At 63.7% G+C, this 115,343-nt stretch carries 102 protein-coding genes and 2 pseudogenes (2 of these 104 cut by a window edge); 44 read left to right on the forward strand and 60 right to left on the reverse strand.

The window, feature by feature from the left end:
* From tssB to IG197_RS01220, 16 genes and pseudogenes are all read left to right on the forward strand, one after another.
* Nucleotides 1–338, forward strand: partial view of a type VI secretion system contractile sheath small subunit gene (tssB, locus tag IG197_RS01145; protein WP_115732040.1) — the 3' portion only. Its footprint begins 202 nt before the window's first position; 338 of the gene's 540 nt are visible here — the last part of the coding sequence; its start codon lies off the left edge, out of view; it ends in the stop codon at nt 336–338.
* 4 nt (nt 339–342) lie between these two features.
* Nucleotides 343–1,845 carry a type VI secretion system contractile sheath large subunit gene (gene tssC / locus IG197_RS01150; RefSeq protein ID WP_154386506.1) on the forward strand — a complete coding sequence of 501 codons (1,503 nt, stop codon included), beginning with the start codon at nt 343–345 and terminating at the stop codon, nt 1,843–1,845.
* Between the two features lie 24 nt (nt 1,846–1,869).
* Nucleotides 1,870–2,349 carry a type VI secretion system tube protein Hcp gene (locus tag IG197_RS01155; RefSeq protein ID WP_067962033.1) on the forward strand — a complete coding sequence of 160 codons (480 nt, stop codon included), beginning with the start codon at nt 1,870–1,872 and terminating at the stop codon, nt 2,347–2,349.
* A 1-nt stretch (nt 2,350) separates the two neighbouring features.
* Nucleotides 2,351–3,096: pseudogene (gene tssE / locus IG197_RS01160) on the forward strand (type VI secretion system baseplate subunit TssE).
* Between the two features lies 1 nt (nt 3,097).
* Nucleotides 3,098–4,972 (forward strand): type VI secretion system baseplate subunit TssF, encoded by a 1,875-nt coding sequence (gene tssF / locus IG197_RS01165; RefSeq protein WP_192316411.1) that lies wholly within the window; start codon nt 3,098–3,100, stop codon nt 4,970–4,972.
* Nucleotides 4,936–6,000 (forward strand): type VI secretion system baseplate subunit TssG, encoded by a 1,065-nt coding sequence (gene tssG / locus IG197_RS01170; RefSeq protein WP_192316413.1) that lies wholly within the window; start codon nt 4,936–4,938, stop codon nt 5,998–6,000. Before tssF ends, tssG begins: the two co-directional genes overlap by 37 nt.
* Entirely contained in the window at nt 5,997–7,550 is a 1,554-nt protein-coding gene (gene tagH, locus IG197_RS01175) for a type VI secretion system-associated FHA domain protein TagH (RefSeq protein WP_192316415.1), read from the forward strand. The genes tssG and tagH (IG197_RS01175) overlap by 4 nt, the downstream gene beginning before the upstream one ends.
* 3 nt (nt 7,551–7,553) lie before the next feature.
* Nucleotides 7,554–8,006, forward strand: coding sequence for a type VI secretion system lipoprotein TssJ (gene tssJ, locus IG197_RS01180; protein ID WP_067962042.1), 453 nt, complete (start codon nt 7,554–7,556; stop codon nt 8,004–8,006).
* 40 nt (nt 8,007–8,046) lie between these two features.
* Entirely contained in the window at nt 8,047–9,381 is a 1,335-nt protein-coding gene (tssK, locus tag IG197_RS01185) for a type VI secretion system baseplate subunit TssK (protein ID WP_192316417.1), read from the forward strand.
* A gap of 4 nt (nt 9,382–9,385) precedes the next feature.
* Complete coding sequence (icmH, locus tag IG197_RS01190) at nt 9,386–10,705, forward strand: type IVB secretion system protein IcmH/DotU (protein WP_192316419.1); 1,320 nt, start codon at nt 9,386–9,388, stop codon at nt 10,703–10,705.
* A gap of 3 nt (nt 10,706–10,708) precedes the next feature.
* Nucleotides 10,709–14,248: a type VI secretion system membrane subunit TssM gene (gene tssM / locus IG197_RS01195; RefSeq protein WP_192316421.1), complete on the forward strand. Its 3,540-nt coding sequence runs from the start codon at nt 10,709–10,711 to the stop codon at nt 14,246–14,248.
* Nucleotides 14,230–14,772, forward strand: a complete 543-nt coding sequence (gene tagF / locus IG197_RS01200) for a type VI secretion system-associated protein TagF (protein WP_192316422.1) — start codon at nt 14,230–14,232, stop codon at nt 14,770–14,772. Before tssM (IG197_RS01195) ends, tagF begins: the two co-directional genes overlap by 19 nt.
* Nucleotides 14,772–15,869 (forward strand): DUF2169 domain-containing protein, encoded by a 1,098-nt coding sequence (locus IG197_RS01205; protein WP_192316424.1) that lies wholly within the window; start codon nt 14,772–14,774, stop codon nt 15,867–15,869. The genes tagF and IG197_RS01205 overlap by 1 nt, the downstream gene beginning before the upstream one ends.
* The gene (locus tag IG197_RS01210; RefSeq protein WP_192316426.1) at nt 15,866–16,891 is read left to right on the forward strand and encodes a beta-ketoacyl synthase N-terminal-like domain-containing protein; all 1,026 of its coding nucleotides are present in this window, start codon (nt 15,866–15,868) and stop codon (nt 16,889–16,891) included. Before IG197_RS01205 ends, IG197_RS01210 begins: the two co-directional genes overlap by 4 nt.
* Nucleotides 16,888–17,970, forward strand: coding sequence for a PAAR-like domain-containing protein (locus tag IG197_RS36130; protein ID WP_083948587.1), 1,083 nt, complete (start codon nt 16,888–16,890; stop codon nt 17,968–17,970). The genes IG197_RS01210 and IG197_RS36130 overlap by 4 nt, the downstream gene beginning before the upstream one ends.
* 39 nt (nt 17,971–18,009) lie before the next feature.
* Entirely contained in the window at nt 18,010–18,930 is a 921-nt protein-coding gene (locus IG197_RS01220) for a hypothetical protein (RefSeq protein WP_192316427.1), read from the forward strand.
* A 30-nt stretch (nt 18,931–18,960) separates the two neighbouring features.
* On the opposite strand, the gene IG197_RS01225 is transcribed toward IG197_RS01220, so the two are convergent.
* The 3 genes from IG197_RS01225 to tssI are packed head-to-tail and all read right to left on the reverse strand — an operon-like array spanning nt 18,961 to nt 22,057.
* Nucleotides 18,961–19,296, reverse strand: coding sequence for a hypothetical protein (locus IG197_RS01225; protein WP_154386515.1), 336 nt, complete (start codon nt 19,294–19,296; stop codon nt 18,961–18,963).
* Complete coding sequence (locus tag IG197_RS01230; RefSeq protein WP_067962059.1) at nt 19,296–19,721, reverse strand: DUF6484 domain-containing protein; 426 nt, start codon at nt 19,719–19,721, stop codon at nt 19,296–19,298. Before IG197_RS01230 ends, IG197_RS01225 begins: the two co-directional genes overlap by 1 nt.
* 11 nt (nt 19,722–19,732) lie before the next feature.
* On the reverse strand, nt 19,733–22,057 hold the full coding sequence (gene tssI, locus IG197_RS01235; protein ID WP_192316429.1) for a type VI secretion system tip protein TssI/VgrG: 2,325 nt from the start codon (nt 22,055–22,057) through the stop codon (nt 19,733–19,735).
* Nucleotides 22,058–22,259: 202 nt separating this feature from the next.
* On the opposite strand from tssI, the gene tagH (IG197_RS01240) reads away from it, so the two are divergent.
* The 12 genes from tagH (IG197_RS01240) to IG197_RS01295 all read left to right on the forward strand — a co-directional run bounded on the left by tagH (IG197_RS01240) (nt 22,260) and on the right by IG197_RS01295 (nt 39,459).
* On the forward strand, nt 22,260–23,354 hold the full coding sequence (tagH, locus tag IG197_RS01240) for a type VI secretion system-associated FHA domain protein TagH (protein WP_192316431.1): 1,095 nt from the start codon (nt 22,260–22,262) through the stop codon (nt 23,352–23,354).
* 171 nt (nt 23,355–23,525) lie between these two features.
* Entirely contained in the window at nt 23,526–25,067 is a 1,542-nt protein-coding gene (gene tssL / locus IG197_RS01245) for a type VI secretion system protein TssL, long form (RefSeq protein ID WP_192316433.1), read from the forward strand.
* A 31-nt stretch (nt 25,068–25,098) separates the two neighbouring features.
* Nucleotides 25,099–28,611, forward strand: coding sequence for a type VI secretion system membrane subunit TssM (gene tssM, locus IG197_RS01250; RefSeq protein ID WP_192316435.1), 3,513 nt, complete (start codon nt 25,099–25,101; stop codon nt 28,609–28,611).
* A 129-nt stretch (nt 28,612–28,740) separates the two neighbouring features.
* Nucleotides 28,741–29,508: a PP2C family serine/threonine-protein phosphatase gene (locus tag IG197_RS01255; RefSeq protein ID WP_154386520.1), complete on the forward strand. Its 768-nt coding sequence runs from the start codon at nt 28,741–28,743 to the stop codon at nt 29,506–29,508.
* 64 nt (nt 29,509–29,572) lie between these two features.
* The gene (locus IG197_RS01260) at nt 29,573–29,965 is read left to right on the forward strand and encodes a DUF1036 domain-containing protein (RefSeq protein ID WP_067966559.1); all 393 of its coding nucleotides are present in this window, start codon (nt 29,573–29,575) and stop codon (nt 29,963–29,965) included.
* Nucleotides 29,962–32,337 carry a M23 family metallopeptidase gene (locus tag IG197_RS01265; RefSeq protein ID WP_192316438.1) on the forward strand — a complete coding sequence of 792 codons (2,376 nt, stop codon included), beginning with the start codon at nt 29,962–29,964 and terminating at the stop codon, nt 32,335–32,337. Before IG197_RS01260 ends, IG197_RS01265 begins: the two co-directional genes overlap by 4 nt.
* Before the next feature lie 136 nt (nt 32,338–32,473).
* On the forward strand, nt 32,474–32,812 hold the full coding sequence (locus tag IG197_RS01270) for a hypothetical protein (protein WP_192316440.1): 339 nt from the start codon (nt 32,474–32,476) through the stop codon (nt 32,810–32,812).
* Nucleotides 32,813–33,007: 195 nt separating this feature from the next.
* Nucleotides 33,008–33,703, forward strand: a complete 696-nt coding sequence (locus tag IG197_RS01275; RefSeq protein WP_067962072.1) for a TerC family protein — start codon at nt 33,008–33,010, stop codon at nt 33,701–33,703.
* A gap of 199 nt (nt 33,704–33,902) precedes the next feature.
* Nucleotides 33,903–35,219, forward strand: coding sequence for a 30S ribosomal protein S12 methylthiotransferase RimO (rimO, locus tag IG197_RS01280; protein WP_154386523.1), 1,317 nt, complete (start codon nt 33,903–33,905; stop codon nt 35,217–35,219).
* 169 nt (nt 35,220–35,388) lie between these two features.
* Complete coding sequence (locus tag IG197_RS01285; protein ID WP_192316441.1) at nt 35,389–36,639, forward strand: multidrug effflux MFS transporter; 1,251 nt, start codon at nt 35,389–35,391, stop codon at nt 36,637–36,639.
* 128 nt (nt 36,640–36,767) lie between these two features.
* A complete protein-coding gene (locus IG197_RS01290; protein ID WP_246765283.1) occupies nt 36,768–37,985 on the forward strand; it encodes an ABC transporter substrate-binding protein in 1,218 nt (405 codons plus the stop codon).
* A 406-nt stretch (nt 37,986–38,391) separates the two neighbouring features.
* Complete coding sequence (locus IG197_RS01295) at nt 38,392–39,459, forward strand: helix-turn-helix transcriptional regulator (protein WP_154386524.1); 1,068 nt, start codon at nt 38,392–38,394, stop codon at nt 39,457–39,459.
* Nucleotides 39,460–39,596: 137 nt separating this feature from the next.
* On the opposite strand, the gene IG197_RS01300 is transcribed toward IG197_RS01295, so the two are convergent.
* The 10 genes from IG197_RS01300 to IG197_RS01345 form a co-directional block, all read right to left on the reverse strand.
* Complete coding sequence (locus IG197_RS01300; RefSeq protein WP_192316443.1) at nt 39,597–40,736, reverse strand: NADH:flavin oxidoreductase; 1,140 nt, start codon at nt 40,734–40,736, stop codon at nt 39,597–39,599.
* Nucleotides 40,708–41,343: a nuclear transport factor 2 family protein gene (locus IG197_RS01305; protein ID WP_192316445.1), complete on the reverse strand. Its 636-nt coding sequence runs from the start codon at nt 41,341–41,343 to the stop codon at nt 40,708–40,710. The genes IG197_RS01300 and IG197_RS01305 overlap by 29 nt, the downstream gene beginning before the upstream one ends.
* Nucleotides 41,344–41,375: 32 nt before the next feature.
* The gene (locus tag IG197_RS01310) at nt 41,376–41,834 is read right to left on the reverse strand and encodes a MaoC family dehydratase (RefSeq protein ID WP_192316446.1); all 459 of its coding nucleotides are present in this window, start codon (nt 41,832–41,834) and stop codon (nt 41,376–41,378) included.
* A gap of 2 nt (nt 41,835–41,836) precedes the next feature.
* Nucleotides 41,837–42,637, reverse strand: coding sequence for an SDR family oxidoreductase (locus IG197_RS01315; protein WP_192316448.1), 801 nt, complete (start codon nt 42,635–42,637; stop codon nt 41,837–41,839).
* A 20-nt stretch (nt 42,638–42,657) separates the two neighbouring features.
* Entirely contained in the window at nt 42,658–43,416 is a 759-nt protein-coding gene (locus tag IG197_RS01320; protein WP_067962089.1) for an enoyl-CoA hydratase family protein, read from the reverse strand.
* A gap of 14 nt (nt 43,417–43,430) precedes the next feature.
* Nucleotides 43,431–44,498: a nitronate monooxygenase family protein gene (locus IG197_RS01325; RefSeq protein WP_192316450.1), complete on the reverse strand. Its 1,068-nt coding sequence runs from the start codon at nt 44,496–44,498 to the stop codon at nt 43,431–43,433.
* 129 nt (nt 44,499–44,627) lie between these two features.
* Nucleotides 44,628–45,392: an SDR family NAD(P)-dependent oxidoreductase gene (locus IG197_RS01330; RefSeq protein ID WP_067962093.1), complete on the reverse strand. Its 765-nt coding sequence runs from the start codon at nt 45,390–45,392 to the stop codon at nt 44,628–44,630.
* Between the two features lie 46 nt (nt 45,393–45,438).
* On the reverse strand, nt 45,439–45,972 hold the full coding sequence (locus tag IG197_RS01335; protein ID WP_192316452.1) for a nuclear transport factor 2 family protein: 534 nt from the start codon (nt 45,970–45,972) through the stop codon (nt 45,439–45,441).
* Between the two features lie 38 nt (nt 45,973–46,010).
* Complete coding sequence (locus IG197_RS01340; protein WP_192316454.1) at nt 46,011–47,186, reverse strand: acyl-CoA dehydrogenase family protein; 1,176 nt, start codon at nt 47,184–47,186, stop codon at nt 46,011–46,013.
* Nucleotides 47,183–48,319, reverse strand: a complete 1,137-nt coding sequence (locus tag IG197_RS01345; protein WP_083948771.1) for an acyl-CoA dehydrogenase family protein — start codon at nt 48,317–48,319, stop codon at nt 47,183–47,185. Before IG197_RS01345 ends, IG197_RS01340 begins: the two co-directional genes overlap by 4 nt.
* A gap of 187 nt (nt 48,320–48,506) precedes the next feature.
* On the opposite strand from IG197_RS01345, the gene IG197_RS01350 reads away from it, so the two are divergent.
* Nucleotides 48,507–49,274, forward strand: coding sequence for an SDR family NAD(P)-dependent oxidoreductase (locus IG197_RS01350; protein ID WP_192316456.1), 768 nt, complete (start codon nt 48,507–48,509; stop codon nt 49,272–49,274).
* A gap of 41 nt (nt 49,275–49,315) precedes the next feature.
* On the opposite strand, the gene IG197_RS01355 is transcribed toward IG197_RS01350, so the two are convergent.
* Together IG197_RS01355 and IG197_RS01360 are read right to left on the reverse strand one after the other, a co-directional pair.
* Nucleotides 49,316–50,176, reverse strand: coding sequence for an SDR family NAD(P)-dependent oxidoreductase (locus IG197_RS01355; protein ID WP_246670849.1), 861 nt, complete (start codon nt 50,174–50,176; stop codon nt 49,316–49,318).
* A gap of 37 nt (nt 50,177–50,213) precedes the next feature.
* The gene (locus IG197_RS01360; RefSeq protein WP_192316457.1) at nt 50,214–50,627 is read right to left on the reverse strand and encodes a nuclear transport factor 2 family protein; all 414 of its coding nucleotides are present in this window, start codon (nt 50,625–50,627) and stop codon (nt 50,214–50,216) included.
* A 126-nt stretch (nt 50,628–50,753) separates the two neighbouring features.
* Between IG197_RS01360 and IG197_RS01365 the strand changes: the two genes are divergently transcribed.
* From IG197_RS01365 to IG197_RS01380, 4 genes are all read left to right on the forward strand, one after another.
* Nucleotides 50,754–51,236, forward strand: a complete 483-nt coding sequence (locus IG197_RS01365; RefSeq protein ID WP_083948589.1) for a nuclear transport factor 2 family protein — start codon at nt 50,754–50,756, stop codon at nt 51,234–51,236.
* Between the two features lie 116 nt (nt 51,237–51,352).
* Nucleotides 51,353–52,231: an SDR family NAD(P)-dependent oxidoreductase gene (locus IG197_RS01370; RefSeq protein WP_192316459.1), complete on the forward strand. Its 879-nt coding sequence runs from the start codon at nt 51,353–51,355 to the stop codon at nt 52,229–52,231.
* A gap of 5 nt (nt 52,232–52,236) precedes the next feature.
* A complete protein-coding gene (locus IG197_RS01375; RefSeq protein WP_192319527.1) occupies nt 52,237–53,118 on the forward strand; it encodes an SDR family NAD(P)-dependent oxidoreductase in 882 nt (293 codons plus the stop codon).
* A 172-nt stretch (nt 53,119–53,290) separates the two neighbouring features.
* The gene (locus IG197_RS01380; protein WP_246765284.1) at nt 53,291–54,028 is read left to right on the forward strand and encodes a TetR/AcrR family transcriptional regulator; all 738 of its coding nucleotides are present in this window, start codon (nt 53,291–53,293) and stop codon (nt 54,026–54,028) included.
* 53 nt (nt 54,029–54,081) lie between these two features.
* On the opposite strand, the gene IG197_RS01385 is transcribed toward IG197_RS01380, so the two are convergent.
* From IG197_RS01385 to IG197_RS01425, 9 genes are all read right to left on the reverse strand, one after another.
* On the reverse strand, nt 54,082–54,681 hold the full coding sequence (locus IG197_RS01385) for a VOC family protein (protein WP_192316462.1): 600 nt from the start codon (nt 54,679–54,681) through the stop codon (nt 54,082–54,084).
* Between the two features lie 70 nt (nt 54,682–54,751).
* Nucleotides 54,752–55,957, reverse strand: coding sequence for an acetyl-CoA C-acyltransferase (locus tag IG197_RS01390; RefSeq protein WP_067962115.1), 1,206 nt, complete (start codon nt 55,955–55,957; stop codon nt 54,752–54,754).
* Between the two features lie 232 nt (nt 55,958–56,189).
* A complete protein-coding gene (locus IG197_RS01395; RefSeq protein WP_246765285.1) occupies nt 56,190–56,960 on the reverse strand; it encodes an SDR family NAD(P)-dependent oxidoreductase in 771 nt (256 codons plus the stop codon).
* Nucleotides 56,961–56,972: 12 nt separating this feature from the next.
* Nucleotides 56,973–58,043, reverse strand: a complete 1,071-nt coding sequence (locus IG197_RS01400; RefSeq protein ID WP_192316466.1) for a phosphotransferase family protein — start codon at nt 58,041–58,043, stop codon at nt 56,973–56,975.
* A 14-nt stretch (nt 58,044–58,057) separates the two neighbouring features.
* A complete protein-coding gene (locus IG197_RS01405) occupies nt 58,058–59,260 on the reverse strand; it encodes an acyl-CoA dehydrogenase family protein (RefSeq protein ID WP_192316468.1) in 1,203 nt (400 codons plus the stop codon).
* A gap of 64 nt (nt 59,261–59,324) precedes the next feature.
* Nucleotides 59,325–60,125 (reverse strand): CoA-transferase subunit beta, encoded by an 801-nt coding sequence (locus IG197_RS01410; RefSeq protein ID WP_192316470.1) that lies wholly within the window; start codon nt 60,123–60,125, stop codon nt 59,325–59,327.
* Between the two features lie 11 nt (nt 60,126–60,136).
* Nucleotides 60,137–61,015, reverse strand: a complete 879-nt coding sequence (locus tag IG197_RS01415) for a CoA transferase subunit A (RefSeq protein ID WP_192316472.1) — start codon at nt 61,013–61,015, stop codon at nt 60,137–60,139.
* 49 nt (nt 61,016–61,064) lie between these two features.
* Nucleotides 61,065–63,158, reverse strand: a complete 2,094-nt coding sequence (locus IG197_RS01420; protein WP_192316473.1) for a 3-hydroxyacyl-CoA dehydrogenase NAD-binding domain-containing protein — start codon at nt 63,156–63,158, stop codon at nt 61,065–61,067.
* Nucleotides 63,155–64,165: an NADPH:quinone oxidoreductase family protein gene (locus IG197_RS01425; RefSeq protein WP_192316475.1), complete on the reverse strand. Its 1,011-nt coding sequence runs from the start codon at nt 64,163–64,165 to the stop codon at nt 63,155–63,157. Before IG197_RS01425 ends, IG197_RS01420 begins: the two co-directional genes overlap by 4 nt.
* 226 nt (nt 64,166–64,391) lie before the next feature.
* Between IG197_RS01425 and IG197_RS01430 the strand changes: the two genes are divergently transcribed.
* A complete protein-coding gene (locus IG197_RS01430) occupies nt 64,392–65,147 on the forward strand; it encodes an SDR family NAD(P)-dependent oxidoreductase (protein WP_192316477.1) in 756 nt (251 codons plus the stop codon).
* Between the two features lie 104 nt (nt 65,148–65,251).
* The gene (locus tag IG197_RS01435) at nt 65,252–66,790 is read left to right on the forward strand and encodes a class I adenylate-forming enzyme family protein (RefSeq protein ID WP_192316495.1); all 1,539 of its coding nucleotides are present in this window, start codon (nt 65,252–65,254) and stop codon (nt 66,788–66,790) included.
* Nucleotides 66,791–66,867: 77 nt separating this feature from the next.
* Here the strand turns inward: IG197_RS01435 and IG197_RS01440 are convergent, their stop codons facing one another.
* The 8 genes and pseudogenes from IG197_RS01440 to IG197_RS01470 form a co-directional block, all read right to left on the reverse strand.
* Nucleotides 66,868–67,653 (reverse strand): SDR family NAD(P)-dependent oxidoreductase, encoded by a 786-nt coding sequence (locus IG197_RS01440; RefSeq protein WP_192316497.1) that lies wholly within the window; start codon nt 67,651–67,653, stop codon nt 66,868–66,870.
* A complete protein-coding gene (locus IG197_RS01445) occupies nt 67,650–68,405 on the reverse strand; it encodes an SDR family oxidoreductase (protein ID WP_246765286.1) in 756 nt (251 codons plus the stop codon). The genes IG197_RS01440 and IG197_RS01445 overlap by 4 nt, the downstream gene beginning before the upstream one ends.
* The gene (locus IG197_RS36760; protein ID WP_371746569.1) at nt 68,402–69,304 is read right to left on the reverse strand and encodes a branched-chain amino acid ABC transporter permease; all 903 of its coding nucleotides are present in this window, start codon (nt 69,302–69,304) and stop codon (nt 68,402–68,404) included. The genes IG197_RS01445 and IG197_RS36760 overlap by 4 nt, the downstream gene beginning before the upstream one ends.
* A gap of 132 nt (nt 69,305–69,436) precedes the next feature.
* Nucleotides 69,437–70,345, reverse strand: a pseudogene (locus IG197_RS36765) (branched-chain amino acid ABC transporter permease); the annotation flags it as partial.
* A gap of 5 nt (nt 70,346–70,350) precedes the next feature.
* Nucleotides 70,351–71,064 (reverse strand): ABC transporter ATP-binding protein, encoded by a 714-nt coding sequence (locus IG197_RS01455; protein WP_067962138.1) that lies wholly within the window; start codon nt 71,062–71,064, stop codon nt 70,351–70,353.
* Entirely contained in the window at nt 71,057–71,824 is a 768-nt protein-coding gene (locus IG197_RS01460; protein WP_067966563.1) for an ABC transporter ATP-binding protein, read from the reverse strand. Before IG197_RS01460 ends, IG197_RS01455 begins: the two co-directional genes overlap by 8 nt.
* A 45-nt stretch (nt 71,825–71,869) precedes the next feature.
* On the reverse strand, nt 71,870–72,154 hold the full coding sequence (locus IG197_RS01465; protein ID WP_192316501.1) for a DUF1330 domain-containing protein: 285 nt from the start codon (nt 72,152–72,154) through the stop codon (nt 71,870–71,872).
* A gap of 60 nt (nt 72,155–72,214) precedes the next feature.
* A complete protein-coding gene (locus IG197_RS01470) occupies nt 72,215–73,411 on the reverse strand; it encodes an ABC transporter substrate-binding protein (protein ID WP_067962142.1) in 1,197 nt (398 codons plus the stop codon).
* A 242-nt stretch (nt 73,412–73,653) separates the two neighbouring features.
* Between IG197_RS01470 and IG197_RS01475 the strand changes: the two genes are divergently transcribed.
* The gene (locus IG197_RS01475) at nt 73,654–75,258 is read left to right on the forward strand and encodes a GMC family oxidoreductase (RefSeq protein WP_192316503.1); all 1,605 of its coding nucleotides are present in this window, start codon (nt 73,654–73,656) and stop codon (nt 75,256–75,258) included.
* Between the two features lie 4 nt (nt 75,259–75,262).
* On the opposite strand, the gene IG197_RS01480 is transcribed toward IG197_RS01475, so the two are convergent.
* Genes IG197_RS01480 through IG197_RS01490 form a run of 3 tightly spaced genes read right to left on the reverse strand, consistent with a single transcriptional unit; the run spans nt 75,263 to nt 78,006 of the window.
* The gene (locus IG197_RS01480) at nt 75,263–75,685 is read right to left on the reverse strand and encodes a nuclear transport factor 2 family protein (RefSeq protein ID WP_192316507.1); all 423 of its coding nucleotides are present in this window, start codon (nt 75,683–75,685) and stop codon (nt 75,263–75,265) included.
* 34 nt (nt 75,686–75,719) lie between these two features.
* Nucleotides 75,720–76,817 carry an alpha/beta hydrolase gene (locus IG197_RS01485; protein WP_192316509.1) on the reverse strand — a complete coding sequence of 366 codons (1,098 nt, stop codon included), beginning with the start codon at nt 76,815–76,817 and terminating at the stop codon, nt 75,720–75,722.
* Complete coding sequence (locus IG197_RS01490; RefSeq protein ID WP_192316512.1) at nt 76,798–78,006, reverse strand: ABC transporter substrate-binding protein; 1,209 nt, start codon at nt 78,004–78,006, stop codon at nt 76,798–76,800. The genes IG197_RS01485 and IG197_RS01490 overlap by 20 nt, the downstream gene beginning before the upstream one ends.
* 222 nt (nt 78,007–78,228) lie before the next feature.
* Here IG197_RS01490 and IG197_RS01495 point away from each other — a divergent pair, with 222 nt between their 5' ends.
* A complete protein-coding gene (locus tag IG197_RS01495; RefSeq protein ID WP_192316514.1) occupies nt 78,229–79,377 on the forward strand; it encodes an LLM class flavin-dependent oxidoreductase in 1,149 nt (382 codons plus the stop codon).
* A 119-nt stretch (nt 79,378–79,496) separates the two neighbouring features.
* Here the strand turns inward: IG197_RS01495 and IG197_RS01500 are convergent, their stop codons facing one another.
* The 3 genes from IG197_RS01500 to IG197_RS01510 all read right to left on the reverse strand — a co-directional run bounded on the left by IG197_RS01500 (nt 79,497) and on the right by IG197_RS01510 (nt 82,036).
* Nucleotides 79,497–79,994, reverse strand: a complete 498-nt coding sequence (locus IG197_RS01500) for a flavin reductase family protein (protein ID WP_192316516.1) — start codon at nt 79,992–79,994, stop codon at nt 79,497–79,499.
* Nucleotides 79,995–80,096: 102 nt separating this feature from the next.
* Complete coding sequence (locus tag IG197_RS01505; RefSeq protein WP_192316518.1) at nt 80,097–81,230, reverse strand: helix-turn-helix transcriptional regulator; 1,134 nt, start codon at nt 81,228–81,230, stop codon at nt 80,097–80,099.
* 2 nt (nt 81,231–81,232) lie between these two features.
* On the reverse strand, nt 81,233–82,036 hold the full coding sequence (locus IG197_RS01510) for an SDR family oxidoreductase (protein WP_192316520.1): 804 nt from the start codon (nt 82,034–82,036) through the stop codon (nt 81,233–81,235).
* A gap of 195 nt (nt 82,037–82,231) precedes the next feature.
* Between IG197_RS01510 and IG197_RS01515 the strand changes: the two genes are divergently transcribed.
* On the forward strand, nt 82,232–83,818 hold the full coding sequence (locus IG197_RS01515) for a FadD3 family acyl-CoA ligase (RefSeq protein ID WP_192316522.1): 1,587 nt from the start codon (nt 82,232–82,234) through the stop codon (nt 83,816–83,818).
* A 212-nt stretch (nt 83,819–84,030) separates the two neighbouring features.
* Here IG197_RS01515 and IG197_RS01520 read toward each other — a convergent pair whose 3' ends face one another.
* The 13 genes from IG197_RS01520 to IG197_RS01580 form a co-directional block, all read right to left on the reverse strand.
* Complete coding sequence (locus tag IG197_RS01520; RefSeq protein WP_067962164.1) at nt 84,031–84,936, reverse strand: SDR family oxidoreductase; 906 nt, start codon at nt 84,934–84,936, stop codon at nt 84,031–84,033.
* 11 nt (nt 84,937–84,947) lie between these two features.
* Nucleotides 84,948–85,550: a gamma carbonic anhydrase family protein gene (locus IG197_RS01525; RefSeq protein ID WP_192316524.1), complete on the reverse strand. Its 603-nt coding sequence runs from the start codon at nt 85,548–85,550 to the stop codon at nt 84,948–84,950.
* 2 nt (nt 85,551–85,552) lie between these two features.
* Nucleotides 85,553–86,704 (reverse strand): acetyl-CoA C-acetyltransferase, encoded by a 1,152-nt coding sequence (locus IG197_RS01530; RefSeq protein WP_192316525.1) that lies wholly within the window; start codon nt 86,702–86,704, stop codon nt 85,553–85,555.
* Between the two features lies 1 nt (nt 86,705).
* Nucleotides 86,706–87,761, reverse strand: a complete 1,056-nt coding sequence (locus IG197_RS01535) for an acyl-CoA dehydrogenase family protein (RefSeq protein ID WP_192316527.1) — start codon at nt 87,759–87,761, stop codon at nt 86,706–86,708.
* A gap of 14 nt (nt 87,762–87,775) precedes the next feature.
* On the reverse strand, nt 87,776–88,939 hold the full coding sequence (locus tag IG197_RS01540) for an acyl-CoA dehydrogenase family protein (protein WP_192316529.1): 1,164 nt from the start codon (nt 88,937–88,939) through the stop codon (nt 87,776–87,778).
* A gap of 31 nt (nt 88,940–88,970) precedes the next feature.
* Nucleotides 88,971–89,867, reverse strand: a complete 897-nt coding sequence (locus IG197_RS01545) for an enoyl-CoA hydratase (RefSeq protein WP_192316531.1) — start codon at nt 89,865–89,867, stop codon at nt 88,971–88,973.
* A gap of 130 nt (nt 89,868–89,997) precedes the next feature.
* Nucleotides 89,998–90,942 carry an aldo/keto reductase gene (locus tag IG197_RS01550; RefSeq protein ID WP_192316533.1) on the reverse strand — a complete coding sequence of 315 codons (945 nt, stop codon included), beginning with the start codon at nt 90,940–90,942 and terminating at the stop codon, nt 89,998–90,000.
* A 55-nt stretch (nt 90,943–90,997) separates the two neighbouring features.
* Nucleotides 90,998–92,611 carry a GMC family oxidoreductase gene (locus tag IG197_RS01555; RefSeq protein WP_192316535.1) on the reverse strand — a complete coding sequence of 538 codons (1,614 nt, stop codon included), beginning with the start codon at nt 92,609–92,611 and terminating at the stop codon, nt 90,998–91,000.
* Nucleotides 92,608–93,150 carry a thioesterase family protein gene (locus IG197_RS01560; protein WP_192316537.1) on the reverse strand — a complete coding sequence of 181 codons (543 nt, stop codon included), beginning with the start codon at nt 93,148–93,150 and terminating at the stop codon, nt 92,608–92,610. Before IG197_RS01560 ends, IG197_RS01555 begins: the two co-directional genes overlap by 4 nt.
* Before the next feature lie 6 nt (nt 93,151–93,156).
* Nucleotides 93,157–93,861, reverse strand: a complete 705-nt coding sequence (locus IG197_RS01565) for an ABC transporter ATP-binding protein (RefSeq protein ID WP_067962177.1) — start codon at nt 93,859–93,861, stop codon at nt 93,157–93,159.
* Nucleotides 93,854–95,617, reverse strand: coding sequence for an ATP-binding cassette domain-containing protein (locus IG197_RS01570; protein WP_192316538.1), 1,764 nt, complete (start codon nt 95,615–95,617; stop codon nt 93,854–93,856). Before IG197_RS01570 ends, IG197_RS01565 begins: the two co-directional genes overlap by 8 nt.
* A gap of 41 nt (nt 95,618–95,658) precedes the next feature.
* A complete protein-coding gene (locus tag IG197_RS01575; protein ID WP_192316540.1) occupies nt 95,659–96,537 on the reverse strand; it encodes a branched-chain amino acid ABC transporter permease in 879 nt (292 codons plus the stop codon).
* 253 nt (nt 96,538–96,790) lie between these two features.
* On the reverse strand, nt 96,791–97,627 hold the full coding sequence (locus IG197_RS01580; protein WP_192316542.1) for a sugar phosphate isomerase/epimerase: 837 nt from the start codon (nt 97,625–97,627) through the stop codon (nt 96,791–96,793).
* 182 nt (nt 97,628–97,809) lie between these two features.
* On the opposite strand from IG197_RS01580, the gene IG197_RS01585 reads away from it, so the two are divergent.
* Nucleotides 97,810–99,180 (forward strand): IS1182 family transposase, encoded by a 1,371-nt coding sequence (locus IG197_RS01585; RefSeq protein ID WP_192316544.1) that lies wholly within the window; start codon nt 97,810–97,812, stop codon nt 99,178–99,180.
* Nucleotides 99,181–99,359: 179 nt separating this feature from the next.
* On the opposite strand, the gene IG197_RS01590 is transcribed toward IG197_RS01585, so the two are convergent.
* The 6 genes from IG197_RS01590 to pcsA all read right to left on the reverse strand — a co-directional run bounded on the left by IG197_RS01590 (nt 99,360) and on the right by pcsA (nt 105,949).
* Nucleotides 99,360–100,430, reverse strand: a complete 1,071-nt coding sequence (locus IG197_RS01590; protein WP_067962182.1) for a BMP family ABC transporter substrate-binding protein — start codon at nt 100,428–100,430, stop codon at nt 99,360–99,362.
* Nucleotides 100,431–100,540: 110 nt separating this feature from the next.
* A complete protein-coding gene (locus IG197_RS01595) occupies nt 100,541–101,455 on the reverse strand; it encodes an ABC transporter permease (protein WP_192316546.1) in 915 nt (304 codons plus the stop codon).
* The gene (locus tag IG197_RS01600) at nt 101,448–102,548 is read right to left on the reverse strand and encodes an ABC transporter permease (protein ID WP_192316547.1); all 1,101 of its coding nucleotides are present in this window, start codon (nt 102,546–102,548) and stop codon (nt 101,448–101,450) included. Before IG197_RS01600 ends, IG197_RS01595 begins: the two co-directional genes overlap by 8 nt.
* The gene (locus IG197_RS01605) at nt 102,548–104,125 is read right to left on the reverse strand and encodes an ABC transporter ATP-binding protein (protein ID WP_192316549.1); all 1,578 of its coding nucleotides are present in this window, start codon (nt 104,123–104,125) and stop codon (nt 102,548–102,550) included. The genes IG197_RS01600 and IG197_RS01605 overlap by 1 nt, the downstream gene beginning before the upstream one ends.
* Nucleotides 104,126–104,226: 101 nt before the next feature.
* A complete protein-coding gene (locus IG197_RS01610) occupies nt 104,227–105,204 on the reverse strand; it encodes a quinone oxidoreductase (RefSeq protein WP_067962189.1) in 978 nt (325 codons plus the stop codon).
* 4 nt (nt 105,205–105,208) lie between these two features.
* The gene (gene pcsA, locus IG197_RS01615; RefSeq protein WP_067962191.1) at nt 105,209–105,949 is read right to left on the reverse strand and encodes a phosphatidylcholine synthase; all 741 of its coding nucleotides are present in this window, start codon (nt 105,947–105,949) and stop codon (nt 105,209–105,211) included.
* A 392-nt stretch (nt 105,950–106,341) separates the two neighbouring features.
* Between pcsA and IG197_RS01620 the strand changes: the two genes are divergently transcribed.
* Complete coding sequence (locus IG197_RS01620) at nt 106,342–107,565, forward strand: UbiH/UbiF family hydroxylase (RefSeq protein ID WP_192316551.1); 1,224 nt, start codon at nt 106,342–106,344, stop codon at nt 107,563–107,565.
* A gap of 2 nt (nt 107,566–107,567) precedes the next feature.
* On the opposite strand, the gene IG197_RS01625 is transcribed toward IG197_RS01620, so the two are convergent.
* Nucleotides 107,568–108,530 (reverse strand): AEC family transporter, encoded by a 963-nt coding sequence (locus tag IG197_RS01625; RefSeq protein WP_192316553.1) that lies wholly within the window; start codon nt 108,528–108,530, stop codon nt 107,568–107,570.
* Between the two features lie 266 nt (nt 108,531–108,796).
* On the opposite strand from IG197_RS01625, the gene hspQ reads away from it, so the two are divergent.
* The gene (gene hspQ, locus IG197_RS01630) at nt 108,797–109,120 is read left to right on the forward strand and encodes a heat shock protein HspQ (protein WP_067962194.1); all 324 of its coding nucleotides are present in this window, start codon (nt 108,797–108,799) and stop codon (nt 109,118–109,120) included.
* 75 nt (nt 109,121–109,195) lie between these two features.
* Here the strand turns inward: hspQ and IG197_RS01635 are convergent, their stop codons facing one another.
* Entirely contained in the window at nt 109,196–109,822 is a 627-nt protein-coding gene (locus IG197_RS01635) for an invasion associated locus B family protein (RefSeq protein WP_067966575.1), read from the reverse strand.
* Nucleotides 109,823–110,056: 234 nt separating this feature from the next.
* On the opposite strand from IG197_RS01635, the gene IG197_RS01640 reads away from it, so the two are divergent.
* From IG197_RS01640 to IG197_RS01650, 3 genes are all read left to right on the forward strand, one after another.
* Nucleotides 110,057–111,877: an extracellular solute-binding protein gene (locus IG197_RS01640; protein ID WP_371746501.1), complete on the forward strand. Its 1,821-nt coding sequence runs from the start codon at nt 110,057–110,059 to the stop codon at nt 111,875–111,877.
* A 28-nt stretch (nt 111,878–111,905) separates the two neighbouring features.
* Entirely contained in the window at nt 111,906–112,583 is a 678-nt protein-coding gene (locus IG197_RS01645) for a DsbA family oxidoreductase (protein ID WP_192316555.1), read from the forward strand.
* Nucleotides 112,584–112,886: 303 nt separating this feature from the next.
* Complete coding sequence (locus tag IG197_RS01650; RefSeq protein WP_192316557.1) at nt 112,887–113,354, forward strand: GNAT family N-acetyltransferase; 468 nt, start codon at nt 112,887–112,889, stop codon at nt 113,352–113,354.
* 69 nt (nt 113,355–113,423) lie between these two features.
* Here IG197_RS01650 and mfd read toward each other — a convergent pair whose 3' ends face one another.
* Nucleotides 113,424–115,343: the 3' portion of a transcription-repair coupling factor gene (gene mfd, locus IG197_RS01655; protein ID WP_192316559.1), read on the reverse strand. Its footprint extends 1,581 nt past the window's final position; the window shows 1,920 of its 3,501 coding nt (coding positions 1,582–3,501); its start codon lies beyond the right edge, outside the window — the gene reads right to left on this strand; it ends in the stop codon at nt 113,424–113,426.

Genomic DNA, 115,343 nt, shown 5'->3' on the forward strand with positions numbered 1-115,343 from the left:
CCAACAGGTTCCCGCGTTTCATGGAAGCGCTTGGCCCAAGGGTCAAGGCGCGGGTGAAGAACACCTTGCCCCAGGCCGAGGGTGCCGAGCAGGAGGAAGAGCTGGCAATCGACCTGACCTTCTCCAAGATGGGCGACTTCGCTCCCGACAAGATCGCCGAGCAGGTGCCGCAGCTCGCCGAAATCCTCAAGATGCGCCGTCAGCTGGAAGAGCTGCTTGGCTTCATGGACGGCCGCGCCGATGCTGAAAAGCGCATCGCCCAATTGCTGAACAACGAGCCTCTGCTTGGCCAGATCGCCAGCCAGGCGCTCTCGGACAGCGACAAGGTCGAGGAGTAGAGCCATGGCCGAGCAGCAAAAGAGCCCAACGGTCGCCGAGGCCGAGGCCATCGACCTCGGTGAGTTCAGCGACCTTCTGGAAAAGGACTTCAAGGTCAAGAAGGACGACAGCGAGAAGCTGCAGCAGCTCGTCCGCAATCTGGCGCTCGCCGCCCAGTCGCGCTCCGAGACGACCACCATCTCGTCGAATGCGATCAAGTCGATCAAGTCGCTGATCGCAGGCATCGACAAGATGCTGACGGTTCAGCTCAACGAGATCCTGCACGCACCCGAAGTACGCGAGATGGAAGGCACCTGGCGCGGCCTCTGGTATCTCGTCAACAACACCGAGACCGACCAGAAGCTGAAGATCCGGGTGATGAACATCTCCAAGGAGCAGCTGGCCGACACGCTGGAAGACTATGAAGGCCAGATGTGGGACCAGAGCCCGGTCTTCAAGAAGGTCTACACCGACGAATATTCGATGTTCGGCGGCGAGCCGTTCGGCTGTCTGATCGGCGCCTACGAGTTCTCCAACCATCCGCGCGACGTCGGCCTCCTGCGCAACATTTCGGGCGTCTGCGCCTCGGCGCATACGCCGTTCATCGCGGCGGCCTCGCCACGCCTGTTCCGCATGGACAGCTGGCAGGAACTGCCCAATCCGCAAGACCTGCAGCAGATCGTCTCCAATCCGGCCTACGCCTCGTGGCAATCGTTGCGCGAGAGTGAGGACGCCCGCTACATCGGCCTTGCCATGCCGCGCGTCCTGGCCCGCCTGCCCTATGGCGCCGACACCGTGCCGGTGAAGGGCTTCGCCTTCGAAGAGGAGGTCCAGGGCGACCACCACAAATATGTCTGGATGAATGCCGCCTTCCCGATGGGCGTCAACATCAACCGCAGCCACAAGCTGTTCGGCTGGGGCACGCAGATCCGCGGCGTCGAGAATGGCGGCACGGTGATCAACCTGCCGGTGCACAGCTTCCCGACCGACGACGGCTCGATCGCGATGAAGTGCCCGACCGAAGTCGCCATCGACGACCGCCGCGAAGCGGAACTCGCCAAGCTCGGCCTGATGCCGATCCTGCATCGCAAGAACACCGATCTTGCCGCTTTCATCGGCGCCCATTCGCTGCAGGACGATGAAACCCGCGCGGGACGTCTCGTCGATCCCGACGCGCAGTCCAACGAGCGCCTCAGTGCGAACCTGCCCTATCTGTTCCCGGTGTCGCGTTTTGCCCACTATCTCAAGGCGATTGCGCGCGACAAGGTCGGCTCGTTCAAGGAACGCGCCGACATGCAGATATGGCTAACCGAGTGGATCAACCGCTACGTGCTCGCCAATCCGGCCTTCGCCGACGACAAGGCCCGCGCCAAACGCCCACTCGCCGCGGCCGAGGTCCAGGTCGACAGCGTCGAAGGGCGTCCCGGCTACTACAACGCGCGCTTCTACCTTCGCCCGCACTACCAGTTGGAAGGAATCAACGCTTCGCTTCGGCTGGTGTCGGAGCTGCCTTCGGTCAAGTCCTGAACTGTCCAGTAACGGAGAGAGACAATGGCATCGGATGACGATCTGAGAAAAGCTACCAAGATCGACGGCTTCCTGAAGGTTCCCGACATCAAGGGTCCGAGCACCCGCGATGGTCATGACGAAGAGATCGAGATATTCAACGTCGCCTTCAACATGGTGGCCCCATTCGATCCCAATTCGCTTTCCCGCAAGGGCCGCGTCGCGCTGGGCACGGTGAGTTGTTCCAAGGATGTCGACATGTCGTCGCCATACCTCGCCAAGGCCTGCCACGAGAACAAGCAGTTCGACGAAGTGGTGGTTTCCTGCCGCCGCACGATCGATGGCGAGACGAGCGACTACTTCGTCATCACCATGAAGGAAGCATCCGTCGTTTCTTATGGCTTCGGTGCCAGCACAACCAACAGCGACACGCTCGAGGACTTCGTGCAGTTCGCCTACAAGACGATCGAGCTGGTCTACGACACCGACCATACGCAAGAGATGAGCGTTGCAACCGGCTTGTGACGTGCCGCATAGACGCCCTGGTGCTGCATGATGAAGGCCAGTGGAGTTCAGCAAGCAAGGCGAGAGGCGTCACAGCCATCGCTATGGGACCGGCTGGTGAACGACCTGCCTGGACTAAGCTCTGAAATCGAGGCCCTGCAGCGGGCATTGAACAATGAACTTGGCAGCGAGCGTGTCGAAGGGCTCGCCACCGGCAGTGCGCGTGTGATCGATTCCGATCTCGATCTCACACCCGACCACAAGCAGCGTCTGCACCGGCTGGTCTTCCTCAACCGTAACCGCGTCGAGCTCGAAAACCGGGGCATCGTGGTGTCGGCGCGCGTGCTGCGCGAGGCGGTTCGCCGCGACATCGAGGCGCTGTTCAACACCGAACGTTTCGATGCCGTCCCGTTGCTGTCCGACGTCGAGGATGAGCAGGCCGCCGAAAATCGGCTGAATCTCGACGACTTTCCGGAGGTGCGGCGCAGCGTGGTCAACTACGGCGTGCCTTCATTCTCCGGCCGCTCGTCCCGCGACTTCGACAAGGACGCGCTGGCCCGTGAAATCAAGACGGTCCTGGCCAATTTCGAGCCGCGCCTCAAGGAGAGCGCGACCAAGGTCACGGTCACCCTCAACGACAAGAGCATGGGCATCAAGATCGAAATCGACGGGGTGCTGATCATGACGCCGACGCCGGAACGGCTCCGGCTGCGGACGACGATCAACCTCGACAACGGCTTGGCGCGGACCGAATACGGCGAGGCATAGAATGGATCGGATCTTCCTGGAGTATTACGAGGAGGAGCTGACCCACATCCGCACGCTTGCAGCGGAATTCGCCGACATGCACCCGGCGGTCGCACGCAACCTCTCGCTCGACACCGCGCCCTGCCCCGACCCTTATGTCGAGCGCCTGCTCGACGGCGTCGCCTTCCTCGCCGCACGCACCCGGCTCAAGGTCGATGCCGAACGCTCGAGGTTCGCGCGCAGCGTCCTTGAAGTGCTTTATCCCGACCTGCTGACGCAGGCGCCCGCGGTGACCATGGCGGTGCTGAAGCCGGGCCAGCAGGTTCAGACGATGAACATGGGCCACGTCGTCAAGCGCAGCACCCGGCTTGTCGCCAACCTGCAGCCCAACCTTTCGACGCGCTCCACCTTCACGACCGCCCAGGACGTCACCTTGTGGCCGATCGAGATTGCGTCGGTCGGCTACTATCAGGATCGCAGCGCGCTCGCCGCAGCCGGCATCTCGCCGATCAGTGGTGTTGTGTGCGAGGCGGCGCTGCGCATCACCATCGCCAGATCCGGCAAGGGCAAGCTCAACGAACTGGCGCTCGATCGGCTCGACCTGCATTTTGCCGGGCGCACCAAGGCGTCGCTGCTGTTCGACACGATCTTTGGCGTCTGCACGGCAATTGGCGCCCGCCCCAACGGCAAGTCAGGCAAGCTCACGGTGCTGCCCCAGCCCGAGATGATCGGCATCAACGACAGTGAAGCTTTGATGCCGCGCACGCGTCCGACCTTCGAAGGCTACCGGCTGCTGCGCGAATATTTCGTGATGCCGGAGCGCTTCCATTATGTCCGCGTGCAGGGTCTGCTGCCGGTCGTGCGCAGCTCCGATGCGGGGCTCGAAATCTTCTTCCTGCTGCGGCGGGCAGCACCTGAACTCGCCGACCTCGCGCCAGCCGACTTCGAGCTTTTTGCCACACCGGTGATCAATCTGTTCGAGCGCGAATGCAACGTCATCGAGCTCGATGCCCGCAAGACCCGGCAGGTGCTTTATGCCGACCGGACCCGGCCACGGGATTTCGAAATCTTCCGCGTCACCCATGTCGAGGATGCGGACGCCCAGGGCCCCGACGCCGAGATACCGGCACTGTTCAGTCTGGGTCAGAACCGGGGCAGCGGCTGGGTCTATTCGATCGAGCGCCGTCCACGCCGCGCCACCGAAGACGAGCGGCGCGAAGGCATGACGCGCACCTCCTACACCGGCGACGACGTTTTCCTGGCGATCTCCCGCCCGGCAGGCATCCCGGCCGGGCGGCCGCTCAAACGCATCGAGATCACCGCTCTCTGCACCAATCGCGACCTGCCGATCCTCGACGACAATCCGACGCTGACGCTGGAGAGCGGCGACCCGGTCGAGGCGGTCCGCCTGCTTGGTGCGTTGCGTGCGCCACAGCCCTCCATTCCCGCCGCCCTGCCTGCCGGGGCCGACGCTGAATCGCGGGCCGACGATCTGGCCTGGCGGCTGGTGGCGCAACTCGCGCTCAACTTCCTCAGCCTTGCCAAGGAAGGGCGTGGCGTCGATCCGCTGCACGCACTGCTCGACCTCTATGCCGATCGCGGCGATCCGGGGCTGGCGCGCCATGTCCGCTCGATCGTCCGCATCGATTCCCGGCCGGTGATCGAGCGCCTGGCGATACCGGGGCCGATGTGTTTCGGCCGCGGCATCGAGATCCTCCTCCACATCGACCAGTCGGTTCTGTCAGGCCAAAGCTCGCTGCTGCTTTCCGCGCTTCTGGCGCGGCTGTTCGCCCGCCACGCCGGTATCAACGGCTTCGTGCGCACCCGCACGCGGCTGCTCCAGAAGCAGGAGGACGTGCCATGGCCGATGACGCCCGGCAACCGCTTCCTGATCTAGCGGCTGCCGACACGCTGTCCGAGGGCTATGACTTCTTCGAGCTGCTGCGCCAGCTTGAAAACCGGGACGGCCGCCTGTTCGGTCACTCCGGCCGGCCGGACCGTGAGCCAGCACGCCTCGGCCAGCATGTGCGTCTCGGCTTCGCGACCCAGGACGTCGTCAATCTTTCGCCCGCCACCGACAAGGGTGCCGCGCGGGTCACCGTCGCCAATCTTGGCCTGCTTGGCCCCGAAGGCCCGCTGCCGCTGCATGTCACGCGGTGGGTGCTCGACCGCATGTCGCAACGCTGGTTTGCCGGTGCGGATGCCCATCAGACCAGCGACACGACCTTCGTCGAGTTCGTCAATATCCTTCAGCACCGCATGATCGCCCTGTTCTACCGCGCCTGGGCGGACGCGCATCCCGGCGTGCAGGTCGAGCGTGCCGTCGGCGGGCGTATCCGCGCGATGCTGGAGGCAATGGCCGGCATCGGATTGCCCGAAACCGGCAACGCCCAGGACCCGGACATGGATTCGGTCAAGTTGCGCCAGGCAGCAGCACTTGCCGGACAGGTCGACGGGCCCGAGCGGCTGACCTTGTTCGTCGCCGAAGTGTTCAATGTGAAGGTCCAGCTCAAGGAGTTCGTGGCGTCATGGCTGGACGTTCCAGCCGCGCTGCAGACGAGGCTCGGCATGGCCAGCGCCTCCCTGGGCAGAAGTGCGACCATCGGGCCGCGCAGCTTCAGCCGCCAGAACCGCGTCGAGCTGCGCCTCGGCCCGCTCGATTTGAACACCTACTCATCCTTCCTTCCCGGCAGCCGGCGACTGGCTGTCCTCAAGCGCGCCATAAGCGACCTCCTCGGTGAATTGCTCGACGTCGACCTCAGGCTTGTGCTGGCCAGCGACGAGGTGCCGCCGGCCCGCATCGGGGTGGCGCAGCTCGGCCGAACGGCGTGGCTTGCGCCCCCTGCCGAAAGGGGCGATGCTGAGGATATGCGCCTGCGGACGATCGTCGGCTGGCGGCCCGAAATGGCGGGAGTCGGGGCATGAGCTTGCTCCTCACGCTTGAGCAGGGACCGCGCGCACAGGCAGTGCGCCAGACCCGGCTGGATCAGGGTGAACTCGTGATCGGTCGCAGTCCCGATGCGGACTGGCAGATCGACGACCCCGACATGTTCGTCTCGCGCGCCCACTGCAAGATCACATCAGGACAGGACGGCTACGTCGTCGTCGACACGTCGAGCAGCGGCCTGTTCATCGATGACGCCGGCAGCGCCCTTGGCTCGGGCAACTCGGCGCAACTGCGCCATGGCATGCGGCTCCGTCTTGGCGACTATGTCGTGTCGGTGGAGCTGCAGCCGACGGAAGCCCACCTGCAGCATTTCAAGCCAGCATCGTCCAGGACATCGGTGCCGCAACCGGCGCCTGCCGCATCTCGCGCCCCGGTCGGTCTCGGCGGCGACGATTTCTTCTCGATCAAGACGGACGAGGAGCCGCAACGCCCCCGGCCCGCCGATCTGCCCAACCCGTTCGAGCATCCCGAGCCCGGCGCGTTCCGCGCCTATGAGCGCGCCGGCGGCTCCGAGCGCAATTCGCCTGCCTTCGACGATCCGTTCAGCCTCGATCCGGTGGCGACACCCGTTGTGAACGGCCATGCCGACGACAGCCAGAACGGCACGGCAGCCTTTGCCGATCCTTTCGGCCTCGCTTCGGCCGAGACGCCGAAGTCAAAAGCGGAACCGGTCGTGACACAATCGCCGTCATTCGATGACGGTTTCGACCTTCCGCCTATGACGCCGCTTCCGCCGGCGGTCGATGCAAACCCGCGCGAAACCGCTCTCGCTCCGCCCCCAGTTCCGGCTCCGGCACAGCCGGCATCGGTTGCGCCCTGGGACGCGCCTGCCCGCCGAGCGGACACACCGCCCCCGCCGCCGATGTCGCTGCGTGCGCGGGAGAAGGCCGCGGCAAATGTGGTGGCAGCACCTGCAGCCGCGCCAATCCCCGCGCCAACTCCTACGCCTGCACCGTCCGACAGCGCGCTGCGCGCCGCCTTCCTGCGCGGCATGGGCCTTGGCGAAAACGCCTCTTCCAACCGCGACCCGCTGGCCGAGATGGAAAAATTCGGCCGTGAGTATCGCTTGATGCTCGAAGGCCTGATGCAGCTGTTGCGCAAGCGCGCCGAGGAAAAGGGCAACGCTCGCATCGAGCAGACTATCGTCGGCTCCTCGGAGGTCAATCCGCTCAAGTTCCTGCCCACGGTCGACGATGCGCTGGCAACCATCCTGGCCGAGCGCAGTCCAGGTTTTCTCGCCGGAGAGCCGGCCATATCGGATGCGATCCGCGACCTCGCCCACCACCATGTTCGCGCCTGGCGCGGCCTGCAAGGCGCGCTGCGCCACATGATCGACCGCTTCGATCCCGTCGCGCTCGAAGAGGAGCTGAAGTCGAGCTCGTCGATCGAGAAACTGCTCGCCGGCGGCCGCAGCGCCAAGCTTTGGGACCTCTACAAGAAACGCCATCGTGAGATCGCCCTGAGTGCCGAGACGCGCTTCATGGGCGAAATAGGAGCCGACTTCCGCAACGCATATGAAGAGGAGTGACGCATGATCGACCGGCGCGACTTCATTATTGCTCTCGGCGCTACAGGACTGGTGGCCGCCTGCCAAAGCGGGCCACCGAAACCGTCCACCGTCACCGTCAATGTGAGCGGTCAAGCCGGCATGAACCCCGGGCCCGACGGCGGCGACAGGCCGGTCACGGTTCTGGTCATGCGATTGAAGAGCACGGGCAAGTTCAACTCGGCCGACTATTTCGCCCTGCAGGGCGACGCCGGCTCGGCACTTGCCGGCGATCTCATCGGCTCCGACCAGCTTTCGGTCGGCCCGGGTGCGGCGGCATCGAAGACGATCACCGTCGAGCCGGAGGCGACCGCGCTCGGCTTCGTCGCGCTTGTTCGCGAACCAACCGGTCGCACCTGGCGGACGACGAAGTCGGTTTCACCGGGTTCGACGGTGACGATCACCGTGACGCTCGGCAGCGGAGGCATTTCGGCCTGACCGGGCCATATCAGGAGTTGTCGATGCAGAGAGTTGCCGCATGACCGACGCAAACAGGGTGCTCTGGTCCGAAGGGCTTTTCCTTCGGACCCAGCACTTCCAGCAACAGGACCGCTTCTTCGAGGCGACGGTGCGCGGCGCGCTGCAGGCCGGGCAACTTCACACCTATGGCTTTCGCACGCTCACCCTCGACCCGGCCCAGCTGGAAGCTGGACAGGTCGCCGTGCTTTCGGCGCGCGGCATCTTTCCCGACGGTACGCCCTTTGCCATTCCCGACACCATGGACGCGCCAAAGCCGCTCGCCATCACCGCCGACATGGGCGCCGGTCCGGTGTTGATCGCGGTACCATTGGAACCGCCCGGTGGCGTCGGCTTCGATCCGGCGCATGCCGAGACCAGCGGTGCGCGCTACCGCGGCCGCATCGTCACCGTTCGCGATGCCGTGCAAGGCGGATCGGACCCCGAAGAGATCGAGATCGCCCGTCCGCAGGCCTTGTTGCTTGCTCCGGGAAAATCGGTCGGCGGCTACACGGCATTGCCGATTACCGAAATCACCGGCCTGCGCGCCGATGGCGGTGTTGCCGTCGACGCCAACTTCCTGCCGCCGACGCTCGCCACAGGTGCGGTCCATTGGTACGCCCAGCTTCTGCAAGAGGTCATCACCGGGCTCGACCAGATCGCCGAGGCGCATGCCAAGATGGTGCTTGGCGGCCCCGGCCGCAGCGTCGAAGATCTGCTGATGCTCAACCTTGCCAATGCAGCGCGACCACGCCTGGCGCATATGCTGGCGCAGGACATCTTCCATCCGGCCGAACTCTATCTCGAACTTGCCGGCCTCGCCGGATCGATGGCGACCTACGGCTCGAATTCGCGCCGTCTCGCCGAACTGCCTGTTTATGACCACATGGCCCCAGGTCCTGCCTATTCGGCGCTCGCCGACACATTGCGTTCGCTGATCCTCAGCCTGCGTTATGTCGAGCCGAAATCGCGGGCCCTGCCGGTCATGCGCCACTCCACCAATGTCTGGAAGGTGCGCATCGACAACCCCAAGCTGCTCGTCGCCAGCCGCATCGTCATCCGCGTCGGCTCCGAGCTGTCCGAGGACGCGCTGCGCAAGATCTTCGTCAATCAGGCGACGGTGGGGGCCGCCAGCGAATTCGAAGGCCTGTGGAAGTCGCGCCTGCCGGGCATACCGCTGAAGCCGCTGCATTCGCAGCCGCGTGAAATCCCCTATGACGGCGACCGCCTTTGCCTTGAACTCGATCAGAGAAGCGAGCATTGGGCCTCCCTCCTCGACGCACCCGGATTCGTCATCGGCGTTTCCGGCGTATTGCCGAGCGAGCCGCAGGTCGACTGCTATTCGGTGAACAGGTGACGCGATGAGCCAGGACGATCCTTTCGGCTTGTCGGAGGATCGTGAGCGTACCCGGATACGCATGGTGGGTACGCCGCAGCCGCGCATGCCGATGCCGCTTTCGTCTGCGCCGCTGAAGCGCTCGCGCACCCATCCGAACACATTGGTCAATGCGTTTTCCGCCTTGCTGGAATTCGCGCCCGAACTCGAAAACGCATTGCCGCCCGAGAATCCCGAACACCTTCGCACCCGCCTGCAGGAAGAGCTGGTGCGCGGTCGCGACGCCGCCGTTGCCGCCGGATCGTCGGTCGAACGGGCCGATCAGGCTGCATGGGCGGTGGCCGCACTGCTTGATGACCTCGCGTTGAACACGCCGTGGGGCGGCTCGAGCGCCTGGCCTCGGCAACCTCTGGTTGTCATGCTGCGCGGCGACGTCGATGCAGGTGCCCAGTTCTTCTCGCGCCTGGAGGAGCTCGAGCGCCACCCAAACCGCGATAGGGAAATGCTGGAGCTGCAGTATCACTGCATGGCGCTGGGCTTCCGCGGCAAATACCGGGTACCCGGCCGCTCGGGCGACCGGTCGCTGAATGCCGTGCGTGTCGCCGCCGCCCGCTTCCTGCGCGACGCCGATGCCGAAGACGCGCCGCTGTCGCCCAACTGGCGCGGCGTCGTTGCCGCCGACGAGGCGCCGCGCTTCACCGTGCCGATCTGGGTGATGGGCGTCATCGCTGCCGTGCTCGCCACCGCGATCTACATCGCCTTCTCGCTGGGGCTGAGCAACCAGGCCGTCCAGCTCTCGGCCCTTGTGCGTGCGCTTCCACCGGCCGACCGCGCCGAGGTGTTGCGCACCACACCCAAGGCGGAAGCACCGCCGGTCGAAACCGTCGACTTCGCGCTGTTGCCGGAGTTCGCGGCAGCCACGCCCGAGGGCCTGCGTCCGGCGCTCAAGGGCGCCGAAAGCGTGTCGCTGGCCCGTCTCGTCATACAGGCCTCCAACCCCGAGCTGTTCCAATCCTCCAGAGCTGAACTAACCGACGGCTTCCAGCCGCTCATCGAAGCAATCGCCAAGGTGATCGTCGAAAACCAGGAGCTGATCGGCAACGTCACCATAGTCGGCCATACCGACGGCATCCCGCTGCAAAGAACCAACCCGCTTTCCACCAACCAGCGCCTGTCGGAGGCCCGCGCCGCGACAATTGCCGACATGCTCGTCCAGAACGGCGTGCCGCGCGAGCGCGTGCGCTCCGAGGGGCGCGCCGCCACCGACCCCGTTGCCGACGACGCCACGCGTGAAGGCAGGGCGCTCAATCGCCGCGTCGAAGTGCTGGTCGAAAAGAGGTTGTGACAGATGTTCATCCTGCGCTTCCTCTGGTCGGTACTGACATCGCGGTGGCTCTGGACGCTGATCGGCCTGACGCTGCTTTCCCTGATCATCTGGATCTTCGGCCCCATCGTCGCGGTCGGCCAGAGCACGCCGTTTGCGTCCGAAACCGTGCGTATGGCGCTGATCGCAGGCCTGGTCATCCTGTGGCTGATCTGGCTGATTTTGGCGCAGCGCCGCGCCATCCGAGCCAATCGCATGTTCGTCGCCGAGATTGCCGCGCCGCCGGTCCAGAAGCCGCTGACGGCGGGCGAACAGAGCGTTGCCGCGGTCGGCGCCAAGTTCCAGGGGCTGATGGACGAGATGAAGCGGCGCAAGCTCGGCGGCCGCAAGTTGCTGCGCGACATGCCGTGGTATGTCATCGTCGGACCGCCGGCCACCGGCAAGACCACGGCTTTGCGCCAGTCCGGGCTGAATTTCCCGATCGACCTCACCGACGACATCCAGGGTGTCGGCGGCACCCGCAACTGCGACTGGTTCTTCGCCGAACACGCGGTGCTGATCGACACCGCCGGCCGCTACGTCCAGCAGGAGAGCCAGCCAGACGTCGATGCCGTGGAATGGCTGGGCTTTCTCGACCTGTTGAAGAAACATCGCGGCCGGCGCGCCCTGAACGGTGTCATCGTTGCCTTGTCGATCGATGCGTTCTCGGAGGGCGATGAAGCCATCAAGGCGCATGGCCGCAAGATCCGCCGCCGCCTCGCCGAGCTGAACGAACGTCTCGAAATCCGGCTCCCGGTCTATCTGATGCTGACCAAGGCGGACCTCATCAAAGGCTTCGAGCCCTTCTTCGGCGGCCTCTCGACCTCGGCCCGCGAACAGGTCTGGGGCACGACCTTCGCGCCTGATGCACGCGTCGACGGCAAGATGGTCGCAAGCGAGATCTCGTTGCTGGCGACCGAGCTCGAGCGCCGCCTCGTCCCCCGCCTCGAGGACGAAGACAGCCTCGCCGCCCGCGCCGAGATTTTCAGGTTCCCGGCCCAGGTCGAAAGCCTGTCCGAACCGATCCGTCTTCTTGTCGAACAGATTTTCGGCGAAAGCCGCTACGAAGACAGCGCCTGGTTGCGCGGCGTCTATCTGACTTCGGCCACACAGGAAGGCGCGCCCATCGACCGGCTTACCGCTGCACTCTCTTCCTCGTTCGGCCTGCCGCCGCGCCGCGCCATGTCGTCGCCACGCGTCGAAAAGCGCAGCTTCTTCCTCAAAAACCTGCTCACCGAAGTGATCTTCAAGGAAGCCGGGCTGGGCATGTTCGACCCCCTGGCGCAACGCCGCCGGACCTGGATCTGGCGCGGTGCCGCCGCAGCCTGCGGAGCAGCTGTCCTGCTTGCCGGAGCGCTGTTCGGACTGTCCTATTACGACAACCGCAATGCCATCGCGGCCCAAGCCGGCCAGCTGGAGGCACTGCAGGCGCCGTTGGCGCCATTCGCGGCGGCCCCGGCTCCTGTCGATGCGCCCGACATCGACGTTGCGCTGGCTGCGATGGACGAGGTCACCAATGCGCGCACGCCGCCGCCCAGCGGTTTTCGTGACCTGGTCGGCCCGACGGCCTCTCCGGAGCTGCTGCGGGCCCAGGCCGACAGCTACAACCACGCTTTGCGCAACATTCTCGAACCCCGCATGGTCGCCCTGCTCGAAACGACGATGTGGCGCCAGGTCCGCGATCCGGAATTCATGCTGGGGGCGCTCAAGACCTATCGCATGATGACCGGCCTCTCCCAGATGGACGCGGATTTCGCTCAAAACTGGTGGGTCAACGACCTGCCCGAATTCGCACCCGTCGCGCCCTTCCCGACGCCCAACGCAGAAGAGCACCAGCTTGCCGCCATCCGCCGCATGACGATCGACGCGAGTTATGTCGCGCCCGATCCGGCGCTGGTCGCCGAGGCCCTGAAAAGCGTCTGCACCATTTCGCTGCCAGCACGCGCCTACAAGCAGCTGCTGGCCGATCCCGCCGTCTCCGAACTGAAGGAGTGGATCCCGGCGAATTTCGCCGGCCCGAACGGCTCCAAGGTCTTTGCCCGCCGCTCCGACAAAACATTGCGTGTCGGCCTGCCCGGCGCATTCACCTATGCCGGCTTCCACGACGTCATCCTCGATCGGCTGGAGGATGTCGCCGCCCAGGCGGCCCTCGACCGCGCAGTCTTTGCCGGCGGCTGCGAGGAGAATTCCGAGACCTCGGTGTCGGCGCTGTCGGAAGACATCCTGAAGCTCTACTACGAGGATTTCATCGCCCAGTGGGACAGCCTGCTGCGCGACATAAGGCTGGCACCGCTGACCGACCTCAACGTCGCCAGCGAAAATTTGAAGGACCTGTCGAGCGCCGATTCCGCGCTCAAGCGCCTGGTCACGGCAGTCGTTCACGAGACCGATCTCATCCGCTCGGACGAGGAGCCGGCCGGCGACAACAAGGCCGCATCGAAAGGCGCCTCCAAGCTGTTGGGCAAGCTCGGCAAGGTCGGCAAACTGGCCAAAGCCGGCGCCAAGCTGTTGCCACGTGCCGGGTCGGCAGCAGAAGTCGACATGACCGGCACGCTCGTCGCCGAGCATTTCAAGCCGCTGAAAGGTGCGGTCGCTGAAGTCGACGGCCAGCCTCCCATGCTCGATGCCGCGGTCGTCGCCTTGACGGCACTATCGAATGTGCTGCAGACAGTCACCGCCAATCCCGACCCGCAGGATGCCATCAAGAAGCAGGGCGGGCTCGCGGAACTCACCGGTGCCGTCGCGCGCCAGGCGCAGATCCTGCCCGATCCGATCGACGACTGGCTCGGCGGCATCGCCGGCGACACCAGCGGCCTTACCGAAAAGGCCGTCACCTCCGAACTCAATGCCATCTGGCGCGCCGACATCCTGCCGTTCTGCCAGGCAGCCTTGACCAACCGATATCCGTTCAGCCCGGAAAGTGCCGTTGACGTCAACGTCCGCGATTTCGCCCGCCTGTTCGGCCCAGGCGGACTGATCGACGCTTTCACCAACGACCACCTGATAAGCTATGTCGACACGGCCAAACAACCATGGACCTGGCGTGCCGACATGGGTCTGGATTCGTCTGCCCTTGCCGCCTTCGAGCAGGCGCGCCGTATTCGCGACGACCTGTTCCCGGGAGGCACCGGCCCCCTGATGAGCTTCACGCTCGAGCCCAAGGATCTGTCGCCCACAGTCACGCGGGTGACGCTCAACCTCGATGGCCAAAGCCTCGTCTACTACAACAACGCCACCCGCCCTCAGCCGATGACCTGGCCGGGCAAGGACGGCACCGGCACCATCTCGTTGGCCTTCCAGCCCATCGATGGGTCGCCTGAAGTCATCGTCAACGAAACCGGGAGCTGGGCCTGGCTGCGGCTGCTCACCAAGGGTCGCTTCACGGCGACATCGCTGTCCGACGTCTACAACCTGCGCCTCGGCGCCAAGAGTTTTTACGCCGACTTCGAGCTCAAGGCGGCAAGTGTCGAGAACCCCTACAACCTGCAGATGTTCAAGAGGTTCACGTGCCCGCAGAACATCTAGCCACCGGCTTCTACGGCAAGATTCCGGCGACCGGAGACTTCGTCAGCCGCGGGCTTCCCGGCGACTTCGTGCGCGCATGGGACCGTTGGGTGGCAAGCCACCTCGCGCCATTGCAGAGTTCGGGCGCCTGGCCAGAGGACGTGGCACTGCGTTTCCTGCTCGGTCCCGATGCCAACGGCCCGATGGCCGGCATCGTCGTGACGAGCAACGACCGCGCCGGCCGCCGTTTTCCGCTGACGGTCGCAGCCCCCCTCTCCGCCGCCAATTCAGGAGTGGCCGACATGGCGGCGAAATGGTTCGACGACATTGAGATGGCGGCCGACGCGGCGCGCTATGGTTATGTCAGCGCAGACGAATTCGCCGCCAGCCTTGCCGAACTGCCGTTTCCGATCGCCGACATGACGGGAGAGCCTGTGCTCAGCATGGTCTTGTGGGCCGGCCCATGGGTGCCGGTGGACGTCGATCCGGCGGCTCCACAAGCGGTCCTCGACCGGCTGCTCACCGCGAGCTGGGAGACCAGTTGATGCAGATCTGGAACCAGACCGGCTACGTCCATCAATTCACCGTAGCCATGGACAAGGCTGGCCACGACTACATCGTCGTCGTGGTCAAGGGCACGTTCGACCTTCCCGACGCACCGGGCGGATTGGTGCGCAAGTCGGCCGAGCAGGCGCCGCTGGTCTTTGCCGACACGCAGACGGGCGAGCCCGGCTATTCCGCCACGCTGTGGGAAACCGATTTTGCCTTCCGCAAGCCGCGCTGCGACGTGATTGCCAATGGCTGCGCCTATGCGCCCGGCGGCCGGCCGGCGGAACGTGTGCCGGTCGGCATCAAGGTCGGCAACTGGTCGAAACTGTTCGAGGTGGTCGGCCATCGTGAGTGGCGCGCCATCGGCCCGGTCTTCACCGCGACCGCACCGCAGCCCTTCCTGAAACTGCCGATCAGCTATGACGTCGCCTGGGGTGGCGTCGACAAGCTGGATCCCGAGGACAAGATGCCTGGCGTCTACGGCGCCAATCCGGTCGGCACCGGCTGGTCGCGCACCAAGAACCAGCACCTCATTCCGGGCCTGCGGCTGCCCAACACCCAGAAGGTCGGCGAGGAAGTCCGCTCGCCCTTCGGCGACTACACGCCGATGAGCTTCGGACCGATGGGCCGCGGCTGGCCCGGCCGCATCGAACATGGCGGTACCTACGATGACAATTGGACGAAAAACATCTTTCCCTTCCTGCCGTCCGACTTCGACGAGCGTTATTTCCAGATGGCTCCGCCCGACCAGCAGATCGATCATCCCAAGGGTGGTGAAGAGGTACAGCTGGTGAACCTGACACCGGAAGGTCGGGTGAGCTTCCGGCTGCCGCCAACCGGGCTTGAGATGACCCTGTTCAAGGATGGCGCCAAGAGTTTCGAGGGTGAGCTTCACCCCGACACTATCCTGTTCGACCCGGAGAACCGCCGCTACCACCTGGTCTGGCGGGTAGCGCAGCGGATCGAGCGCACGATTCTGGATTTTACCGAATGCTGGGTAGGCCTCCCCACCGAATCCATGCTGAGGGCGCGGGCAGCCGGCCGCACCTTCGTCCGTGCCGATGGGGTAGCACCTGAGGAGGAAGAGGCATGACCGCCGGCGTCGCCATCATTTCGGTCGGGATGGCCACGGCCGTCGGACTCGATGCGCCTTCAGCATGCGCAGCCATGCGCGCGCGCCTCGACGGCTTCCAGGAGACGCGTTTCCTCGGCTCGCCGGAGGGGTGGCTGACCGGCGCGCCCGTCCCGCTGCCGCGCAATTGGATCGGCGAGAAGCGCATGGCGCATCTGGCCGCAGGGGCCATTACCGAGGCATTCGAGCGCGCGCCGGAAGCGCGCGGCCAGACGGCACTTATCCTCTGCCTTCCCGAGGAGAATCGCCCTGGCCGGCCGGTGCGCGACAACTCCGGCCTACTCCGGCGGATCGGCGAAATCGTCAAGGTCGAACCTCACAGCCGCTCCCGCACCGTGGCGCATGGGCGCCCTGCCGGGCACGTGGCATTCGATCATGCCCGCAGGCTGCTGGCATCCGGCGACGTGCCCTATGTGATGATCGCTGGCGTGGACAGCTATCTGACCGCGCCGACGATTGCCCATTACCTCAAGGGACGCCGCCTGCTGACCGCCGACAACTCGAACGGCTTCATTCCGGGAGAGGCAGCGGCGGCGGTGTTGTGCACCCGGCCGAATGGCGGAAACTTCCAGCTATTCGGCCTTGGCCTGTCGCGCGAAACAGCCTCGATCTACAACAAGGACGATCTGCCGTTGCGAGCCGATGGCATGACAGCGGCCTATGATGCGGCGTTTGGCGAAACCGGCATCGAGATGAGCCGGCTGGGCTACCGCATCTCGGACCTCATCGGCGAACAATACTGGTTCAAGCAGACCGCACTCGCTTCGATCCGGCTGCTGCGCGGCCGACACGAATTCCAGGATTTGTGGTCGCCTGCGGAATCGCTTGGCAACATCGGTGCCGCTGCCGTTCCCGTGATGGTGGGCATGGCCTGGACCGCGGCGGCAAAAGGTTACGCGGCCGGCAATCCGGTGCTCATCGAAGCGTCGTCGGATGACGGCGCGTGTGGCGCTGCAGTCTTTGCATCGAGGAGAGCCGCATGACCGTCTATGCCAACGGTCTGGAGATCGCCTGCAAGGCGCAGGCCAACAAGATCATCGCCGCCTTCCCCTATGTCTGCTTCACGCCGCCGCAGACGCCCGCGACGCCCCCCGGCGTACCGATCCCCTATCCCACCTTCAGCATGGACGACGACACCGACAGCGGCACAAGTACGGTCAAGATCGGGGGCAAGACGATCACGCAGAAGAACAAGTCCTACTATACGAAATGTTCGGGCAACGAAGCCGGCTGCGCGCCGAAGAAGAACATCATCACATCGGTGAACACGGGCAAGGAATACGCCCACGCCTGGTCAGGCAATGTGAAGATGGACGGCGAGCCGATCAGCCGCTTCTCCGATATCGGCTCAAACGACCACGCCTCGCCGACCGCCGGCGGGCCGCCGATGCCGAACATTTCCACCGCGACGGTGGCGACCTTCAATTGCAGCATGCTGGAGATCAAGCCTTACAACAAGCTGACGTGTCCGGAGGGGTATGAGAAGGAGCACACCACGGAAGTGCGCTTCTTCACCGCCAAGGGCGTGCGTGACCTGACCCTCGACTGCTGTCAGGCCTATGATGAAAGCAAGGCCCCCTGCATCTGCATGAAGGCAAAATGGGTTCCGGGCGAAGCTGCCAAGGCAAAGAAGGCTGGCGCCACCGGCAAAGTCATCGGCAAGGGGTCGAAGACGCCCCACAACCTCAAGACCCAGGAAGCGGCCAAGTGGATCAAGCTCAACCAGGAGGGCAAGCTCGGCGATTTCAACGAGAAATGCGCCAGGGCAACGGTCGACAACATGGATGACCCGAAAATTCCTGACGAAGTGAAGGATGCTGCTGCGGAGTGCCTCAGGAAAGCGAACCAGGACTATCAGAAAAAGAGCATGGGCAAGGACGCGCAGGAGGTGAAGGACACGAAGCGCTGTGTCGACACCTGCCCGAAGGCAATTGACCAGGGCCGACTTGCCGGAGTTGCCAAGAAGCGATTGAAGAAGGAGGCCGTGAGCCTCGGAAAGGACCCGAAGAAAGTCGTCGTCAGGGCGTCCGACGTCGCCAAGTCCAAGAAGGACTGCCCGTGAATGATCTCTGCCTAGCCAACCGCCAGGGAGGCGTTAGCCATGATCGGTAAGCTGAAGATGGACAAGGAAGAGCTGGAAGACTTCGTCGAAGATGAGGACACCTCGATCGAATGCCTTCAGGTCGCGCCGATGGGCAATGGCAAGGTGGCCATTCTGTTCCTGCTCGCGGATTCCGACTACGACACCACGGTGTCGGTCATTTTTGTGGTCGACGACTTCAATCCAAAGACCGCGAAGGGCGTTCTGTTCACGTCAGAATGGCTGACGTCGCTATCGGCGTCGCCCTTAGGCGAACTGTTTGCGCTCGAGGCAACGATCTGGATCTGGCGCTACGGCGGCAAGCAATGGACCCGCGATCAGGTCGGCACGGAGAGCTTTCGCCAGGTTTGGGCCGCCGACCCAGGTGGCGCCATGATGGTCGGCTCTTCAGGCGGCGCCGTCAGGCTGGTCGGAGACGACTGGCGCCCGATCACGCCGATAACCCAAGCTGAATACATGGATATTCACGGTGACGCGAAGCATGGCATCTGGGTCTGCGGAAAATCAGGATCGGTGCACAAGCTCGCGGGCTCGACGTGGCAGCCGCTGGAACTGCATCGCCAAGAAGTGTTCTATGGCATCGACGTTGCCGCGGACGGCACGATCAGGGTCGCCGGCGAAGACGGAACGTGCCTGCGCATCGCCAACGAAGAAGCGGTCGAGCTCGAACCGGCTGATACCACCACTCATCTTGCCGTACGCACCTATAGCGGCAAGGCCTATTGGGGCGATGAGGGCGGAATCGGCGTGGAGAAGGGCAACGCCATCGTGCCCTTGGAGGTGGAAACCGGCACCGCCTCCGATATCCGTACCGATGGCGATTATCTCTATGTCGCGGGCACCGACAGTGCCTGGCGCTTCGACGGCAAGAAATGGAAATCGCTGTCGCTCGAATACGACGACGGCTTCAAGCTCACCTGATTGTAGACCGGGCGCGCTTGCCCACGAGGATCAGCCACCGTTGACGCTGAGATAGGCCCGGACCTTTTCCAGGTCTAGCTCAGCTATGCGCTGCGGCGCGCCCTCCATGAGCATCCTAAGCACGAAGAGCTCACCGACCTCAGGATATTCGGCGTAGACTTCCTGGGCGATCTCGCGTCCGGCATCTCCTGCAACGCGAAGGCCGTCGAGATGAGCATCCAGCCGCTCGACCAGCCGCGCAAGACGCTCCTCGTCCATGTCGGGGTTCTCATCCGGATGGAGCAGGTGATGGTCGTAGACGGTCCACAGAAATGCCGCCATTTCCGCATGCTGCCGCACGATCTCGCGCAGGACGATCTTCGGCATCAGTTTAGGTTTACAGAGCCGCCACGGATGCGGTTGGCCGCGCTGGCATGGCTGGTGACGTATGTGCCGCGAATGGTGATATGCCCATCCTTCTCCATGATGATTGTGGCCTTGCCGCAGCGCAGTTCGAGACGTTCCCCGGCCACGATCTTGACCTGCTCGCCGTCTCGAACGACCTGCGGCGTCTGTGCCTTGCGCACGGGCTCGACGATGCGCCCGACGATCAGCGGCCGGCCGGGGTCGCCGCCCTCGAACAGCAGCGCCACCTCTGCTCCGACCATGTCGGCGCTGAGTTCGGCCAGGCTGCGCGCGGCAAGCGCAGTGTCCCTGGGATTGCCGGGAAACACGACGAGCGGTGCAGCACCGTCGAAGCCGAGAAAGACCCCGATGACTACACCCTCGATCCGTTTGATGGTTCTGGTCATCCCCTGCGCCCTCAGTTCTGCTTGATCTCCGAGCCCTTCATGACGATGTCGCTGGAAGCCTTGATGTTGATCTTGCCCGATCCCTTGATGCTGATGTCCTTGCCCTCGATGGTGATCGTACCATCCTTCTTCATGGAGATGCTGGCTGAGCCGCATTTCAGCGCAATGGCGTCGCCGGCTTCGATCAGGAATGTCTTGCCGACATTCATCTTCCCGTCTTCACCGATCTGAACCATGCTCGCCTTGGCGATCCGCAACTCGTAGGCGCCGCCTACCTTGGTCCCGTCGTCGGTGGCGATTTCGGTTCGCCTTCCCTTGCCGATCTTCGATTTCTGGTTGCCGGCAATGTTGAACGTCTGGTCGGCGCCAATCGTCACCTCCTGGTTCGATGCGACGTTCCAGCTGTCATCAGCACCGATCTGGTGGGTCTGGGCGGCACCCACTGTGACCGCGCGCGTCGACCCGATCGTGTTGGTCTGCGCCGATCCGACCGTACGCGTCTCGGTCGCACCCACCGTGTCCACCCGCGCAGCGCCGACCGTGATCGCCTGGGCGATGGCGACTGTCTGGGCGTGGTTGGCGCCGATCGTCTCGGTCGAGTTGGAGCCGATGCTGATGGTCTCGTTGGAGCCGACGGTCAACGAGCGGTTCTTGCCCACCGTTTCCGTATCGTTGGATCCGATGTCGGTCTTCTGGTCGACGCCGACCTTCACGGTCTTGTTGTTGCCGACGTCCTCGTCGAGGTCGTGGCCGACGGAATGCTTGGCGTCGTGGTCGATTCGGTCGGACTGGTCGTGCTGCACCAGCTTGGTGCGGTCGTTCTTGATCAGCAGGTTATGGTCCTTCTGGGCCTGGAAATTGACCAGTTCGGAGCCTGCCTTGTCTTCGAACATCAGTTCGTTATAGCCGCCGCCTCCTTTCGACGAGTTCGACTTCCAGCCCGACTGCGTGGCGTTGCCGGGCAAGCCGTAGGGCGGCATCTGGGCGGCGTTGTAGACGCGGCCGGTGATGATCGGCTGGTCCGGATCGCCTTCGATGAAATCGACGATGACCTCCTGGCCGATGCGCGGGATCTGGATGAAGCCCCAGCCGCTGCCGGCCCAGGTCTGCGACACGCGCACGAAACACGAACTGTCCTGATCCTTCTTTCCCATGCGGTCCCAATGGAACTGCACCTTCACCCGGGCATACTCGTCGGTGAATATCTCCTCGCCGGACGGGCCGACGACACGCGCCGTCTGCGGCCCGCGCATGATCGGACGCGGCGTGATCCGCGGCGGGCGGTATGGCAGACCAGTCGGCGCGACGCCGAGGACCACGGTGAAACTCTCGCCCTCAGTGTCGATACCGCTGCGATAGCTGGGATCGAATATGCGGTATTCGACGCTGACGACGAGATATTCCTGGTTCTGGTCATCGCGCGGAAAGCCGTCCAGCTTGAAGGTGCAGCCGGAAAACAGCCCGCGCACGGTGCCGGCAGCGGCGATGCGCTGGTGTACCGCCTGCAGCTCCTCGCGGCGGATGCCGGCGATCTTGTCGCCACGGCCGACATCCAGATGGGCGCCGGGCTGGCGATAGTTTTCCCCCGATGCCAGCTTGTGGCCGAATGCCTGGTCGGACTTGGCCATCAGGCTGGCATCCGGCTTCTTGAAATCGTAGTCGGTATGGGTGTAGGCGCCGGGCCTGACCGAGCTGCCGGGGATCCACTCGGTGATGTACTCGACGTCGCGGCGCGCGCCCTGCCCTTCGAAATGATACGGCACCTTCTCGTAGCCCGGTGCCGGCTTGAGCTTGTTCATCGCGTCGGCAAGGATCAGCGTGTGCTCGCCGTCGCCATGCTCGAAGAAATACATGATGCCTTCGTGCTCGAGCAGGCGCTGGACGAAATCCAGGTCGCTTTCGTCATACTGGACGCAATAGTCGCGCGGCGGATAGGAGCCTTGCAGCCGTTTCTCGAACTTCGCCGAGCCATATTTCGAGAAGATCTTTTCGACGATCTCGACGACGCTCATATTCTGGAAGATGCGGCAGTCCGTGGCCGTGCCGAGAAACCACAGCCACGGCCGGACGACCGCTTCATAATAAACTTGCCGGTCCTCCATGCGGGTCAGGCGGAAATCCGACACCAAGCCGCTGAACCAGCGTTTCGGGTCGGACTCTCCTTCGACCGAAACGCCGCCGCCCAGCATCTTCAACGGGTCGACATCAGGGTCGCTGCTGACAAAGCCGACGGTGTAGGCGAAACAGCGGCTGATCTCGTCGCGACCGGCCAGATGGGTGAATGTCAACGTGTCGCCGAGCGGTGTCCGGACCACAGTCGCGCGATCGTTAGCCATGGCGTCGTGCCTCTCCGCGGGGACGGCCGGACATCTGAGTTGAGCTTAGCACAAGTTTTTCAACCGGCCAAAGCCGGCGCGGCACAAGCGCCGAACCGTGCGCGCCCAAATGCCCCTGTGCTGCGGTCGCAGCAAACTGCTAGAATAAAATAAGGAATTTGGACGAGGCTGCCGGAAACAGAGATTTGGCGGGCGAATTCGGATGCTCATCACTTTGACCATCGAGAATGTCGACAGGCTGCCCACAGGCGGACCGTTGTTCTACAGTTCGAATGGTCGCAGCTTCACCATCGGGCGCGAAAATCGCGACTGGAACCTGCCCGACCCCAACCTGTTCATCTCCGGCCTGCATTGCGAGGTGCGTTACGATAGGGGCACGTTCTGGCTCTATGACGTCTCGCGCAACGGCACATTTATCAACGGCTCGAGCCAACGCGTCACCGACCCGCATCCGCTCGGCCATGGCGACCAGCTTTCGATTGGCAGCTACATCGTCTCGGTCGCGCTTGAGGACGACCGCATATCGGGCAACGACTGGGGCAATCCGATCCCGGCCCGCCATGCCGCTGATATCGGCCAGCCTCCGCCGCAACTGGCGGATCCCTTCTTCGGCGGCGTGAACAACGGCCAGTCGGCGGCGGGTGTCGTTGCGCGTCAGCCAGTCCAGCATGCTCGCGCGCCGCAGCCCTTGCCCGTGCAACCGGCGCCTCCCCCGCCGCAAAGACCGGAGGCGACCGAACTGCTCCGGGTCATCGCTGCGGGCGCCGGCGTTTCTCCTGACGTGTTCCTGCAGCGCGACCCGAAAGATGTAGCCGCCGAAGTGGGCGCAGTGCTGCGCGCGGTCGTCGACGAGCTTGCCTTGCTGCTCAAGGCGCGAGCTGCCGCCAAGGCACTCGCCAAGAGCAGCCAGCGCACCATGATCGGCGGTGTCGACAACAACCCGCTGAAGTTCATTCCGCGCTCGGAAGAAATCCTCGAGATCATGTTTGCCCAGCGCCGCTCGGGCTATCTCGACGCCCGGCACAGCGTCGAGGAGGCATTCCGCGATCTCAAGACGCATGAGCTCGCGACCTATGCGGCAATGCAGGCGGCCTTGTCGCGGCTGCTTTCGGAATTGTCACCCGATGCCATCGAGCGAAAGCTCCCAGCCTCTGCCTTCGTCTCCAAGAAGGGCCGGGCCTGGGACATGTTCGTCGCGACATGGGAAGCCAAGGAGGCCGCGCATGAAAATGGCATGCTCGACGTCTTTCTCGCCTATTTCAGCGAGGCCTACGCCAGGTCGGCGAACAAGAAGTAACGTTGCTGGACGCAGCTGATCCCTCGGTCGGCCCCGCCGTTTCGGCGGGCGGTTCAGCCCCGGTTCCCATCGGCATTTCCATGCATTACGATGCGTTGTTGGCACGTGACCGGAGGCATCCGCGGCATTGTCAGGGCATGGCAGCCGTCGCGCGAAAGCGGGTAATCGGCGATGAGTTCGAAGGACGATCCTTCCGGCTCCGACGGCAGAACCGTCATTCGCGGATCGCCGCGCCGCGCGCCGCGTCCGGACCAGCCCTCGCCACCACGGCCGGCGTCCGATCCGACCATCATCTACACCGGCGGCCCTGAACAGCAGGCGCCAAGTTCGGGCACGGTGATCTATCAGGCCAGTCCCTTCGGCGACGTTCCTGGCGACGCGCCCCGCAACAGCCACAAGCAGCGTAAGCAGGCAGCAACGGCAGCAGGCACGTCGCAGGAGGCCCTGTTCGATGCGGCAGAACGTGTCCAGGTTTCCGGCGCCAACCCGCTGATATCAGCGGCAACGCCGCTTCTCATCTTGTTTGGCCATCTCAGGACGGTGACGGTCGAAACCGACGTGCCCGTATTGGCCCAGCACGTCGCCGAATGCATCGAAGAATTCGAATGGAAAGCCGCCGAAGCCGGCGTGAACCAAGACGACGCGCATGTCGCGAAATATGCCCTTTGCGAAACAGCCGACGACATCATCGCCAACCTGCCGGGCATCGGCTCCGACAACTGGGCGCAGCACGGCATGCTGTCGCGCTTCTACGGGATCGATGCGTCAGGAAACGGCTTCTTCGAGGCACTGAACTCGGTGCTGGCCGATCCGGCGGAGCGTGGCGACCTGCTCGAACTGATGCATGCCTGCATGTCGCTCGGCTTCGCCGGACAATATCGTGGCGTCGCCGGCGGCAATCAGAGCCTTGAGCTCGTGCGCCAGGACCTGTACGCCGCGCTGCGCTACTTCCGGCCGCTCACCGACGACGGTATTTCTCCGCACTGGCAGGGCCTCGCGGCCACCGTGGGCCGACGCCCCTACAGGCTACCGCTCTGGGCGATGGCCGCCCTCGCCCTCGCCTTCGTCACCACCGCCTTCTTCTGGATGCGCGGCGACGTCACCAGAGAGGGCGACGCGCTCGCCGCGACATTGCTTGCACTCACACCATCGAAGCCGGTCGCCATCGAACGCAGCGACTTCGCCCCTCCGATCGAGCAGGCAGCGCCGGATGAGCCGGCTTCGCCGGTCGAGGATGCCAAACCGGCAGCAACAGCCCCGACCATGGCGCAGATTTACCGCATCCGCGCTGCCCTCACCCAGGACATCGGCGCCGGCGCATTGACCGTCGCCTCCAAGGGCGAGTTCATCATCGTCGAGCTCAACAACGAGCTGCTGTTCGAGCCGGGCAAGGCCGAGACCAAGCCTGAATTCACGCCCGTGGCGGCGCGCATTGCGGCTGCACTCGCAGGCGAACCGGGACCGATCAGAATCGTCAGCCACACCGACAATGTGAAGCCGCGCCAGTCCAGTGCCTACAAGTCGAACTACGATCTATCCGTTGCCCGGGCGGAGGCTGTGGCAAAGGCACTTGTTCAGGGGATCGGCGATGCCTCGCGAATAGCTGTCGAAGGCAAGGGCGAGGACGTGCCGATCGCCGACAACGCAACCGCCGACGGCCGCGCCTTGAACCGCCGTGTCGACGTCATGATCCGGCGCGAGGACGCACCATGAGCGCGCCCCGCCGCATGCTGTGGTGGTCGTGATGACGTGGCTGCTCAGAACTTTGAGCGTCATGGCACTGGCCGGCCTTGCCGCAGCCGCGTGGTTTGCCGGCCCGCTGATCGTCCTGGTCGGCAGCCGGCCGCTCGAATCTACTGGCGCGCGCGTCGCCCTCATCGCCCTCATCCTTGCATTGGCCGCAGGCATCGCCCTGTTCCGCTTCTGGTTTGCGCGCCGTGCTCAAAAGGCGCTCGCTGCCGCCATCGCCAGCGAGAGTGCCTATGACGGCGACGGCCAATTGCTCGAAACGGGCATGACCAAGGCCCTCGCGGCGCTCAAGCGCGCCAGCGGCAGGCGCAATTTCCTCTACGAGGTGCCCTGGTACCTGATCATCGGCCCGCCCGGCGCCGGCAAGACCACGGCGTTGGTGAATTCGGGCCTCACGTTTCCGATCACCGTGTCCGGCACGGCCCAGCCGGTGCCCGGCGTCGGCGGAACCCGGAACTGCGACTGGTGGTTCACCGATGAAGCGGTGCTGATCGACACCGCCGGCCGCTACACCAACCAGGATTCCGACACCGAAAGCGACCGCAAAGGATGGCTCGCCTTCCTGTCGCTGCTCAGGAAACACCGCGCCAGGCAGCCGATCAATGGCGTAATTGTCGCCATCAGCCTAGCCGATGTGATGTCTTCAAGCGACCAGGAGCTCGACGCCCACGCCGTCGTCATCCGCAATCGCCTGCAGGAAATCCACGAGACGCTGAACATCGGCTTTCCCGTCTATGTGCTGTTCACCAAGGCCGACCTGATCGCCGGCTTCATGGAGAGTTTCGGCAGTCTGGACGAAACCGACCGGCGCATGGTGTGGGGTACGACATTCCAGGGCGCCGACCGCAAGGCGAACATGGTCAGCGAAGTTCCGGCTGAATTCGATGCGCTCGTCCGCCGCCTGTCCGAGTACGTGCCCGACCGTATGCAGGGCGAGCAGGATCCGGTCGCGCGCATCGCTATCTTTAGCTTCGCCGCGCAGTTTGCTTCGCTTAAGCAACGCTGTGCGACCTTTCTCGGCCGTGTCTTCGAACCGACGAAGAAGCCGGCAAGCGCTATCCTGCGCGGCTTCTACTTCTCCTCCGGCACGCAGGAAGGCACGCCGATCGACCGCGTACTCGGCGCCATCGGCCGTGGTTTCGGCAACGGATCCCAAGCACAGCTGTCCGGGACCGGCAAGAGCTTCTTCCTGCACGACCTTTTGGCCAATGTCATCTTTGCTGAGGCCGGCTGGGTCTCCTACGACGATGCCGCCGACCGGCGCGCCAGATTTGCCCGCTTCGCCGGAACCGGCGCCATCAGCTTGATCGCCGCTGCCGCCCTAGGCGTTCTGGCGGTCAGTTATGCCGCAAACAAGGCCCTGATCGCGGCCACCAGCCAAGCTGCGGAAAGCTACACGTCGTCCGCCGCCGCACTGCTGCAGGCGGAAACCGTATCCGACGTTGACCTTGAGAATGTCATCGATGCGCTGGAGAGCATCAGCGGCCTGCCGACCGGCTACGAGCATCGCGACCAGCCGACGCCGGCGCGCGAAACGCTCGGGCTCAGCCAGCGCGCGCGGTTGTTCTCGGCATCGGAGACGACCTACCGGCTGGCGCTGGAGCGGATGCTTCGCACTCGCCTGTTGCTGCACCTTGAACGCACCATCCAAGCGAAGATGAGCGATCCTGCGGCTCTCTACGAAGCTCTCAAGATTTATCTGATGCTCGCAGGCGAAGCGCCGAAGGTCGATGACGAACAGATCGTCTCGTGGATGAAGAAGGACTGGGAGCAGAACCGCTATCCCGGTCCGCAAAATCGCGAAGGCCGTCTCATCCTAGAAAAGCACCTGAGGGCGATGCTTACGCTCGACGATGAGTTCGATCCGGCATTCGAGCTCAATCGCCCCGTGGTCGAGTCTGCGCAGCGCGCGCTGGGCCGCATGACGGTCGCCGATCAGGCTTCCGCCTTGATCGCCTCGGCGCTGACCGCGGCCACGCTCGACGACTTCGCCGTCACCACGAAGGGCGGCCAGGAAGCGAAGCTGGTGTTTGAGACCGTCGATGGCAGCGACCTGTCTGCGCTGCGTGTTCGCGGCCTCTATACCTATGCCGGCTTCAACGATTTCTACCTGACACAGCTTTCCGGAATCGCCCAGAAACTCATAGACGAGCAATGGGTCGTCGGCGCCGGCGGCGAGCAAGGCGGCGTCGAGCAGGAACTGTTGCGGCTCGGCCCAGAGTTGCTCGACCGCTACAGCAGCGACTTTTCAGCCGTATGGAACGGTGTTCTCGACAAGCTCAAATTCCGGCCGATGGCGGCGGACAAGCCGGAATATCTCGCGCTGTCAGCCGCCGGCTCGCCCAGCTCGCCGCTGGCGCAGTTGTTCGAGGCGATTGCCCGCGAGACGGCGCTGACACGTGGCTCAGGCCCGACTGCCGACGCTGATGCGCGTGCCGATGGCCTCGCCCGCATCGGCATCGAGTTGCCGGGCCGCAAATCCGCCAGTCGCGCCGGTGCGGCATTCGCCAATGCGCCGACCATCGTGCCCGGCGCCAACATCGAGGCGCAATTCCGGCCGTTCCAGCTTCTTGTCGATGGCCGTCCCGGCCAGCGCCCGATCGATGCCCTGATCCAGAATTTCCATGCCGTCTATCAGAGCCTGACGATCTCGGCCGCCGCCCCGTCGCAGGCAGGTCGCGTCAATGCCAATCTTCAGCTGCAGATATCCAATCTCCGCGCCAACGCCTCGCGCCTGCCCAAGACACTGTCGCGCATGGTCCACGCTGCCGCCGACGATTTCGAGGGCGACGTGGCAGAGACCTCCGTAGCGCAACTCAACCAGTCGCTGCAGGAGACCGTCAGCGGCCCCTGCGAGGAAGTTATCGCCAACCGCTATCCCTTCGGCACCGGCGCCAGCCAGGATGTGCCGATCGGCGATTTCGCCCGGCTTTTCGCGCCCAGCGGCATCATCGACAGGTTTTTCGCACAAAACTTGGCCTCTTTCGCAGACATGTCGGGGACCGAATGGCAATGGAAGCAGGAGGCGCGCCTGGGCCGTGGGCTCTCCAGGTCGACGCTGAAGCAGTTCCAGCTGGCCGCCGAAATCCGCGACGCGTTCTTTCCGCTTGGCGGGTCCACGCCTGCGGTCAACATCACTTTCACGCCGTTTTCGCTGCATGGCGACGCCGACATGGCCTTGCTCGACGTCAACGGACAGGTCGTCCAGAGCTATCAGAACGGCAGCAGCCCGGGCATCGTCACATGGCCCGGCAGTGCCTCCGCCGGGTCGGCCAATCTCAGCCTTACGCCGGAGCTTCCCGGGCGCGAATCCGCCATCAGGTTCGAAGGGCCGTGGGCCTTGAAGCGCCTGCTCGACGCAGGCACCTCGACAGTCAATGGCGACAAGCTGCAACTGCGCTACGTCATCGGCGGCCGCGATGTCGCCTACACCGTCCAGATCAACCCGCCGGGCAATCCCTTTTCGCTGGCCGCATTCTCCGGTTTTACCTGTCCGAAGGGGCTTTGAAACGGTGTGCAGGCACAGTCAGTCCGGCACGTGTTAATTTCTGTACTCTAACGCACGGGCCTGTGGCAGACTGAAAGGTGCGCGCGTCAATACGCAACGCAGAGGGGCGCCCGAGAGCGCTTGAGGCCATTGAACGATGTCGTCCTCCCCTTCGAAAGCTATGGCGTCAGCCACAAGGGCTGCGTCCGTCAGGTCAATGAAGACAGCTACCTGATCGAGCCCCGCAGCGGCCTGTGGGTCGTCGCCGACGGCATGGGCGGCCACGATGCCGGCGAGGTCGCCTCCGCCAGCATCGTCGAACACTTGTCGACGATCGGCATTCCTGAATCGGCGCCGGATCTGCGCGCACGCTTCGTCGACAGGCTGAGGCTGGCTCATTCCGACATCCGAGAGATATCGGATTCGCGTGGCGCGACGATGGGTTCGACGGTTGCAGCACTGCTTGCCATGGACGGCAAGTTCGCCTGCCTGTGGCTCGGCGACAGCCGCGTCTACCTGGTGCGTGACGGTTCGATCTCCCAGGTCTCGCACGATCACACTGAGGTTCAGGAGTTGCTTGATCGCGGTGCGATCACCGCCGAGGAGGCGCAGACCTGGCCGCGCCGCAATGTCATCACCCGCGCCATAGGCGTCAGCGACGACATCGACGTCGACTTCCGCCAGGGCGATCTCTTGCCCGGCGACGTCTTCATACTCGGTACCGACGGCCTGACCGCCCATGTTTCCGACGAGGAGATCGAGGCCGCGGTGGTTTCGACGACACCGCAGGCGGCTTGCGAAGATCTGCTGGCAAAGGTCCTCGAGCGCGGCGGAACGGACAACGTCACCATTGTACTGGTGCGGATTCGGGGCGAGACCGACGGTGCAGCTTCTCAAGCTTTGGCGGGAGGCCGATAGCGGCCGGCAAGACGATGCGGGCGGGATCGGACACCGAACCGGTGCACGAGGAGCCACCTTTGCCCTGCTGACATTGCTGTCATTGCTTTGCGCCCCCAGTCTGGCTCGCGCGGAGTTTACCGTCTGTAACCAGACGCTCGACGTCGTCAATCTCGCCGTCGGCCAGGAAGTCGAAGCCGCATTCCAGACCGATGGCTGGTGGACAATCGGCGCCAATCAGTGCGTCAACGTCATCCGCGAAGAGCTGACCAACCGCTACATCTACATCTACGCGACCGACGTCTTCGGCAATGCCATCCTCAGCGGTTCGACCGACATGTGCGTCGAGCGCAAGCGTTTCACCGTGCGTGGCATCGACGAATGCTGGCAGCGTGGCCACATCGCCGCCCGCTTCTACGAAGTCGACACGCTGGAACAGTCGCGCTGGACCTTCTTCCTGACCGGGTCTTCGCCATGACGCATGGCATTGACGCGAGCTTCAAGCAGCAAAAGCAGCAGCGTATGGCCAGGCGCTCGCGCGAACGGCAGCTCAAGGCCATGATCATTGCCGGCATACTTGCCCTCACCGGTATCGTCGCTGCCGCCGTCTATTTCGGCGCGGACTACTGGCCATCGGGCGAATATGAGGGCGACCTGCAGCCGACCGAGGAAAGCGACATCGTGCCGGCCGATGCCGCTGTCTACGTCCCGGCCATCGTCGACCTCGCCGGCGACCCGATGTGGATCAACCTCGCGCATGAAGCAGGCACAGAGACCAAGCGACGCCAGCTTTCCCGCCCGGCCGATCTTATCGAAGACGGCATCTCGCCAAGCATCGAATACCTCTCCGACACGATGCTGAGCTCCAGCGAACGCTTCATGACCGCCATCCCGTCGACGCAGGACGACTTTGCCTTCTTTCAGGCGCAGCGCGCTGTCGCCGAGCCTCAGCCAGGGCAACAAACCAACATCCAGCCGACGCCGCCGATCGCAACCGACCTCGACGAAGCCGAGGGCGACGACACGTCCGATGTTGGCGCGGGCTGGGGCGAAACCATCGACCAGGGCGAAGCCGCTCTGCCCGCCTTCGAAAAAACCGCCGTCGAAAACAACACCAGCGTCGCGACCGTGACCCCGGAGCCCGAGCGGTTCGAGGCGACCGAAGACGTTTTCATCAAGATCCTCACCAGCCGCTCGCTCGAAAGCGTTGCGCTCGAGGCGCATTTTTCCACCGACGAAGCCAAGCTGGTCAGCGACGCACTCAAGGCGGTCTTCAAGCTGGAGACCCTCGAGCCCGGCTATGTCGTCGCCCTGCGCGGCTTCCGGCCGCGCCGCGGCGCCCCGGCAATGGCGTTGATGCAGGTTTCGGTCTACGCCATGAACAGGTTCATCGGCACGCTTGCCCGCAATTCGGCCGGCCAGTTCGTCGAAGGCGTCGACCCGTGGGTGCGCGACGACCTGTTCAACTATTCAGGCGCACCGCAAGCCGGCGCCCAGAAGCGCCAATACCGGCTGCTCGACGCGATCTATTCGACCGCTGCCCGCAACAACGTGCCCACCGGCGTGCTGGGCGAGGCCATCATGTACCTGTCGCGCGGCCAGGACCTGAACGCCTTTGCCACCGAGGACCAGCGCCTGGTCCTGCTCTATTCGGAGACGGCGCGCGGCAAGGATGGCGTCGCCGGCCGCGTGCTCTATGTCGGCGTCCACGGCACCGACAAGAAGCTCGAATGTTTCGTCTTCCAGCAGACTGACGGCCAGTTCTCCTGTGTCGGCGGCGACGACCAGGTTCGATCGCTGGCGACGACGAACGGTATGTTCACGCCGGTCAACGGCGTCATGACCTCGACCTTCGGACCGCGTAAGCATCCGATCCTGAAGACTGTCCGAATCCACAAGGGCGTCGACTGGGCGGCCCCCATCGGCACCCCGATCGCCGCCGCTTTTGACGGCCAGGTCGTGTTCGAGGGTGACGGCAAGGGTTACGGCAACCTCATCCGTATCTCGCATGCCAACAACCGTGAGACCCGCTATGCCCACATGCAGCGTTTCGCCGATGGCATCAGCGTCGGAACCGCGGTCAAGGCCGGCGACATCATCGGCTATATTGGCACCACCGGCTTGTCGACCGGCCCGCATCTGCATTTCGAGCTCTATCAGGACGGCCAAGCCATCGATCCGCTCGGCACTGTCTCCGTTGCCGTGGCAACGACCACAACCACGACCACTGTCGCCACCACCTCCTCGGACGATCAGGCCATCGAGATCCTGACCAACCGCATCATCCATGTCGAAAGCGGCGGCAGCGCGCGTGCCAAGAACCCGCTGTCGTCAGCGACGGGCCTGGGGCAGTTCATCAGCAGCACCTGGATCAGGATGATGAACACCTACAGGCCCGATCTCGCGCGTTCGCTCTCGACGGCCGAACTGCTCGAATTGCGCTTCGATCCGACCATCTCGCGCGAAATGGTGCGCAACCTGGCTCGCGAGGGCGAAGCCTATCTCAAGCAGCGCGGCCACCAGATCACCGCCGGGCGGCTCTATCTCTGCCACTTCCTCGGCATGGAAGGCGCCCACCAGATCCTGACCGCCTCCGGCGATGCCATGATCGCCGACGTCCTGGGCGCCGTCGTGATCAAGGCCAATCCCTTCCTCACCGGCAAGAACGCCACCTATGTCGTTGCCTGGGCGGAGAAAAAGATGACCGGACGTGCTCCTGCAGCAACCTCGCTCCCCAGTTCAACCCCGACGTCGCCGCCACCACAGGTGGTCAGGCAGACGTCGCCGGAATTCGAGAGATACAAACAGGCAATCGCGACAACTTTGAGTTCGGTTGCAAACACGCTTTGAGCATACAACCCCTCAGGTTCGGACCGAGCGGCCTTGCCTGGCAGCGTCGATCTGTCCTGGACGAATTTTCTCATTTATCCCAACTGCTTGCACTCTGGGACTTTATCGACGCCTTCGGCCGCGATATAGCATTCGCATGAATTTCGGTTCGACATTGACGCTTGCGCTGACCCTGGGTTTCTCCGCCACGCTGCTTGGCGGGTGCAGTCGCTCGTCGGATGGCACCGTCGTCATTCCGAAACAAATGGACTCCCGGCGCTTCTGGCAGGATGACGAAGCCAAGCGTGCCGCGGCCGAGCGCCAGCAGTCGGCCGCCTTTCCAACCGGGCCCGATATCCGCTTTGCCACCGAGCAGCCTGGCCCTCGCCCGGTGACGCGCGCGCCAAGCGGTGCGGCGAGCACCGGCAATTCCAAGCCGATATCCTGCCGCGCCGTAAGCGGCTCTACGGGTCGCGTCAGATACGTCTGCGAGTAATTCCGGGAGCGGCCGGTCGAGCTCCAAATACGAACGCCCAACCGCGTTTGTCACCAGGTTTCGTCAGCTTCACGTCAGGGAACGCGCCGATTTAAGCCGTTTCGAATAAACGCGTTGCTTGTCTGTTGACGCACGCGCGTCGGGCGTTATAGCCGACATCAAGACATTGGAACTGAACGGAGAGGGTCCCGTCCGATGGAGATATTCACTGCTGCAGGCTTCACAGCCCTTCTGCAGGTCATAGCTATCGACCTCGTGCTTGCCGGCGACAACGCCATCGTCATCGGCCTTGCCGCGGCAGGCCTTCCGGCCGATCAGCGCAAGAAGGCCATCCTCGTCGGCATCGCCGCGGCGACCGTTCTCCGTATCGGTTTCGCACTGATCACCCAGTGGCTTTTGGCCATCGGGCCGATGCTTCTCATCGCCGGCGGCCTGCTGCTTCTGTGGGTGTGCTGGAAGATGTGGCGCGAACTGAGCGTCAGCCACGAGCAGGAACATGAAGCGACCGAGGCGCTTGCCGACGCCGACTATGACAAGGACGGCAAGATCGCCGCCAAGGGCCCGCGCAAGACCTTCGCCCAGGCCGCCTGGCAGATCGTCATCGCCGACGTGTCGATGTCGCTCGACAACGTGCTCGCCGTTGCCGGTGCCGCCATGGATCATCCCACGGTGCTGATCATCGGTCTGGCGCTGTCGATCGCGCTGATGGGCTTTGCCGCCTCCTTCGTCGCGCGCCTGCTGCATCGTTACCGCTGGATCGCCTATATCGGCCTTTTGATCATCCTCTATGTCGCGGTGAAGATGCTGCTCGACGGCGCAGTAGATCAGTTCCCGGAACAGTTTGGGTTTCTCAGCGAGTGGTTTGGCGGCCACAGCGCGCCGGCCCACTGAGCCGCAGCAACAGACCAAAAAGGGCCGGAGTTTTTCCGGCCCTTTTTGCATGTGGCGATCAGCCGGTTTGCTTGGGCCCCGATCTGTGCTATTGCGCCGCCCGAATTGAGCTCTTTTCAGAGCCGACAGATCGACACATCAACAGATTTCCGGGCCGGACCTCATGGGTTACCGGCCCGCGTCCATTGGAAACCTGCCTATGTCAGCAGCACCCCGCGTCAGCTTCGTCAGCCTCGGATGCCCGAAGGCGCTTGTCGATTCCGAACGCATCCTCACCCAGCTCCGCGCCGAAGGTTATGAGATCGCCCGCAAGCACGACGGCGCCGACCTGGTCGTGGTCAACACCTGCGGCTTCCTCGATTCCGCCCGCACCGAGTCGCTGGACGCCATCGGCACGGCGATGAAGGAGAACGGCAAGGTCATCGTAACCGGCTGCATGGGCGCCACGCCCGAACTGATCCGAGAGAAGCACCCCAACGTCTTCGCCATCACCGGCCCACAGGCCTATGAAAGCGTCATGGCCGCCGTGCACGAGGCTGCTCCGCCGGCGCACGACCCGTTCACCGACCTTGTGCCGCCTCAGGGCGTCAAGCTGACCCCGCGCCACTACGCCTATCTCAAGATTTCCGAGGGCTGCAACAACCGCTGCACGTTCTGCATCATCCCCGACCTGCGTGGCGACCTTGTCTCGCGCCCTGCCGCCGACGTGCTGCGCGAAGCCGAAAAGCTGGCCAATGCCGGCGTCAAGGAACTGCTCGTCATCTCCCAGGATACCAGCGCCTACGGCATCGACGTGAAATATGCGACCAGCGTCTGGAAGGAGCGCGAGGTCCGCGCCAAGTTCCTCGACCTGTCGCAGGAACTGGGCGAGCTCGGCATTTGGGTGCGCATGCATTATGTCTATCCTTACCCGCATGTCGCCGACGTCATCCCGCTGATGGCCGAAGGCAAAATCCTTCCTTATCTCGACATCCCCTTCCAGCACGCCTCCCCGCGGGTTCTGAAAAACATGCGCCGTCCGGCCCATGGCGAAAAGGCGCTCGAGCGCATCCGCGGCTGGCGTGACGTCTGCCCTGACCTCGCCATCCGCTCGACCTTCATCGTCGGCTTCCCCGGTGAAACAGAGGAAGACTTCGAAATGCTGCTCGACTGGATCGACGAGGCCAAGATCGACCGCGCCGGCTGCTTCAAATACGAGCCGGTCAAGGGCGCGCGTTCCAACGACCTCGGCCTCGAACAGATCCCCGAGGAGGTCAAGGAAGCCCGTTGGCATCGCTTCATGCAGCGCCAGCAGAAGATTTCGGCCGCCGCACAGGCACGGAAAGTCGGCAAGCGCCTGCCCGTCATCATCGACGAGGCCAACGGCACGTCGGCCAAGGGCCGCACCAAGTACGACGCGCCCGAGATCGACGGTTCGGTCCATATCCAGTCGCGCCGTCCGCTGCGCGTCGGCGACATCGTCACCGTCAAGGTCGATCGCTCCGATCCATACGATCTCTACGGCACCGCTGTCTGACACCTCTCCAGGGGCCGCAGCATGCGGCCCCTTTCTTTTGGCCGACACGCAGCCGAATTATCCCCGCGCTAGTCCGTATGACGGATGATCTTTCCCGGCACCGGTTCGATCTGGTGACAGGCACTCTGCCGCTCAGGCGCCTGCCATCCATCGAGCCGGGGCCAGCATCATGACATCAGACCGAGAAGACCAGCAGCCCAGCCTCATGAGCGAGCGGCGCGTGACCATCGTCGGTGCGGTGCTAGCCGGTCTCGGTCCCGCCTCGCTGTCGCTGTTCACGCCGGCCATGCCCGAAATCGTTCATGCCTTCGGCACCACCGAAGAGGCGGTGAAGATGGCGCTCGGGCTATATTTCGCCGGTTTCGCCCTCACCCAGCTGGTGTGTGGTCCTCTCTCCGACGGGTATGGCCGCAAGCCGGTGACGTTGGCCTTTCTCGGCATCTACCTTCTCGGCAGCCTGGGCGCGCTGGTCGCGCCCTCCATCGACGTGCTGATCCTGTCGCGGCTGTTGCAGGGCGCGGGCGCGGCAGTCGGGCTGTCTTTGTCGCGCGCGATCGTGCGCGACCTCTTTGCCCACGAGCAATCGGCCCGCATCCTCAACCTGATCACGCTGATCCTGGCGCTGGCGCCGGCCATCGCGCCGACAGTCGGCGGTCTGGTGATGGAAGTCGCCGGCTGGCATGCCATCTTCTCGATCATGTTCCTGATGGGCGTGGCGTCGTTGCTGACGGTCCGTTTCGCGCTGGTCGAAACCGTCGAGCGCGACCCGAGTCGGGTGCGGCTGGGCGCCGTCATGAAGACCTATCGCAATTTGCTCGGCAGCGGGTATTTCCTGTTCTCCAGCCTCGTCATCGCCGGCACCCTGGGCGCCTACTATACCCAGGCGACCGTCCTGCCCTTCATCCTGATGGATCGGCTGGGGCTGACGCCGGCGCAGTTCGGCCTCGCGATGCTGTTCCAGTCGGCCAGCTTCATTTCCGGCTCGCTTGTCATGCGCAGTCTCATCCCACGTTATGGTGCCTATCGTATGGTGCCCGTCGGCCTGGGGATCAGCAGCCTCGGGGCTGCTGCCATGGCGGTCTTGCTCGGACTGTACGAGCCAACCTTCCTGTCGGTCGCGCTGCCCATGGCCATGTTCGTCCTAGGCAATTCATTCGTCATGCCGGCAATGTCTGCCGCGACTGTCGCCGCCTTCCCCGACAGTGCCGGGGCCGCCTCCTCGCTGAGCGGGTTCCTGCAGATGGGCAGTGGCCTCCTGGGCACTGTCGTCGCCGGTATCCTCGGCGATGCGATGCTGGGCATGTCCGTCGTCGTGCCGTTGATGGCACTGGGGGCCGTGCTCGCTTGGCTGGCCTGGCGCAAGCTGCCGGAGCCTGCCCTTGCGCGGGCCGTCGTCACCAGGAAGGCACCGCCGCGCTGAAGCATGCGTCTTTTGTTAGCTCTCGCTAACGAATTCGGAAGCTCCTCCCTCTCCATCGTCCAAGCGGACGATGTTTCGGACACATGGCCGTGACTGTTTGTCGGTCGAAGTAAGCGGAGGAGAAACGCATGAACTTCCAATGGAATGGTTCCATTACGCGTCGCACTGCCATCGGAATGGTGTCGGTGGCAGCCCTTGCCTTGTCGGCAGGTATTTCGCAGGCACAGGAGGTCGTCAAGATCGGCGGCATCATGTCGATGACCGGCGGCGGCGCCTCGATCGGCAAGACCGCCGAAGTGGGCTGGAAGCTGGCCATCGAAGACATCAATGCCGCCGGCGGCATTCTCGGCAAGAAGGCCGAGCTGGTTCTCGGCGACACCATGACTGACCCGACCCATGCCGTTGCCGAAGTGCGTCGCCTGATCGAGAACGAAAAGGTCGAGGCGCTCGTCGGCCCGGCAACCAGCCAGGAGACCATTCCGGTCGTTCCTGTGGCGAGCGAAAAGAAGATCGCCCAGGTTTCTTCTGCTGCCTCGACTCAGCTGACGCCCGAAGCTGGTCCGTTCCACTTCTCGGGCTCGGTCACTGGTCTCAATCAGATGAAGCCGAACATCGACTTCGCCATCGACGTGCTGAAGCTCAAGAAGCTGGCGCTGATTTCGGACAATGGCGGCATGTCCAAGGCTGCCGTGGTCGAGATCGTCGACTACCTCAAGTCGAAGGGCGTCGAGCCGACCGCGGTGCAGGAATTCGCCTTCCGCACCGAAGACATGACCCCGCAGCTGTTCCAGATGCGCAGCTCGGGCGCCGAAGCGATCCTTCTGATCAACTCGATCGGCGACGACTCGCGCAAGCTGCTCGAAAACCGCGCCGACATCGGCTGGGACGTGCCGGTTCTGGCCAACCAGACGATGACCAACTACGCCGTCGGCAACGTCGCAGTGGTCGGCGAAGACGCCTTCAAGGACGTCTACAGCGTGCAGTTCGTCGGCATGACCTATTGCCCGAGCGACCCGGTCGGCGAAAACGCCTTCGCCAAGTTCGCCAAGCGCGCAAAGGAACAGGTCGCCGACGTCGACCGCATGGGCGGTGCCTCGGCGCTGATCCCGTACTACATCCAGCCGATCGTGCTGGCGGCTGCCATCAACGGTTCGGGCAAGACCGACGGCGAGTCGATCGCTGCCTGGCTGCAGGCCAATGCCGCGTCCGTCCAGATGCTCACCGGCCCAATCCAGGCGAGCGGCAAAAGCCACTTCCTGCCGGCGCCCGAGTCGATCAAGGTGGTCAAGAACCCCTACAAGCCGCGCGAAGACGGTCTGGTCGAGCGCGCCGACTGCGGCGCCTGATTTCCTTCTTCATCTGCTGAACGTGTGGGCCGGGTCGCAAGATCCGGCCCGTTTCGTTTGCACTCTGCCCAAGACTTGTCCACCACTGACACCATGTCAAAAATTCTACGCAACGCATTTCGAATTTGACGACGTGTCAATTTAATGACATAACTGTCGATATTAATCATTTCGCATTCGGGAGGAAGCGCGATGACCGGTTCGAGCCTACGCAGCATGACAACTGGATCGTCGTCCGTCCGGCATCTTGCCCGACGAGGTTTCCTCCCGCCGTCCTGATCGGCTGACGCCGGGCCGATACCAGGCCCTCGCCAATACAATCGAACTCATGACCTCCTGGCATGCACCGCGCAGCCGGGAACCGGTCCCGCACGCCCCCGTGCGGCGGATTTTGGGAGCTCCTGCAATGACTTTTCACGCCAGATCGATCGTCGAATTCGGCCATTTCCTCAACCGCGTCTCTGACAGCCTGATGAACGGCAAGCCGCTGCGCACCCCGCTCGAGCTGATCCGCGAGCAGTTCGACGCCTATGCCGCGGTGCTGGTGATCGAGGACCGCCTGCGCACCGGCGAGACCTACTACGCCTTTACCGAGATCGACGAGATGATGACCGACACGGCAGGCGCGGCCCTCACTCGCCCGGCGCAGCTCGCTTATCTCTCCGAACGCTGCCAGCCGATGTCGGCCACCTATGTGCCTACCGACGACACCGCCCGCTACACGCTCTGGGTTTTCCGCGACCGGTCGGACACCAAGTTCGATGACGATGCAGCCTCGGTCTGCGAAATCCTTGTTTCGCAGCTGGCACGTGGCGTCGAGACGTCCTGGCGCATGGGCGCCACCGAGGTCGAGCGCCGTCTCTACTCCGACGTCATGGACAAGCTCTACGTCGGTGTCGTCATCCTCGACCATTCCGGCAAGATCGTCCGCGCCTCAGACGCGGCGACGCGCCTGCTCGAAGCCCGCGACGGCCTGCAGATCCAGGGCAACAAGCTGCGCGCCACCTCGGCCAAGGAGGACCGCGACTTCCAGACTGCGGTCAAGGCGGCCTTGCAGATGGCAGCCGACGACGCCGGCACGACTTCGCGGGGCCTGTCGCTGACCAAGCAGTCAGGCTCGCGCAATCTCGGCGTCATCGTCCGCCCGATCCGCGGCAGCAAGGATAACGCCGCCGCTGCCAACTCGGCGGTCGCTGTCTACATCCGCGATCCTGAAGCGAACCCGGAGGTCGAGGGCGAGCTCGTGCGCCAGCTGTTCGATCTGACGCCCGCGGAAGCCGCGGTCGCCCGCCGACTGACCGCCGGCTTGTCGCTCGAAGATGCCGCCACCTCGCTCGACATCTCCCGCAACACTGCACGTGCCCATCTGCGCTCGATCTTCTCCAAGAGCGGCATCACGCGCCAGACGGAACTGGTCCGGCTGGTGCTGAACAGCGCCGTCATCCTCGGCCACGGGCCGCGCCAGGCGGCCTGACAGGACATCCTCCCAACTCCCTGTCGACCCAAACTGAAAGCGCCGGCGGACAAAGTCCCCGGTGCTTCTTTTTCGTCTGAGCAGATAGAAAGCTTGTCCCCTCGACAAGAAAGGCGCCGCGAACGGCGCCTTTCTGGTCAGAACAGCGATTTCAGCTGTTCCTTGGCGTAGCCCACCCCTTCGTGGGCCCGGCCTTGCCGGACTTTAAGCGCCCAGGCCGGATCGGCCAATAGCGCCCGCCCGACAGCCAGGATGTCGAACTCGTTGCGTTCAAGCGGCTTATCGATCACGTCGAGCGAAGCCGCCTCCGCCGCATTGAGCCCCGGCCGGTCGAGGCCGACGCCGCCGACTGCGATGACCGGCAAGCCGGTGATCTTCTTCGTCCAGCCGGCGAGCGTCACGTCACCCTCTGCCGCAAAACCCGGCTCCCATATGCGGCGTGTCGAGCAGTGCATGATGCTCACACCCGCGTCGACCAGCGGCTCCAGCACCTCTGCCAGTTCGCCAGGCGTTTCGCCAAGCACGGCCTTGTAGTCCTGCTGTTTCCACTGCGAATAGCGGAAGGAGATCGGAAAGTCGGGGCCGACGCGGCTGCGCATCGCCTCGATCACTTCCACCGCAAAGCGTGTGCGCTCGCGCCGGCTACCGCCGTAGCGGTCGGTTCGGCGGTTGGACGTCGCCCAGAAGAACTCGTCGATCAGATAGCCATGCGCGCCGTGGATCTCGACGCCGTCGAAGCCAAGCCGCTGCGCCGCATCCGCCGCCTCGGCATAGGACTCGATCACCTCGAGGATTTCCGTCTCGGTCATCGCCCTGGTGGCTTCCGGATGGCCGGTGAAGGCGTTGGTGTTCTCCGATGGACCGACGCCCGGAACACCCGGCTGCGGCGCCATGGCCGAGTTGCGGAAGCTGCCGGTGTGCCAGAGTTGAGGGAATATCTTGCCGCCGGCGGCATGCACTGCAGTGCGCACTTTGGCCCAGCCGGCCAGTGCCGCTTCGCCGGCGAAAAAAGGCACGCCCTCATAGCTCGGCGCCGTGGGGTGGCCGATATAGGTCGCCTCGGTGATGATGAGGCCGACCTGGTTCAGCGCCCTTCGCGAGTAATAGGCGGACACCTTCTCATGCGGCACGCCGTCGGCGCAGAAATAGCGCGACATCGGCGCCATCGCGATGCGATTGGCAAGCTCAAGGGGGCCGATCTTGATCGGCTGGAACAGCTTGTCAGCGATCAGTCCATCCGAAGTCTTCTCAGCGCACACGGTTGCCACGGATTTCATTGCCTCTTCGCATGGTTTCAATGAAGGTTTCGAGTGGCGCCGGTTCCGGCAGGGCCTCATCAGGGCCCGAACGCGACCAGAACTCTTTCCACGACGGAAACAGCTCATGGAACGAGCCTTCATAGGGCTCGCGGCCCGGCCAGCGCATCTTGCGCGAGCCGACCGGCGGCTTGTTGAGGTCGGTGGCATACCAATAAAGCGGCTGGCGGCGGCGGAAGAACCAGCGGCCGTCGATGCGCTCATAGCGGTCGTAATACATCATCTGCATGATGACCCACTCGGCGCCGCATTCGTGCTCGTTCTTGGAATAGACGACGCCCACTGCATTGTCGGCGTCGACGAACTCGATAATGGTCGAGCCGACATGATGCGAGGTGCCGTCGAACTGCTTGCGCATCGTCTCGTCGAGCCAGTCGCGCAGGGCCGCCCTGCCCGACTTGCCGCCGCCGACCTTGACGTCGGGCGCAAACAGCGAGGCCATCGCATTCATGTCGCGCATGTCGAGCGCCAGCGAATATTTGGAAATCAGCTGGCGAATCTCGTCGCGCGACTCGAGCCTGTCCAGTCGCGCCAGGATCTCCGCCTGCGCGTCACCAGTCTTGTCCATTGTCACCTCCGGTGGCCGAAGCGCCGTGCGCCTCAGAAGTAGTAGCGGCCGACCATGTCGGCGACGCAGGCCGGCTTGGCCGAGCCTTCGATCTCGATGGTCACCCGCACCGTCGTCTGCACGGCGTTCCCCGGCAGAAACTCGGCGTTGACCAGTTCGCCCGTCGCCCGCACCTTGGAATTGACAGGCACCGGCGCCGGAAAGCGCAGCCGGTCGCAGCCATAGTTGATGCCCATCTTCATGCCCTCCGCCTTGAACAGGTCGGGCAGGAAACCGTTGATCAGCGAAAACGTCAGGCAGCCATGCGCAACCGTTCCGCCGAACGGGCCGTCCTTGGCGCGCACCGGATCGACATGGATCCACTGGTGATCACCGGTCGCCTCGGCGAACATGTCGATGCGCGCCTGGTCTATGGTGAGCCAATCGGTCGATCCGAGGTTCTGGCCGATGGCATCCACTGCCTCGTTGGGCGAGGAGAAGACGAGGCCCATGATCAGGCCCTCTGGCTGGAGGCGGAGACGATCTCGCCGACCATGTAGCCGGCATAGTCACTGGCGAGGAACATCATGACATTGGCGATTTCCCACACTTCCGCTGCGCGGCCAAAGGCTTCGAGGCTGGTCAGCGCGTCAAGCTGTTCCTGTGGCGCCGACTTCTTGAGGAAGTCGTGCATGGCAATCGACGGAGACACGGCATTGATGCGGATGCCGTATTCGGCTGCTTCCACCGCCGAGCAGCGGGTGAAGGCCATGACTCCGGCCTTGGCCGCGGCATAGTGCGACTGGCCTTTCTGAGCGCGCCAGCCGAGCACGGAGGCGTTGTTGACGATGGCACCCTTGCCGCGCGGCTGCATCTTCTTGAGTGCGGCGCGCGTCATGCGCATCGTACCGGTCAGGGTGACGTCGAGCACCAGGTTCCATTCGGCGTCGGTCATTTCCACGACGGGCTTGAGGCCGCCGAGACCGGCGTTGTTGATCAGCACGTCGATGCCGCCGAGCTTGTCTTCAGCCGCATCGACAAGCGACTGCACCTGCTCCTCGTCGGTGACGTTGCAGAGCTGACTGTAGATCTCGACGGTCGGCGAGAGTTCGCGCAGCTTGTCGGCCGCTTCCGCCAGGCGCCGTTCGTGGACGTCGGAGATCATGATGGCGCGGCAACCTTCCTCGATCGCCTTGCGGGCTGCAGCGAAGCCGATGCCGACGCCGGCAGCCGCGGTAATGAGCACCGAACGGCCCTTGAGCAGGCCATGGCCTTCGACATAGGGCGGGGCGGGAAGGATCTTGGTGGCGGTCATGTCCGGGCGTCCTGATCTGGTTACTTCTTGAAGTCGGCGTCGCGTTTGCCGACGAAGGCGTCGCGCGCTTCCTGCGATTCCTGGGTGAGATAGGCCTGGGCCGTGAACCCCTGCTCCCAGCGGTATTTCTTCTCGAGATCGCCATCCTCGATGCCGTTCAGCGCCTCCTTGGCGAGACGGATCATGATCGCGCTCTTGGCGGCGATGGTCTTGGCGAGCTTGAGGGCGGCATCTCGGAGCTCCTCGCGCGGCACCACCTTCTCGACCGCGCCGAGGCGATAGGCTTCCGCAGCGTCGATCGGCTCGCCGGTGAAATACATCTGGCGCACCTTCTGCACCGGAAACAGGCGCTGCAGATGCGCGCCGGCGCCGAGCGCGCCGCGGTCGACCTCTGGCACGCCGAAGGTCGCGTCAGGCGAGCACAGGACGATGTCGGCCGAGCCGCAAATGCCGATGCCGCCGCCGAGGATGTAGCCATGGGCAGCCACGATCACCGGCTTCAGGCCGCGATGGATGGCGCGGAAGGTTTCCCAGTTGCCGGCATTCACTTCGGGAATGCGCTCCGGGTGCTTCTGAAGTTCCTTAATGTCGACGCCGGCGCAAAAGCCCCGCCCCTCGGCACGGATGACGATTACGCGGACATCGGCATTGGCGTTGAGCGCGTCGATCTCCTGCGAAAGCCTGCGCCAGCCGATACTGTCGAGCGCATTCACCGGCGCGTTCTCGATCACCAGTTCGGCAATGCCGTCCTCGATTTTGGTCCAGAATTGGTCGCTCATCGAATTCTCTCCACTCAATTGGCGGCGACGAGCGCCGAGATGGCCTTGAGCCGCGCTTCCGCCTCGCTGACGATGCGGGCGATCAGCTCTTCGCAGCTTTCGAGCCTGTCGATCATGGCTGCGGCCTGGCCGGAAGGCAGCAGGCCGGTTTCTGTGTTGCCTTCGACCACGCCGCGTTGCACCAGCGTCGGCAGGTTCGGCGCCATCACGGTCTGGGCGAAGCTGTTCTCGCCGCTCGACAGCACCTTGAGGCCGAGCTTGGCCATGGCGATCGGGCCAAGCCCGCTCTCCTTGCCCCACTGGCGTGCGTACTTCATGCTCATGGCGAGGCGCGCCGGCAGGCTCATGTTTTCGAGGCGCCTGATCTCGGCATTCTCGATGAAGCGCTGCGGCAGGCCGTCGACGGCGGTGGTCGTGCGGATGAGTGTCGGGTCCTTGGTCGCGAGATAGCGATCCAGCGCCGAGCGCGGTACCGGCGATTCGTTGGTCATCAGGAAGCGCGTGCCCATGGCGATTCCGGCGGCGCCATAGCCGAGAGCTGCAGCAAGGCCGCGCCCGTCGAAGAAGCCGCCGGCCGCAACCACCGGAACCTTCACGGCGTCGAGCACCTGGGGCAAAAGGATGGTCGTCGGCACAGCACCGGTATGGCCACCCCCCTCACCGCCCTGGACGGTGATGATGTCGGCGCCGAGTTCGACCGCCTTGACCGCGTGTTTGACCGCACCAACCGTCGGCATGCAGACGACGCCTGCATCCTTCAGCCGCTTGATCGTCTTGGCGTCAGGACCGCGGCCGTAGCTGACGGCCCGCACCTTGTGCTTGATGACCCCCGAGATGACTTCCTCGGCATTGGGCTGGAACATATGGAAATTGACGCCGAACGGACGGTCGGTCTTCGACTTGATCGCGAGGATCTGGTTCTCGACATCGCCCGGCTCGGTGGTGGCACCTGCGAAGAAACCGAAGCCACCGGCATTGCATGTCGCGGCGGTGAGGTTTGCATCGGCCACCCAGCCCATGGCTGTCTGCACCACCGGATAGCGGCTGCCGAGGCGTTCGCACAAGATGGTATGCAGGCTCATGGGCATTCTCTCTCGCTGGAAGTTCCGGCGACCGCCATCGGCCAATGGCAGAAGGGCGATCGCACTGTCTCGTTTCAAATGATGCGCCGCACAAAGCGGAACATCGTCTGAATGAACTAACGAAAACGATCAGTAGAAGACGCGTCCCCCGTTGACCATCAAGGTCTGGCCGGTGATGAAGCGCGACTTTTCGCTCGACAGGAAAATAACAGCATTTGCAATGTCTTCCGGCTCGCTGAGTTCACCGAGCGGGATCATGTTCCTGGCACGTTCATAGGCATCCTTGGGGATGCGCTGCATGGCGCGCGTATTGGTCGGGCCCGGGCAGACGGCATTAACGTTGACCTTGAACGGCCCGAGTTCGCGGGCGAGCGCGCGGGTGAAGCCGAGCACGCCGGCCTTGGCCGAAGCATAATCGACGGTACCGATGTCGCCGTTCATCGCCGAGTCCGACGAGATCGACACGATCTTGCCCGAGCGTCGCTCGCGCATGTCCTCGACCACCTGGCGTGTGCAGGTCAGCGTCGTCATCAGCGACACGCCGATCACGAACTGCAGCGTCTCGGGTTTGGCCTGCCAGAACTCGGAATAGTTTTCCCGCGCGGTCTGGCCGATGTTGTTGAGCAGCATGTCGACCGGCCCGAGGTCGCGCTTGATGCGGACAAAGCTCTCGGCGACGACCTCCTGATCCATCATGTCGCCGACCAGGGGCAGCGCTTTGACCTTGTGGGCGCGCACCAGTTCGGCGGTTTCGGCCAGCGCCGCGGCTTCGCGGTCGAGGATCGCGACATCGGCACCTTCCTGGGCATAGGCAATTGCCGCGGCGCGGCCGATGCCGTTGCCGGCACCGGTCACCACGGCAATCTTGCCGGCGAATTGTCTCTGGTCAGTCATGCTTTCGCTCCCTCAGGAAGTCCTGGTCTGTGAACTGGTTTGGATGTCAGCCATGACGACCGAAAAGCGTCAGGGCCCGGTAGGACAGGTCGTCGGGTCCCGGCTGGCCAGGCGGGCTGCCGGCAGCGAAATCCTTGTAGGCATCGGCGTCAACGACTCGCCTGGTCGACCAGTCGAGCGTGATCGAGCGACCGAGAAATCGCCACTCGCCGCCATCCCTCCGGTAGCGGTCGAGGCTGCGGCTGCCGGTGATCACTTCATGAGCGTCGGGGCCATGGGTGCGGTGATAGTTGATCTTGTAGACCTCGCCCTCGGCGCGGTCGCCATCGACCTCGAAGCTGGTGTTGACCACGTAATGCGCGGTCGCGGCATAGTTCGACAGCGCCTTCTCGACGAAGGCCATATAGTCGTCCGGCCCGCCCACGAACATGTCGCCATGCTCCTCGTAGGCTTCGTCGTGATAGAGGCTGCGCAACAGCTTGAAGTCGCGCCGGTCGACGGCGCGCGAATAGGCCGTCACCAGTCGCCGCAGCGCCTCGCGCGCCGCGATCTCCTGAAGATCCGCCTCCCTGATGCCCATGCCAAATTTCCTCCCTGGCCCAGGCGCGTCCTTGCCTGTTACAGCTTGCCGCGCGGCTCCCTGGGCATGCCGAGCCCTTGCTCGGCGATGATGTTGAGCTGGATTTCGTTGGTGCCGCCGTAGATCGTGTCGGCGCGCGCAAAAAGGAACATCTGCTGCAGGCGTTCGCGGCGCGGATCGTCTGAAACGACATTGGCATCCATCTTCAGCACGTCCATGGCGAGCCGGCCAAGGTCGCGGTGCCAGTTCGACCACTGGTACTTGTAGGTCAGCGCCTCGCGCCGCGTTTCCGGCGACTGGTCGTCACTCAGTACGCGCATGGCTAGGTAACGCATGGCGCGCAGGCCGGTCCAGGCATAGGCGACGCGTTGGCGGATGGCAGGCGAGCGGTCGGAGCCGTTCTCCTTTGATATCTCGACGATCAGGTCGAGTTCCTGCTGGAAGCTCATCTGCTGGCCGAGCGTCGAAATGCCACGCTCGAAACCGAGCAGCGCCATCGCGATCTTCCAGCCGTCGCCGGGCTGTCCCAGAACATCATCAGCCTTGGCACGCGCGCCATCGAAGAACACCGAATTGAACTCGGCGCCGCCACCGATCTGCTTGATCGGATGGATTTCGACGCCCGGCTGGGCGAGCGGCATGAGCAGAAAAATCAGGCCATTTCGGCCGACCGAGCCTTCCTCGCAGCGCGCCACGACAAAGATCCAATCGGACAGATGCGCCAGCGAGGTCCACACTTTCTGGCCCGACACGACCCAATCGCCTGTTACAGGGTCGAGCCTGGCCCGGGTCTTGATATTGCCAAAATCCGAACCGGCGCTCGGCTCGGAATAACCCTGGGCCCAGAACTCTGTGCCGCTCCGGATGCCTGGCAAAAAGCGCTTCTTCTGCTCCTCCGTGCCAAAAGCGATCAGCGTCGGCCCCATCAAGCCCTCGCCGATATGGCCTATCCGACCGGGACCGCCGGCGCGGCTGTATTCTTCCTGGAACGCGACCTGTTCGGCGACCGACAGGCCACGCCCGCCATGTTCTTGAGGCCAGCCCGGGCAGGTCCAGCGGCCGGCGGCGAGTTCGCGCTCCCATTCCTTGCGCAGTTCCGGCAGGACGTCGCCCTCGCCCGAACCGCCGCGATATTTCAGTTCGGCAAACTTGCCGCTGAGATGGCTTGCCATCCAGTCGCGCACCTCTGTGCAGAAGGCGTTCAGGTCGCTCATTTCACACCTCCGTCACCGAAGACAGATGCGGCAATGCGGTCGAGTTGCGCCTCACGCGCGCCAAGCAGCGCGGCATTCGCTTGCGCCCGCTTGAAATAGAGATGAGGGTCGTATTCCCAGGTGAAGCCGACGCCGCCATGCAGCTGGATCGCCTCCTCGGCGGCTCGGAACTGCAGGTCGGAGGCGAGCACGCGCGCCCCAGCGATCTCCAGCGCGCTTTCTGCTGCGTCGGAAATGCCCAGACCTTGAGCGGCTCCGAAGATCAGCGACCGCGCCTCGGCAATTTCGACCACCAGCTTGGCGCAGCGGTGCTTGATCGCCTGGAACGAGGCAATGGTGCGGCCGAACTGAACACGCTCGGCGATGTAGGCAAGCGTCACCTCATGCGCGCCTTGCGCCGCGCCCAGTTGTTCGGCGGCAAGTCCGAGATTGGCAAAAGCGAGTGCCTCGCGGAACTGGCCGGCGCTGACGCACCCTTCATCGATACGGCTCTCGGCGGAAACCTCCATGGCCAGTTCGAGTGCAGCAACCGGACGCGTCCGATCAAGTACCTCGAGTGGCGCAACTGACTGTCCTGCGTCGCGCGCCAGCGCAAACAGCGCCGTCGCTCCGTCTTCCAGCGCTGCCGGTACAAGCACGATATCGGCCGCCTCGAGGTCGATGACCTGCGCGACCTTGCCGTCCAGCCTGTAGCCACCGTCGGTCCTGAGAGCTTTGACCGCAACCGTCGCCGCCGGATCGGCCACTGAAAGATCGGCATAGGCGACGGTCACGGCCATTTCGCCCGCGGCTATGGCGCCAAGATACTTCGCCTTGGCGGGCTCGCTTCCGGCCGACTGCAGGAGTGGTGCCGCCAGGCACACCGTCGACCAGAATGGCACGCAGGCAAGGCGTGCACCTGTGAGTTCCATCAGGATTGCCACCTCGGTGGCGCCGAGCCCCAGTCCGCCGAATTCTTCCGGGACAGCCATCGCGCACCAGCCGAGCTCACGCGAAATGCTGGCCCACAGCCCGGCGTCATGGCTCGCGCCGGTGTCGACGATCAGCCGGATCGCCTCGGAGGAAGACTGTTCACGCAGGAAGCGCTGGGCTTCCTCGCGGATCATCTGCTGGTCTGGTGTGAATTCGAGCATGCGGTCCTGTCGGGCACGGATTGGAGCGGCGCCGCTGCGCCTGAAGTGGCAAAGCGCTTCATGCCGGATGCCACCGGCCAGCGCCAGCAACATCGTCCAAATGTGGGATGCTGGTGCTTGGCCCGCCCTAGTCTACTCGCCTGAGACGGCCGGCGCGAAGCGGTCGCGCATTGCACTGGAGGAGACTATGGCGCTCAAGCGTTTCGACAACAAGGTGGTGCTGATCACCGGCGCCGCATCCGGCATCGGCCGCGCGACCGCCCTCCGCCTGGGCTCCGAGGGGGCAACACTGATCCTCGCCGACCGCAATGTCGAAGGCGCAAGACAGGTCTGCGCCACCGCGGCCGCGCAATACGGTGTCCGCGCCGACGCCATCGCCTATGACGCAGCCGACACCGCCTCGGCGCGCCATATGGTCGATGACGCGCTGGCGCTGCACGGCCGCCTCGATTGTCTCATCAACAATGCCGGCATCTACCGGCGCGATCATTTCGCCAACCAGACCGGCGAAGACTGGTCGCTGGTGTTCGGCATCAACCTCGAGAGCGTTTTCCACATCGTGCATCAGGCGTTGCCGGCACTCGTCGCCTCGCGCGGCAATGTCGTCTCAACGGCGTCCACCGCCGGCGTGCAGGGCATCGCCTACGCCGCAGCCTATGCCGCGTCCAAGGCCGGCATCATCGCCATGACCAAATCGCTGGCGACGGAGTACGCCCCCAAGGGCGTACGCTTCAACGCCATCTGCCCCGGCCGCGTCCGTACCGAGATCGGCACCGGGCTGCAGCCGATCGAGAACCAGGACCCCAACATCATGGTCAAGCCGCCCAAGCTTGCCGGCAAGGAAAGCGGCGAGCCCGAGGACATCGCCAGCGCTTTCGCTTATCTGGCCTCCGAGGAGTCCTGTTTCGTCACCGGCGCCGTGCTGGTCGTCGATGGCGCCCAGACCGTGGGTTGAACGCCAAGAAGGCGCGCCGGGCCTGACGCCGGCGCCTGATGTCAGCCCTTGTGGGCGTGCGCGGTGATGACTGGCCTGTTCGTCCACGTGCCGTCGGCCGTCTGACGCCATCCGCCGGCGGCAAGCGCGCCGCCGTCGAGGTTGATGGTCGTACCGGTGATCCAGCTCGACAGCGGCGATGCCAGGAACAGTGCGGCGCCCGCCGTATCGTCAGGCTGTCCATAGCGTCCCAGCGGCATCCAGCGCTTGATCATGTGCTGGTGCTCTTCCGGGATCCATTTCAGGATCTGGATCTGCTCTGTCTCGGTCGTCTCCGGCGCGATCGCGTTGACCCTGATATTCTCAGGCGCGAGTTCGAGCGCCAGGCTCTTGGTGAAGCCGGTGATCGCGGTCTTGAATGCGCTGTAGACGGCAAAGTTGGGAATGCCGCGGAAGGCCTCGATGGTCGAGATGTTGATGATGCTGGCGCTCTCACCCCGGCGCAGCAGTGGCAGTGCGGCATGCGTCATCAGGAAGATGTGCTCGAGGTTGACACCGTAGAGCGCGTTCCACTCCTCGCGCGTCGTCTCAGCGAACGGCTTATGGACGCCGAGGAAGTCACCGACATTGTTGACCAGCACGTCGAGCCGGCCGAAGCCGTCCCTGACCCGTGCGATCACCTTGTCAACGGCAGCCGCGTCAGTGACGTCGGCGCAGAGGACGATGTTGCAGACGCCGGCGGCATCGAGTTCGGCCCGCACCTTGTCGGCGCGACCCTGGTCCTTCTCGGCGACGACCACGATGGCTCCGCAGCGGCCGAAGGCCAGCGCGATGGCGCGTCCAATTCCGGCGCCGGCGCCGCTGATCAGAGTGACCTTGCCGAGAAGGGAGTTGGCCATGCCGGCGAGTGAGGTGTCTGTCATGTCAGTCTCTTCATTTCAAATGGAGTGGCGGCTTTCTTCAGCCGGCGCGAAAAGTCATGTCGGTGCGCCGGTGGGCGAACTTCCAGCCATCAGTGGTGCGGACGAAGCGGTCGAAATAGCGCCCGACCACGCGCGGCAGTGTCGCCTTCGGATCGTTGCGGCTGGTGCCGTGATAGGTGAAGGTCGCAACGCCGCTCGCATTGTCTTCATCGATCACATCGATGACGATGTTGTGCGCCATGTGGATCGTGGTGTCGGTCTGCGCCTTGGCGTCAAGATAGGCGCTCATTTCGGCATGGCCTCTGAGTGGCCCTTTCCAGGTCTCCCACAAGCCGTCAGGCGTCCACAGCGCGACCAGCTCCTCGTGCCTGTAGTCGTCGACAAGCACGCAATAACGCTGCACCAGCTTGGCGCATTCGTGTTCGGCGGCGATCCGCTCTGCAAGATCCATCCCATCCTCCCCTGATGTCCGGCCACCGTCGCGTCAGACGAAAATGCCTTCATCCTCCAAACGAACGATGGCGGACGCGTCGAGTGGGTCAGCTATGAGCCGACAAACGGCAGCGGAGGACGGGAAATGTCTGATATCGAAGCGCGATTTGCGGCATTGGAAGCGCGCATCAAAGGACTGGAAGACCAGTTGGCCATCTATCAGCTGATCGCCACCTATGGCCCGTCGGTCGACAGCCGCACCGCCAGTGCCACCGCTTCGCTCTGGGCCGAAGCTGGTGCATATGATTTCGGTGGAGATCCGCTCGTCGGTGCCGACAATGTCGGTTCGCTTGTCAACATCGAACCGCATATCCACTACGTCGCCGATGGTTGCGCCCACGTGCTGAGCATGCCCCACGTCACCGTCAACGGAGACACGGCCGTGGCCACCGGCTACTCTCGTGTGTACCTCAACCAGGGCGACCACTGGCGCGTCGAACGCGCCAGTGCCAATCGCTGGGAACTCGTCCGCACGTCAGAAGGTTGGCGTGTCCAGAATCGCATCAACCGTCTGCTCAACGGCCAGCCCGAAGCGCGCGACCTTTTGTCGAGCAGCGTGAAAAGCTGAGCTGACCGGCTTACGGCAGTCCTCAGGCCCAAGCAGGCGCCTGCGCTGGCATCGTCCGAACGTGGGATGTCCGCCTGAGCTTGTCCGTTCAGGGTGGCCGGCTGGGAGGACACGAAATGAATACACTTCAGGGCAAGTCGGTGGTCATCACCGGTGCCGGATCCGGGCTGGGCGCCGCCTATGCGCGCCATGCCGCAAGCCTTGGCGCAGCGATTGTCGTCAACGACATCAGCGTCGACGCCGCGCGGTCGACGGTCGAATCGATCGTGGCATCGGGCGGCAAGGCCGTTGCACATACCGGCGACATCTCGTCCTGGAGTTATGCCCAAGAGCTGGTCGACGCCTGCATCGATGCTTTCGGCGCCATCACAGGCGTCGTCAACAATGCCGGCATTCTCCGCATCGGCAAGATTCTCGACCTCACCGAGACGGACATGCGCCGCATGGTCGAGATCAATCTCATCGGCACCGCCGCCTGTGCCAGCCATGCAGCCCGGCGTATGCTCGCCGCAGGCACGGGCGGCTCGATCATCAATGTCGCCTCTGGCTCCCAGGCCGGTGACGTCGCCCTTGGCGGATATGGCGCCACCAAGGGCGGGGTGGCATCCCTTACCTACAGCTGGGCCATGGAACTGCGTGGCACCGGCGTGCGTGTCAACGCGCTGTCGCCTCTGGCGGAAACCGCAATGGCCGCCCAGAACAGGGCGCTGATGGCCGAGCAGGCAGCGAGCCGCGAGGTGCACTACGCCGCCCTGCCCGACGCCGACGTCAACGCGCCGGTCGTCAGCTTTCTGCTTTCCGACGCCGCCGAGAAGATCAACGGTCAGGTCGTCCGCATCGCCGGCAAACAGTTGTCCTTCGTCACCCATCCACTGATCGCCGATCCGGTCCTGGAAGGCGACTGGAGCTACGGGGCGGTTGCCGAGGCTTTCGCCGGGGCTCTGGCGGGCAACCAGCAGCCGCTTGGTCTCGGCTACCAGAGGAAACCCAATTGAGCGGCATGGAACACAGGCCGGTCGCCGTCGTCACCGGCGCCAGCCGCGGTCTCGGCCGCGGCATCGCGATTGCGCTCGGCGAAGCGGGCTTCATCGTCTATTGCACCGGCCGCAGCGATCGTAAGGCCATCGGCCCATGGGGCGGAACCGTCCGCGACACTGCCGAGGCGATCGACCAGGCCGGCGGCAAGGGCATCGTTGCCATTTGCGATCACCTTGACGACAGCCAGACCGAGGCCCTGTTCAAACGCGTCGACGCAGAACAAGGACGTCTCGACCTGCTCGTCAACAATGCCTTCGCCATGCCTGATTGGGCCGTACCGGACGGCAATTTCTGGGAGCGCCCACTGTCGCTCTGGCGCGACATGATCGATGTCGGGCTGCGATCGAGCTATGCGGCAAGCCACTTCGCCGCCCCGATCATGGTCCGCCAGCGCTCCGGCCTGATCGCCAACACCTCCGGCCCCGGCGGCAAGATCTACCGTCACAGCCTGCCCTACGGCGTCGGCAAGGCCGGCCAGGACAAGCTGGCCCACGACATGGCGCACGAATTGCGCCCCTTCGACGTCGCCGCGATTTCACTGTGGCCAGGCCTGATCGGCACCGAGCGCACGCTTGCCGGCATCGCCGCAGGTGGCGTCGTCGGTGACACTGCCGGCAACCTGCCGCATATCGAGACGCCGTTCTTCATCGGCCGTGTGCTGGCGGCGATCCATGCCGCCGGCGACGCCGTGACGCTCAGCGGCGGCACCTTCTATTCGACCGAACTGGCTAGCCGCTATGACGTCATCGATGCCGATGGACGCCTGCCTCAATCGCGCCGCCCGCTGTTCGGTGCTCCGCTCTATCGGCCGATCTCCGGCGAGGCCGGTGAAGCCAGATCATGACACTGACGCCTGACGACGAAAATCCTGCATCGCGGCAGGCTTACAGAAACGCGAAGCGTATTATATTCGATCCGGCCAGTAGCCTGGGCTTTGGGCGATTCGACCCCCGGTTGTCGAACGCAGCGTCGAACATCCAAAGCGTGGAGTTGCTGATTTGAGCAGGATGGCGCGTATGGCACAGATGGATGGCAGCGCAGGCGCAGAATATCTCGATCGCGACGGCTCGGCCCGCGCGTCGACCAATCCGCGCAAGGAGCTGGTGCGCGAACAGCTGATCGACATCGCCGCGGAGCTGTTCGACAGCAAGGGCTACGTCCAGACCAGCATCAACGACATCGCCCAGGCGCTCGGCCTCGGCCGCTCGGCCGTCTACCACTATTTTCGCAACAAGGAAGAAATGCTGGCAGCACTCGTCGAGTCGGAAGCGCTGACGCCGTCACACAGACTGCAGGAGCTGATGGCCGAGCCCGGCCTGTCGCCAACCGAGCGACTGCGCCGCGCCATCGTCGACGGCATCGTCCGCCGCCTGTCTTCCGGCTCGCGCTTCATCCTGCTGTCGCGGCTCGAAACCCAGATCCCCGAGGCGCTCGGTCCGCTCTACAACCAGGGCCGTCGCCACATCTATGATTTCTACGTCCGCTGCATCTCCGACGGTATCACGACAGGCGAGTTTCGCACTGTCGATCCCAAGGTCACCGCCTTCGCGGTGATCGGCATGGCCAACTGGACATCGCGCTGGTACTCGCCATCAGGCGCCAAGACACCGCAGGAGATCGGCGAGATCATTGCCGACATGGCTCTGGCCGGCCTGCGTGCCCATCACGACCAGCCGCGCGATGCCGAAGCCGTGCGCCAGACCATCTCGGGACTGCGCCAGCAGATCGACGAGCTGGAAAAGCTGGTCAAATAGCAAAGGGCCGCCGGTTGTTCCGACGGCCGCGGCTGACAGCAATTTCAGCGAAATCAGTCGAACGTCACGCCGGCATGCTGGATGAAGGCGCTGTAGGTGTCGAAGCGGATGATCGGATGCGTGCCGGCGTAGGCGCGGATATGGTCCAGCACCGCCTGGCGAGATCGGCGCCACATCGGCGGCACGATCTCCAGCATCGGTCCGTAGAGGTCAGGCGAGCGGTAATAGAGGATCGACTGGTCCTGGCCGGCGACGCGGATTTCGTAGTCGCGCTCATAGCCGGCAGCCTCGACGCGAGCCGTCGCCTCGGCATGGTCATGCACCCAGAAACCCAGATGCTGCAGGCCCTCACGTCCGGCCGCCAGGAAGTCCGTGTAGGGTGACGAGGCGTTGTTGGTCTGCTCGATCAGCTCGATCTGCACATCACCCATGTAGCCGAAGGCGAGCTTGAGCTCGACCTCGACCGGCTGGCCGCGATGCCAGGTGGTGCTGACGGGCTGGCTGACGCCGCGCTCCATGAAGATGAATGGACCGACGCCGAAAACATCGATCCAGTGGCGCATCGCCTTTTCGATGTCGCGGACGACAAAGCCGAGCTGGGTTGCAGGCCCCAGCATGGGTTTGAGCCCCTGTGCAATTCCGAGATCGGTCATCGTCCCCTCCCAAAGGAGCGCCGTGCGTCCATTGGGACGAAGGGCGCTCCTATATCCCTACTCTGTGCGATCAGTTGAAGATTTCAAACAGGCCGGCAGCCCCCATGCCGCCGCCGACGCACATGGTAACGACGCCGTATTTCACACCGCGGCGCCGGCCCTCGATCAGCACATGGCCGGCCGTGCGCGCGCCGGTCATGCCGAACGGGTGGCCGACGGCGATGGCGCCGCCGTTGACGTTGAGTTTTTCCGGGTCGATGCCGAGCGTATCGCGGCAGTAGACCGCCTGGCTGGCGAAGGCTTCGTTGAGTTCCCAAAGGCCGATGTCGTCGACCTTGAGGCCGTGCTTCTGCAACAGCTTCGGCACCGCGAAGATCGGCCCGATGCCCATTTCCTCTGGCGCGCATCCGGCGACCGCCATGCCGCGATAGGCGCCCAGCGGCTTGAGGCCGAGTTGTTCGGCGCGCTTTGCCTCCATGACCACCAGAGCGGCAGCACCGTCCGACAGCTGCGACGAATTGCCGGCTGTCACGTACTCGCCCAGCTTGATCACCTCGCCGTCCGCGAAGACCGGCTTCAGCTTGGCCAAACCCTCGAGATTGGTGTCGGCGCGGAAACCCTCGTCCTGAGCCAGCGTCACGTCCTGGAAGCTTGTCTCGTTGGTGTCCTTGTTGACCACCATCTTGCGCGAGGCCATCGGCACGATCTCGTCGTCGAAGCGGCCGGCCTGATGGGCGGCAGCCGTGCGCAACTGGCTGGCGAGAGAGAACTCGTCCTGGGCCTCGCGGCTGATGCCGTATTTCCTGGCGACGATCTCGGCGGTCTCGATCATTGTCATGTACATATGCGGCCACTGCGAGGTCACGGCCTGCGAGCGCGAGCGATAACTGTTCTTATGCTTGTTCTGCGTCAGGCTGATCGATTCGACGCCGCCGGCAACGATGGTTTCCATGCCGTCGACGATGATCTGCTTGGCCGCGATCGACACTGCCATCAGGCCCGACGAGCACATGCGGTCGATCGACATGCCGGGCACGCTGTCAGGCAGTCCCGCGGCCGCTGCGGTCAGGCGGCCGATATTGTAGCCCTGCGTGCCCTGCTGGGCCGAGCAGCCCATAATGACGTCCTCGACGGCGTCGGGGGCGATGCCGGCACGAATGACGGCCTCGCGCACCGCGTGGCCCGACAGCGCCGGTGCTTCAGTGTCGTTGAAGGCGCCACGGAAGGCCTTGCCGATGGGGGTGCGGGCGACGGAAACGATGACGGCTTCGCGCAAAGGATTGCTCCAGAACAGTTGTTGTCGGCAGGGAACCAGGCAGGCAACGCAGAGAATATTTTCTGCTGCGAAGCGCCCGGAACCGAAGTTTTCCAACTACTTGCTAGGAGCGACGGGGCGGCCGAACATCGTCTGAAAAGACTAACGGCGGGTCCATGACACGCATCGATTGCGAACGGCCGATGCGGAAGAGGCAACGGCGCGGGCAACCGAACCCGCGCCACAGATGCGATCAGACGTGATAGCCGCCGTCGACATTGATGACCTCACCGGAGATGAAACCGGCGCGGCTGGAGGCCAGGAACGACACCGCTTCCGCGATGTCCATGGCCTTGCCGTTGCGGCGCAGCGGTGTGTTCATGGCCGCCGCCTGCATGTACTTGTCGTCGATATAGCCGAGCTTGCTGAGTTCCGTGTGCTGGCCGGTCTCGATGATGCCGAGCGCTACGCCATTGGAGCGGATTCCGTAGCGCCCCTCTTCCTTTGCGACGCCCTTCATCAGCGCATGCACCGCCGATTTCGGCACCACCGAAAGGCCGTCGGCGGCGGCAAAACGATATTGCGCCGAACTCTGGCACGCGACGATCGAACCGCGCGTCTTGCGCAGATGCGGGATGGCGTAGTGGACCACGTTGAAGAATCCGAAGGCGTCCTGCATCAGGTGCTTGCGCATCTGCTCGGGTTCGATCTTGCTGAGATGGATCAGCGGCACCAGCGGCCCGGCGGCATAGACCACCGTATGGATGCCACCACTGGCTTCGGCGACACCGTCGATGAAGACGCGGGTCGCCTCGACGTCCTCGATGTTGAGCTTGTGGCTGGAGGCCTTGCGCCCCTCGCCGCGGACCGCTTCGGCTGCAGCTTCCGCCTTGGCCTGGTTGCTGTGATAGGTCAACGCCACGTCGCAACCGTCGCGCGCCAGCACCCGGCAAATCTCGGCGCCGACGCCGCCGCTGCCACCGATGACGATGGCCGCTCCTTCGGCCGGATACAGTCCGCTCATGTCCATCCTCCCTTATGATTTCATCGCCAGTTCGGCATAATGCCAGCCGAATTCGGCCACCGGCCGCGCCAAGGCGCCGGCCTCGCGAGCGTGCGCGCTGGCCGCATTGCCGTCGACCACGCGCTTCATGATGCCCTGGCGGATGCCGGCGACGCGAAACAGGCTGTAGGCGAGATAGGCGTACCAATCGCGATCCGACACGCCTGCCTGCCCCGTCGCCTTGAGATAGCCATCGCGGTAGCTGCGCTCGTCCGGAATGCCAAGGCCGGCAATGTCGAGGTCGGCCAGGCCGCGATAGGGCTGGTTTGGCAGGCGCCAGGTCAGCATGTGATAGGCAAAGTCGGCCATCGGCTCGCCCAGCGTCGACAGTTCCCAATCGACGACAGCCAGCACCCGCGCCTCTGTCGGGTGGAAGATCATGTTGTCGATGCGGAAGTCGCCATGGATCAGCGACGTCCGTGTTTCCGGCGGAATGTTGCCGGGTAGCCATTCGATCAGCCGGTCCATCGCTTCGATGGTCTCGGTCTCGGAGGCGCGATATTGCTTGGACCAGCGTGCCACCTGGCGCGCCACATAGTCCCCTGGCTTGCCGAAATCCGCCAGCCCGACAGCCTCGTAATCAGTGGTGTGGAGAGCGGCCGCGACGCGGTTCATCTCCACGTAGATCGCCTTGCGTTCTGCAGGCGATTGCTCAGGCAAGGCAGGCGCCCAGAACGAACGTCCCTCGACGAAATCCATGATGTAGAACATGGCGCCGACGATGCTCTCGTCATCACAGAGCAGCCGCGCACCGGCAACCGGCACGTCGCTGTCGCGCAGAGCGCTGATGACGCGGAATTCGCGGTCGACGGCATGTGCCGAGGGCAACAGCTTGCCGTCGGGTTTCTTTCGAAGAACCAGCTTGCGCTTGCCGTCGAAGGACAACAGCATCGTCGGGTTGGACTGGCCGCCGCGGAAGCGCTCGACCGTCAGTTCGCCTTCGCAGCCATCGATGTTGGCCTTGAGGTAGGCATGCAGCCGCGCGACGTCGATCTTGCTGTCGGCGGCGAGTGGCTCGGTGCCGACGAAACGGCTGGCATCCATGGCGCGCCTCCCACTCAGTCCACGTATTTGGCGAGTTCGATGCGCCCGATCTGGTTGCGGTGCACCTCGTCGGGACCATCGGCGAAGCGCAGCTTGCGGGCATGCGCATAATAGTTGGCCAGCACGAAATCCTGCGACACGCCGGCCGCGCCATGCGCCTGGATCGCCCAGTCGATGACCTTGCAGGCCATGTTCGGGGCGGCCACCTTGATCATGCCGATCTCGGCGCGTGCCGCCTTGTTGCCGACGGTGTCCATCATATAGGCGGCCTTCAGCGTCAGAAGCCGCGCCTGGTCGATGAGGATGCGGGATTCGGCGATGCGCTCGAGCGTCACCGACTGTTCGCCGATCGGCCGGCCGAAGGCGACGCGGCTCTTCACCCGCCGGCACATCAGCTCCAGGCAGCGTTCGGCAAGACCGATCAGACGCATGCAGTGATGAATACGTCCCGGTCCGAGGCGCCCCTGCGCAATCTCAAAGCCGCGGCCTTCGCCGAGCAGCATGTTGGATGCAGGCACACGCACATTCTCGAACAACATATCCATGTGTCCGTGCGGGGCGTCGTCGTAGCCGAACACCGTCATCGGCCGCAGCACCTTGATGCCTGGCGTGTCCATCGGCACCAGGATCATCGACTGCTGCTGGTGCTTGGCAGCACCCGGATCCGTCTTGCCCATGAAGATCAGCAGCTCGCAATGGCGGTCGCCCACACCTGATATCCACCACTTGCGACCATTGATGACGTAGTCGTCGCCGTCGCGGACGATCGAACTCTGGATGTTGGTCGCGTCACTGGAAGCGACGTCAGGCTCGGTCATGGCGAAGGCCGAGCGGATCGACCCGTCGAGCATGCCGGGCAGCCAGCGCGCCTTCTGCGCCTCGGTGCCGTAGCGCTCGATGGTCTCGATGTTGCCGGTGTCGGGCGCTGAACAGTTGAAGATCTGCGACGAGAAATGCACCCGGCCCATGACTTCGCAGAGCGGTGCGTATTCGGTGTTGGTCAGGCCCGCACCATGCGAAGAATCCGGCAGGAACAGGTTCCACAGCTTGGCCGCCTTGGCGTTGGCCTTCAGTTCCTCCAGCACCGGTGGATGGCCCCAACGGTCGGCTTCGACCTCTTCATGATAGCGGCGTTCATTGGGATAGACATGCTCGTCCATGAAGGCATTGAGCCGTTCGAGCAGGTTTTTCGTCTTGTCGCTGTATTCGAAGTCCATCTTGCGTCCGCCAATGCCATTCCAAGGAAGAACCGCCGGCAGATGACTGCCGGCGGCGATGTCGTCAGGCGGCGCGGACGCCGGGAGGATTGCCCTTCAGCACGGTGGCGCGGACATTGTGCGGGTCGAGCTTGGCGATGATGGCCAGCTGTTCCTCGGTCGGGGCAGCCGTGGTGGTCATGCCTTCGGCGCGCAGCAGCGGGAAGCCGGTGGCGTCCTGTACCTGCTCGAAGGCCACACCCGGATGCAGCGACAGCACCTGTGCTGCATGATCGGGGCCGTTGAAGTCGAACACGCAGAGGTCGGTGATGACCACGCCGAGCTTGACGTCGGCGGGCTTGGCGCCTTCCGGCCAGTTCCTGGCGTTGTAGCCGACGCTTGCCACCACATCGACCTCACCTTCGACGAAGGTGCGCTTCGAGTGACTGGGCAGGAACATCGAGTTCTTGTGGCAGATCGAATTGCCCGGGAAGCCGCGGACGCCGAGCATGGCGACCTTCGGCTTCTGGAACTCTCCACCCAGTGCGGAGATGTTGCCCTGGCCGTAGCGGTCGACCTGTACCGGCGTCACCATGGCGTGGCGGCGCCCGCTCCAGACGCTGTCGAAGACCCTGCCGTAAGGCATCCAGCCGGAAAACTTCGGCTTGTAGTCGCCGCGCGGCCCGAGCGGGATCGGGTCCTCGACGAGATAGGCCTCGCCGTCGGTCATCATGATGCCGGGCGCGCAGGTGAGCTTGGCAAGACCTGCCGCAAGACGCGGCAGCGGGCCGATGCCGGTGGCGAGAACCTCACCATCGGAGGCCCAGGCCTGTGCACCGACAGCTACGATCAGTTCGGCAAGCGTAAATTCTTTTGCAGTCGTCATGTCGTGTCCGATCAGAAAATGGGGAGCGGCAGGGCGCGGATCTTGGCTTCGCCACCAACGGTCGCGGCGTAGCTGGCCTCGTCGCCCTTCACATATTGGTCGAAATAGCGCTGCCAGCCGCCCTCTTCGCCAGCCGATGCCGCATAGTCCTTGAGATGGCCCATATCCCAGCCATAGGCGTCATGCGCGGCCGTCGGATGTGCGCCGAGCGGTGCCGAAACCACGCCGGTCACCAGGCAGCGTTCGAACAGCTGGCTCTTGGCCTTGTCGGAGTATTCATCCCCGATGCGATCGACCAGCACCTCTGTGGTAACGAACACCTTGTCGGCGGCACGAGCGAACAGGCCATCGAAGAACGGATCCGGGCCGTCGGTCTGGGTGTTGCCCAGCCGGTCGGCGCGGCTCGCATGGATCAGCGCCACGTCGAGCTTGATCGCCGGCATCGCCAACAGCACTTCGCCGTCGTCATAAGGCGACTTCACCGTCTTGAAGTGCGGGTTGTACTTCATGACGTCGGAGCCGAGGCCGACGCGGGTCGCCGCAAACGGCAGGTTGTGGCCGGCTGCCTGCAGGCCGAGCAGCAGCAGGCCCTCGTCCAGCTCCGACACCTCGACCGCTCCAGCTTCGCGCGCCTTGCGGAAGTAGGGTTCGATCGGCATCGCGTCGAGCGACACGAAGCCGTAGATCAGCTTCTTGACCTTGCCCGCAGCACAAAGCATGCCGATTTCCGGCCCACCATAAGCCACCAGCGTCAGGTCCTTGAGGTCCGAGCGCAGGATCTCGCGCACCAGCGCCATCGGCTTGCGCCGCGGCCCCCAGCCGCCGAAGCCGATCGTCATGCCGTCGCGCAGCTGGGCGACGACCGCTTTCAGGTCCATTTCCTTGTTCATAGCATCCTAGTCCGTCTGTTCTTCATTCTGTTTCGGCAGGGATACGGCCTCAGCCGTAGAAGCCCTTGCCCTCGGCAACCAGCCGCTCGATCAGCGCGGCCGGCTTGAAATATTGGTCGCCCACAAGGCCCGCATATTTGTCGAGCGCCGCCTTGACCTTCGGCAGGCCGACCTGATCGGCATAGAACATCGGGCCGCCCAGATAGGTCGGGAACCCGAAGCCGTTGGTCCAGATGACGTCGATGTCGCTCGGTCGCGCCGCCGCACCCTCGTCGAGGATCTTGGCCGCCTCGTTGACCATGGCAAACAGGCAGCGTTCGAGGATTTCCTCGTCGTTGATGGTGCGTGCGGTGAAGCCCCGCTCCCTGCGGTGCGCTTCCAGCAGTTCATCGACAGCGGGATCGTGCGAAGCCTTGCGGTTCTCGTCATAGACGTAGTAGCCCGCGCCGGACTTCTGGCCGAGGCGGCCAGCGGCCACCAGCCTGTCGACGATATTGCACTGCTGCTCGCGCAGCGACATGCGGGCGACGCGTGCCGCCCGCGCTGCGGCCATGATGTCCATGCCGGCGAGATCGGCCAGCGCGAACGGGCCGATCGGGAAGCCGAAGGCGGTTAGCACGCGGTCGACCTGTAGCGGCGTCGCACCGTCCTCGAGCAGGAATTGGGCCTCGCGCGTACGCTTGGAAAGCATGCGATTGGCAACGAAACCTTCGGAGCGCCCGACCATCACAGGCACCTTGCCGAGGCGCTTGCCCAATGCTGTGGTGGTCGCCAGGACATCGGCGGCGGTACTGGCTGCACGCACATTCTCAAGCAGCTTCATGACATTGGCCGGGTTGAAGAAATGCATGCCGGCGACACGCGCCGGGTTCCTCGACGATCCGGCTAGTTCCTCGATGTCGAGGAACGAGGTGTTGGTGGCGACGATGGCGTCGTTGCGCAGCACGGCATCGAGCTTGGCGAAGACGTCCTTCTTGACCGCCATGTCTTCGGTCACCGCCTCGATCACCAGGTCGACGTCGGCAATGCCGTCATAGGACGTCGTCGGCGTTAGCAGCGCCATGCGGCGCTCCATCTCTTCGGACGACAGGCTGCCGCGCTTGACGCTGCCTTCATAGATCTTGCCGATGGCCCTGACCGCGGAAGCCAGGCCTTCATCCGTGAGGCCGATCAACGTCACCGGGATGCCGATGTTGAGGAAGCAGGAAGCAATCCCGCGCCCCATGGTACCGGGGCCGACGATGGCGACCTTCTTGACGTCGCGCGGCTTCACCCCGGCGTCGACACCGTCGATCTTGAGCGCCTCGCGCTCGGCGGCGAAGATGTGGCGCAGCGCCTTGGACTGCGGCGAGACCAGCAACTCCTTGCAGGTCTTGTATTCGAGGGCGATGGCCTCGGCGACCGGCGTTTCGGTGACCATCTTGATCAGGTCAACCGCAACAAGAGGTGCCTTGAAGCCTTTGTATTTCTTGGCCAATGCGGCGCGGCTCATCTCCAGGACGGCAGCGTCGAATGCCGGCACCGGCAGGTCGCTGGTACGGCGCAGCCTGGCGCCGTCGGCAATCACCTTCCCTGTGAAGGCGATTGCTGCCTCCTTGAGGTCACCCGAAACGACTTCGTCGACGATGCCCTTTTCCTGGGCATCGCGCGCCGAAATCTGGCCGCCCTCGCTGATCATCGCCAGCGCCTGCTCGACACCGGCAAGGCGCGGCAGTCGAACCGTGCCGCCAGAACCCGGCAGGATGCCGAGCTTGACTTCCGGCAGGCCGACCTTCGAGCCTTCGAGCGCTATGCGATAGCTGCAGGCAAGCGCCACTTCAAGGCCGCCGCCGAGCGCCGTGCCATGAATGGCGGCGACTATGGGCTTGGTTGCCGCGTCGAGCGTATCGATCACCTCGCCCAGCAACGGCGCCACCATCGGTTTCTTGAACTCGTGAATATCGGCGCCGGCGATAAAGGTGCGACCATCGCAGACGATGACCATGGCGTGCGCCTCGGCATCGCTTTCCAGTGCCTTCACTGCCGCGATCAGCCCGGACCGGACCGAATGCGACAGCGCGTTGACGGGAGGGTTGTCGACGGTCGCGACCAGAATGTTGCCTTGCTTTGCGACCGAGACGGTCCTTGCGAGCAGCTCGGTCATGCCGGCACTCCTTCCTTGCTATGTCCTGAATTGCCCGTCACCAGCACGACCTTGCCTTTGACGGTGCGCTCCATGACGACGTCGAGCGCTTCGGCGAAGCGATCGAGCGGATATTCGGCCGAGATATGCGGCCTGAGCTTGCCCTTGGCGAACCAGTCCATCAGTTCGGCGATATTCTCGGCATTCTTCTCCGGCGCCGAGCGTGCATAGGCGCCCCAGAACACACCGATCAAAGCCGACTGCTTGAGCAGCAAAAGGTTGAGCGCGATCTTGGGGATGTCGCCGGCGGCAAAGCCGATCACCAGCAGCCGGCCGAAAAGTGCCAGACCGCGCACCGCCGTTTCCGTCATGTTGCCACCGACGGGATCATAGACCACGTCGACGCCCTGCCCGTCCGTCAGTTCCTTGAGCCGCTGGCGCAGGTCCTCGGTCGAATAGTTGATCGTCTCGTCGGCCCCGTATTCGCGGCATAGCGCCAACTTCTCGTCGCTGGAGGCGGCAGCAATGACGCGCGCACCCATCTGCTTGCCTAGCTCGACCGCTGTCAGCCCGACGCCGCCGGCAGCGCCGAGAACCAACATCGTTTCGCCCGGCCTGATCTGCGCACGATCCTTGAGTGCATGGTGCGATGTCGCATAGGTGATCAGGAAGCCGGCGGCTTCGACGAAGCTCATCTCGGCGGGGATCGGAAACACCTTCCAGGCATCGACCGCGACCTGCTCGCCATAACCACCGATGCCGGCAAAGGCCAACACGCGCGCGCCGACCTTCAGACGCTCGACACCATCGCCGACCGCGATGATCGTGCCGGCGGCTTCGCTGCCCGGCGTGAAGGGTCGCTCGGGCTTGGTTTGATACTTGCCCTCGACCATCAGTCCGTCGAAGAAATTGATGCCGCATGCCTCGATGCGGATGAGCACCTGGCCCGGTTTCACCACAGGTTCGGGGACCTCTTCGATCCTGAGCTGCGCCCTTGGGGCGAACTCCTTGCAGATCACTGCCTTCATTTTCCTACGCCGCTTGTTGCTGCCATTTCGGCACTGCCAATTTCTTCAATCGAAGCAAGGAATGGGACAGGGGCAGACCGCTAACATCGTCTGATGGGACTAGTCACAAGGCTGCACGCATTTTGGCCGCCAAGCCGCTGAAATGTCCGGCAATCTTAGTCCCTTCGGACGATGTTGAAGGCGCCCGGGCGCGCAGGTTCGCGGATAACGTTTCGAGGAGATCATCATGGCCCGTCTGGCAGGCAAAGTGGCATTCATTTCAGGCGCGACCGGCGGCATTGGCGAGGCTGCGGCGCGGCTCTTTGCACGTGAAGGCGCCAAGGTGGCGGTGGCCGGCCGCAGCCGCGACAAGGGCGAGGCCATCGCCTCCTCCATCAATACATCGGGAGGCACAGCACACTATGTCGAGACAGACGTCACCGAGCCTGACAGCGTCGAGGCGGCGTTCAAGCTGGTGATGAACGCCTGGGGTCGGCTCGACGTGCTCTACAACAACGCCGGCGGCTCGAGTTCAGCAGACGGCCCGGTGACGGTTGCGCCGTTCGAGGAGTTCTGGCGCTGCATCAAGCTCGACCTGTTCGGCACCTGGGTCTGCTGCCGCAACGCGATTCCCCTGATGCAGCAGTCTGGCGGCGGCTCGATCATCAATTGCTCGTCGATCGTCGGGGCCATGGGCATCCCCAACCGCGACGCCTACTCGGCGGCCAAGGGTGGCGTCATCTCGCTCACCCGCTCGATGGCAGTGGAATTCGCCAAGGACAATATTCGCGTCAACGTGCTGGTGCCGGGCGCGGTCGCCACCGACCGAGTCCTCGGCTTCTTCGAGCGCGAGCCGCATCTCAAGGCACAGTTCGACGCCTATCTGCTCGGCATCGCCGAACCGGTCGATGTCGCCAACGCAGCACTTTATCTAGCTTCGGACGAGTCGCGGAAAATGACCGGTCACCAGTTGCCCATCGATGGCGGCATCCTGATTTCATGACCGGCGCGCCCGGACTGGCTTAGTCTGTGCAGACGATGCCTGCTCATGCGGGCAAGTTCTCTAGTCGCCACAAAATCCCAATTTCGACTGCAGGAAATACGAGCATGGAAATCCTGAGCCAGGTGCTGGCGCGGAACGCACGGCTGATCGGCGAGCGCAACTTCATCGTCACCGACAAGGAGACGATCACCTATGCGCGCTTCGCCGAACTGACGGCACAGCTGGCAAATGTGCTCAAGGCGCGCGGCGTGGCCAAGGGTGACCGCGTCGGGCTCTATCTGCCGAGCACGCCGATGATGGCGATCGGCTTCTGGGCCTGTCAGCGCCTCGGCGCGATCCCGGCCCCGCTCAGCGCCATGTTCCGCCACGCCGAGCTGCGCAAGATCGTTGCCCAGACCGGCATGAAGGCGCTCGTCGCTGACAGCTCGACCTGGCCCTATTTTTCCGAGATCAGGGCCGAGTTCGCCGATCTCGCCCATTGCCTGGTCGTTTCGGGCGACGGCAGCACCGACGACCTCACCTCGCTGATGGCCACGGCACCCGCGACATTCGAAGACGTCGCTTGCCACATGGACGACATCTGCGCCCTGTTCTTCACCTCCGGCACGACCGGCGCGCCCAAGGGCGCCGCGCAATCGCAGTTCAACCAGTGCTCGACACTGCGCGACATGATGGTATCGCACCGCACGCGCTTTGCCGAGGAAGTCTATCTCTGCGCCGTGCCGCTGTTCACCAATTTCGGCCTGACCGTGACGCTCAACCTCTGCCTGTACACCGGTGGCACCATCGTCCTGCACGAGCGCTGGGATACCCAGCGCGTGCTTTCCGAAATCGGCGAATACAAGGCTACCTATTTCGGCGGCACGCCGACCATGTATGTCTACATGGTCAACGAGGTCGATCCGGCCAAGCACGATCTGTCGTCGCTGCGCATCTGCACCACGGGCGGCTCGCCGGTGCCCCAGCCGGTCATCCGACGCTTCGAGGAGTTGTCGGGCGCCCGCGTCACGCAAGTTTACGGCTCGACCGAGACCAGCGGCCAGAACGTCATGGAGCCGACGGCAGGCATCCGGAAGCCAGGCTCCGCCGGCCTGCCCGTCGGCAGCTCGCGTATCTCGATCGTCGACGACGAAGGCAACGCCGTCCCACAGGGTCAGATCGGCGAGGTCATCATCTCGGGCGATTGCGTCGCCCAAGGCTACTGGATGGACGAAAAGGCGTCTGCCGAGGCCTTCGGCAATGGCGGCTGGAAGTCGGGCGACCTCGGTTACGTCGACGAGGACGGCTACCTGTTCATCGTCGACCGCAAGAAGGACGTCATCATCGCCGGCGGCCACAATGTCTATCCGCTGGAAATCGAGGCCCTGCTCTACAAGCATCCGGCGGTCGCCATGTGCGCGGTGGTCGGCGCGCCCGACGAGAGCAAGGGCGAAATCCCGGTCGCGGTCATCGTGAAGGCAGAGGGACAGGACGCGACCGCGGATGAGCTGATCCGCCACTGCCGCGAGAGCCTTGCCGCCTACAAGGCCCCGCGCGCCGTCCACTTCATCGACACCATGCCGGTCGAGGCCGCCAAGATCCGCAAACGCGAGCTGGTGCTGGCGCTGCGCGAAAACCGACTGGACGATTTCAGGAACAAGTGAACGCGGGCCACCAGAACGCAAAAGGCCGCGTCAAATGCGCGGCCTTTTGCATTGCAGCTTACACCTGGCCATTGTCCCTAAGCGGACACCACATCACCCGCGCCACCGAATGCGCTCCAGCCGCCATCGACCGGCAGAACCGTGCCTGTGATGTAGGACGCCCAGTCCGACAGCAGGAACACGGCGGCTCGCGCCATTTCTTCCGGCAGCGCCAGTCGGCCGAGCGGCGTACGCCGTTCCAGGATCGTCGGGTCGAATGCCTTGCGCTCGAGCAAAGCCTGAACCATCGGCGTGCGCGTGTAAGCCGGCGCGATCGCATTGACGCGAATGCCCGAGGGACCCCATTCGCAGGCCAGCGTGTGCGTCAGGTGATTGATCCCTGCCTTGGCAGCGGCATAGGCCGAGCGACGCGGGAAGCCGCCGAGCCCGACGATGGACGACACATTCACGATGGCGCCGCATCTCTGCCGGAGCATCGGTCGCGATGCGGCGCGGCACATCAGGTAGGTGCCTTTGAGGTTGACGTCGATGACGCGCTGCCAGCGTTCTACCGACTGGTCGTGCACCGGCACGAGGTCGTCGCCGATGCCGGCAGAGTTGAAAACGAGATCGAGGCCGCCGAGAGCCGTGATCGCTTCCCTGACCATGCGCTCGGCATCGTCCTCACTTGCGACGTCGCCTTGGGTGACATCGGCTGCTGCGGTGCGCTGTAGCGCCGGATCGAGTTGTTCGCGGTTCAGGTCGGCAATGACCACGCGTGCGCCGAGATCCGAGAGCAGCCTTGCCACCGTTTCGCCAATGCCGCTGGCGCCGCCAGTCACCAGCACCCGCTTGCCGTCGAACCTGATCGCGGGCGCGCTCATACGTCGGGATCCCCGCCGTCTTCGGCGTCCTGCTTGAAGTGGAAGTCCGGCTGCCATTCTGCGCGCGTCTGGACATGCAGCCTCCAGTAGGCAGCGGCGACCAGATCGTGATCGTAAGGCGTTCCGGTCTGCATCGTGCCATGGATGGCGACAGTCGACACATGAATACCCGCAGGGGTGAGTTCCTTCTCCAGCGAGTGTCCAAGGCTGCGCAGCGCAGCCTTGCCGAGCGAGGTCACGCCCCATTCGATCCACGGGCCAAAGGCAAGCACACCACCGGTGAGCAGGATCGTACCGCGGCCGCGGTCGATCATTCCTGGCGCAACGGCCTGGGCCGCATGCAGCGCACCAGCCACGTTGGTCCTGAAGGCGTCGACGACGTAGTCGACGCTGGCCGCCTCACCATGCGACTTCCAGCCGTCGGCGGTGCCGTATTTCACCTCGCCCAGCCGCGACGGCGTGACGAACCGCGCCGGCTCGATGATGGCGGCATTGTAGATCAGCGCCTCGGCATCGCCATGCCGCTCGCGGATCGCCGCATGGACATGGTCCATCTCTTCGGGCTTGCCGGCGTCGCCGACAAATCCGGCAACGTCGAGGCCCTCGGCCCGCAGCTCCTGCTCGTAGCGTGCAATCGCTTCTGCGCGGCGGCCGACAAAGGCAACACGATGTCCTTCACGCGCGAACTTCTTCACCAAAGCCTGGCCAAGCCCAGGCCCCATGCCGATGACCAGAGTCGACGGCGCGCTCATGGTGCTGCCGTGATTTTGGTGGTGGCCTCGGTGTGGTCGGCCGTCTGCTGGGCCTTGCGCTCGGCGCGGTTCGCCAGGAATTCCTCCAGCGTGCCGATGATGCCCTTGCGCAGGAACAGCACGCAGAGAACGAATATGATGCCCTGCACCACCACGACCCAGGCACCGAGGGTGGCCAGCTCGCGTTGCAGCGTCACCAGCACTGCCGCACCGACCACCGGTCCAAGCAGCGTGCCGACGCCGCCGATCAGCGTCATCAGCAGCACGTCGGCCGAGGTCATGAAGAAGACGTCGGCCAGCGACGCCAGCTGGAAGATGATCGCCTTGAGGCCGCCTGCTACGCCCGACAGCATCGCCGAAAGCGTGAATGCGATCAGCTTGAACCGGTCGGTCGAATAGCCGAGCGAAATGGCGCGCGGCTCGTTCTCGCGGATCGACTTCAACGTCTGGCCGAACGGCGAGTGGATGATGCGGTAGATGAAGGCGAAGCCGGCCAGGAACACGGCGAGGGTCACGTAGTACATGTTCAGCGTGTTGGAGAGATCGATGACGCCGAACAGCATGCCGCGCGGCACCGACTGGATGCCGTCCTCGCCATGGGTCCATGGCGCCTGCACTGCGTAGAAATAGATGATCTGCGCCAGCGCCAGCGTGATCATGGCGAAGTAGAGCCCCTGCCGGCGGATCGCCAGCCAGCCGAACAACGCGCCGATCGCCGTCGCCACCATGACGCCCAGAAGGATGCAGAGCTCGGTCGGCAGGCCCCAGGCGGCAGCGGCATGCGCAGTCACATAAGCCGATGCCCCGTAGAAGGCGGCATGGCCGAAGGCGAGGAGGCCGACGTAACCGAAGATCAGATTGTAGGCGAGTGCGAACAGTGCCAGCACCAGGATCTTCATGCCCACGACGGGATAGACGAGGAACGGCAACGCCACGCCGCCGACCGTGAAGATCGCGAGCCACAGGCGACCGTTCTCGAGGAAGCTGCCGGAGCGGCCCGACGAGACGTCGGCGACCGAGTGGCTCGTCGTCTCCTTGCCGAACAGGCCAGCCGGGCGGAAGATCAGCACCAGCGCCATGATGATGAAGATCACGGTTGCCGAGGCCTGCGGATAGAAGACCTTGGTCAGGCCCTCGATCACGCCGAGCATCAGGCCGGAAACGATGGCGCCGAAGATCGAGCCCATGCCGCCGATGACCACGACGGCGAAGATGGTGATGATCATGCCCTGCCCCATCTGCGGGCTGACCTGGTAGATCGGGGCTGCCATGACGCCGGCGAAACCGGCAAGACCGACACCGAACGCGTAGGTCAGCATCAACAAGCGCGGCACGTTGATGCCGAAAGCACGGACGAGATCGGGATTTTCGGTCGCGGCCCGGAGGTAAGAGCCGAGCTTGGTTCGCTCGACCATGTACCAGGTGCCGAAGCAGACGACGATTGCCGCAGCGATCACCCAGGCGCGGTAGATCGGCAGGAACATGAATCCGAGATTGATGCCGCCTTTCAGAGATTCCGGCACGCCATACATCTGGCCGGCGGCACCGTAGTAGACGTTGAAGGCACCCTCGATCGCCATGGCGAGGCCGACGGTCAAAAGCAGGCCGTAGGCATGGTCGAGATCGTAGACGCGGCGGATGAAGATGCGCTCCATCAGCGCGCCGATGACAGCCACCACCAGCGGAACGATGACCAGCGCCCACCAGTAGCCGATCGACGGCAGACCAAGACCCGGGAACAGTTCAGGCAAGCGCATGAGATACCAGGCGCCGAACGCACCCAGCATGTATTGCGCGCCATGGACGAAGTTGCCGATGCGCAACATGCCGAAGATGATCGCCACGCCCAGGCTCATCATGGCGTAGAACGAACCGTTGATGAGGCCGACGAGCAGCTGGCCGAAAAGTAGGGTTGGCGGAACGCCAATCAGGTCCATCATGGCCATCACACCCCGAGATAAGCTTGGATTTTGGCTTCATTGCCGGCGAGTTCGTCGCGGCTGAAGCGCTCGACCACCTTGCCGTGGTCGACGACGAAATGCCGGTCGGCGAGCTTGGAAGCGAAGCGGAAGTTCTGCTCGACCAGAAGGATGGTGAAGCCCCTCGCCTTCAGCTTCTCGAGCACGACGGCGATCTGCTTGACGATGACCGGCGCAAGGCCTTCGGTCGGCTCGTCGAAGATCAAAAGCTTGGCGCCCGTGCGCAGGATGCGGCCGATGGCCAGCATCTGCTGCTCCCCGCCTGACAGCTTGGTGCCGGGGCTCTGCCAGCGCGCCTTGAGGTTCGGGAACAGCTCGAGGATCTCGTCCACGGTCATGCCGCCCTTGGCGATGACCGGCGGCAGCTCCAGATTCTCGGCCACCGACAGGCTCGAGAAGATGCCGCGCTCCTCCGGGCAGTAGGCGATGCCGCGCCGGGCGATGATCTCGGGCGCCCGCTTCGCAACGTTCTCACCGCGATAGGTGATAACACCGGTCTTCTTGCGCACGAGGCCCATGATACAGCGCAGCGCTGTCGTCTTGCCGGCGCCGTTGCGGCCCAGCAGCGTGACGAGTTCACCCTCGCGGATGTCGAAATTCATGCCGTGGAGCGCCTTGCTCTCGCCGTACCAGGCATGCAGGTCGGCGATGTCGAGCACCACCTGGGAAGTCTCAGTCATCTGCGCCACCGATATAGGCTTCGACAACGCGCGGATCGCGCGACACGGTTTCGTAGTTGCCTTCGGCCAGCACCCGTCCCTGCGCCAGCACGGTGATGGTGTCGGAAAGGGCTGAAACCACCGACAGATTGTGCTCGACCATCAGGACAGTGCGGTCGCTTGCCACCTTGCGGATCAGTTCGGCGATGCGGTCTACGTCCTCGTGGCCCATGCCCGAGGTCGGCTCGTCGAGCAGCAGCATCTCGGGATCCAGCGCCAGCGTCGTGGCAATCTCCAGCGCGCGCTTGCGACCGTAAGGCAGATTGACCGCAACATGGTTGCGATAGGAAAGCATGCCGACAGCGTCGAGCAGTTCATCGATGCGATCGTTGAGCACGCCGAGCGTGCGTTCGCTTTGCCAGAAGCGATAGGAGGTCCCCGTCGGCCGCTGCAGTGCCATGCGCACGTTTTCACGCACGCTCATGCGCGGAAACACCGCCGAAATCTGGAACGATCGAACAATGCCCTTGCGCGCCACCTCTTCCGGCTTCAGCGCGGTGATGTCCTCGCCGTTGTATCGGATCGTACCTTCGCTGGGCTGCAGGAACTTGGTGATCAGGTTGAAGGTCGTCGTCTTGCCGGCGCCGTTGGGGCCGATCAGGGCGTGGATGGTATTGCGCCGGACCTTGAGGTCGACGTCTTTTACGGCGGCGAAGCCATAGAAATACCGGCTCAGCCCGGACGCCTCGATGATGTAGTCGTCCGCAGTGCCTTGCTGCACCTTGTCCTCCACGTACTCTAGGAAATATGCGGCACGGGGCGCCCGTCATACGTCGACGAGAATGCCCTTGCCGCGTGATGCCATCTGCCTGAGCGCCACCACCTTCTGGTAGTCGTCAGAATGGTAGAATTGGCGCGCCGCGTCAGCGCTCGGGAATTCGACCACCGAGATCGTCGCCGGCTGCCAGCCGCCTTCGAGGCTCTCGATTCGATCGCCCGACAAGACGAAACGCCCGCCGCCGGCGGCCATGATCGGCCCGGCGACCTCGCGATAGTGCTGCCAGGCGGCCTCGTCGGTAATTGCGATCTCGAAGATCAGATAGCCGGGCAAGTCGTCACTCCCATCGGGTGGACGCGCCGGACGGCGAGCGTGCCGTCCGGCGCTGTCTGATCAGCCTTTGGCCAGCTTGCAGGCGCTCTTGTCGATCGAGCGGAAGGCGATGTCGGCAGGAACGGTGGTCACGACCTTGAACACGTCCTGCGCATCGGATGCCTCGCCGGGCGCACGCACCTCAAGCAGCTGCATGTCATGCACGAGGCGGCCGTTGGGCAGCAGCGTCGCATTCTTTGCGAACAGGTCGTTGATCTTGCCTTCGCGCAGCTTGGCGAGCACCGCGGTCGGCTCGTCGGTACCGGCGGCCTTGACGGCGTTCAGGTAATTGGTCGCTGCGGAATAGGCACCGGCCGCAACCCAGCCCGGAGCATTGCCGGTCTTCTTCTGCATCTCTTCCTTGAAATGCTTGGAGGCGTCGTCGGTGTTCCAATACCAGGCTGCCGCAAACTGGATGCCCTTCAGCGCTTCAAGGCCGATGGCGCGCGCATCCGACTGGTGCAGCACGGTCAGCGCCACGCGCATGCCCTGGTCGATCAGGCCGAACTCCTGGACCTGCTTGAGCGCATTGACCAGTTCAGGACCATTGACCGTCAGCGCCAGAACCTTGGCGCCCGAGGCCTGGGCCTGCAGGATGTAGGACGAGAAGTCGGTGGTGCCGAGCGGTGCCCGCACCGAACCCAGTATCTTGCCGCCTTCTTCCTCGACGGCGGTCTTCACGCCGGCTTCCAACACCTTGCCGGCTTCATAGTCGGGCGACAGGATGAACCAGGTCTCGCCACCGGCCTTGAGCTGGGCGCTGACCGACGAACGCACCTGCGAATAGGCGTCGTATGCCCAGGCCATGCCGTAGCCGTTGCAGTCGGCTTCGGTCATCTTGTCGGTCATCGGCGAGACGAAGAAGCCGAGCTTCTTCTGTTCACCCAAAAGGTTGTTGACCGAAAGCGCGATTGCCGAATTGGCGACATCGAACAGCGCGTCGACATTGTCGCGCTCCAGCCATTCGCGGGCGATGGACAGTGCGATCTCGGGCTTGTTCTGATGATCGGCCGAGACCAGTTCGATCGGCTTGCCCAGCACCTGACCGCCGAAGTCGGAGATTGCGAGCTTGACTGCCTCGGTCACCTCGGTGCCGCCGAGCGCGGAGAAGGAAGAGCTCTGGTCGTTGAGCACGCCGAGCTTGACGCTGGCGTCCTGTGCTGCGGCAGTCAGCGCGGTCGACAGCAGCAAAGCTGCCGCGAGAATGGATTTCTTCATGTCATTCCTCCCCAGGAACGTAGGCTTTGGTGCCGGTCTGGATGCGCGCCGGCATTGATGTGCGCGCAAGGCCGCCACGCGGCATGGCGTGACGACTCCTCAAGGAGAAATCACAGGATGCAGGCGAGCCGAACATCGTCCATGCGGACTACCGCATATGTCGGCCTGGGCCTGAACAACGCTTGCCTGGGCTAGTTCGTTTGCAGGATGCGAGCCGACCCGCACGCGCAAGACATCGCGGCATGAGAGAATCCGACACGATCATCGTTGGCGCCGGCTCGGCCGGCTGTGTGGTGGCCAACAGGCTCAGCGAAGACCCGGGACATAGGGTGCTTGTCCTCGAGGCCGGACCATCGGACCTTCATCCCTTGGTCCGGATGCCCCGGGGATGGGTCAAGCTGACCAAGCATCCGAAACGCTCGTGGAACTTTCCTGTCGAACATGAAGAAGGTCGGCCGGAAGCCGAGACATGGGCGCGCGGCCGCGGGCTTGGCGGATCGAGCTCGATCAACGGAATGCTCTATTGCCGGGGCGCCCCCGAGGACTACGACGGCTGGGCCGACTTCGGCGTCACGGGCTGGAGCTGGACCGAGATGGCGCCAGTCTTCCGCAAGATCGAGAACCATCAGCTTGGTGGCGATGTCATCAGGGGCGGCAATGGTCCCTTGCAGGTCAGTGTTCGTCCTCTCGCCGACCCTCTCGGCCAAGCGATCCTCGATGCAGGTGCTTCGCTCGGCCTCGACCATCTCGACGACCTCAACGGCGCCAGACGCGATGGCGTCGGTACCTACACGCATACGGTCGACCACATGGGGCGGCGCATGAGCGCGGCCCGCGCCTTCCTCCGACCGGCGATGCGGCGCAAGAACCTCGTCGTCCAAACCGGCGCGCAGGTTCTGCGTATCCTGTTCGACGGTCGTCGGGCAGTCGGCGTCGAATATCTCGTGGGCGGTCGCCAACGCACCGCCCGGTCGGCAAGCGAGGTCATCGTTGCTTGCGGCGCGATCCAGTCACCGCAACTGCTGCAGGTGTCAGGCGTCGGCCGCCATGATGTGCTTTCGGCGGCTGGCGTCCAGACTGTGACCGAATTGCCCGGCGTCGGCCGCAACTTTGCCGAACACCTCGTTGTGGCGCTGCCCTATCGCCTTGCCGGAATGCATGGCCACAACCGCAGCTTCAGTGGCCTGCGCCTCGTCGGCGAGGTGCTGCGCTATTATCTCGCCGGCACGGGGCTGATGAGCTTCGGTGCGTCCGAAATCGGCGCGTTCGTCCGCTCCTCGTCAGACGTCACCTATCCGGATCTGCAGCTATCGCTGTCACCCTACACCTTCGCCCGTGGGCTGCTGCAAGGCCGCCTGAAGCTAGAGGCCGAGCCCGGCATCACCATCATCGGCTATGCCCTGCGGCCGGAAAGCCGCGGCGAGATTACCATCCGCTCGGCCGACATGCGCGACATGCCGCCGATCCGGCCGAACTGGCTGGCGACGGAAAACGACCGGCGCACCGCCATTTCGATGATGCGCATCATGCGCGACTTCGTCGCCCAGCCTGCATTGCAGCCCTTTGTGAAGCAGGAGCTTTGGCCTGGCCCAGCAGTGCAATCGGACGACGACATGCTCGCTGCCTTCCGCGCGACCTTCGTGTCGGGGCTACATGCGGTCGGCACTTGCCGGATGGGCAATGACGCCGACGCCGTCGTCGACGAGCGATTGCGCGTCCATGGCGTCGATGGCCTCCGTGTGATCGATGCCTCGGTCATCCCGGCACCGATATCGGGTAACACCAACGGCCCTGTGATGGCGCTGGCCTGGCGCGCTGCTGACCTGGTACTTGAGGAAAGGCGCTGAACGCTCAGAAATCGAAGAATTCGCTTCGTGCGCTGCTGAACGCCTTTTCCAATCGATGGACCATGCGCCAGCCCTTTTCGGTCCTGCGATAACGCACGTCATATTGGCCGCAAGCTGTGCGGCTCATCGTGTGGTTCGGTGCTAACCGGCCGATGGCGACGAACTGGAAATGCAGGTGCCCGGTCGCCTCGTCCCCGTCGATATCGAGCAACGGCAGACCGGGCACATGAACGCCGGAGAATTTCGCCGTGAAATCGAAGCAGAAAGCCGACAGTTGCTCCCTGCCCTCAACCTTGAGCGCCGAGCGGGCGCCGACGGCCGCGATTTCGAACACGCCGTCCGCAGTGAACACATCGGCCCATGCCTTGCCATTGCCGCAGTCCCAGGCGCGCGCATAGCGCGCCTCGAGCGCGATGATGTCGAGCATTGCCTCGGCGCGCGCCAGCCTTGCCTCGAGCATCTCAGGCGTTCCTGGCAAATGCATCGCGCAGCCTGGCGCCACCGTGGTCGATCGCCAGCCGCGCTTTGCCGATCAATCCGACCATGCTGGCAAAGCCGTGCGAGACACCGTCGTAACGCCTGGCTTCCACATCAACACCGGACTCGGCCAGCGCTGTGTAAAGGGCCTCGACCTCAGTGCGCAAGGGATCGAATTCGGCAATGGCGATCGTCGTCTGCGGCAGCCCGGCAAGATCGACGGACCGAAGCAGCGCGACACGGGGATCTGCCAAGCCAGCCGGCTCACCCACATATTGCCGCCAGTACCAGCGCATCATTCCCGCACTAAGGAATGGAGTCTGCGGGAAAGTGTCGTAACTCGTGCCGGAAGCCGTGGGATCCGAAGCAGGATAGAAAAGCAACAGGTGTCGCAGTTTCAGGCGGACCTCCGATGAGGCATGGAGTGCGGCAGCTGCCGCCAGATTGCCCCCGGCACTATCTCCGGCCAGCGCCAGCCTCCTGCCGTCGCAGCCGAGCGTGATAGCGTTGGCCGCCGCCCACTCCAGAGCCGCCAAAGCATCCTCGTAGGCTGCCGGGAACCTGTGTTCCGGCGCCAGCCGGTAGTCGATCGACAGCACCGCGCAATCGCCCGCCTTGGCCAGCGCCCGGCAGAAATTGTCATGCGTATCCAGCGAACACAGCACGAAGCCGCCGCCATGCAGGAAGACCAGCAGCGGCAATGCCTTGCCCTGACGTGGCTTGTAGAGTCGCGCCGGGATGTCTCCGGCACCGCCGGCAACGGTGATGTTCTCGACCGCGGCCATCTCGGTGCGCTCCGTCGGCCATCCCGCCGCGTTCACGGCTGCACGCAATGCCGGGATGTCGACATTGGCGAGGTCGAGTGGCGGCCGCTTGGCGACGACCTCCGCCATCGCGGCAATATCTGCATCGAGCGCCAATTCCATAACCAACCTCCGCGGCATTTCTTCGGCTGGAATGAAAGCCAGCCCCAAGACTCGCCGCATCGTTCGATCGGGTGAGCCGAAAAAGGCGCCGCCGGGGACCGGCGACGCCTTTCGCAAGTTGAAACCGTTCTGCTGTTTACTGGGCGCAGTCGGCACGTTCGACGAGACCGTCCTCGCGCAGCTGGTATGGGTTCTTGACGACCTTCAAGCTTTCCACCGACGGCAGGAAGTGGTTGTCGGCGCTGGCTGCAAGCTTGCCCGTCAGCGTCTTGATCTCGCCGGCGTTGGCCTCGATCCAGGCGGCGACCGACTTGCCGTCGGTCTTGCCCGAACCGTTCATGGCCGCCGCCAGGATGAAGGGCTGGATGTAATAAGGCACAAGCGCCGAAGGTCCGCCCATGCGGTCGAGGTCGGCGATGTCAGCCTTGGCCTTCTCGGCGAACTTGGCGAAAGGCTTCTCGCCAAGCGCGTCGCCGGGGCAAAAGGTCATGCCCTCGAACTGCACCGAATAGACGCCCTCGAACGGCTCAGTGCCGATGGTGGCAGCGTTGCCGACGGCGTAGTTGGTCATTGTCAGGCTCGCCAGCACCGGCACGTCCCAGCCGATGTCATATCGGTTTTCCAGCATCTTGCGGGCGTCGTCGCCGATCGAATTGATCAGCAGCACCGCTTCGGCTTCGGAACTGCGCAGCGAAAACAGCTGCGGGGTCATGTCCTCGGTGCGGAAGGCGAATTCCTGGATGGCAACCGGCTCTACGCCCTTGCCCTTCATGTAGTTGACGATGTCGGACACCGCCGCTTTCGACATGCCGCCATTGTCGGAAATCAGCGCCAGCTTGGTCAGCTTCAGCGTGTCGAGCGCGTAGGCGATATTGGGGATCATCTGGTTCTCGCCGATCGGCGAGGTCGAGAAGTGGTACGGGCCGACTTGCGGGGTCAGCTGTGTCGAGGCGGCGCTCGAAATCTGTGCGATGTTGGCCTCGGTGCCGATCGGCATCAGCGGCGTCGTTTCCTGGCTGGTCGCGGGACCGACTACGGCTGTAACCTTCTCGCTTTCGATCAGGCGGCGCATCTCGCTGACGCCATGCGTCGGGTCGGTCATGGTGTCGGCCAGCACCAGCTCGACCTTCTTGCCCAGGATGCCGCCGGCGGCGTTGATGTCGTCGACAGCACGCTTCCAGGCTACCTCGGCATTCTTGCCGATCGAGGCGCCCGCACCGGTCAGCGACATGATGCCGCCGATCTTGATCGTCTCCTCGGCCTCGGCCGAGCCGGCAGCCGTCAGGGCGGTGAATGACATCAGGGTGGCGACAACGGCGCGCCGGCTCAGAATGCTGGAAGTCATAGTCTGGTCTCCACGGAAATCGATGCCGCCGTTTCGGCCTAACGTGATTGGCCGGCATCGTCCATAAGGACCATTGAATTGAGCCAGCAGCTGCCTCGTCTGGCCCAATGCCATCGACAGCAAAACGGCCCTCACCCGATCGAACGATGAATTTCGCCGCCTCCAGCCGGACACTCCACTCCATGCCGAAAGGGCAATTGTCTCAAGCGGAGGAGCCTGCCAGTGAAATTTTCCATGATCTACGAGGCGCAGATCGCCGAAACCCACAGGGAGGCCGAACAGCAGGTGTTCCGCGAGATGGCGGAACAATGCGTGCAGCTCGACAAAAGCGGCTTCGACGGCGTCTGGTGCGTCGAGCACCACGGCCTGACTCAATATTCGCACATGTCGGCGCCGGAAACTTTCTTGGCCTTCGTCGCCGGTAAGACGAAGACTCTCGAGATCGGCCATGGCGTCGTCTGCCTGCCGCCGGCGATGAACCATCCCATCAAGGTGGCCGAACGGGTGGCCATGCTCGACATCCTGTCCAATGGCCGCGTCAATTTCGGTGTCGGCAAGGGTGGCAGCCAGCAGGAGGCCGGTGCATTCGGCTACCAGCTGTCCGAGCTGCAGCCGCTGATCGACGAGAGCATGTATCTGATCCCGCGCCTCTTCACCGAGGAAGTGGTCGAGCATGACGGCCAGTACATCAAATTCCCGGCCCGCCCCGTCCATCCCAAGCCGTTGCAGGATCCGCATCCGCGCATGTACATGGCCTGCACACGCTGGGAGGCGGTGGTGACAGCCGGCTCGCGTGGCCTCGGCGCACTGGTCATGGGTTTCGGCGGCCCCGACGAGATCAAGACCAAGAGCGATGCCTATCGGAAGGCCTTTGCCGAGCGCAAACCAGAGGACCAGGTCGGATTCCGCCCGACCGAGCACCTCTCCGCCCTGTGCCCGGCCATCGTCCTGCGCGACCGGGACAAGGCCCGCCGCATAGGCTTGCGTGGCCAGCGCTTCTTCGCCGAGGCGCTGTCGCACTGGTATCAGGGCGGTCCCAAGCCTGAGGTCGACGACATGAGCCCGGAAGAGCATCTGGCGGCGCTCGACAAGGTGCGCGAGCACAAGTTCGCCAAGCTCGGCGAAGACAAGATCGCCTACAATCCGCAGGCCTATGGTTATCTCGACGACATCAACGACGCCTATGGCACGCCAGAGGATTGTATCCGCTATGTCGAGCGCCTGTTCGAGGCCGGTGCCGACGAGATCATGTTCCTGTCGCAGATGGGCACCGTGCCGCATGAAGCGATCATGGAGACGATCGAGCTGATTGGCAGCGAGGTGATCCCGCATTTCCGCGGCAAGAAGCTGCGCGTCGCTGCCGCCGAATAGGTTACCAGCGGTCGGCACCCAGGAGCCGGCCGCCTTTTCCCGCACCGGAAATGACAAAGGCCGGCACAACCATCGGGCCTTTCCGCTGCCTGGTCGATAGGCGTTTGTATCACTTTGTATCACATCGCCAGATGCGCCCCGACATATCGGGCATCGGCATAGATCAACGGCTCGATACTGCCGAACAGCGCGACATCGGTGACGCGGCCCACGAACACGCCGTGAGTGCCATAATAGAACTCGCCGTCATTGGCGCAAAAGACGTTGGCCTGGGCGTCGCCGAGATAGGGAATGCCATGGCGCTCACGCCAGTCGCCCTCGGCAAAGCGCGCTTCGCCCTTCACCTGCCCGCCACAACGTTGCGCCAATGCTTCATGATTACGCGCCAATATATTGACACAGAATGGCACTTTGGCCTGAAATGCACCGAAAATCGAAGCGCTCCGGTTGACACAGGCGAGCAGCGACGGCGGCTCCATGCTGAGGCTGTCGACCGCGGTCGCAGCCATCGCCAGCCTCTGGCCCGCATGGCTTGTCGTCAGGATCACCACCGACTTCGCCAGCCGGCGCATCGCCGCCCGCGTGTCCGCAACCAGCTCATTGACCTCAAGGGACATTCCGCGCTCCTCCACGTCTTGCAACGGTTGCAGCATCGCGCGGACATGGGCTCAACGCATCGTTCGAACGGGCGAGCCCGAGCAAACGCCGACAATCGGCCTTTAGCCCAGCTCATCGACCGAGCGCAGCAGCAGGCGAACGAGCTCACTCTGCCTGCTCACCCCGGTCTTGGAAAACACCATCCGCAGATGCGCCTTGGCGGTGTTCTTGGTGATGCCGAGCGCAGCACTGGCATCGTCAAGATCGAGACCCTGTCCCATCAGTGCCGAAAGCTCTGCTTCTGCCGGCGTCAGGCCGAACAGCCTGACCAGCACCGCCGGCTGCGGCGCAACGCTGCTGCCCGCGTCTGCGATGATGACGAGCGCCGCCCCGCGCAGCGGCGCATGCAGCTTGGTCGAATGTGGCGCCGGCCTCACGACGAGACCGAGCGCCTCGCCGCTGGAGCGATGGATCGAAAACGCGCGCGAAACGGCATAGGAGGCATCGTTGGCCTCGGCAAACTCGGCCACCGCCGAGTTGAACGCAGCACTCGGACCAGCCTCGTCGAGCAGGCGCAGCCGCCCGCGATCATTCTTCAGCACGTCCTTTTCGGCCAGGATCGCTTCGGCCTGCGGCGTTGCCTGCAGAATCCGGCAATCGCGGTCGACGATGATCGCCCCCACTGCCAGCCGCCCGAGCGCGCCGGCAAACAGCTCGCGCTCGGCCTCGAGTCCGTTCAGCCTGAGGAATAGCCCCATCGCCTGCGTCAGATGCGGCAACAGCCTGCGGAATGTCTCGCGCTCAGCGACGCCGAAATTGTCGCGGCCCAGCACGCGTGTCGCACGCATCCGCACCCGTGCACCTGACGGCTCCACGATGTCAGCACCCACGACATGCATCCAGCCCGATCCGGTCATGAAACTCGTCATGAATTCCGAGCGGGAAAACCCTCCCTCGCCGACAAGTTCGGCAAGCGTCGTCACCTTGCCGAGCGGGAGGTCGATGAACGGGTCTTGCGTGTAGAGGTCGTTGTACCGCGCGATGCGCTCTTCCGACGCCGCCCCGGAGTAGATCGCACCCGGTCGGTCGCGGCGCTGGCGCTCGATGATCAGCGTACTGCTTTCAGCATCAACCGATGCCCGCAACCCCTTGAGAAAACTGTCGAAAGGCTTTGCTTCGCCGATACCGGCATAGAGCAGTTCGACCAGCCGGTCGTGATCGGGCGCGGCACCTGGTACTTCCGCGCGATCGGCCACGGTCAGTTCGCGTCCGGCGCGTAACGCTTGATCAGGTCGAGGAACAGCGGTGTCTCGCCGCCGCCATGCACCTCGAGCTGCGCGCCGGTGACGAAGGTCGCCGTCGGACTGGCGAGGTAGAGGGCGGCGCGGGCGATGTCGTCTCCACGCCCCATGCGCTTCATCGGCACCGAGGCGGCAATCGCCTGCTGTGCCTCGCGAGAGCCATAGGTCTCGTCGGCTTTCTCCGTCTCGATGAGGCCGACGATGATGGCGTTGACGCGCACCTTGGGCGCCCATTCCTGCGCAAGGCTGGTGGTCAGGCTGAGCAGGCCGGCCTTGGCCGCGCCGTAGACCGAGGTGCCTGGCGACGGCCGGCGGCCGGACACGCTGGCGATGTTGATGATGTTGCCGCCGTCCGGCAGCTTGGCCATCCAGTGGTAAACGGCCTGCGACATGTAGACGGGCGCCATCAGGTTGAGATTGACGATGGCGTCGGAGAAGCGCGGCGATACCGTCGCTGCGTCGACATGGGGCGAGCCGCCGGCGTTGTTGACCAGCACGTCGATACGGCCATGCTCCTCGCCGACACGGTCGACCAGCTCCTTGCAGGCCTGGGCCGTGCGCACGTCGCATTGCATGAAGATCGCCCTGTTGCCGTTCGAATGCGGCAGGCTGTCCGGTTCGGTGCGTGCGCAGACGACGACGGTTGCGCCCGCGCCAAGAAAACCCTCGGCGATCGCCCGGCCGATGCCCTTGGTGCCGCCGGTCACGATGACGACCCTGCCCTCGAAGGTCGAGCCAACAGGTTGCGGGGCATTGCTCATGTCATAACTCCAGGCATGGTCAGTCGCGCGCGTCTGTACGCAGTCCTACAGCCTTTATGTCGGTCGCCGTAAGGTTTATTCGTCTCTTCGGACGATGCTGGCCGCCCGCCGACGCCTATGTTCCCGCCAAACTAGCCCGGTGACCGTCCGCGGCCGCCATACCGTCGAACAGGCCCAGTGCCTCCAGGTAGACAGATGATCTCAGAAGACGCCGACTGGAAGTTCACCACCATTCCTGCCCTCTGCGCGCGCGCCGCCGAGCTCTATGGCACACGCACGGCAGTTGAAGACAACGGCGTCGTGCTGAACTTCGTCGAGCTCGACACGATGCGCAAGCGCGTCGCCAAGGCGATGATCGCAGCCGGTGTCGAGAAGGGCGACCGCATCATGGTCTGGGCGCCCAACACCTTGAAATGGTTCGCCACAGCCCTTGGCCTCGTCACCGCAGGCGCCGTGCTCATTCCCGCCTCCACCCGCTTCAAGGGCGCGGAAATCGCCGAACTGGTCAAGCGCAGCGGCACCTCGGTGCTGTTTTCGGTCGGCGACTTCCTGGGCACCTATTACCCTGACCAGCTCCGTGCCGAGACGCGCGACCTGCTGCGCGAAGTGGTCGTCATCGGCGAAGGCAGCAAAGGCGATCGCGACTGGGAGAGCTTCGTTGCATCGGGCGACAGCATCAGCGATGCCGAGCTTGCCGCACGCGAGGCCACTGTCGGCCCGGACGATCTCTGCGACATGCTGTTCACCTCGGGCACCACGGGTTATCCCAAGGGTGTCATGTATGGCCACCAGCAGTGCCTTCAGGCGATCGATGCCTGGGCAACGCGTGTCGGTATCCGCGAGCATGACCGCATCCTGGTCATCCCCCCTTTCTTCCACGCCTTCGGCTATCGCTCCGGCGCCATCGTTTCGCTGATGCGTGGCGCGGTTCTGATGCCGCATCTCACCTATGATGCCGGCGAAATCCTCAAGCGCGTCGCCGAAGAGAAGATCAGCGTCATCCCCGGTCCGCCTGCCATCTTCCAGGGCATGCTCCAGCATCCGGACCTGGCAAAATTCGACACCTCCAGCCTGCGCCTCGGCGTCACCGGCGGGGCGGTCGTGCCGTCGATCCTCATCCGGCGTATGCGCGAGGAACTCGGCTTCGCCGGCGTTGTAAACGGCTATGGGCTGACCGAGTGCGGCGGCTACGGCACCATGTGCCTGGCGTCGGACCCGGATGAGGTGATTGCCAACACTGCCGGCAAGGCAGCTCCCGGCGTGGAAGTGCGTATCATGGGCGACGACGGCCATTTCCTGCCCGACGGCAAGCCCGGCGAAGTGGTGATCCGCGGCTACATCGTCATGAAGGGCTACTTCAACGATCCAAAATCGACGGCCAAGACCATCGACCCCGAGGGCTGGCTGCACACCGGTGATATCGGTTACTTCGACAGCGACGGCAACCTGCGCATCGAGGACCGTCTCAAGGACATGTACATCACCGGTGGCTTCAACTGCTATCCGGCCGAGATCGAGCGCATCCTGAGTCAGCACCCGGCCATCGGCATCGTTGCCGTGATCGGTGTGGCAGACGAGCGTCTCGGCGAGGTCGGCAAGGCCTATGTGGTGCTGCGCCCGGGCACCAGCGCCACCGAGAAGGACATCATCGACTGGTCGCGCGCCAACATGGCCAACTACAAATGCCCGCGCAGCGTCGAGATCCGTCCGTCCCTGCCCACCAGCCCGCAAGGCAAGGTGCTCAAGAACATTCTGCGCGAAGAGGTCCCCCAAGACGCCTGATCGCGTGCGCCTGCCCTCCGATGCGGGGTCCGGAGCGGCAGGTGCAGACTTTTCCCCAAGGGCCGGTGCGCAAGCGCCGCCCTTTTTTCTTGGCCGCGTTGCCCAGACTGCGCGTCCCTCGGGATGCGGCATCCCCGGGGATGCTGCATTGACCAAAGAAAAGGGCGCCGGTTGCCCGACGCCCTTCAGTTCTTCCTGACGCAGTGGCTCGGCTACGCCCCGTAGACCGCCTTCGGTGCCGGACGCGTGGCCACCAGTTCCTTGATCCGGTCGCCGAGCTCGGCTGCGTCCCATCGGCTGCCCTTGTCGAATTCAGGGCCGTCGTTCCAGCCGAGGCAGATGCGGATCTTGCCGCCGATCAGCTCGAAGATCTGGCCGGTCACTTCAGCCGACGCCGAGCTGCACAGCCAGGCAACCAGGGGTGCGGTGTTCTCAGGCGCGAAGATATCGAACTCGCCGTCCTTGGCCTGCATGGCCTCGGCAAAGGCGGTCTCTGTCATGCGCGTGCGGGCATTCGGCGCAAGACCATTGGCGGTGATGCCGTAGCGGCGGAGCTCGGCTGCCTGGACCAGTGTCAGCGAAGCGATGCCGCCCTTCGCCGCCGAATAGGCGCTCTGGCCGACGCTACCCTGCAGGCCGGCGCCCGAAGAAGTGTTGATGATGCGGGCGTCGACCGTCTTGCCGGCCTTCTGCTGGGCGCGCCAATAGTCGACGGCGTGTCTGCTGACGCAGAAATGGCCGCGCAGATGCACGCGCAGCACCGCGTCCCATTCATCGGGCGTGCATGACACGAACATGCGGTCGCGCACGAAGCCGGCATTGTTGACCACGGCATGCAGGTCACCAAAGGCGTCGAGTGCGGCCTTGACGATGCGGCCGCCGGCCTCGAAATCGGTGACGTCATCATAGTTGGCGACGGCCTGGCCGCCCATGGCCTTGATCTCGTCGACCACCTGCTGCGCCGGCGTCTCCGCCGTCGCGTCGCCATGAGTGCCGACGCCGAGATCGTTGACCACGACCTTCGCGCCTTCGGCCGCGAGGCCCAGCGCATAGGCGCGACCGAGGCCGCGGCCGGCGCCGGTGACGATCACAACCCTGTTTTCGCAGATCGCTGCCATGTCAGTCCTTCTCACTTTGTCTTGGTCGACAGGCGCACAGCGCGCGCCTTGCCGGTGTTGCGTTTGCGGCCAGGTTCCGCGACGCGGAGCGGTTCGCATTCCACGAGATCGGCAAGCGACCGGTCGGCCAGCCGCTGATACTCACCGTCGCCATTGTTGCGCCAGATGATAGCGGCTTCCGGCATTTCCTTGATCACCTTGGCTGGATTGCCGGCGATCAGGCTACGTTGAGGCGTCACCACCTCGTTCTTCACCAGGCTGAGCGCTGCCACCAGGCTGTCGTCGCCGACAACGGCGCCGTCGAGCACCACGGCATTCATGCCGATAAGTGCATTCTCGCCCACCGTGCAGCCATGCAGGATGGCGCCGTGGCCTACGGTCGCGCCGCGGCCGACGATGCAGTCCGAGCCCGAGCCGGTGTGCAAGGTGCAATTGTCCTGCACGCTGGCATCGCCGATGACTGTGATGCGGCCGAAATCGCCCCGCAGCGACGCCCCGGGGCCGATGTAGCAGCGCGGCCCGATGGTCACGTCGCCGATCAGCACCGCCGTCGGGTGCAGGTAAGCAGTGGGGTCGACCACCGGCACGATGCCTTCAAAGGCATAGCACGGCATGGTCAGAGCCTCTCGATGATGGTCACGTTGGCCTGGCCGCCGCCTTCGCACATGGCCTGCAGCGCATAGCGGCCGTTGCGGCGCTCGAGTTCGTTCAGCATCGTGGTCATGATGCGCGCGCCGGTGGCGCCGAGCGGATGGCCGAGTGCGATCGCGCCGCCATTGACGTTGAGCTTGTCGCGCGGGATGCCGAGATCCTTGATCCAGGCGAGAGGAACCGAGGCAAAAGCCTCGTTGCACTCGAACAGGTCGATGTCCTCGACCTTGAGGCCGGTCTTCATAAGCGCATGGCGCGTCGCCGGGATCGGCGCTGTCAGCATCCAGACCGGGTCGTCGCCGCGCACGCTGATGTGGTGGATGCGGGCGCGCGGCTTGAGGTTGTGGTCCTTCACCGCCTGTTCCGAGGCGATCAGCAGTGCAGCCGCCGCATCGGCGTTCTGGCTGGCGACGCCGGCATGCACGCGACCGCCTTCGACCAGCGTCTTCAGCGTCGCCATCCTGTCGAGCGATGTGTCGCGGCGCGGCGTCTCGTCCACGGCGAAGTCGCCGACCGGCACGATCTCATTGGTGAACCGTCCCGCGTCGATGGCGGCAATGGCGCGCTGGTGGCTCTCCAGCGCGAACTGCTCCATCTCGTCGCGGCTGCACTGCCACTTCTCGGCGATCATTTCGGCCGAGCGGAACTGGCTGACCTCCTGGTCTCCGTAGCGGGCGCGCCAGCCCGGCGAGGTGCTGAACGGATCGGGGAAACCGAACTGCGGCCCGACCAGCATAGCCGACGCCATCGGGATCATGTTCATGTTCTGCACGCCGCCGGCAATCACCAGCTCCTGCGTACCGCTCATCACCGCCTGCGCGGCGAAGTGCACCGCCTGCTGTGCCGAACCGCACTGGCGGTCGACGGTTACACCAGGCACATGGTCGGGCAGACCCGCCACCAGCCAGCAGGTGCGGGCGATGTCGCCGGCCTGCGAGCCGATCGTGTCGGTGCAGCCATAGATGACGTCATCGACCGCGTTCGGGTCGATGCCGGTGCGGGCGATCAGCGCCTTGATCGGCTGGGCACCAAGGTCTGCCGAATGCAGGCCGGCGAGCGAGCCCTTCTTGCGGCCGACCGGCGTGCGGACGGCGTCGACGATATAGGCTTCAGGCATATCAGGCCTCTCCGGCAAAGGTGTGTTCGGGTCCGAGCGGACGCGCAAAGACGCGGGCTGCGACGCGCTCGCGGTGGAAGGCAGTGCCGCCCCACCAACTGGTCAACGCGATGCCACGCTTGAGGAAGAAGTGGACGTCCACCTCCCAGGAATAACCCATGGCGCCATGCACCTGGATCGAGGTGCGAGCCGCGACATCGGCGGCATCAGTGCAGGCAAGCTTGGCCTGCGAGATGCGAGCGCGGCTGTAGAGATCGCCCTGCTCGAGCTGGGCGGCTGCCGCATGCAGCACCGGACGAGCGAACTCGATCTTCACCTGGGCGGTCGCGAGGTGATGCTTGACCGCCTGGTAGGAGCCGATCGGCTTGCCGAACTGCTGGCGTTCCTTGGCATAGGCGACACCGAGATCGACGCAGCGCTGGGCTAGACCCTGCATCTGAGCGGCTGCAAACAGCGCGCCACGGTCGAGAGCGGCAGCCAGCGGGACTGCGGCCTCACTGGCGCCGGCAACCAGCGTTGCGTCGCTCGGCTCGAATTCAACCGTGAACAGCCGGCGGAACGGGTCGACACTCGGCTGCGCCACGATCCTTGCCTTGGCGGTTTCGACGAGATGGACAGCACCGTCGCGGACGACGAGTACCGCCTCGGCCGTATCGGCATCGGCGACGAACGAATTGGCCGGATGTGCCACCGTGACGGTTACATCGCCGGCGAGCGCACGCTCGAGCAGCGCGGCCACCCGGGCATTGTCGGAGAAGGCAGCAAGCAGCGGCAACGCCACGCCTGCATTCTCGACCAGCGGCTCCGGCAGCCCGGCGTAGCCGCAAGCCTCGGCGATCTGCACGAAGTCGATGGCCGACAGTCCGAGGCCGCCATTGTCTTCAGCCACCAGGGCACCGGCGAGGCCCATCTCCAAAATCTTGGCCCAGCGGGAAGCGTCGCGGGCAGCGCCCTCGCCCATCAATCGGCGCAGGTCGGCGGGCTGGCAGACGTCAGCGAGCAACTCACGGACGACGTCAGCCGTCATCGTCTGTTCTTCGGAGAAACGGAAATCCATCTTTTCGCCTCCCCTTATGCGCGCGGCAGCCCGAGCATACGCTCGGCGATGATGTTGCGCTGGATCTCGTTCGAGCCGGCATAGATCGGTCCGGCCAGCGAGAAGAAGTAGCCGTCCAGCCAGCGGCCGATGTCGCCCGCCTCGGGCGCCGTACGCAGCAGTTCCGCACGGGCGCCCAGGATCGACAATGCCGCCTTGTGCATGGCGATGTCCATTTCCGACCAGAAGATCTTGTTGGTGCTGGCCTCGGCGCCGATATGGCCGCCTGCGGCAAGCCGCGATGCGGTGGCGTAGATCGACAGCGCATAGGCCTCGGCGTCCATCCAGGACTGCAGCACCGCCGTGCGCACCGTTGGCTCGACCTCGGCCTCATGCGCCTTGTAGAGCTCGACCAGCTTGCGCGCCGCCACCTGGAAGCGCGCCGGGCTGCGCAGCATCAGGCCGCGCTCGAAGCCGGCAGTTGCCATACAGATGTTCCAGCCCTCGCCCTCGCCGCCGAGGCGGTTGAAGGCGGGCACGCGGACATCGTCGAGGAAGATTTCGGCAAAGCCGGTCTCGCCGTCGATCTGCGGGATCGCCTGCACCCGCACGCCGGGGGCGTTGAGCGGGAAAAAGATCAGGGACAAGCCCTTATGGCGCTGCGACGCCGGATCGGTGCGGAACAGCCCAAAGGCCCAGTCGGCGAAGACCGCGCGCGACGACCAGATCTTGTGGCCCTTGAGCACATATTCGTCGCCTTCAAGCACGGCGGTCGCGCGCACCGAGGCCAGGTCGGAACCGGCTTGAGGCTCGGACCAGGCTTGCGCCCAGATCTCGTCGCCTGAGGCCATGGAGGTCAGGAAGCGCGCCTTCTGCTCCTCGGTGCCATATTCCATCAGCGTCGGCCCGAGCAGGAAGATGCCGTTCTGGTTGACGCGCAGCGGCGCGCCGGCACGGTAATATTCTTCCTCGAAGATCAGCCACTGGATCAGGTCGAGCCCGCGCCCGCCATAGCTTTCCGGCCAGGTCACCATGCCCCAGCGGCCCTCGGCCAGCACGCGCTCCCATGCGCGATGCGCCTCAAAACCCTCGCGGCTGGCATCGAAGGACGGCAGCGGCTTGCTGGGCACATGCTTTTCGAGCCAGGAGCGCACTTCCTGGCGGAAGGCCTGCTGCTCGTCGGTGTAATCAAGATCCACGCTTGGAAATTCCCGTTGGTCGGCGGCGGGCTCAAGCCTCGCCGGCCTGCTTCTTGTTGGCGGCGGCCATGCTCTTGGCGTCTTGTCCGCCCAGCGTGTTGCCGGTGGTCAGGTCGTTCTGGGCATGGGCGAAATGATGCATGTGATAATGCGCGTCCATGGCGGTGCGCTTTCCGCGCAGGTCCTCGACATGATTGATCGCCTGCTTGGACAGCCAGAGGCCGAGGCGCGGATACTGCGCCAGCTTTCCGGCCATGGCCCGACCGGCGCCTTCCAGTTCGTCGCGGGCAACCACCTTGTTGACCATGCCGAACTGCTCGGCGCGTGACGCCGGCATGCGTTCACCCATCATCAGGAATTCCTTGGCGACGCGCGGCGGCAGCTCGAAGGCATGTGCGAAATACTCGACGCCTGGAATGCCCATGCGCACCACCGGATCCTGGAAGAAGGCATCGTCGGTGGCGACGATGAAGTCGCAGACCCAGGCAAGCATCAACCCGCCGGCGACGCAGGCGCCCTGCACAAGTGCGATCGTCGGCTTGGGGATGTCGCGCCAGCGTCGGCACATGCCGAGATAGACCTCGTGCTCCCTGGTGTAGAGCATTTCGGCAGCCGGCTTGTTGGTGTGGTCGGACCACATCAGGCGACGGTCGAAGGTCTTGTTGACGTCGCGACCCGGCGTGCCGATGTCGTGGCCGGCAGAAAAATGCTTCCCCGCGCCGCGCAGGATGATGACCTTCACCGTGTCGTCGTCGACTGCGCGCTTGAAGGCATCGTCGAGCGCATAGGTCATCTGGGAGTTCTGGGCGTTGTTGAACGTCGGGCGATTCATCGTCACCCAGGCGATCGGTCCCTCGGTTTCGTAGAGGACCGGCTCGCCCGTCTCATAGGTAATGTCTGCCGTACGCGGCTCAACCAGATCGCTCATATCAAGGGTTTCCGCTGACAATTCAACTTGGTAGCTCCGGAGAAACTACGTTCCCCGCCAAGGGGTGCAATCGTCCAAAGGGACTAAAGCGCCGGCAACTTTGTGCGCCGCACAATCACTTGCCGCACGATCATTTGCAGATCGTGTCGATCTCGGCGAGCTCCGCTGCCGTCAGCTTCCACGAGGCAGCCGCGGCATTGGCCACCACCTGCTCGGGACGGGTGGCACCTGCAATTACGCTGGAAACGATCGGCTGGCAGGCCAGCCAGGAAAACGCCAGCTCGAGGATGGTGCGTCCGCGCGCTTCACTGAAGCCGATCAGCTTCTCGACCTTGTCGAGATTGGCGTCGGTCAGGCCGGATTTGAAATAGGCCATGTTCATGCGCGTGTCCTCCGGCAGCGCCTGACCCTTGCGGTATTTGCCGGTCAGGAGGCCGCTCGCCAGCGGGAAATAGGGCAAAAGCGTCATGCCGGTGCGGTGCATCGCCGGGAACAGCTCGGTCTCGGCCGTGCGCGAGATCAGATTGTATTCGGCCTGGGTGGATTGCAGGCTGTGCAGATTGTGATGGCGCGAAGTCCAGCTGGCATCGACCAGCATCCATGCCGGCAGGTTCGAGCAGCCGAGATAGCGGACCTTGCCCTGCTTCACGAGATCGTCGAGCGCCCGCAGCGTCTCCTCGACTGGCGTCTGCGGATCGGGGAAATGGTACTGGTAGAGGTCGATGTAGTCAGTCTTGAGCCGGCGCAGGCTGACTTCGACAGCATTCATGATGTAGCCGCGCGATCCGTTGTAGCGATTGCTCTTCTCGCGGTTGAGCGGCGAGGCGAACTTGGTCGCCAACACCACATCCTTGCGCCGGTCGCCGAGCACCTCGCCCAAAGTGATCTCCGACCCACCATTGACGCCGTAGGAATCCGAGGTGTCGAGCAGCGTGATGCCGGCATCGAGCGCGGCATGCACCACTTTGCGGGCGCCCTCGGTGTCGAGACTCCTGATCATGCCGCCAAAATTGTTGCAGCCGAGACCGACAACCGAAACCTCAAGGCCCGTGCGGCCGAGAACGCGCTTTTCCATCTCGTCTACTCCATTATCTTCGTTCGCTAACTATCTTATTTCAAAGGTAAACAGCCTAGGCAGCCGCCTTGATAATATCGGCAGCCTTCTCCGCGATCATGACTGTCGCGGCATAGGTGTTGCCGTTGACCAGCACCGGCATGATCGACGCGTCGGCGACACGCAGCCTTTCGACACCACGCACCCGCAGTTGCGGATCGACCACCGAGTCTGTGTCCGCACCCATCCGGCAAGTGCCGGCAGCGTGGTAGTGCGTCACGGCCGTCGCCAAAATGTCCTCGGCGATGTCGTCGAGCGAACGGATCGGCCGCGTCGGCAACAGTTCCTTGGCGAGCACATTGCGCAAAGCCGGCTGGTTGACGATCGCACGCGTCCGGGCAGCTCCCTCCGTCAGTATCTTGAGATCGCGCGGATCAGAGAAATAGTTCGGCGAGATCGCGGCATGCGCCATCGCATCGGCCGACTTGAGTGTGACTTGGCCCCGGCTGTAGGGCGAGCCATGGTTAAGCAACAGCGTGAAGCCATGTTCCCGCGGCAGGATACCAAGCAACCCAGGACCACGGCGGATCACTGTTGCCGGTGCCATGCAGACCTGGATTTCGCTGCCGGGATCGCCCTCGACGGCGTGGAAATAGCCTGATGTTGGAAACAGCCCGCGGCTCAGCACGCCACGACGCTGGAACACATATTGCGCGCCGGCCTTCAATGCGCCCCACGGCTTGACGTGACTGTAGGCGCTGACCGGCTTGGTCGTCGTGTACATCAGCCGGTACATCGGGTGGTTCTGCAGGTTCTGTCCGACCTCGGGGCTGTCTGCGTTTACCTTGATGCCGAGACGCTGCAGGCTGCCTGCGTCGCCCACGCCCGACAGCATCAACAATTGCGGCGAGTTGACTGCGCCACCGCTGAGTATCACTTCCTTGACCGCGCGCGCCACGCGTGGCCGGCCCTCATGGGCAAACACCACACCGGTGGCGATCCCCGCCTCGATCACCACCCGCTTGACCGGGGCGTTGACGATCAGCGTCAGGTTCGGCCGCTTCAGCGCCGGGTGCAGGAAGGCCGCAGCCGTGCTTGAACGCTTGCCCTTGCCAATGGTCAGGTCGACATGACCGAAGGCTTGGGCCGCGTCCTTGTTGAGGTCGTCGGTCAGCGGCAAGCCTTCGTCGGCCGCCGCATCGAGGAACATGTCGCAGACGGGGGCAGTGCCCTGTCCCTTCGACACCTGCATCGGCCCGCTGCCGCCATGAATGTCGTTGGCGCCGCGCTCGTTGGTCTCGGATTTCTTGAAATAGGGCAGAACATCGTCATAACCCCAACCGTCATTGCCCAGCGCCTTCCAGTTGTCGTAGTCGCGCCGGTGGCCGCGCATGTACATCATGCCGTTGATCGAACTGGAGCCGCCGACGAGCTTGCCCTGGGCCCAATAGAGCTTGCGGCCGCCCAGCGCTTGCACCGGTTCGCTCTCGTAGCTCCAGTTGTAGGCGGGATGCGTGCCGGTCACGACATTGGCGCCCGGAATACGGATCAACATGTCCTTGTCCAGCCCGCCGGCCTCTATGACGGCAACCCGCACATTGGGGTTCTCGGACAGGCGTGCGGCGAGCACGCAGCCGGCCGCACCTGCGCCCACGACGACATAGTCGAATTCGAGGTCGCTGAACGTCACGTCCTTGCCCTGAAGTCTCGCCGCGCTACGCCCTTGGGCCACGGCAGGCGCGCGTGCTCCTGGGCAAGCCTTGTCAGCGGATCGGCCACGGCAGCCTCGACGATCCTGGCTGCCTTGCGCAGGCGCAGGTCGACATGGATCGACAGGCCTTCGACCGTCGCGGCGCGGTAATTTTGGTCGACATTCCACAATTCGTGGAAGTGGTGGACGCGCTTCAGGTCGGTCCACAGCACGACGCTGCGGGCTTCCAGCTTTGCATCCGGCCTCAGTTCCCGTTCGTAGCGAACGCTTTTTTCCAGCCGAAAGAAGCTGTAGCTGGTGCGCCTGATGTAGTCGTCATGGATACCGAAGACCTCGAACAGATCGCTTTCGGCGATATCGAACACGTGGTCGTACCAGGACACGTTCATGTGCCGGTTGACGTCGAGCCAGCGCGGCTCGACCTGCCCCCGGAAACTGATATAGGCGCGCGGCCCGTTTTCAGGGTCTCCGGCATTCGCGCCCGAAACTTGGTCCCCGACCGCGCCCTCGTCGTTCATCAGCCCTTACTCCGCCGCGACAGCCGGAGCGTTCAGCTTCTCGTCCAGTTCGGAGGCGAGGCACGAAAACTTCACCTGGCCGCGCTCGATGATCATGGCGCGGTCGGCATAGGGGGCGGTAACAGCCAGATGCTGCTCGACGATGACAACCGCCGTGCCGGTCTGCGCCCAGCGACGCAGGAAGGCGAGGATCGGTGGCAGCAGCGCCTGGGCAAGGCCCATCGATGGCTCGTCGCAGAGCAGCACCTTGGGCTGGGCGATGAAGGCTTGGCCGAGCGCCAGCATCTGCTGCTGACCGCCTGAGAGATCGCGGGCGTAGAGTTTCTGCTTTTCCTTCAAGATCGGGAAGACCGAGTAGATCTCCTCGACCGCGTTGTTGAAGCCGGCACGGTCGCCACGCCGGGCGGCGGCGCCCATGCGCAGATTGTCGAACACACTGAGCTCGGGAAACACACGGTGCCCGTCAAGCACAAGGCGCAGGCCCGACTGCGCCACCTTCTCTGGCGCGATCCCGCCGATCGCCTTGCCGTCGAGCAGGATCTCGCCGCTGTCGGGTTTGTTGAAGCCGGCGATCGCCCGCATCAGCGTCGACTTGCCGGCGCCATTCTCGCCGCCGATGAGCAGGATCTCGCCCGCCTTTGCGGTCAGCGACACATCGCGCAGCACCGGGATGGTGCCATAGCCTGCAACCAGATTCTTGACCTCAAGCATGGCGCGACCCCACGAACATATGCTGCACAGCCGGGTCCTTGGCGACTACGTCCGGCTTGCCTGAAGAAACCACTCGGCCCTGTTCCAGCACAGTGATGGTGTCGGCAATACCCCACACCAGGTCGAGATCGTGCTCGACCAGGATAACTGTCTTGCCCATCTGGCGGCTCAGGAACTTGACGAGATTGGCGAAGTTGGTGCGCTCACTCTGCGACAGGCCGGCAGCCGGCTCGTCGAACAAGACGATGGTTGCTTCCTTGAGCACCGTGCGCATTACCTCCACCAGGCGGCGCTGGCCATGCGACAGGAGCGTGGCACTGTCCTGCCCAAAGCTCTTCTCCATTGCCTTGGCGAGCGCGGTGATGTCAGCGCTGGCAGGGCCGACGCGGGCATCGATGCCGATCTTCAAGTTGTCCCACAGCGACATCTGGCTGAAGATGCGCGGCGCCTGGAAGGTGCGGCCGAGGCTCATATTGGCGATGCGGTCGGCCGCCATGTTGGTCGCGTCTACCCCGTTGATCATGAAGGAGCCGGTGTTCAGGCGCGACAGACCGCTCAGCACGTTGAGCAGGCTGGTTTTGCCCGAGCCGTTGGCGCCGATCAGTCCGTGCACCTCACCCTTGCGAACCTTGAGGTCGACAGCACTGACAGCCACCACCTCGCCGAACTTCTTGGTGCCGTTGCGCACCTCGACGGCGATCTCCTCGCTCGGCTCGCGGACCGTCTTGCCGGCCTGCAGGTCGGCGAGAAAACCGTCGATGCGGAAGGCCTGCTCGCCGCCGCCGGTCTGCTTGCGCTTGGCGCGCAGGCGCTCGACCGAGCCGACGATGCCATCAGGGAAAGCCATGACCGCAACAAGCGTCAGGCAGCCATACATCAAGAGGCGATACTCGACGAAACCGGCCAAGAGGATGTTCGGCAGGATGTAGACGATCCAGATGCCGATGATCGGACCGAGCATCTGTCCGCGACCGCCGACAACGACCGCGAAGAAGAACACGAAAGACAGCTCGATGTTGAAGCCCTGCGGGCTGACGAAAGCTACCGTCGGCAAGTAGAGGATACCGCAGATACCGGTCCCGATCGACGCGACGATGAAGGCGGTGAAGCGCATCACTCCCGGCTTGATGCCCAGGGAACGCGCCGCTTCCGGGCTCAGCGCCGCCACGAACATCATACGGCCGAGCTTCGAGCGCCGAATGCCGTAATGGACGAACAGCGCGATCATCGGGAACACCGCAACCGCGATCGCCAGCGGCGACATGCTCCCCACGATCGGATTGGTCAGCGCCGGTACGGTGACGCTGATACCGTTGATGCCGTTGGTCCACTTGTCGAGCGTCACCAGAAGCTGCGGGAAAACGATCGCAGCACTCATGGTTACGAAGCCGAGGTGGAAGCCTTGTACACGCAACGCCGGCAGGGCAAACAGCAGGCCGCCAAGCATGGCAGCGACGATGCCACCCATCGCGGCGGCGGCAAACGACCAGCCATGCAGGCCGAACAGGATCGCAGCGACATAGGCGGCAAGTCCGAGGATGGCGCCCTGGCCGAACGACTTCTGGCCAGCATCGACGAACAGCATGTTCTGGAAGATGGCTGCTGCGATATAGATGTTCACCAGCTGGAACGTGTGGATCCAGTAGGAGTTGCCGGCGATCACCGGGCCGAAGCCGGTGATCGCGATCAGCGCCACGCCGATCCAGACCTGCGTCAGGTCGGAGTTGAAGCGGCCTTTCGGCTTGGTTTCAGCCATGGAAACGGGTCCGGTTTGTACGTTCGCGGTCGCCTGCATGATCACACCCGCCTTGCGCCGACGCGCCCGAACAGGCCTTGCGGCCGGAACATCAGGATCAGCACCAGAACCAGCAACGATGCGAGGTCCTGATAGGCACCACCGACCTTGTAGGCGGTCAGCATCGCCACCACGCCCACCAGAGGTCCTCCGATCAGCGTGCCGGCGTTGGAACCGATGCCGCCGACGACGGCGGCGACGAAGCCGTTGAGCACATATTTCAGGCCGGCGTCAGGGCTGACCGAGATCACAGGAGCAACGAGGAAGCCGACGGTGCCGACCATCAGGCCGCTGATTGCAAAGGAGATGAGCTGCAGCCGGCGCACCGGCAGGCCGGCAGCACGCGCGGCGTCGAAATCCTGCGACAGCGCGCTGATGGCGAGACCGATGAAAGTGCGGCGCAGGAAGTAGCGCAACGCGAAAAACCAGAAGATCATCGCACCGATCGCCAAGGCATAGGCACCCGGCGTGCGGGTCCCGAAGATGCGGAAGCTCGGCACGACGCTCTGGACGGAATAGGCGAACGGCCCCTGTGTGATCATCAGCAGCGCGGCGACGATCACCGAGACCGACACCGTCGAAATCAGCCAGCTGTCCTGCTCGACCGAGGAGCGCAGCGGCAAAAGCGTGATGTAGCCCTGGACGGCGACGACGGCGGCGATGCCCAGGCCAGTCAGCAGCAGCATCAGGCTCCACTGGCCAAGCCCGACCTGGTTGGCCAGGAAATAGGCGGCGAAGCCGCCGAGGATGAACATGTTGCCTTGGGCGAAGTTGAAGATGTTGGTCGCGCCATGGACGATATTGAAGCTCATCGCGATGGTGGCAAAGATCGACCCGATGGCGATCCCGCGTATCACGATGATCAGTATTTCGCTGAGCATAAGCTCGCCTCCCTGACCTCACTTATGAACCCGCCCTGCCTGCACCGCGGGCAAGCCCGGAACGCTGACGAGGAAGGCGTATTTTGAGGTCAGCTTATGCGTGCCAGCGACGCCCGCAACATCGTTCGAACGGACTAACGACAATTGCAGGAAAACGGAGCGGTCGGTCGCCCCGTGCAAGGTCCGGACGCGGTTGTTCAGACGCCGACTTTGTCGTCGTCATCCATGGCCGCAACCCCTTGGGCGCTAATGGTCAGGAAAAGCAGTCCCGTGCCGTGTCGAACGAAATTTTCGCCGCCTCATTCCGGCCGAGAGCCGCGAGTTCGGGCGAAATCACCTCGACGCTGAACGGCGCGGCAACGCCCATGTCATCCAGCGTCGCAGCGAAGGCGGAAAGATCGAATGCGCCCTGCCCGCACAGGCTGCGGTTCATGGTCTCGGCCGAGCGCTGGCCGACCGGCACCTTGCCGGCATCGTTCACCTGCACGCACAGGATCCTGTTCGCGGCAATCCGCCTCAGATCCGCCAACGGCACGCCGGCGCGGAAAACATGCCACGAATCGATGACCAGCCCGGCATTGGGAATGTCGCCGATGATCGCCAGCGCCGTGTCCACGTCCCGCACATTGCCCCAGGCCACCAGTTCCAGCGCGATCGATAGCCCATGTTCGACCGCCCGGCCGCAGAGGTCGCGGAATTTCCGCTGCATGGTCTCAAGCGATATGCCACGTTCGCCAAGATCGGGTCCGACATTGATGACCTTGGCGCCGAACGCGGCCGCCGCCCGGAACGCCGTCTCTTCGTTGCGGCGGGAGATGAGGCCCGCCTCGCCGTCCATGAACCAGTCGGTCAGGAACTCGACCGACACATGCTTCATGCCATGTGCATCGAGAATGGCGCGAAGCTCGCCATCGCCAAACCCACGCGCCCGCTGCTCGGCATAGTCGCGGAAATGCAGGCACATGCCGGTGTAGCCGGCCGCAGCACACGCCTCCACACGCTCGGCAAAGCCATGGCGCGAGGCAACGGGGTTGCCTGGCATGACGCCGCTTATCGTGTGCGAGCTGCAGACATATTCGCGCGTCTTCATTGGTCATCCCGGGGCTGGCTGCGATCGGCCCAAAATGTCCTCGCGGCATCAGGCATACAGGTCCATTCGGACTAGGCGCCAGCTGCATGCGACGCCTGAAACGAAAAACCCCCGGTATAACCGGGGGTTCAGACTGCTGACAAACCCCTGGCGAGAGTTGGGGGTTTGTGATTCAGTGGGTGATGTTGAAGCGAGCCGGCCCTGAACAAACCGCACTTGAGATCGTCACGCTCGATCAACTGGTTCCAGTTGATCACCTTCTGCGCAAGATCGATGGTGTTATCGATTTCTCGTTCATCCACGATCTGACAGCGCCGCTTTACTGCGCCGACAATGGTCGCCCGCCACTTGATCCGACCTTGATGTTCAAGGCGCTGTTCATCGGCTACCTGTTCGGGGTGCGCTCGGAGCGGCAATTGGTGCGAGAGATCGAGGTCAATGTCGCCTACCGGTGGTTCCTGCGGCTGAAGCTGACGGACAAGGTGTTCGACGCCTCGACATTGTCGCAGAACCGACGCCGGCGCTACCAGGACGAGACGATCGCGCAGGCGATCTTCGACCGCATTGTCGAGCAGGCGATCGGGGCAGGCTTGGTCGACGGCACGGTGCTCTACACCGACAGCACGCACCTGAAGGCCAATGCCAACAAGGGCAAGTACGACCTTGCCATGGTCGCCAAGTCGCGTGCCGACTACTGGGGCGAGCTCGACCGGGCGATCGATGCCGAACGGGCGTTGCACGGCCAGAAGGCGCTGAAGGAGCAGGAGCGGCAGCCTGCGGTGAAAGAGACGAAGGTCTCGCGCACCGATCCTGAGGCTGGCTATATGGTGCGCGAGGGCAAGCCGAAGGGCTTCTTTTATCTCGATCACCGCACGGTGGATGGCGGCTTCGGCATCATCACCGACACGTTTGCCACGCCGGCCAACGTGCATGACTCGATCGTCTATCTCGACCGGCTCGACCGCCAGGTGGAGCGTTTCGGCTTCGACGTCACGGCGGCGGGGCTGGATGCCGGCTATGCCACGCCAGGCATCGCCAAGGGCCTGGAGGACAGGAACATCCACGGTGTCGTCGGCTATCGCAACCCGACCCGGCCAAAGCCTGGCAAGATGAGGAAGGGCGCTTTCGTCCATGAGCCGGACCTTGACGGCTATCGTTGCCCGCAGGGCCAGTTGCTCACTTACGCCACCACCGATCGCGGCGGTTATCGCCACTACAGGAGCGACCCGACGATCTGCCGCAACTGTCCGCTGCTGGCGTCTTGCACATCAAACGCCAAGGCCGAGCGCACCATCACGCGCCATGTCTGGCAGGATGTCCGCGAGCGGGTCGATGCCAACCGCTTAACCGCATGGGGCAAGGCGATCTATCGACGCCGCAAGGAGACGGTCGAGCGATCCTTCGCCGATGCCAAGCAGCTCTTCGGCCATCGCTATGCCCGCTTCCGAGGGCGAACACGCGTCGCCTGCCAGTGCCTGATCGCAGCCGCCGCCCAGAACATGAAAAAGATCGCAATCAGCCTCTGGCCAAAGCCAAAACCAAGCCTCGCATGAGGCCAAAGCCGGCTCGCAACGGCCTTGGCATCTGCTCCCCGAAATCAATCCAAAAGCTCAATCAACCCACAAAACAAAACCCCGCCGAAATTCGACGGGGTTCGTCAGCAGTCTGAACCCCCGGTATAACCGGGGGTTTCCTTGAACCGCGAGGCGTCTCGCAGCCGATATCGATCCGCTTACTGCGGCAGCTTGTCGTCCACGCCCTTGACGTAGAAGTTCATGCCGAGCAGCACGCCGTCCTCGGCCACTTCGCCAGCCTTCAACCATTCTGAACCGTCCTGCTTGGCGATCGGGCCCGTGAAGGGGTTGAACGAGCCGGACTTGATCTTGGCGGTGGTCTCTTCGGCCAGCGCCTTCACGTCGTCGGGCATGTTGGTGAAGGGCGCCATCACGACGTGGCCTTCCTTCATGCCGCCCCAGACGTCCTGCTGCTTCCAGCTGCCGTCGATCACGGCCTTGACCCGCTCGATGTAGTATGGGCCCCAGTCATCGACGATCGAGGTCAGCTGGGTCTTTTCGCCGAACTTGATCATGTCCGAAGCCTGGCCGAAGGCCTTGATGCCGCGCTCGGTCGCAACCTGCATCGGGGCGGTCGAGTCGGTGTGCTGGGTGATGATGTCGACGCCCTGGTCGATCAGCGCCTTGGCGGCGTCGGCTTCCTTGCCCGGGTCGAACCAGGTGTTGGCCCACACCACCTTGACCTTGAAGTCGGGGTTGACCGACTGCGCACCGAGCACGAAAGCGTTGATGCCCATCACCACTTCCGGGATCGGGAAGGACGCGATGTAGCCGGCAACGCCTGCCTTCGACAGCTTGGCGGCGATCACACCCTGCACATAGCGGCCTTCATAGAAGCGCGAGTTGTAGGTCGCGACGTTGGGATGCTCGCGCTTGTAGCCGGTGGCGTGCTCGAACTTCACATCCGGGAACTTGCCGGCAACCTTGTTGGTCGGATCCATATAGCCGAACGACGTCGTGAAGACGATGTTGCAACCCGAGCGCGCGAAGCGCTCAATGGCGCGCTCAGCGTCGGCACCTTCCGGCACGCTTTCGAGATAGGCAGTCTCGACCTGGTCGCCGAGCGCCTTCTTCATCTCCTCCAGGCCCTGGTGGTGCTGGTACGACCAGCCGAAATCGCCGATCGGGCCGACATAGATAAAGCAGGCCTTGGTTGCTGCTTGCGCAGCCATGGTTCCGAAAGACATCACGGCAGCCGCCGCGGCGAACGACAATATTGTCTTCTTCATACTCTTGTTCCTCTAGTGGTTGCCCGGGGCACTATCCCATCCTTTTATAGTCCCTGTACATGGTTCGGACCGGAAGTCACCGGAACGACTTCCGAATCGTCGCCATGATCTTAGCGATCTGGCACAAACGGCCGCCCCAATGAAGCCGGAGTGTTCACCATCGTGAGCCGCCTGTTGCGCGAAATGAGCACAAGCACCACGACGGTTGCCAGATAGGGTAGCGAAGAGAGCAGTTGCGACGGCACGCCGACACCCAGGGCCTGGGCATGCAACTGGCCGATCGAGACCGCTCCGAAGAGATAGGCGCCCGCAAGCACGCGCCACGGCCGCCAGGACGCGAACACCACCAGCGCCAAGGCAATCCAGCCCCGGCCGGCGGTCATGTTTTCGATCCACTGCGGCGTGTAGACGAGGGACAGGTAGGCGCCGGCGAGTCCCGCACAGGCGCCGCCGAACATGACCGCGAGATAGCGGATGCCGATGACCTTGATGCCAAGCGCGTGCGCCGAGGTGTGGTTGTCGCCGATCGACCGCAGCGTCAGGCCGGCGCGCGAGCGAAACAGGAACCAGGCGACGCCCGCCGTCAGCAGAATCGACACGTAAAAGAGCGGATCCTGACCGAAGAACAGCCTGCCGATATAGGGAATATCGGTGAGATAGGGGATGTAGAGATAGCTCATCTTGATGCCCGGCAGGCCGACGAAACCTTCGCCGAGCATACCTGAGAAACCGAGCCCGAGCAGCGTCAGGGCCAGGCCGGTCGCCACCTGGTTGGTCACCAGTGTCAATGTCAGGAAACCGAACAGCAGTGAAAACAGCATGCCGACGATGATCGCGGCAACAACGCCGAGCCAGGGAGAGCCGGTCGTCAGCGCAACGCCGAAACCGGTCACCGCGCCCATCACCATCATGCCTTCGACCCCGAGATTGAGCACGCCCGAGCGCTCGACGACGAGTTCGCCGACAGCCGCGATCAGCAGCGGTGTTGCCGCCGTTGCAATCGTTATCAGGATATCTTCAAACATTTTGCGTGGCCTCCACGGTCTTTGCAGCGGAGGCGCCGACAAAGCGGATGCGATAGAGAATGAGCGTGTCGCAAGCGAGCACGAAGAACAGCAGCATGCCCTGAAAGGCGCGGACCACCTTGTCCGACACGCCGATCGATATCTGCGCCGCCTCGCCGCCGAGATAAGACAGCGCCAGTACCAGGCCCGCGGCAATGATGCCGAGCGGGTTCAGGCGTCCGAGGAAGGCAACAATGATCGCGGCAAAGCCGTAGCCGGGTGAAATCGTCGGCCGGAGCTGGCCGATGGCACCGGAGACTTCCGAGATGCCGGCAAGGCCTGCAAGACCGCCCGACACCAGGAAAGCGAAGAACACCATGCGCGACTGCGAGAATCCGGCAAAACGCCCTGCACGAGGGCTCTGCCCCAGCACCAGCACCTCAAAGCCTTTCAAGGTACGCGACAGCATGAACCAGAGCGCAACCGCCGCGACGATGGCAAAGACAAAGCCCCAGTTGGCGCGGCCGGATGCCGACCAGATCTCGGGCAGCACGGCACTCGGACTGAAGGTGCGCGTCTCCGGGAAGTTCATGCCCGCCGGGTTGCGCCAAGGGCCGCGGACCATCCAGTCGAGGAACAGCTGTGCGACGTAGACGAGCATCAGGCTGGTCAGGATCTCGTTGGTGTTGAAGCGCACCTTGAGATAGGCCGGAATAGCGCCATAGGCGGCACCGCCGGCGACACCCATCAACAGCATCAGCGGCAGCACGATCCACGACTGGAAGTCGGGGAACATGACCGGCAGGATCGAGCCTGTGATGGCGCCGATGATGAACTGGCCCTCGGCGCCGATGTTCCAGTTGTTGGAGAGGTAGCAGATCGACAGGCCGACCGCGATCAGGATCAGCGGCGCTGCCTTGACCGCCAGCTCATGCAGCGACCAGACCTCGCGCAGCGGGTCGATGAAATAATAATAAAGTGCCTCGACCGGGTTCTTGCCGAGCAGGCTGAACATGATCGCGCCCGCAATAAGCGTCAGCCCGAGCGCGATGAAGGGTGAAAGTGCCGCAAACAGCTTGGAGCGTTCGGGACGCTTGACGAGTTCGATACGCATCACGCCACCTCCTTCGCAGGGTCGAGGTGACCTGGTTCGGCGCCGCCCATCAACAGCCCGATACGTTCTAGCGTGGCCTCCGCGATCGGGATCGGCTTGGACAGCTCGCCATTGTGCATGACAGCGATGGCATCGGAGATTTCAAACAGCTCGTCGAGATCCTGGCTGATAACCAGCACCGCCGAACCATTGCGGGCGAGTTCGATCAGTGCCTGGCGGATGCGCGCCGCAGCACCGGCATCGACGCCCCAGGTGGGCTGGTTGACCACCATCACCGACGGATTGCGATCGAGCTCGCGGCCGATGATGAATTTCTGCAGGTTGCCGCCTGAAAGGGCTGCGGCCTCCGGATCGGGCGCGCTCTTGCGCACGTCCATCACCTCGATGATGCGCTGTGCCGCCTTCTGGATAGCACCAGACTTGACCATTCCGCCGGTACCGACAAACGCCTTGCCGTCCGTGCTGTGGCGCGACAGCAAGAGATTGTCAGACAGCCGCAGGCGCGGCGCGGCACCATGACCGAGGCGCTCCTCCGGGACAAAAGCCGCCCCCAGCAGACGCCGCGCCGAAATGCCCATGCGCCCGGCCGACTTGCCGCGAATGCGGACGGCGTCTGCGCTTTCCTGCAGCGCCTCGCCCGAAATCGCCTCGAACAGTTCTCCCTGGCCGTTGCCCGCGACACCGGCAATGCCGATGACCTCACCGCCGGCGACGCTCAGCCAGATGTTCTTGAGCGGCATCGAGAACGGCCCGGCTGGCTTGCGGCTCATGCCGCAGATGCTGAGCAGTTCCTCGCCACGCACCGATGCCGTGGTGCGCTCGGCGTTCTTGACCTCGGTGCCGACCATCATGCGAGCCAGCGAGGACGGTGTTTCGACCCGGGGATTGCAGTGGCCCACAACCTTGCCGTGCCGCATGATCGTGGCGCTGTCGCAAAGCCGGCGGACTTCATCGAGCCGGTGTGAGATGTAGAGGATCGACTTGCCCTCGGCGCGCAGGCGCTCCAGCGTCTCGAACAGCTTGTCGGCTTCCTGTGGCGTCAGCACCGAAGTCGGCTCGTCGAGAATGATCAGGTCGGGTGTCTGTAGCAGGCAGCGGATGATCTCGATGCGCTGGCGCTCACCGACCGAGAGATCACCGACAAGCGAGTCCGGATCAAGCGGAAGGCCGTAGCTGTAGGACAGCGCACGCGCTTTGCCAGCAATGGTGCTGATCGGCGTGTCGTCAGCCAGCGACAGCGCGATGTTCTCGGCGGCCGTCAGCGCCTCGAACAGCGAAAAATGCTGGAAAACCATGCCGATGCCGAGTTTCTTGGCGACGGCTGGGCTGGTGATCCTGACAGGCTGTCCGTTCCAGGCAATTTCGCCGGCATTGGGCTCGAGCGAGCCGAACAGCATCTTTACCAGTGTCGACTTGCCGGCGCCGTTTTCACCGAGCAGAGCATGGATTTCGCCCTTGGCGATGGTCAAGTCGACCTGGTCGCACGCCTTCAACGTGCCGAATATCTTCGTCAGGCCGCGAACCTCAAGCAGGTTCCGACCATTGGCTAAAGGGGTTGTGTCCACAACGCCTCCCATGTCAGTTCTTTTTTATGTTCCCGGGAGCATGGTAGGCGCGTCCTGCTCCCGGCGCAAAGCATGTCAGAAGTTGAAAGAGCTTCAAGAATTCTAGCGAAAACTCAAGGGATAAGAACCGTCGTCCCCGTCGTCTTGCGGCCTTCCAAATCGGCATGAGCCTGTGCCACGTCGCGTAGCGCATAACGCTGGTTGATCCTGATCTCGACGGCGCCGCTCAGCACCACATCGAACAATGCGTCAGCCGACCTTACCATATCTTCGCGCAGCGCATTGTAGACAAACAGCGTCGGCCGGGTGGCAAACAGTGAGCCCTTCTGGGCCAGGAGCGAAATGCTGAACGGCGGGATCGGTCCCGAGGACTGGCCGAAGCTGACGAATGTGCCGAGCGGCCTGAGGCAGTCGAGCGAGCCGGGAAAGGTGTCGTTGCCGACGGAATCGTAGACGACGTCGCATTTCTTGCCGCCGGTGATGGCAGCCACCTCGGCGACGAAATCCTGGCTGCGATAGTTGATGACGTGGTCGAAGCCATGCGCCATGGCAAGCTCGCCCTTGTCGTCCGAGCCTACAGTGCCGATGACTGTCGCACCGAGGTGCTTTGCCCACTGGCCAAGGATCAGGCCGACGCCGCCAGCGGCCGCGTGGTAAAGAACCGTATCGCCGGCCTTCACTTTGAAGGTACGCAGCAGCAGGTATTCGGCGGTCATGCCTTTCAGCATCATCGCCGCCGCCTGCTCGTCGCTGATGCCGTCGGGCAGCTTGACCAGCTTGTCGGCGGCAATCACGCGCTGCTCGCAATAGGCGCCCGTCGGAATGGAATAGGCGACGCGGTCGCCGACAGAAAGCCAGTTCACGCCCTCGCCGAGTTCGAGCACCACGCCGGCCGCTTCGCCGCCAGGCGTCACCGGCATGCCAGCGGGCGCAGGATAAAGCCCCGTGCGGAAATAGACGTCGATGAAGTTCAGGCCGATCGCGGTATGGCGGATGAGCGCTTGGCCGGGCCCCGGTCGGGCGACCTCTACCTCTTCATAGACAAGCGCTTCGGGGCCGCCGTGGGCGTGAACGCGTATGGCTTTGGGCACGTCGTCAGTCTTTCTCTGTCTCGATTGCCGGCTCGCCGCCGAGTTTGGGGAAAAATTGCATAACGCCACCGATGAAGAACAGGTAGATGCCGCTGATGGCGATGCCGATCTTGACCCATTCGCTGGCATCCATGGCCTGCCACAGCGCGACACCGCCAAACGCGCACCAGATCAGCGTCATCGGCAGGTTGATGTTGCGAAGCCTGACGACCCGCACCGGATGCAGGAAGTTCATCGGAACGAAGGTCAGTATGCCGGCGATGACCACCACTGCGAACGACACCCATTGCCCCGGCTCGATGACGAACAGCGTGAACACCACCATGTTCCACACCACCGGGAAGCCCTTGAAGAAGTTCTCCTTCGTCTTCATCCCGGTGTCGGCATAGTAGATCGCGCTCGACACCACGATGATCGCGCCCGACAGAAACGACAGCCCCTCTCCCATGAAGCCGCTCTGGTAGAGCGCGAAGGCAGGGATCAGGACGTAGGTGACGTAGTCAATGATGTTGTCGAGCAGTTCGCCCGACCATGTCGGCAGGATCTCCTTGACCTCGAGCTTGCGCGCGATCGGCCCGTCGATACCGTCGACGAAAAGAGCGAGCCCCAGCCACCAGAACATCGCCGTCCAGCGCTCCTCACTCGCCGCAACCAGCGACAGGAAGGCAAGGAACGAACCCGATGCGGTGAGAAGATGGACCGAAAAGGCCCGCGCCTGCGGCCATGTGACTTTCTTAGGCTTCACGTTTCCCGCCAATCATCTTGCAGAATTGAGCCGAGTGGATGAACATGACCGAGCATATGGAGCAAATCTGTTGCGGCATGATTGCACGAATTCTCTAGTCATCGTGCCTCCTGTTTGCCACCGGTAGTCTCCCTTGCCATTCCGGCACTTAATAGCAGCGTCGCTTTCCAGACAAGACGAAAGCCAAACCGAAAATGCCTTGTCACGGCGCCAACACTGCTTCATCCACTTCGGCGTGATGAGCCGGCAAGTTATCAGGCTGGCCGAAATTGCGCCGGGATCGACTGTTGCGACCGAATGGGATGAATCGCCGCGTTGATCAATGGCTTAGGCCTGCAATATACCGGGAAAACCGAGGTGCTGAGACAGCACTGGAACAGCATGGGCTGCCGATGAGCGTCGACACGAGAATTCTGGTGGCAGGCACCGGGCCCGTGGGGTTGATATCAGCCCTCGCCTTTGCCAAGGCCGGCTTCAGCGTCGTGCTTGCCGGACCGCCGGCCCGGACCGACGATGGCCGCACCACAGCTCTGATGGTCCCGGCGCTGAAGTTCCTGGCCACGCTCGGCATGCTCGATTCGCTCGAGCCAGATGCTGCTCCCCTCAAGGTGATGCGCATCATCGACGGCACGTCGCGGCTGATCCGCAGTCCGATGGTCACCTTCCGCGCCGGCGAGATCGGCGAAGAGCATTTTGGGCTGAACTTCCAGAACCGCGTCTTCAATGCAGTCCTGGAAAAGGCGGTCGAAGCCCATTCGGGAATCGAGTGGCGCCGCGCCATGGTCGACAACTGGACCCTTGAGCCCGGCAAGGTGATTGCCACGCTATCGGACGGCACGTTGGTTGAAGCGCCATTGGCGGTTGCCGCCGATGGCAGGAATTCACCGGCCCGCCAGGCCGCCGGCATTTCGGCCTCAGCGCAGTCGCTGCCACAGGCCGCTCTGGTGCTGAATTTCGTCCACAGTCGTGACCACGCCTTCACCTCGACCGAATTCCACACCGAAACCGGGCCATTCACCCAAGTGCCGCTACCCGGCCGCCGCTCAAGCCTCGTCTGGGTACTCAGACCCGAGACCGCCAAGGAATTCGCCAGCGTCGGCGACGATGCGCTGTCGCAACGTGTCGAGCAGCAGATGCAGTCGATGCTCGGCCGCGTCACGATCGAGGGCGGACGCCAGATCTACCCTTTGTCGACATCCTTGCCGCTGCGCTTCGCCCAGAACCGCATCGCCCTGGTCGGCGAAGCAGCGCATGTGTTTCCGCCGATCGGCGCGCAAGGGCTCAATCTCGGCATCAGGGATGTCGACCAACTCGTTGAAACGGCAGCCAAACATCGCGACGATTCCGGGGCTCCAGAAGCGCTGGCAGCCTATGATGCCGCACGGCGTCCCGACATCGTTGCCCGCACCAGCGCGGTGAACCTGCTCAACAGGTCGCTGTTGTCCGACATGCTGCCGGCGCAGCTGGCGCGCAGCGCCGGCCTCAACGTTCTCGGCGTCTTCTCGCCACTCCGTGCCTTCTTCATGCGCGAAGGCCTGCGCCCGGGTAGCGGCTTTTCCTCGGCCGTCGCCGGGCTTCGTTCGCCGCGCCGCGGCGGCGACGCTGCCACCGACTGAGCTTAAGGAAAGAGATCCGGCGGAAAAATGCCGTGCTGGATCGCGTAAAGCAGCCCGGTCACCGTCAAGACAGACAGACAGGTCGTGACCAGCACGCTGGCCGAAGCCCGCTCAACCCAGACGCCATATTGCTGGGCGATGACGAAGACATTGGTCGCCGTCGGCAATGCCGCCATGAGCATGGCCGAGAACAGCCAGACCGGCTCGAAATTGCCAACCCAGCTCAGCACGACGTAGCACAGCAGCGGATGCAGGATCAGCTTGAGCAGCGCGATCGGCACCATCTCATGCGGCACCCGCTTCAACGGCCGCAAGGCCAGCGTCACGCCCATGGCAAACAATGCGCAGGGTGCTGCCGCCCGCGACAGATATTCAAGGAAGCGTTCGACAGGCAGGGGCGGCCGGAATTCGACATAGGCCGCGAGCACGCCGATCGCCGTTGCAATGATGAACGGATGAAAGGCGATCTTCTTGACCACGTCCAGAGCAACGCTCATCGGCGAGCGCGGCTCGTCGCCGGCCAGCGCCATCATCATTGGTGCTACGGTGAAATGCATGATGTTTTCGAAACAGAAGATCAGTGCGACTGGAACCGCCGCCTCCTCGCCGAAGGCCAGCAGCGCCAGACCTGGGCCCATGTAGCCGATATTGCCATAGGCCGACGCCAGCCCCTTGATCGTCGATTCGGCGATCTCGCCGCGCCCTCGGATGCAGGAGGCCGTAAACATCAGCATGAAGATGACGAAGGTCGAGAACACCGCGCCTGATATGTAGCCCCATTCGGTCAGCCGCTCGAACGGCGTCTTGGCCAGCAGCTGGAAAAACAGCGCCGGCAGGGCGACATAAACGATGAAGGTCGTCATCCAGCCGAGCGCTTCCAGCGGCTGCCGGGTGATCCGGGCAACGACGAACCCCATGAAGATCAGCCCGAAAAAGGGCAAGACCAGACCGATCACCTCAGACATCGGCGCTTTCCCGCTTCTCGTGCTGGAAAAGGCGCGTTCGCCGCCAAACGGCAACGGATGCGCGATGGAGCATTGCTACCAGCCGGTATCGTGCCGCCGGACCGGCCGTCAAGCCGCTATGCCATTGAAATAGCTGCCTTGCTGCGCCAAATAGGAAGCTGGAAGGGCGCGATCTCAGGGGCCGAACGGAAAGATCGACCTCGAACGTGTCTTAAGCGATTGAAAGCGCGTGTGAATTGGCAACTCTCACGCGGTGCAGGTGATCCATGAAGACGGCAAAATTCTCGATCGGACAGGTGGTGCGCCACCGGGTCTTCCCGTTCCGGGGCGTGATCTTCGATGTCGACCCCGAATTCGCCAACACCGAGGAGTGGTACGACGCGATCCCCGCCGCCGTGCGCCCGCGGCGTGACCAGCCCTTCTATCACCTCCTCGCAGAGAATGCGGAGACCGAATACGTCGCCTATGTCTCCGAGCAGAACCTGCTTGAGGACAGCTCCGGCGAGCCGGTGCGGCATCCGCAGGTCGGTGAGTTTTTCGACAAGACAGCGGATGGTCACTACGCCCCCAAGGCGCGTAGCAGCCACTAGACGCAACCAGTTGATATGCAACAAAAAAGCGGGGCCGAAACCCCGCTTTTTTTCAGTTCAGTACGGTCAGGTCGATCAGTTGGCCGTCTTGGCCTTGTCCTGTTCTTCCTTGAGCTTCTTGGCGAAGTCCTCGTTGTTCTTCGACACGAACTCCTGGAGCTTCTTCTGGCGGTCTTCCAGGTCCGACTGCTTCAGCGGCTCGCCATCGAAGGCGCCGGTGAATCCCGACAGCGAAACCTTGATCGGGTTCGGCTGGTTCTGGAAGTTGATCGAGGTCAGGGTCAGGTCGGTGCCCTTCTTGAACGAGCCGACGAGCGCGTCGGTCAGGGCGATCTCGGCCACGCAGCGGTCCGGGAAGCAGATCACGTATTCCAGCTTCTGGGCCTTGGCGCCATCGACCTGCAGGCCGATTCCCGGAGGGATGAGGCGGCCGCTCGGCACGGTGACCTGGAACACCTTGCGGTTGACCTTGCCCTTGAGCTCGATCATCGAGATGCCGGTGACCAGCTGGCCGTTGCTCGCGGTCAGGATGTTCTGCACGTTGCAGATATCGACGTCAGCCTGCTTGGAACAGGCCTTGAACCAGCCCTGCGGCACCTGCTGCTGCTGCGCAGCGGCCGGCGCGAGGCCCGACGCCAGCAGACCGGCAACGCCAGCCGCCAAGGCCGACAGGCGGAGACCGTCGAATTTCTGGCTCGTCATCTTCATGAATTCCTCTCAAACAATCCCGGAACCGGCCCTAGCCGTGTGTCGACGCTACCTGTTGGGCAAATGAGGCAACAGCATGACTTCGCCGCGCGTGTTACACTGCCGCGAGCCGCGAATCCAGCCTGTTTCCATGCATTTCTTGTGCCTTGAGCCAGCAATGGACGGGCCACATACGCCTGCGCTACGCTTCGAATCATCAAAGCTTCCCCGAATTCGTGGAGAATCGTCGTGAGACGCACTCTTTCGCTGCTGGTTGCCACCGCCGCCATCGCAACTCTGGCGCCGCGCGCCGCTCTGGCCGAGCCCGTTCATGGCCTTTCCATGCATGGCACCCCTGCCCTGCCCGCCGATTTCAAGAACTTTCCCTACGCCAATCCCGACGCCCCCAAGGGCGGCAAGATCACCTACTGCGTCATCGGCAGCTTCGACAATCTCAACCCGTTCATCATCAAGAGCCTGCGCACCACCGCGCGCGGCATGATAGATACGATCTACGGCAATCTCGTCTTCGAATCGCTGATGCAGCGCAGTGCCGACGAGGCCTTCAGCATCTACGGCCTGACTGCCAAGTCGGTCGACATCGACCCCGAGCGCAAATGGATCGAGTTCCACCTCGACCCCAACGCCAAGTGGTCGGACGGCCAGCAGATCACACCCGACGATGTCATCTTCACCTATGAGGTCTTCACCGAAAAGGGACGCCCGCCCTACAGCGACCGCATGGCCAAGATCGAGAAGATCGAAAAGACCGGAGACAACAGCGTCCGCTTCACCTTCAATGACAAGGCCGACCGCGAATTCCCGCTGATCATCGCGCTGACGCCGATCGTGCCCAAACACGCCTTCGCCAAGGACACGTTCGACCAGACCACACTGAAACCGCTCGTCGGCAGCGGCCCTTATACGGTTGCCGAAGTGAAGCCCGGCGAGCGCATCGTCTTCAAGCGCAATCCCGAATATTGGGCACGCGACATCCCGTCCAAGCGCGGCTTCGACAATTACGACCAGATCACTATCGAGTATTTCCTCAACGCCGCTGCCCAGTTCGAGGCGTTCAAGAAGGGCATCTGCGACACCTTCACCGAGGCCGATCCGGTCAAGCGCGAGCGTGGCTTCGATTTCCCTGCCTTCAAGAACGGCGACATCATCGCCGAGACCTTCAAGAGCGGCCTTCCGCCTGTCGTCACCGGCTTCATGTTCAACACCCGGCTGCCGAAATTCGCCAACCCTGAAGTTCGCCAGGCGCTCGGCATGCTTTACGACTTCGAATGGGCCAACCGAAACCTGTTCGCCGGCAAGTATGAGCGCACCGTCAGCTATTGGCAGGGTTCGGAGCTTTCCGCCTTTGGCGTGCCGGCCAACGACAAGGAAAAGGCGCTGCTGGCGCCCTTCCCCGATGCGGTGCGCCCCGACATCATGGACGGCACATGGCGCCCACCTGTCACCGACGGCTCCGGCCAGGACCGCAAGGTGATGAAACAGGCATTCGAGCTGTTCAAGGCCGCCGGCTACACCTTGCAGGGCGGCAAGATGCTCGATGCACAAGGCGCGCCCTTCGCCTTCGAGATCCTGACTTCGTCCGAGGCCGAGCAGCGGCTCGCCGCGCTTTACCAGCGCACACTGGAAAAGCTCGGTATCGCGGTCACCATCCGCGCGCTCGAAGCCGACCAGATTCAGTCACGCAAGCAGGCTTTCGAATTCGACGCGCTGATCGGCGTCACAGGCTTCACCGGCACCCTGTCGCCGGGCATCGAACAGATCGGGCGCTGGGGCTCGTCGTCGGCCCAGAAGCCTGGCTCATTCAATCTTGCCGGCGTTTCCAGCCCCGCCGTCGACGCAATGATCGACGCCATGCTCAAGGCGCGCGAGAAGGAAGATTTCGTGGCTGCGGTGCGTGCCCTCGACCGTCTCTTGATCTCCGGCAACTACATGGTGCCGTTCCAACACAACTCCGAGCAGTGGATCGCATTTGCGAAGAGACTAAAACATCCGGAAAAAACACCCATATTTGGCTATCAGTTGCCGGTCTGGTGGAGTCAGGGCGGTTAATCGAACTGCTTGAGCTAAGGACTTTTCCATGACTGAACAGAACCGGATCACCATCGACGTCGTCTCGGATGTTGTCTGCCCATGGTGTTTTCTTGGCATGAAGCGCCTCGAAAACGCGCTCGTCAGCCTGCCCGACATCAAGGCCGAGGTGCATTGGCGCCCGTTCCAGCTCGACCCGACGATCCCGCCCGAGGGCAAGGAACGCAAGGCCTACATGCTGGCGAAATTCTCGGACGAGAACCGGTTGAAACAGGTCCACGCCAATCTGGTCTCGCTGGGTGCTGTCGAAGGGATCTCGTTCGACTTCGACGCCATCACGGTTGCGCCGAACACGCTCGACGCCCACCGCCTCATCCGCTGGGCAGCGGCTTCGGGAGACGGCGTGCAGGACAAGCTCGCGCGTTTGCTGTTCAGCCTCTATTTCGAGCAGGGCAAGAACATCGGTGACCACGCCGTGCTGGTCGAAGCAGCGCGTGAAGCCGGCATGGATACGGCGGTCGTCGAATCGCTGCTCGCCACCGACGCCGACCGCGACGACGTCACCAACGAGATCGTCACCGCCTCGCGCATGGGGATCACAGGCGTGCCCTGCTTCCTGCTCGACGGCAAATACGCGGTCATGGGCGCCCAGGACTCGGCCACCCTTGCCGATGCCATTCGGCAGGTGGCAGCCGAAAAGGCTGCCGGCGAGCCGACGCTCAACTAAGCCCGCCCGGCCGCTGCGCCGGTCGGTGTGATACAATGTATCCAAAGCCCCCTTCGCTCCGGCGATCGGGGCTTTTTTGGTGTTGGCGATAAGCAGTGCCAGCGATGGAGCGTCAGTGCCCATTGGGGCCGACATCGGGGATTAATGGCTTCATGGACGCCACGGCATGGAGCGGCCAAGGGCCTTGTGTGAATTCGCGACGACGCGTGAGCGTGACACCCCTCGCCTGCTCAGGCCACTCTTGGCCAGAAACAGCAATTTGGGCTACGCAAGTAACCGCGATCGTTCGAGGCAATTTCCGCAATGAAAGACATAACGTCCCGGCCCAACGTGGCTGAAGACTTTGCCGCCTGTCTGGCGATATTCGACAGCAACGTGCCGACCTTCTTTGCACCGGAAGAGCGCGCGGACTTTTGCCAATTTCTGGAAAGCATCGATACCGAAGGTTGGCCCTATCTGGTGCTCACACGCAATGGGTCGGTCATCGCCTCTGGCGGGCTGGCAGTCGAGCCAGAACGCAAGCGCGCCAGCTTGGCATGGGGAATGGTCGACAGGGTGTTTCACGGACAGGGTCTGGGGACCAGACTGACGCAGGCCAGATTGGCGCAGGCACGCGCTATCCCTGGCATCGCAGAACTGATCCTGGAAACCAGCCAACACACCCATGGCTTCTATGAGAAGTTCGGCTTCACCGCCTCGAGAGTCACGCCCGATGGTTTCGCGCCAGGGTTGGACCGCTGGAACATGACGTTGCGCCTTACGGACACCTGATCCAATCCAGCGGCTGCTCCGGCATCGCGCCACTGGCGATGCCGGTCCCCATCCCAGGCGCACGGCGTCTCAAGCCGCCTGTTCGGCCAACTTCGCCAGTTGCGTCATGATGACGGCCGAGCCGGCCAGGCGCTTTTCAGGGTTCGGCCAGTCGCGGGCGAACACCACCGAGTGATCCGGCCTGATCTTGGCCAGCGAACCCTGCTCGGCGATGTAGCGCACCAGACCCGCCGGATTGGCAAACTCCTTCTTGCGGAACTGCACCACCGCGCCCTTCGGCCCGGCATCCAGCTTTTCGACATTGGCCTTGCGGCACAAAGCCTTGATGAAGACGATCTTGAGCAGGTGCTTGACCTCCTCCGGCAACGGCCCGAAGCGGTCGATGAGCTCGGCGCCAAAACCGTCGATCTCCTCGGTGTTTTCGAGATCGCCAAGTCGACGGTAGAGCGCCAGTCTGAGCTGCAGGTCGGGCACATAGCCTTCCGGGATCATGACAGCCGTGCCGACAGCGATCAGCGGCGACCAGCCGGTGTCGATCGCCTCACCGCTGCCGCGCAGCTCGGCCACTGCCTCTTCCAGCATCTGCTGGTAGAGCTCGAAGCCGACTTCCTTGATGTGGCCCGACTGCTCCTCGCCGAGGAGGTTGCCGGCGCCACGGATGTCGAGGTCGTGGCTGGCGAGCTGGAAGCCGGCGCCCAGAGTATCGAGCGACTGCAGCACCTTGAGCCTGCGGTCGGCGGTGGCAGTCAGCGTCCGGTTGGCGGGCAGCGTGAACAACGCATAGGCGCGCACCTTAGAGCGCCCGACGCGCCCACGCAGCTGATAGAGCTGCGCCAAGCCGAACATGTCGGCGCGGTGCACGATCAGCGTATTTGCGGTCGGAATGTCTAGGCCCGATTCGACGATGGTCGTCGACAGCAGCACGTCGTACTGGCCGTCATAGAAGGCGTTCATGATGTCGTCGAGCTCGCCTGGCGGCATCTGGCCATGCGCCACCGCCACCTTCAATTCAGGCACCGATTCCTGCAGGAACTGATGAATTTCGGCGAGATCGGCGATGCGCGGCACGACATAGAAGCTGTGGCCGCCGCGATAGCGCTCGCGCAGCAGCGTCTCGCGGATGACCAATGGGTCGAAGGGCGAGATGAAGCTGCGCACCGCCATGCGGTCAACCGGCGGCGTGGCGATCAGCGACAACTCGCGCACACCGGTCAGCGCCAGCTGCAGCGTGCGCGGGATCGGCGTCGCCGACAACGTCAGCACGTGCACGTCGCTCTTCAGCTCCTTGAGCCGCTCCTTGTGCTTGACGCCAAAATGCTGCTCCTCGTCGATGATCAGCAGGCCGAGGTTCTTGAACTGTATCGACGAGCCGAGCAGTGCATGTGTGCCGACGACGATGTCGACAGTACCGTCTGATATGCCTTGCTTGGTCTCGGCAAGTTCCTTGCTGCCGACAAGCCTGGAGGCCTGCCGCACCTTGACCGGCAGGCCGGCGAAACGCTGCGAGAAGGTCTTGAAATGTTGGCGCGACAACAAGGTCGTCGGCACCACGACCGCCACCTGGAAACCTTCCATCGCGGCAATAAAGGCCGCGCGGAGGGCAACCTCGGTTTTTCCAAAGCCGACGTCGCCGCAGATCAGGCGGTCCATCGGCTTGCCGGCACCCAGGTCCTCCATCACTGAATCGATGGCGCTCTGCTGGTCGTCGGTCTCCTCATAGGGGAACCGCGCCGCGAATTCGCCATAGACGCCATCAGGCGGGTTCATCGCGGGTGCTTCGCGCATATGCCGTTCGGCGGCAAGCTTGATCAGTTGCCCGGCCATCTCCAGCAGGCGCCGCTTGAGCTTGGCCTTGCGCGACTGCCAGGCGCCGCCGCCGAGCTTGTCGAGCGGGGCCTCGGCTGAGTCCGAGCCATAGCGCGACAGAAGCTCGATGTTTTCGACCGGCAGGAACAGGCGGCCGTCGGAGGCATAATGGATTTCAAGGCA

It is taken from the genome of Aminobacter sp. SR38, assembly GCF_014843375.1.
In the GTDB taxonomy this organism is placed as follows: domain Bacteria; phylum Pseudomonadota; class Alphaproteobacteria; order Rhizobiales; family Rhizobiaceae; genus Aminobacter; species Aminobacter ciceronei.

Excerpts from the sequence above, each read along its gene's own strand:
- icmH (WP_192316419.1), top strand. The coding sequence starts at position 9,386 with ATGAGCCAGGACGATCCTTTCGGCTTGTCGGAGGATCGTGAGCGTACC.
- IG197_RS01410 (WP_192316470.1), bottom strand. The coding sequence starts at position 60,125 with ATGACGACTGCAAAAGAATTTACGCTTGCCGAACTGATCGTAGCTGTC.
- IG197_RS01585 (WP_192316544.1), top strand. The coding sequence starts at position 97,810 with ATGTTGAAGCGAGCCGGCCCTGAACAAACCGCACTTGAGATCGTCACG.
- IG197_RS01395 (WP_246765285.1), bottom strand. The coding sequence starts at position 56,960 with ATGAGCGGACTGTATCCGGCCGAAGGAGCGGCCATCGTCATCGGTGGC.
- IG197_RS01300 (WP_192316443.1), bottom strand. The coding sequence starts at position 40,736 with ATGAAATCCGTGGCAACCGTGTGCGCTGAGAAGACTTCGGATGGACTG.
- tssL (WP_192316433.1), top strand. The coding sequence starts at position 23,526 with ATGAGTTCGAAGGACGATCCTTCCGGCTCCGACGGCAGAACCGTCATT.
- IG197_RS01580 (WP_192316542.1), bottom strand. The coding sequence starts at position 97,627 with ATGAAGACGCGCGAATATGTCTGCAGCTCGCACACGATAAGCGGCGTC.
- IG197_RS01445 (WP_246765286.1), bottom strand. The coding sequence starts at position 68,405 with ATGAGCGCGCCGTCGACTCTGGTCATCGGCATGGGGCCTGGGCTTGGC.
- hspQ (WP_067962194.1), top strand. The coding sequence starts at position 108,797 with ATGAAGACGGCAAAATTCTCGATCGGACAGGTGGTGCGCCACCGGGTC.
- IG197_RS01295 (WP_154386524.1), top strand. The coding sequence starts at position 38,392 with ATGACTTTTCACGCCAGATCGATCGTCGAATTCGGCCATTTCCTCAAC.
- IG197_RS01365 (WP_083948589.1), top strand. The coding sequence starts at position 50,754 with ATGTCTGATATCGAAGCGCGATTTGCGGCATTGGAAGCGCGCATCAAA.
- IG197_RS01625 (WP_192316553.1), bottom strand. The coding sequence starts at position 108,530 with ATGTCTGAGGTGATCGGTCTGGTCTTGCCCTTTTTCGGGCTGATCTTC.
- IG197_RS01205 (WP_192316424.1), top strand. The coding sequence starts at position 14,772 with ATGCAGATCTGGAACCAGACCGGCTACGTCCATCAATTCACCGTAGCC.
- tagH (WP_192316431.1), top strand. The coding sequence starts at position 22,260 with ATGCTCATCACTTTGACCATCGAGAATGTCGACAGGCTGCCCACAGGC.
- IG197_RS01340 (WP_192316454.1), bottom strand. The coding sequence starts at position 47,186 with ATGAGCGACCTGAACGCCTTCTGCACAGAGGTGCGCGACTGGATGGCA.
- IG197_RS01420 (WP_192316473.1), bottom strand. The coding sequence starts at position 63,158 with ATGACCGAGCTGCTCGCAAGGACCGTCTCGGTCGCAAAGCAAGGCAAC.
- IG197_RS01230 (WP_067962059.1), bottom strand. The coding sequence starts at position 19,721 with ATGACCAGAACCATCAAACGGATCGAGGGTGTAGTCATCGGGGTCTTT.
- IG197_RS01320 (WP_067962089.1), bottom strand. The coding sequence starts at position 43,416 with ATGAGCGACCAATTCTGGACCAAAATCGAGGACGGCATTGCCGAACTG.
- IG197_RS01285 (WP_192316441.1), top strand. The coding sequence starts at position 35,389 with ATGACATCAGACCGAGAAGACCAGCAGCCCAGCCTCATGAGCGAGCGG.
- IG197_RS01335 (WP_192316452.1), bottom strand. The coding sequence starts at position 45,972 with ATGGGCATCAGGGAGGCGGATCTTCAGGAGATCGCGGCGCGCGAGGCG.
- IG197_RS01525 (WP_192316524.1), bottom strand. The coding sequence starts at position 85,550 with ATGCCGTGCTATGCCTTTGAAGGCATCGTGCCGGTGGTCGACCCCACT.
- IG197_RS01470 (WP_067962142.1), bottom strand. The coding sequence starts at position 73,411 with ATGAAGAAATCCATTCTCGCGGCAGCTTTGCTGCTGTCGACCGCGCTG.
- IG197_RS01360 (WP_192316457.1), bottom strand. The coding sequence starts at position 50,627 with ATGGATCTTGCAGAGCGGATCGCCGCCGAACACGAATGCGCCAAGCTG.
- IG197_RS01645 (WP_192316555.1), top strand. The coding sequence starts at position 111,906 with ATGACTGAACAGAACCGGATCACCATCGACGTCGTCTCGGATGTTGTC.
- IG197_RS01370 (WP_192316459.1), top strand. The coding sequence starts at position 51,353 with ATGAATACACTTCAGGGCAAGTCGGTGGTCATCACCGGTGCCGGATCC.
- IG197_RS01265 (WP_192316438.1), top strand. The coding sequence starts at position 29,962 with ATGACGCATGGCATTGACGCGAGCTTCAAGCAGCAAAAGCAGCAGCGT.
- IG197_RS01620 (WP_192316551.1), top strand. The coding sequence starts at position 106,342 with ATGAGCGTCGACACGAGAATTCTGGTGGCAGGCACCGGGCCCGTGGGG.
- IG197_RS01535 (WP_192316527.1), bottom strand. The coding sequence starts at position 87,761 with ATGGATTTCCGTTTCTCCGAAGAACAGACGATGACGGCTGACGTCGTC.
- IG197_RS01605 (WP_192316549.1), bottom strand. The coding sequence starts at position 104,125 with ATGGGAGGCGTTGTGGACACAACCCCTTTAGCCAATGGTCGGAACCTG.
- IG197_RS01440 (WP_192316497.1), bottom strand. The coding sequence starts at position 67,653 with ATGAGCGCGCCCGCGATCAGGTTCGACGGCAAGCGGGTGCTGGTGACT.
- IG197_RS01520 (WP_067962164.1), bottom strand. The coding sequence starts at position 84,936 with ATGGCAGCGATCTGCGAAAACAGGGTTGTGATCGTCACCGGCGCCGGC.
- tssK (WP_192316417.1), top strand. The coding sequence starts at position 8,047 with ATGACCGACGCAAACAGGGTGCTCTGGTCCGAAGGGCTTTTCCTTCGG.
- IG197_RS01330 (WP_067962093.1), bottom strand. The coding sequence starts at position 45,392 with ATGACTGACCAGAGACAATTCGCCGGCAAGATTGCCGTGGTGACCGGT.
- IG197_RS01590 (WP_067962182.1), bottom strand. The coding sequence starts at position 100,430 with ATGAAGAAGACAATATTGTCGTTCGCCGCGGCGGCTGCCGTGATGTCT.
- IG197_RS01220 (WP_192316427.1), top strand. The coding sequence starts at position 18,010 with ATGATCGGTAAGCTGAAGATGGACAAGGAAGAGCTGGAAGACTTCGTC.
- IG197_RS01475 (WP_192316503.1), top strand. The coding sequence starts at position 73,654 with ATGAGAGAATCCGACACGATCATCGTTGGCGCCGGCTCGGCCGGCTGT.
- IG197_RS01510 (WP_192316520.1), bottom strand. The coding sequence starts at position 82,036 with ATGAGCAATGCCCCGCAACCTGTTGGCTCGACCTTCGAGGGCAGGGTC.
- IG197_RS01375 (WP_192319527.1), top strand. The coding sequence starts at position 52,237 with ATGGAACACAGGCCGGTCGCCGTCGTCACCGGCGCCAGCCGCGGTCTC.
- IG197_RS01635 (WP_067966575.1), bottom strand. The coding sequence starts at position 109,822 with ATGACGAGCCAGAAATTCGACGGTCTCCGCCTGTCGGCCTTGGCGGCT.
- IG197_RS01530 (WP_192316525.1), bottom strand. The coding sequence starts at position 86,704 with ATGCCTGAAGCCTATATCGTCGACGCCGTCCGCACGCCGGTCGGCCGC.
- IG197_RS01345 (WP_083948771.1), bottom strand. The coding sequence starts at position 48,319 with ATGCTCGAATTCACACCAGACCAGCAGATGATCCGCGAGGAAGCCCAG.
- IG197_RS01550 (WP_192316533.1), bottom strand. The coding sequence starts at position 90,942 with ATGGAAAAGCGCGTTCTCGGCCGCACGGGCCTTGAGGTTTCGGTTGTC.
- IG197_RS01490 (WP_192316512.1), bottom strand. The coding sequence starts at position 78,006 with ATGACTTCCAGCATTCTGAGCCGGCGCGCCGTTGTCGCCACCCTGATG.
- IG197_RS01275 (WP_067962072.1), top strand. The coding sequence starts at position 33,008 with ATGGAGATATTCACTGCTGCAGGCTTCACAGCCCTTCTGCAGGTCATA.
- IG197_RS01570 (WP_192316538.1), bottom strand. The coding sequence starts at position 95,617 with ATGGCTGAAACCAAGCCGAAAGGCCGCTTCAACTCCGACCTGACGCAG.
- IG197_RS01415 (WP_192316472.1), bottom strand. The coding sequence starts at position 61,015 with ATGAACAAGGAAATGGACCTGAAAGCGGTCGTCGCCCAGCTGCGCGAC.
- IG197_RS01560 (WP_192316537.1), bottom strand. The coding sequence starts at position 93,150 with ATGAACGACGAGGGCGCGGTCGGGGACCAAGTTTCGGGCGCGAATGCC.
- tssF (WP_192316411.1), top strand. The coding sequence starts at position 3,098 with ATGGATCGGATCTTCCTGGAGTATTACGAGGAGGAGCTGACCCACATC.
- IG197_RS01355 (WP_246670849.1), bottom strand. The coding sequence starts at position 50,176 with ATGACAGACACCTCACTCGCCGGCATGGCCAACTCCCTTCTCGGCAAG.
- IG197_RS01385 (WP_192316462.1), bottom strand. The coding sequence starts at position 54,681 with ATGACCGATCTCGGAATTGCACAGGGGCTCAAACCCATGCTGGGGCCT.
- tssI (WP_192316429.1), bottom strand. The coding sequence starts at position 22,057 with ATGGCTAACGATCGCGCGACTGTGGTCCGGACACCGCTCGGCGACACG.
- IG197_RS36760 (WP_371746569.1), bottom strand. The coding sequence starts at position 69,304 with ATGAAGATCCTGGTGCTGGCACTGTTCGCACTCGCCTACAATCTGATC.
- IG197_RS01405 (WP_192316468.1), bottom strand. The coding sequence starts at position 59,260 with ATGGACTTCGAATACAGCGACAAGACGAAAAACCTGCTCGAACGGCTC.
- IG197_RS01565 (WP_067962177.1), bottom strand. The coding sequence starts at position 93,861 with ATGCTTGAGGTCAAGAATCTGGTTGCAGGCTATGGCACCATCCCGGTG.
- IG197_RS01290 (WP_246765283.1), top strand. The coding sequence starts at position 36,768 with ATGAACTTCCAATGGAATGGTTCCATTACGCGTCGCACTGCCATCGGA.
- IG197_RS01500 (WP_192316516.1), bottom strand. The coding sequence starts at position 79,994 with ATGTCCCTTGAGGTCAATGAGCTGGTTGCGGACACGCGGGCGGCGATG.
- IG197_RS01575 (WP_192316540.1), bottom strand. The coding sequence starts at position 96,537 with ATGCTCAGCGAAATACTGATCATCGTGATACGCGGGATCGCCATCGGG.
- IG197_RS01430 (WP_192316477.1), top strand. The coding sequence starts at position 64,392 with ATGGCCCGTCTGGCAGGCAAAGTGGCATTCATTTCAGGCGCGACCGGC.
- IG197_RS01425 (WP_192316475.1), bottom strand. The coding sequence starts at position 64,165 with ATGAAGGCAGTGATCTGCAAGGAGTTCGCCCCAAGGGCGCAGCTCAGG.
- IG197_RS01515 (WP_192316522.1), top strand. The coding sequence starts at position 82,232 with ATGATCTCAGAAGACGCCGACTGGAAGTTCACCACCATTCCTGCCCTC.
- tssG (WP_192316413.1), top strand. The coding sequence starts at position 4,936 with ATGGCCGATGACGCCCGGCAACCGCTTCCTGATCTAGCGGCTGCCGAC.
- IG197_RS01455 (WP_067962138.1), bottom strand. The coding sequence starts at position 71,064 with ATGACTGAGACTTCCCAGGTGGTGCTCGACATCGCCGACCTGCATGCC.
- IG197_RS01595 (WP_192316546.1), bottom strand. The coding sequence starts at position 101,455 with ATGTTTGAAGATATCCTGATAACGATTGCAACGGCGGCAACACCGCTG.
- IG197_RS01310 (WP_192316446.1), bottom strand. The coding sequence starts at position 41,834 with ATGGGCCTCGTCTTCTCCTCGCCCAACGAGGCAGTGGATGCCATCGGC.
- IG197_RS01600 (WP_192316547.1), bottom strand. The coding sequence starts at position 102,548 with ATGCGTATCGAACTCGTCAAGCGTCCCGAACGCTCCAAGCTGTTTGCG.
- IG197_RS01435 (WP_192316495.1), top strand. The coding sequence starts at position 65,252 with ATGGAAATCCTGAGCCAGGTGCTGGCGCGGAACGCACGGCTGATCGGC.
- IG197_RS01650 (WP_192316557.1), top strand. The coding sequence starts at position 112,887 with ATGAAAGACATAACGTCCCGGCCCAACGTGGCTGAAGACTTTGCCGCC.
- rimO (WP_154386523.1), top strand. The coding sequence starts at position 33,903 with ATGTCAGCAGCACCCCGCGTCAGCTTCGTCAGCCTCGGATGCCCGAAG.
- IG197_RS01400 (WP_192316466.1), bottom strand. The coding sequence starts at position 58,043 with ATGGATGCCAGCCGTTTCGTCGGCACCGAGCCACTCGCCGCCGACAGC.
- IG197_RS01305 (WP_192316445.1), bottom strand. The coding sequence starts at position 41,343 with ATGGACAAGACTGGTGACGCGCAGGCGGAGATCCTGGCGCGACTGGAC.
- tssC (WP_154386506.1), top strand. The coding sequence starts at position 343 with ATGGCCGAGCAGCAAAAGAGCCCAACGGTCGCCGAGGCCGAGGCCATC.
- IG197_RS01545 (WP_192316531.1), bottom strand. The coding sequence starts at position 89,867 with ATGAGCGATCTGGTTGAGCCGCGTACGGCAGACATTACCTATGAGACG.
- IG197_RS01315 (WP_192316448.1), bottom strand. The coding sequence starts at position 42,637 with ATGACCGCCACCAAGATCCTTCCCGCCCCGCCCTATGTCGAAGGCCAT.
- IG197_RS01480 (WP_192316507.1), bottom strand. The coding sequence starts at position 75,685 with ATGCTCGACATCATCGCGCTCGAGGCGCGCTATGCGCGCGCCTGGGAC.
- IG197_RS01155 (WP_067962033.1), top strand. The coding sequence starts at position 1,870 with ATGGCATCGGATGACGATCTGAGAAAAGCTACCAAGATCGACGGCTTC.
- IG197_RS01350 (WP_192316456.1), top strand. The coding sequence starts at position 48,507 with ATGGCGCTCAAGCGTTTCGACAACAAGGTGGTGCTGATCACCGGCGCC.
- tssM (WP_192316435.1), top strand. The coding sequence starts at position 25,099 with ATGACGTGGCTGCTCAGAACTTTGAGCGTCATGGCACTGGCCGGCCTT.
- IG197_RS36130 (WP_083948587.1), top strand. The coding sequence starts at position 16,888 with ATGACCGTCTATGCCAACGGTCTGGAGATCGCCTGCAAGGCGCAGGCC.
- IG197_RS01270 (WP_192316440.1), top strand. The coding sequence starts at position 32,474 with ATGAATTTCGGTTCGACATTGACGCTTGCGCTGACCCTGGGTTTCTCC.
- IG197_RS01210 (WP_192316426.1), top strand. The coding sequence starts at position 15,866 with ATGACCGCCGGCGTCGCCATCATTTCGGTCGGGATGGCCACGGCCGTC.
- IG197_RS01325 (WP_192316450.1), bottom strand. The coding sequence starts at position 44,498 with ATGAGCCTGCATACCATCTTGTGCGAACGCCTCGGCAGCCGCTATCCG.
- IG197_RS01380 (WP_246765284.1), top strand. The coding sequence starts at position 53,291 with ATGGCACAGATGGATGGCAGCGCAGGCGCAGAATATCTCGATCGCGAC.
- tssJ (WP_067962042.1), top strand. The coding sequence starts at position 7,554 with ATGATCGACCGGCGCGACTTCATTATTGCTCTCGGCGCTACAGGACTG.
- tagH (WP_192316415.1), top strand. The coding sequence starts at position 5,997 with ATGAGCTTGCTCCTCACGCTTGAGCAGGGACCGCGCGCACAGGCAGTG.
- tssM (WP_192316421.1), top strand. The coding sequence starts at position 10,709 with ATGTTCATCCTGCGCTTCCTCTGGTCGGTACTGACATCGCGGTGGCTC.
- IG197_RS01225 (WP_154386515.1), bottom strand. The coding sequence starts at position 19,296 with ATGCCGAAGATCGTCCTGCGCGAGATCGTGCGGCAGCATGCGGAAATG.